Source organism: Agarivorans sp. MS3-6 (assembly GCF_054112545.1).
Window position 1 is genome coordinate 4,460,777 of record NZ_CM134202.1, and the last position, 115,343, is coordinate 4,576,119.

Consider the following 115,343-nt stretch of genomic DNA (forward strand, 5'->3'; position numbering starts at 1 on the left):
CCCTATCAAAGTACAAATTTGCCTTAATGCGGTAGCTTCGGCTCAATTCTTAAAGCCATTGATGCCACAAAGCTGGTTTTTCAAGAGTGTTGCCACTAATTTGCACACTCAATTAGCCTTAGGTGAGCTGGCAGTATTGCAAACAGAGCAGTCTCAGACTCGTTGTGTCGTTGTTGAAGTAAGTGAGCAAACTTACACTTTAATGACAATCGAAGCGGGTATGGTACTAGATGAGCGTAAAACGCTAAATCAGTTTGAAGCCATAAAGGTGATGCAAGATAGAGTCGTGTCATTATCGCGACTAATGCAACATCAAAACAGCTTCGCACAAACCGGTTAATCAAACACCAATTCCAACAATTGTTGGCGCATCTTTTGGCTAATCAGTGGTTGTGCCTGCTGATTTGGATGAATGCCATCATTTTGCATAAATTCTGCTTGGGTGGCTAATTCTTCAATAAAGAATGGTAAATAAGTGACCTGATGTTTTTCGGCGATGGCAGGGTAAAGCCCTTCAAATGCTTGGCGATAGCGTTTGCCATAATTTGGCGGTATGCGGATCTGCATTAGCGCCACTTTTATATCTTGTTGCTTAGCGAGTTCTATTATCGCTTCTAAGTTTGTTTCTATGTTACCAGTAGGATGGCCTTGTAAACCATCGTTACCGCCTAGTTCAATGAGTAACCCATCCACATTATGCTGCTCTAATAAACCGGGTAGTCGACGTAAACCGCCGGCGGTGGTTTCGCCACTAATACTTGCATTAATGAGATCCACGCGCTTATTGTTGTCGTTATAGTACTGCTGACTAAGTGCAACCCAAGCTTGATCAATTGACATGCCATAGCCAGCACTCAAGCTATCACCTAGAATTAAGATAGACTTTTCATTAGAGAAAGCCTTTGTATTCAATGTAAAAAAGAGTAAAACAACTAGAGTAAACAGCGATATAAACTTACTTTTACGGCTAACCAACATTCTCGAGCACCTATCTATGCCAATAAATAAACCAGTTTCAGCGACTAACATAATCATAAATGCCGATGGACTCAATCATCATGTTGTAACGCCTGGTGGAAATTTAAGTTTGTTGAATGACATTCATCTCAAAATAGAGCAAGGAGAGTCATTAGCTATCGTGGGTGCATCAGGGTCTGGTAAAACCACCTTATTAAGCATTCTCGCGGGTTTAGACAGTGCCACCAATGGCATTATTCATCTCTGTGGTGAGGATCTAACCCGCTTAGATGAAGAACAGCGGGCCAGACTAAGACGCGATAACGTAGGGTTTATTTTTCAACAGTTTCTTCTGGTACCCGCTTTAACAGCACTTGAAAACGTGATGTTACCAGCAGAGCTAAAAGGCCTAGCTAATGCTAAGCAGATAGCCGAACAATGGCTTGAGAAAGTGGGTTTAGCAGAGCGCCATCACCATTACCCAAATCAGTTGTCTGGCGGAGAACAGCAGCGCGTGGCGATTGCTCGGGCATTTATTAGTCAGCCTAAAGTACTGTTCGCGGACGAGCCTTCGGCAAACTTGGATAATACCAATGGACAGATTATCGAAGATTTACTCTTCGAGCTTAACCAGCAATCAGGAACAACACTAGTGCTAGTGACGCACGAGTTAAAACTCGCTGAGCGTTGCGCAAGACAGATTACCCTGCAAGCTGGTCGAATAGTCAATCAATAAGGAACAAACCATGAGAAGTTTAATTTGGCGTTTGTTTCGGGCTGAGCTACGACGTGGAGAATTAACTATTGTCGCTGCGGCTATTGTATTAGCAGTGAGCTCCGTGTGGTTGTTTACCAGTATTACCGATCGCATGGAACAAGCCATTTTCAACAAAAGCGGCGACTTCATAGCGGCCGACCGTGTGGTGCGAAGTGCGCATCCGGTTGATTTACCCTTGAGCTCTCAGGCTGAAAAACTGCGATTAGATTATGCTGAACAATTACTGTTTCCTTCGATGGTTTATGGTAATGAAAAGTTGGTGTTAGCGAGCGTTAAAGCGGTATCTGCACAATATCCTCTCAAGGGTAGCTTGCGGATCAGTAAACATAAGACCGAAGCCGATACTTATTTAGCCAAAGGTATTGCATCAGGGGAAGCGTGGTTAGCAGAGCGTTTGTTTTATCAATTAAATGTGGATGTCGGTGACCGCATAGAAATTGGAGAGGGCGAATTTGTCATTTCTGGGCGTATTGTTAATGAGCCTGATGCGCCGTTTAGTGTGTTTATGACCGCGCCTCGAGTGATTATTAGTATTAACGATGTGGCCAGCACTGACGTTGTGCAACCGGGCAGTCGCTTGGCTTATCGCTATATGTTTGCTGGTGACAAACCCGCATTAGCAGAATTTGAAAACTGGGTAACACCGCTATTAGCAGACAATCAACGATTGGTTAATGTGAGTAGTGGTAGTTCGCCGTTAGCTGGAGCCCTTCAGAAAGCGCAACAGTTCTTATTATTAGCAGGTTTGATTGGTATTCTGCTTGCCAGTGCTGCGATTGCCGTAGCGAGTCGGCTCTATTGCCAACGCCACTATGACACCGTGGCAATGTTCAAGGTTTTAGGCGCTAGCAAACAACAAATAAGATCTATTTATTTAGGTCATCTGTTTATTGTGGTGCTGTTTTCCATTGTTATTGGGGTGGCCTTGGCATTCATTATTCAATGGCCGGTGGTCAACTATGTGCAAAGTTTACTCAATATCTCGCTACCTAGCGCAGGCACATCACCGTATTTAATGGCGGTAGGAAGTGGCTTAATTTGTGGTTTAGCGTTTACTCTTCCTACGTTGATTCAGCTATTTGATATAGCGCCAATGCGAGTCATTCGCAGAAACAGTGATGATGGCGTCGTTAATCCCCTTTGGGGAGCTATGTGGATGTTGCTAAGTGTTTTTGCTTTGCTACTGCTATACAGCGGTTCATTGAAGCTTAGTCTTATTTTGCTGGGAGTGGGGGTTCTTGCCGTGGCGGCCTTATTAGTGCTTAGCCAGCTTTTACTGTGGCTGGGTAAGAAGCGCGCGGCAAACTTGAAAAATCTTAGCTTAAAGATTGCAATATCGTCTTTATATAAACGTGCAAAGCAAAACCGGGTTCAGTTAATCGGTTTTACTGTAGCCATTAAGTTAGCTTTAGTGGTGTGGGTTATCCAGCAAGATTTGATTAGTGAGTGGCAACAACAATTACCGGAAGGCGCGCCTAATCACTTTATGTATAACATCAGTGAGCAACAAAAGCCTTTGTTAGTAGAGCGCTTTGCAGCAGAAAATGTAGAGCTAACAGATATGTTTCCTATGTTACGTGGCCGTTTGGTAGCGATAAACGGGGACTCGGTCAGTCAGCAGCGTGAAGGTGAGTATTCTGAGAAAGACTCATCCCGAAGAAGAGGCGCTGGGCGTGAACTCAATTTAAGTAGTGTGGCAAACCTACCTTATCGAAATCAACTGCTGGAAGGGCAATGGTTTACTGAACAAAGTCAGCGTCAGGCATCTGTCGAGCAAGATTTTGCCGAGCGATTAGACATCAAACTCAATGATACGTTGGCGTTTATGGTGGGCTCTACGCAAATAGAAGTAAATGTAAGCAGTATTCGTAGTGTTGATTGGAATACTATGCAGCCCAATTTTTATATCTTACTCAGTCAAGATATCTTGCAGCAGTTCCCTACAGGCTACTTAACCTCGTTTAATCTTCCTCAAGACAAAAGTGCTTGGATTGCTGAGACAATGGGGCGTTTTCCTACCTTGGTGCTGATCAACGTAAAGGCATTAATAGACCAATTGTCGCAAGTCGTCGACCAAGTGTCGCTGGCACTACGTTTAGTGTTAATCGTGGTATTGTTGGCGAGCAGTTTGGTGTTATATGCTCAAGTTCAAAGTTCCCTAGAAGAACGGCGTCAACAAACAGTGATCCTTCGAACCTTAGGCGCTAGTGCTAAGTTGTTACGCAATGCGATTATCTATGAATTTGTTATTTTAGGTTTGTTAGCCGGCTTCATTGCAGCCAGCGCGGCGCAAACCATATTGTTGTTACTGCAAGTCATGGTGTTTGATATTGGCGCTTCAGTTAACTGGGGATTGTGGCTGTTGGGGCCGGTGATAGGCACCTTGTTAGTGTCGGTAATGGGAGCCGGTGCAACCCTGCGCTTATTGAAACAAAATTCTGCTCAATTGGTCAGAAATTTGAACTAGCTAGACAGTTATTAATATCTGGCCTAAAGACGTTTCATTATCAGCTAGATTGATTATATACTTATAAATAAATGTAATAAGAAATCAGCTAACGGACTAGGTAGTGCTAGCTCTATAGCGCCAGAGAATTTAACTAAATGAAATTGCAGCAGTTACGTTATATCGTTGAAGTCGCCAATAACAATCTTAATGTTTCGGCGACAGCGGAAAGCTTATATACCTCACAACCCGGTATTAGTAAGCAAATCCGTTTACTTGAGGATGAGTTAGGGGTTCAGATTTTTAAACGCAGTGGCAAGCATCTCAGTCAAGTCACCCCTGCGGGCAAAGAAATAATCCGCATTAGTAACGAAATTATGGCTAAGGTGGAGAGTATCAAAGCCGTTGCTAATCAGCATACTCATCCAGATCAAGGCTCGCTAAACATTTCTACTACGCATACTCAGGCCCGTTATGCCTTGCCTGAAGTCATTCAGAGCTTTATTCATCGATATCCAAATGTATCTTTAAATATGCATCAAGGTACACCCAATCAAATTAATGAGGCGGTGGCTAAAGGCAGTGCTGATTTTGCCATTGCCACAGAAGCCTTACATATTTTTTCAGACTTGGTGATGCTGCCTTGTTATCACTGGAATCGCAGTATTCTCGTGCCAAAAGAACATGAGCTTGCACGAAAACACCTAAATGGTGAAGTGGTTACTATTAACGACCTAGCTAAACATTCTATTGTCACTTACATTTTTGGCTTTACTGGACGCTCTGATCTCGACGACGCCTTTGGTCGCGCAGGTAAGGTGCCCAAAATCGTATTTACCGCGACGGATGCAGACGTCATTAAAACCTATGTACGAATGGGAATTGGTGTCGGTGTGTTGGCGAGTATGGCGATTGATAAACAGCATGATCAAGACCTCGTGGCCATTGATGCAAGCCACTTATTCAGAGCAAGTACCACTAAAATCTGTTTCAGAAAAGGCACTTTTTTACGTACTTATATGTACGATTTCATTGAAGGCTTTGCTCCACATCTTACGCGCAATATTGTTGATAAGGCTGTACAGGCAAAAACCTTAGATGAGGTAGAGGCTTTATTTGCGGATGTCGATTTACCTGTCATGTAAGTATGTGATGTGAAGACTTATTAAAGCAGCCTCGTTGAGCAATTTCCTGGCTGCTTTTTTTATCTACCAAATAGCGCAGAACAGTTTATCTTCGCGCGTAACATTGAATGAGCTCGACTCATTGTTATGACAATGAGAGCCGTGATGACAAATCGCCTATTAGAGGCTACTTCGTAGACTTCTCTAGCATTTATCTTTAAGCTCGACCTAGTGGTTAATGTTTTGTTACAGGGTTGTACAATCATTATTTATTCAACTACTTCAACAACGCAGGGAAGAGGCGTGCTTAAGCAATACCATCATGAAAGCTAACCTATTATGCCGTATGGGCAAACTGCCGTTTATTGTTTTATTGTGTTGCTGGTTTACGCTATCCAAAGCCTATGCAGAACCCCTTACCGCACTTCACGTCAATGGCCTAGAAGACGGCTTACGCCTAGGACAACACTTTCAGGTTTGGCATGACCAAGATGGCCGAGCCGATTTGGCCGATGCCATGGCCGCATTTCGTTTAAACAACTTTAAGCGACTGGAAAGCAAAGGCTCTACGGGTTTACAAGCTGGCGCGTTCTGGAGTGTCTTTTATTTACATAATGATAGTGATAAACCTATAACTCTTAACCTAGAGTATGTTGACCATCAGCTCATCTACTTGAATGCTTACCAACGCAATACCCAAGACCCTAGCTTTTTAGAAATAGCAGACCTAGCTCTCAGTAACTCTTTTTCCGAGCGTTTAGTGAGTCATCAGCGCTTTGTGGTACCTGTTGAGCTTGGTGCTGGCGAAACACATCAGTTCTATTTTCGATTCGGCTCTGACGAGAAGGGATTTGTATTCCCTGAATTAAGGCTCTGGCAACCCGATAAAATGCACTACGTGCAAAGCATCGAGCTAGGCAGTATTGCCTTTCTAGTTGGGGGCTTAGCCTTAATGGCGATTATCTCATTAGTTACCGGTATCGCCACCAACGATAAAACCTACTATGCCTATTTTGTTTATGCCTCTACTAAGTTAGCGACTTGGCCAACCATTCTTGGTTTTACTCACATGTTTTTCATTCGTGATGATTTTCATTGGAGTTATATGTCTCTCACTGGGGCAATGTCGATCATGACCGGTGTTATATTTGCGCGCATTTTCTTGCAAACTAAGTTATATACGCCTCGCTTAGATTATGTGCTCAAATTTATGATTCTTAATGCCGGCTTATTAGCCTTGGCTGCACTCACTCGTGAAACGGTATTCTCGGTGATGCTTATCACTATAGCCTTGTTATTGTATCCGGTACTGGCCATCGCAAGTTTGATTCGTTGGTATCAAGGCTCTCGTGAATCCGCAGTGTATACCTTAGGTTGGATAGTGCTTGTGGTTGGCTTGTTTAGCCAAGCATTGCGTGACTTAGGTTTAGTTGAGCATACGTTTGTCACTTATTATTGGCCGGTGGTCGCTTCTTACAGCGAGATGATGGTAATAATGGTAGCTATGGGGATTCATTTATTCCGTCTACGCCGCCTAAAAGAGCAAGCAGAGTTGCGTTACCGTAGTCAATTAGAACGGGCTAAACAAGAGCTTGAAATTTTGGTTTTTGAACGTACACAGGCATTAGAAATAGCCAAATCAGAAGCTGAGAAAGAAGCCCGTACAGACCTATTAACGGGCATTAATAACCGGCGTAGTTTTATGGCCAAGGCTGAAGCGATGTTTGACCGTTGTCGTAATCGCTCTCACCCAATGTCGATGTTAATGTTTGATATAGACCACTTTAAAAAGATTAATGATACTCATGGCCATGCCATTGGAGATAAAGCCTTACAATTGTTTGCTAATGCGATAGAAAATGAAATCCGAGATGGCGATGTATTTGGCCGCTTAGGTGGCGAAGAGTTTGGACTTGCCTTAAGTGCTGATAAAGATACCGCCACTCAAACAGCTGAACGTTTACGCAGCGAAGTTGAAAAGTTAGTTGTTGATGCAGGAGGAGTTCAAGTTCGCTTCACGACGAGCATTGGTGTCGCATTGATGGATTCTGAGGAAAGCATTGAACAATTAATTAGCGTATCTGACCAAGCACTTTATCGCGCTAAAGAAAGCGGGCGAAATAAGGCCATGGTTGCTTAACTAGCAAAAGAACAGCACAGCTTAATGAGAGTTAGAGTGTATTGGTAACACTATTCTGGGAAACCCTCAAACTGTTTAAGTTGGCTTACTTGATGATACCAACTGGCTTGTTCTGCGGTAAAAATGTGGTCTTGAGGGGCTAAGCTTGGGCTGCTATCTAAGGATCCCGCCGGAATAATTACCCAATGCTTTGTGCTCGATAAATAGGGCATAGCGCTACCACAAGCACCGCAGAATCCGTTGGAGATAGCCCGACCAGGTAGGTCAAATTGTTTAACTAGCGATTGCCCCTTTATCCATTGAAAATGAATAGGCCTTATAAACAGATTAGCCACATGAGCACTCCCCGAGACTTTCTTACATTGATCGCAATGACATAAATGAAATTGCTCAAATTTGTCATTCACGTCAAATTCAACACCGCCGCACAAACAGCTACCTTTTAGTCTATTCATTTTATCTCCTGCAGAAATCAATGCCTTAGCATAAACCACATAGCTAGTTTTAATATATCACATGGTTATAAGTGGATGGCTCCAAGTTGTACATTATAGCAACATTTGGCTTTGGTGATTTTTCTGTCCATATGTTTATACAGCTAAAGATAGTAAATACCATATAAAAAGCAGCAATATACGGCTAGGTATGGTATTTATTAAATTTGTAACACGCACTGTCTGTAACTTTATTGTGTAACTAATGATTAACATCATGCGGTTGGCGGGGGCAGTGTTGACTTATATCTGAGTATTTAAGTTATATAAAATGTAAGCAAATGGATTGCTTCAGTAGATTTAGGGACAAATCGTGAACACATTAGCAACTACCAAAATAGCAGTAGCAGTTGGTTTAAGCACTGTATTGCTCGGCTGTAGCCAAAACCTCAAAGAACCATCGCAAAACTACCAACAAGCGGTCATACAGGCGGCGTTTCCTACTGTAAAGGATGTTAGCCATACGCTCTTCGCACTAAACCCAGAAAACACACTTTTGCAATGGAACGAACAAGCCGATAAGGTGCTAGTGTTGACTTGGAAAAGTCAGTCAGCCATTGATCAGTTTCTATTGCCTAATAGCCATAGTTCAAACAACCCTAACTATCCTATTTGGGTCACCTTAGCGCCTCAAGTTAAACACTTCTGCCAACAATACTTACAGCAACAACCTGAGCGCAACGATCAACAATTAGCATTGCGTTTAAAACAGTATTTAGGTTTAGACGCAAGCTGGAACTATGACGCTTTTGTAGAGATGTACGTAGCACCAGAAGATTTATTCCGCCCTTGTGTTGATCCGCAAATTGATGACCACTCGTGTGTTTTAGCTAGCGACCAAATGGCTAGCTCGGTAAAAGGGATTGAAGATTACGCTAACTTTTATCAAGCCCTGTATTTTAAGAGTTTCAGGGGATCGGGTACTGGCGTGCCTTGGACAGGCTTAGGTTATACCTATGATTGGGGTAATCCTATTTCTAAACAAGGAGCCAGCGAGTATATCCTAGTACCCGGTGGTGAATATCAGATTAATGCTGTCATTCCTACTGGGCAATATTGCCGATGAGTGATACCGATTCCCTACAGAAGATCAGTCAGTTTTTAAATAGTAATCCGGCTTTTGCCGCTTGTGACAAAGAAGACTTAGCGCGATTGCTCGCTAATGTCACGATTCAAAAATTTGCTGAAGGAGAGGTACTCTGCCAATCCGGAGACCAAGCCAATAATCTTTATTATTTGCTCAATGGTCAGTTAGAAACCACCAATAAGGATCAGGCAAAGGGACCTATCAGTGGTTTTTTTGGTGAAGAGTCAACACTGGGCATGCGTAGCTATATCTACGACATCGAAGTGGTTGATTGTGCCGAAGTGGTAGTATTACCGCTTGCGGCGGTGATAGCTTTAGATCGTTATTCCAGTTTTAAGCAATGCCTATTAGATAGCTTTCATGCCCGTTTGGCCGGGCAAACCTATATTGAAGTTGATTTAGCGCCTAAAGTAGAAGTCGAAATAGGCTATCGCTTGTTGATTGGCTGGTTATTCGCGTTGATTACACCAGTAATGATTTACTTCGGTCTTACGCTTAGTGGCGAGCCTTTGCATCAAGATGCCATTTATTTTGCGTCTATCTTAGGCATCTGTTCCATTATGTGGATCTTTCGATTGCTTCCCGACTATGTGCCAGGGTTATTTGCCATACTCAGTGCGGTATTACTGGGTATAAGCTCTAGCGAATCGGCTTTTTCCGGATTTTCTAGCAATAGTTTTTTCATGGCTTTAAGCATTTTGGGTTTAAGTGCCGTGATCAGATCGTCTGGCCTCAGTTATCGAATGCTGTTGCATCTTTTACTCATTGGTCCGGCGTCAAAAATTTGGTACAACCTCAGTTTTTTCAGTGTAGGCGCGTTGTTAACACCTGTTGTACCCACGGTGAATGGTCGTGTAACGATTGTCGCGCCGTTCCTCAAAGATTTACTCAGTGGCGCTTCTAAAGAAGCTCGTGAGCAAGAAGGACCGCGTTTAAAAGCTAGCTTGTTGTTTGGCGCAAGTTTGCTCTCACCAATATTTGTTAGTAGTAAATCAGTAAACTTCATTGTACTGGGCATGCTGCCACAGCAGGTACAACAGTATTTTCAATGGTTAGATTGGCTGCTGGCCGCCATTGTTTGTGGTTTGGTTGTGTTGGCTTTATATACCGTTGCGTTGTGCTGGATATACCGCAACAAACAAGCGTTAAAGATCCCAAAATCTATCAGCCGGCAGCAGCTCAGAACGTTAGGCCCACTTAACCCCGCTGAATGGTCTTCAGTACTTGGGCTTATTGTGTTAATCGCCAGTTTGCTGTTTGCCAATATCCATCGGATTGAAGTGGCTTGGGTCGCGTTAGCCATATTGTTTTACTTATTGATGTTTGGCTTTTTAAATACCAATCAGTTCCGTTCAAAAATTGACTGGAGTTTTTTGGTTTTTTTGGGTTCGTTGATCGGCATGGTCGACATTATAAATCAGGTAGAATTGGATGTTTGGTTAACCAGTAAAATATATTGGTTAGCAATATATATGCAGCAAAGTTTGGCCTTATTCGTAGTAATGCTAGCGCTTATCGTTAGTGTCGTCCGTTTAGTGTTACCTATCAATGCGACAGTGGTCATTTTAGCCACCTTGTTGATTCCCGCATCTATTGAAGTAGGAGTGAATCCATGGGTGATTGGCTTCTTAATACTGTTCCTTTCAGAAAGCTTTTTTTGGCCGTTTCAGGCTTCCTATTACATGCAGTTTTTAAGTTTAACCAGCGGCGTCGTCACCGCTGATGAATCGAAACTGATGAAACTCAACCTGTCGGTTTATCTGTTTAAGCTAGTGGCGGTGTATCTCAGTATCCCGTATTGGCAAAGTATGGGGCTTATCTAATGAAGAAATTATTGTTAAGCATCGTTATGTTTAGTTTTTTGGTTGCCACCATTGCCATCACCCTCATTGAAGGTTCATCTCGGCCTAGGTTGTTGATATTACATAGCTACAATACTGATTATTCGTGGACTAGAACGGTTAATCAAGGCATTGAGCGAGCGAAAACAGCGCACCTGAATGTTGATATCCGTTATCACTACATGAATACCAAAAACCAATCTAGCGAAGCCGCGAAAAAGCGCGCTGCAACGGTGGCTAAAAGGGTGGTGGACTCTTTTCAACCCGACGTAATGATAGTGATTGATGATGATGCGCAACGCCTTGTTGCTGCCGAGTACATTGATAAGCCCGATATCCAAATTGTGTTTGCCGGGGTCAACGCTGAGTTAGAAACCTACGGTTATCAACATGCCAGTAATGTAACCGGTATTTTAGAACGCAAATCGGTATCGGCGGTGAAAGAAGTTTTACGCTTGTTGGTTGAGGCCCAACCCATACCAGGACAACTCGCCGGGAAAATTATTTATCTTTCGGATAATTCATCTTCAGCCAAACACGATGGGAATTATTTGGCCAAGCAAGTTTGGTCACCCATTGATTATCAAGGGCATGTGGTGGTGAATAGCTTCACGGAATGGCAGCAAGCGGTGTTATCTCTGGAAGGTAACTACAAATACTTAATGGTGGGTGGCTATCGCAAGTTATTAGGGGGCGAGGACGGCAAGTTTGTTTCAGCGCAAACGGTTGCGCAATGGACCGAACAGCATTCGACATTACCGATTATTGGTATCAATGCCTTTAATTCTGAAGACGGCATGATGCTGTCAGTTGGCGCCTCTCCTTTTGAGCAGGGAGAAGTCGCTTTTAATTTTGCGCTGGAGCTACTGAATGAACCGAAACATCTAGCCGAGTTGCCAATTACCGTATCTAAACAGTATGTCGTAGCACTGCGTCGGAAAGCATTACTGAAGCGTGAAATAGTCGTGCCAAAGGTTTTGGAAGCCTTTGCTCGTGCCACGAACAATTACTATGAATAAAAATAGCAAAGGAAGACTATTTTGAAAATGAAATGGAACCTACGACGCCGTCTCTTATTGCTCGGTTTTATCGTGGTTATTTTGAGTGCTTTAGTCACCAGTTTTGAGCAGTTAAAGCAATGGTTCAACCACACTGGTACCAATACCCTTGTCTTGGCGGTAGTGGGGCCGATGAGTGGGCCTGAAGCAGACAAGGGAATTGCAATGTTAAATGGTGCCAAACTGTTTGTTCGCCAATACAACATGCAACAGCAAGACAAACAAATAGCCCTTACGATACAGCAATACGATGATGGTAATAATGTCGTAAAAGCCGAACAAATTGCCAGGCAATTAGCCAAGACTAAAAAGGTGCTTGCTGTATTAGGACACCGTGCTTCAGCCACGTCAATTAAAGCTGCCGGTATTTATCAACGCGCAGGCTTGCCTATGATCGGCGGCTCTGCGACGGCACCTGAAATTACCCAAGATAATGCTTGGTCATTTAGGGTAATCCCAGATAACCGATTACAGGGCAGTTTTGTTGCAGAGTATATGGCTACCTTAGGCAAGAACAAAGCTGCTTTGGTGTATAGCCAAGACAAATTTGGCGAATCGTTAGCCAAGGCCTTTTTGGCAGGGGCAAACCGCTTAGCCATTGATGTAAGCCAGTTTCCGTTTGATTTAAAAGGAGATTGGCAGCAGCAGGCTGAAACTATAAACCAACAAATACGATCCCTAGGTCATACCGGTGCAATATTTCTTGCAGTGCATGACGTTGAGGGCGCGGTATTGGTGAGTACCTTAAAAAACCAACACCCCAGTTGGTTAATGATTGGCAGCTCGTCGATCGGTAAACAAAGTTTCCCTGAACGTTTTAAAGATCGTAACCAAGAACGAGAGGTCTCTGGTTATTACACGAATGGAATGTTTGCGGTTAGCCCAATACTATTTGATGTAGCGAGTGAGTCTGCTCAAATGTTTTATCAGAGTTTTAGCCAAGATTTTGGTTACCCACCTAGTGGTGTAGCAGCGGCTTATTATGATGCTGCGACGATTGCCGCTAGTGCCTTAGATTTAGCATCGAGCCTATCGGGAGGCGAACAAGAGTTTGTTAAGCTCGATTTATCGCAACAACGCTCAGCGATTAGAATTCAACTAGCCGGACTCAATTCACCAAGTGCTGCCATACAGGGGCTCACACATCCCTTATATTTTGACCCGCAAGGTAATGTATTACGCCCTATGCAAGTGGGGCTATTTAGTGGTGGCTCGTTTGTGTCAGCGCCTATTCAATTGCAAGCCGTATTAGGAGAAAAACTCCGTACCCGACGAACCGACGTTGTTTATACCGGAATTGAAATGCAGACCATTAATGAATTTTCCCCAGTAGATATGACGTTTAAAGCTAAGTTTAAGCTGTGGTTTAGAAGTACGCCGGGGGTAAATGCTGAGGATATTGCATTTCTAAACGCAGTGGGCGACTTAACACTTGGTGAGCCTATAGAGTCATATTTCACGAGCCAAAGCGTTTATAAGCTCTACCAAGTAGAAGGGATGTTTTTGGCCGATGCAAAACCCGGCAGGGCGGCATTTGGCGAGTACCAGTTAGGGGTGAGTTTTCGTCATCGAACCTTGCCAAGAAGTGAGTTAATCTACGTAGCGGATATCGTTGGCTTGGGTCAAACTGCGCTACATCGGAACGATAACAATCAACATAAGGTGCAGTTTGATACAAACCAATGGCAGCAAAACCAAGGTTTATCTTTTCAAGATACCTTACGTAAACGCAGTTTAGGTGATCCCAAATATCTTCATTCTGATCGCCAAGCTATCGAGTTCTCTCGCTTTAATTCCTTGAGTTCTGTTCATGAAAATGTGTTGAGCTTACGCGGGCGTATACCAGCGCAATGGCAACAAATTATCTTTTATAGCAGCGTATTGGCTTGGTTGGTCTATGCCTTGATATTAGACTTTAAACTATTGGGCCGATTACCAAGAGCTTATGCGTTAGGCAATAAGTTACTTTACGCTTTATTTATTGCATCAGCTGAACCGCTATTCTTAGATTGGCTTGCCCAGAACTATCCTAATACCAATCAATTATTTGCTAGTACCTGTTTTGATGTTTTGTGGTGGTTATTGTTTGCTTCAACGTTAGCGTTGTTAATTGACTTACTGGTCTGGGATCCCATCGAAAGGCGCAGTGGCCGCCAAGTGCCAAAAATTATGCGTCACCTGACTCGTGGCCTAGCGTACATTGGCGCTGTTTTTGCTATTTTGTCTTTCGTTTATCAGCGGGAGTTAACCAGTTTGTTGGCCACGTCTGGTTTAGTGGCGATGATTTTGGGCTTGGCCTTGCAGTCTAACCTCGTTAATATTTTTTCGGGTATTGCCATTAGTTTAGAGAAACCCTTCAAATTAGGGGACTGGATCAGCATTGCTAGCTACGGTGGCCCAATAGTGGGGGAGGTCATCGACATGAACTGGCGAACCACCAAGGTAAAAACAGCTGACAATACGCTGTACTCCATCCCTAACAACACCTTAGCTAATGCTAACTTAAATAACGTGAGCAGTAGTGGTCAGATTGTTACCGGCGGATTTTCAATTTCGGTGAACAAACAGCTAGAACCGATGCAAATTATTCCGCGGATCGAGGCCATACTGATAGCAATAGAAGCGGTTAAGCGGGTTTACGTTGATATTTCAAATATTGGTTCTGACACTGTAGATTATCAAATCAAACTGGTTCATGGGGTCGACGATACAGCACAAACTACCGATTTAGTTTGGCAGGCTATTTGGGGTTTAGACAGTGAAATAAGAAATGAATTAGCAGCGTTAGAGCCGACAGAAGAAAACGAGTCTGAGGACCTATAAGTTTAATGCACGGCAGAGAAAGAGTTTGCTATGCTAACTCCTTCACAAATTGCAAGGACCTATAGATGCAGTTGCATATCACTAATGGAGACATGGTCGGCGACATGTTGACCGCATCTAATGTGTTACAAGGCCATGTCCTCTGCTGGAGAGATGTATTACATGATGGGCCGATTGTCGCCACAGAGGGCTTGCCTTATCTAACGGCGAGAGCCAATTTTATCTATACAACAATGGTGTTAGATAGCCCTTTAAGTTGCGCTGAAGTCAGCGAGCAAGCGATCTTAGATGATTTTTTACAGCGTCAAGACATTCTGGATAATCTCAATGATTATAGCGAGATAGTGCTGTGGTTTGAGCACGATCTTTATGATCAGTTGCAGTTGGCGGAATGCCTTTATCAATTGGCTAAATACCCCAATATAGTAAGTAAAGTAAGCCTAATATGTATTGGAGAGCACCCTGAGGTTGATGTTTTTCATGGCTTAGGCAATTTACATCTTGAACAACTGGAAGCGCTATACCCACAGCGCGCCGCCTTACATAGCGAACAACTAGCCTTGGGCCAGCAAATTTGGCTGGCTATGGCCAGTGCCACCCCTTTAGCATTGAGCCGTGTTATGGCTGATAACCTAGCACCCTTGCCATTTATGGCTGCGGCATTAACTCGTTTTGCTCAGGAGTATCCTTCTACGGTGAATGGTTTAAGCTTAACTCAACAGTTGATCTTACAAACGCTGGACGAGCAGCATGATCAACAAGCGCTCAACCACGACGGCCTCAGCTTTGACCAGTTATTTACGCATTTGCAACGCGCGGAAGACGCTCCGTTTCTTGGTGATGTTTGGTTAAGCAAAGAGCTTTTGTTTCTGGCTAAGCTAAAGCCTGCATATCTATGTATCGATAAACCCAATGGTGACATATGGGATCAAGATGCAAGGTATCAGATAAGCCAAGAGGGGCGTCAAGCCATACAGGGAAAAAGAGCCTTAACCGTTGAGCAGTTAGGTGGACAATGGCGTGGTGGCGTTAACATACACCGACAAAACTATTGGTGTTGGGATCACCATGGTGCTTGTTTTGTCATGCGATAAGCGACAACAGCCACGCTTAGCCTGGCTGTTGTTTAATTAGGGACTTAGTTGCAGTCGCTATCAAGCGGTTCTCCCGACAAAGACTTTGCATAACTATCAAAACAGCGCGGTAATGGCCAAGTAGGTTTTGTCACGATTAGGTCCTGCTGAGGATCACAAGGCTCTCCAGTTTCGCTCAAGCACCATGAACTAGCTTCTGGTGTGGCTGCTTTATTTTGCTTATGACGATATTGCGATACCGCTTGATACACCACGCGCCTTGCTTTGTTCAAACTACTTAGTGGCTCCCAACCTTCTACTGCGCGCCACGGATTCATCGATAAGTTCTCACAGAACTGCTGCTGTTGTTCACTGTACAGGTGCTGTGGGGGGATGTTTATGGTGGCAACGCTAATAAACGGAGACGCTTTTTCCGACCAAATCGCCGTGGCATCATCAACCGGCATGTAGTGCCCCGGGATCTTTTCCTGCAGCATGAATTCAAAACAGGCGCCGCCTGAAGCTAGCTGGTTATTAAGTTGTTGGCTTAAGTAATCAGGGTTTGTTTTGTCTACCTTGCTTGAGAAGCTCATACCTGCACAGGGTTTGGTAGAAAACTTTACGGTGTTATTCCCCAACTGGTAAGGAAGCATGGAATAGTATTGGGCGTCTAACGGTGTATCGATCACCGATGATACGGTTTGAATCGCACGATAAAACTGTTTCGGATGCAAACGTGGTGGGAAAAAGCTGATAAACCATTTAGTCCGTTCAAACTTGGCCAGATACAGCATGTCATCAGCGTAATCAAAGATGTTTCGATTAAAAAACGCGGGGGTATTTGTCATGATGAAATCTTGATTGTGGCTTTCACCTAACTCTGGCGCAATTGCCTTGCCTGGCACATTCATCACTTTAACGGCCATCCCGCGGGCATCGCCCTTACTGTCGGCCTGCACTAACATATCGCCGTTAGAAAAGCGGATCCAAGCGGGGAACTGCTGATTACTATTAGCAAAAATGCCAGCTTTAAATCGCTGTGGAATATCGGGGTTAATTGAGAAGGTTGCTCGCGCGCAGCCGGTTGCCTTCGCGTGCGCATCGCGCCGATAGGGTAACCCATTGTATTGCTCAGCCCGTTTTGATATCTCTCTGGCAGAGTTTATCGCCGACAAAATGGCTTCTTGTTCAGGCTTAGTTATGCCCATCTCTTTATATAAGTCGCTGGCCGAAACACTGCTTGTTGCAAGGGTGAATAAACAAGCGGCGATCGTAGCTGTAGCAAAATGTTTGTCATTCATCTTAATGTACCTTTACCGGGTTGTTTTTTGCGGCGTTAAAGCTATCAATACAGGCTTGTTGCTCTGAGCCAATAGACGGTGCTTGTGTGTATTTAGACCAATCTAATGGGTCACCACCGAGCCGCTGTGTAAAGTCTGGATTCCCCATTACTTTTAGGTATTCCAAAATGGCGGCACGTTCTTCAACGGTGAGTAAGCGGCCAATCCGTCCTGCCATGTCTACATCGGTAAACAAGTGGCCGCGATTGCTGTTGCCCTTAATACGGGTGTCGTGTTTAAAACTGCCGGGGCGTTGCTCGGTAACAAAACCTAAACGCTGTGGGTTGTATTCGCGATTACCAATATAAAACTGGGTAGGGCGCTCACGTAGCGGTGATAACAAGTCGTATAAGGTAGGCACTGAACCATTATGTAAAAACGGTGGAGTAGCCCACACGCCATGTAAAGGCCGAGGTTTATATGCGCGCATATTAGCGATACGGAACGGAACATTTAAGCCGTCGTAATCTGCAACCATGTCTTTGGTAATGCCGTTGTCTTGGTAAAGTTTGGGCACCAAGCGGTTAAGTAAAATTTGTAGGCCGTCACCAGCGTTTACTGGGTCTGAACCCGGTATGATTTTACTGCCGTCGTAACGATGGTCCATGTAGTTATCAGCGGCGGTAGAGTCGGTACCAATTACCTCGGTTTTAACCCAAGGCATTGCCCATATCACTTCTCGCCAATCTTTGCGGATCGGGCGTTGGCCAATAAAGCTGATATCACCGTCCATATCCCATTGCCAGTTGACGTCAATTTGTTTATTGGGATTATCGCCGGGCTTATCGGCTACGGTCCAATCGTAGGGCTGCACCTGGTGTGGACCGTGGCAAAACTCACACTGGTCAAGGAACAAGTTTTTACCTTGGCTGGCAAGTGGAAGATTAATCTCTCCCAAAATTGCTTCTGGCCAGCGTGGCGGCTCTAGTGAACGTAAGGTGCCCTCTATGCAATGCATACCGGCTAAGTCGATAACTGATTCACCAAATTCTTCGGTTTTGAGTAGTTCACCTTGCTCGTTAACAAGTTTGATTGGTGCTAACACACCGAGGCTTTCGCCTACATTGCGTGCCATTGCTTGGTTAGTAAAACCGGTATATTGCACCCAATCAAATCGCCAAATGTCCCACAGAAAGGGATAGCTCACCGGGGCATCGGCAACCCGGTAGTTTGCAGGTTCGTCTAGGTCAAAACCAAAAACGACGTTAGCAATTCGACCTACCGCGTCGGTGCGGCCACGACCTTCTTCGGTAGGGTAGTATTTTGATGAACCTGCGCCAGTGGCAAATTGTTTTATTTTCCCTAGAAAGGCCCAAATGTCTTTACGTAACTGTTTGCGTAATTCCGTATCTTGTCCAACTACGCGGTCAGCAAAACGATGCCATTTTGACGGGTTAATATAAGTGGCTAACACTGATGCGCCAAGGGTGGTGATAAACTCGCCACGTTTTGCATTAGAGATGCTTTGTACAGCTTGTCCGCCGTCAATACGTAAGGCCTTACCTTGATAATGTAACTCACCGGTATGACACATTGCACAAGTCAGATCCAAGCGTTCGGTACCTGATTTAGGATCAATATGACGCGCTAAACCTACCGGCAAATTGCCTGGATTAAGGATGGTAGCCTGTTGGCCGGGGGATACGATAAAGCCCCAACCACGCATATTGTCTGGGCTGGTTAACAAGTCTTTAGATAAAGGCAGTTCTAAATTTACGAACCAATCGTATTCTAGGCCTAGAAGCTCGGTGCCTTGTGGGGTGTAGTAATAACGCTCTCGTTGCTCGTCGGTCCATCCCTGATTGAGGTAATGAACCTGATTTACGGTTTCGATGGTGAGATTAGGTTTAAGAAAGGCTTTTAAGCCAAAGTAAGCGGCTAAGAGTATGCCGATACTGAGAAACGAATAACGCAGCCAGCGCGGCCCTAAGGCTAGCCAAACTTGCCAAACGGCTTTAAGCAAGCCCCCTATCCAACGCACTAATAGCATGCTGGCTTTAACAATAAGTTTGAAAGGGTAAAGTACTATTTTTAAGATGAGCAAAAGTAGCCCAGCGATGAGGCGTTTCAGCATAGTTTCAAATCCATTTGTAAGAATGCAAGCGGCCTGCTGTATAGCAGGCCGAGTTGTTAGCTAAATGTTATAGATATTTTGTGGGGAATGCACTTTTTAACACTAAAACAATGAGATAAGTCTAATAACTAGAAATTTACACGGTTCTATTTATTAACATTCGATGATGTTAACGGCTAAGCCGCCGCGGGCAGTTTCTTTATATTTGCTTTTCATATCGCAGCCGGTTTCCCACATAGTTTTTATTGCTTTATCTAATGAAACCTTATGTTCTCCAGTACCGCGTAAGGCTAACCTTGCTGCGTTTATCGCTTTTAGTGCCCCCATTGCATTACGCTCGATACAGGGCACTTGCACCAAGCCACCAATTGGGTCGCAAGTAAGACCAAGGTTGTGCTCAATACCAATTTCAGCAGCATTTTCTATCTGTTCAGGGTTACCACCAAACATAGCAACTAAACCAGCTGCAGCCATAGAGCACGCGACGCCCACCTCGCCTTGACAACCCACCTCGGCACCAGAGATTGAGGCATTGGTTTTATATAGTGAGCCAATTGCGGTGGCCGTTAAGAAAAATTGATTAAGAGAGTCTTGATCAAGCTCTTGTACAAAATGGTGGTAGTAATGTAATACCGCGGGAATAATACCGGCCGCGCCATTAGTTGGCGCGGTCACGACGCGCCCTCCACCGGCATTTTCTTCACTAACAGCTAATGCATAGAGGTTTACCCAGTCCATAACATTTAGTGGATCTGAACTAAGATTACGTTGTGATGACAACTGCCTTTTAAGGCTAGGCGCCCGCCGCGCGAGTTTTAGGCCGCCAGGTAAAATACCTTCTTCGCTGATCCCCCTCGTAACGCAGGCTTGCATGGTTGCCCAGATTTGTTGGGTATATTGGCTAATGGTGCGGGTAGAACAATGCACTTGTTCGTTACAAGACACCACTGCCGCAATACTTTTACCACTTTCTTTACAGCGCTGTAACAACGACTCGGCGCTATCAAAGGGGTAGGGGTAATGGGTAGTTTGGCTGGCCGTTTCTTCGCCTTCTTCTACAATGTATCCTCCGCCGATAGAATAATAAGTGGTTGATACGGTTTTGCCATTGTCTAAATAAGCATGAAAGCTTAGCGCGTTACTGTGCGCTGGTAGATGTTTACGGCGATGAAAGATGATCGAGCCCTTGTTGGCAAAATTAACGGTATTCTTGCCAAGTAGCATTAATTCTTCAGATTGTTCAACCTGCAATAACTGCTGGTCAATCCTATCTACGTCAACAGATTCTGGAGACTCTCCTAATAAACCTAATATCACGGCTTTCCCTGTACCATGGCCTTTACCGGTTGCGCCTAAGGAGCCGAACAGTTCTACTTTTAAGTAATCTACTCGTGATATTTGGTTCTGCCGAGCTAAGCTTTCGGCAAACAATTTAGCCGCCTTCATCGGGCCTACGGTATGCGAGCTAGAGGGACCAATCCCTATAGAAAAAAGGTCGAATAAACTTACCATTGTTGTTCCTATCACTTTGGATGGAGTAATGTGACTCAGTATTTAATTCTGAGATTATAAGTATATCTAGTTATCTGCAACAGTGTGAGGCGAGATCTCGCAATATTTTAGCGGTAGCCCCCCAAATTACATGTTTATCGACTTCAATGAAGTAAACTTTTTCAAGCTGACCTTTACGGTGAAATTGATAGCGATGATAGTTGTTTAAGTTTAAAAAAGGCGCCAAAGGTAACACCATAACTTGCGCCACTTCGTCGCTATTGATGTCAAACAATAAGGTTTCTGTCGTCGTCGCCACAAAAGGACGTACCGAGAAATTGCTTACTGTAGTTTGTTTTGGAAGTTGCCCATGAATGGTAAAGGTTTCCGGGCTAATACCAATTTCTTCATGGGTTTCTCGTAAGGCTGTATAGGCGAGGCTAATATCATCAGGATCTCGCTTACCGCCAGGAAGGCTAATTTGTGAAGGATGGTGGCGCAGTTGCGCACTACGCTGAGTCAGTACAATGCGCTCAGGTTGTCCCTGTTTGATGACAATGGGCAATAATACTGCTGCAGCTTGTTTAGCGCTGCGCTGGGTATCTGGCTGGCCGTGTTGAAGCAAAAAGCGTTGTAAGTAATGTTGCGTAGTGTGGCTCATTGTCTATCAAATTCTCCGCAGTACTCGGGCTGGTTACTCCAAAATAGGCAAAATACGGCTTAGCTTATCGAATATTTCTTGGTACTCAGCCTCTACGTGTGAATCAACGACCACGCCGCCGCCAGCCCAACAGTATATTTGTTGGTTTTCGCAAACTAAGGTGCGAATGGTGATATTGGTGTCCATGTCACCGTTCGCAGAAATATAACCAATAGCTCCACAATAGGCGTTACGCCGATTGGCTTCAAGTTCTTCGATGATTTGCATTGCCCTTATTTTGGGGGCGCCTGTAATAGAACCGCCCGGGAAACAGGCCGCTAACAATTGCTCTGCGCAATAGCGATCGGCTAATTCAGCACGAATGGTACTCACCAAGTGGTGAACCGCTGGGAACGACTCCACCGCAAACAGTTTGGGTACCTGCACACTACCGGGTTTGGCTACTCGACCAATGTCATTACGCAATAAATCTACAATCATGAGGTTTTCTGCTTGGTCTTTCTCTGCTTGTTGTAGCTCAATAGCGAGTTGTTGGTCTTTAACTGGCTCATCACTTCTTGGTCGCGTGCCCTTAATCGGCTTGGTTTCAATTTCGCCTTGTTTAAGGCTAATGAATCGTTCAGGCGAGACACTAAGCACACAGCTGTTCGGCAATCGAATAAAAGCTGAAAACGGCGCCTGGTTAGCGGCAATCAGCTGCTGATAAGCAGCCACTTCATTGCCCTGATAGCTGGCGCTAAAACGCTGGGTTAAGTTAATTTGGTAACAATCTCCGCTAAGCAGGTACTGCTGTACTTGTTCAAATTTGTCTTGATAGTCGGCTTTGCTTAAATTGCTTTGCCATTGACTGGTTAAGTTAAAGGCTTGCGGCTTCAGTTTGGTATGTTTAATTTGCTGCTTGAGCAACCATTGCTCTCTTTGCGCTAAACGGTTTTCTCCTACGCACTGATCGCCGAGATCATGCCACTGAATCAGTGTTGACGTTTGTTGTTTGTGGTCAAAAATTAACGCCCAGTCGTAGAAACCCACCGCCATATCGGGGGTGGTTAAATCTTGCGGTAAGCGTTCAGGAAGTAATTCTAAGCTTCTACCAAGATCGTAACCCCACAGGCCCATTGCGCCGCCAGCGAAAGGAAAAACTGACTGATCATTTTCTGAGTTGGGGAATAGCTGCTTACGTAACGATTCAAGCAACTCAAACGGTGCTTGCTGGCTTTGATAGTGCTGTTCACCCAAGGAAACTTGAGCCAAGTCTTTAGTATAGGAAACAGTCGCAATAGGGTCGGCGACCAAAATATCGTAATGACTGTTTTCATGGGAATCAGACGCTGACTGCAAAAAACAGCACCATTCAGTTTGAGCCAATTGTTCAAACATGATTTTTGCTTGGGTAGAAAAAGTTTTACTAACAATCATAAGGGCAGTATCGAGAGACTATTCACTAAAGGTTGATGTAGATAAATTGTAAAAACTTAGGTAAAGGTTATAGCGGGCTAACTGGCGCAAGGGTATCATAGCCGGTGAAGGATAACGACAATAACCCTAACAGCCTGAAAAGCAGCTTACTAAAAAGCTGTTGATATAAAAGGCAATCATAAGGAAACGTGGAGACTTTATGACCATCATCCGTAAGCAAGACTTCATTGACAGTGTCGCAGAATCACTGCAATTCATTTCTTACTACCATCCTATCGATTTTGTGCAAGCTATGGCGCAAGCCTATGAGAAAGAACAAAGCATCGCAGCAAAAGATGCTATCGCACAAATTTTGATTAACTCGCGCATGTGTGCCCAAGGGCTGCGCCCAATTTGTCAAGATACCGGTATTATTACTGCCTTTGTTAAAGTAGGCATGCAGGTACAATGGGATTCAGACTTAACCGTACAAGAAATGGTGGATGAAGGTGTTCGTCGCGCGTATACCAATGCCGATAACCCACTGCGAGCGTCAATTGTTGCCGACCCCAATGGTGCGAGAACCAACACTAAAGATAATACGCCTGCAGTGGTGCATATCGACTTAGTTGCCGGTGATAAAGTTGAGATCATGGTCGCGGCTAAAGGCGGCGGCAGTGAAAATAAATCAAAAATGGTGATGCTAAATCCGTCAGACTCTGTGGCCGAATGGGTGCTTAAAACCCTGCCTACCATGGGGGCGGGTTGGTGTCCGCCGGGTATGGTGGGGATTGGCATTGGTGGCACCGCCGAAAAAGCTGCAGTAATGGCTAAAGAATCACTGATGGATCCGGTAGATATTCAAGATTTAATGGCAAAAGGTGCAGAAAACGCCGACGAAGCACTCCGTTTAGAGTTAATGGAAGGCATTAACAAACTTGGTATTGGCGCTCAGGGTCTGGGGGGATTAACCACCGTGCTCGACGTTAAAGTTAAATCCTGCCCCACTCATGCGGCGTCTAAGCCGGTTGTTATGATCCCTAATTGTGCGGCCACACGTCATGCACATTTTCACTTAGATGGTAGCGGCCCAGCCGTACTTACTCCTCCAAAACTTGAAGATTGGCCTGAAATCACTTGGGATGTGGGCGACAACGTACGCCGTGTTGATGTAAACACCATCACCAAAGAAGAAATAGCCAGCTGGAAAATGGGCGAAACGGTGTTGCTCAACGGTAAAATATTAACCGGTCGAGACGCGGCGCATAAGCGTATTAAAGAATACTTAGAGCAAGGCAAACCTTTCCCCAACGGCGTTGATTTTAATGGTCGCTTTATTTACTACGTAGGACCGGTTGATGCAGTTCGCGACGAAGCAGTAGGCCCAGCCGGCCCAACAACGTCGACCCGCATGGACAAATTTACTGACATGATGCTTGAAGAAACAGGCCTACTAGGCATGATTGGTAAAGCAGAACGTGGTCAAGCGACGGTTGATTCAATTGCTAAGCACCAGTCGGTTTACCTGATGGCGGTAGGTGGTGCCGCTTATTTAGTGTCTAAAGCGATTAAGAAAGCCAAAGTCGTGGCTTTTGAAGATTTAGGCATGGAAGCAATCTACGAGTTTGAAGTAGAAGATATGCCGGTCACCGTAGCGGTAGATAGTGATGGTAACTCAGCTCACCAACAGGGGCCTGCAATTTGGAAGGCTAACATTGAAGTGCAAGATGCAAAGCTTAGTTAAGCCTTACACCTAACACTCTATTAAAGCGGCTTAGGCCGCTTTTTTTTGTTCCATTTTGTTGCTTAGTATGCGATCTAGCGCTAGCGGGCCTGCCCCCCAAATAAGGTTGATTAAGATCATTAAACCCCAAAGTTGGTGGTCGTAGAAACCGCCAGGCCAAAGTACCGGGTAAGAGACCACCGCAATAATATTGAAGAAAAACAACTTAAAAGCAAAAATACGGGTGAATAAGCCCAGCACCAAAAATATGGGTAAGATTAATTCAGCGGCAGTGCCTAAATAAGCGGCCAACTCCCATGGCAAAATAGGTACTTGGTACTCTTCCTCAAATAAATATAGGGTAGAGTCCCAGCTGGTGGCTTTTAAATAACCAGAGCGAAAAAACACTACCGCGACCCAAATACGGGTGAAAGTGAGTAATAGCGGGATAAGCACAGCTTGCATTACCGCAACGGCTCTTAGGTATAAATTATAAAGTGGCATCATTAGGCTCTCCTATCATTGATGCAAAACTAAAGTGGGATATTCGTCGTTGTTGAATGGCGTCGGCTAATAGCGGTTCTAGTTCAGCTAAACACTGCTGTGGTAATTGCTCTAGTGGTAATTGCTGTTGGCAATGCAATAGAAACTGGTAACACAGTGGCGATATCTGCTCTATTTGCACTTCAAAGTTTGCTTGTTTACTTAGAATTAGGTGATCGGGTTGTTCAAGGTCTATCGGTTTGACCTGATCTTGCTGAACCATCTGATAAATCGCAAATATCGGGTATTCGCTGGTCACTAAAGATTGATGCGAAGCTAGATGAAGTACCACCTTACCCAGTTGTTCCACGGCAATAGTTTGTAACTGCTCTACGCCAAAATATTGATCGCTAAGTGCTAAACCCGCCGTTTGCTCAATCTGCCAGTCTAATAGGGCAATATCCGATAAATAGGGCAGTTGTGCTAAAGCATCTTGCTGTTGTAAAAAAAGGTTAAAGCCGTGGCCAAATAGGTTTAAATCGCCTTGATCATGACCGTGCTCTAAAATGAAAGATTTGGCGCAAAAATTAAAGTACTCTTCGCCTACCAACTGTTGAACTGTAGGGTAAGTAGCCGCCAACGCTTCACTTAAACTCAGTACATAATTATTTTGATAAATTTGTATCGATTGGTCAGGGCTTAGAGCAGAACTCGCCAATCTATGGTTCAGTGCTGTGTTGCTGCGCTTGAGAGATTCGGCAAAATCGCTTTGTAATTGTTTAAGCACTGCGCACCTCCGCTGATTCAGTCGTAATAGCCTTGGCAAGGTTCACCTCATTGATTAACACCTCTAAGGCGGGAAAGTCGCTGTCCCATTCAATCAGTGTGGGAATGCTGTTACTGAAACGTGACTCAAAATGGCGATACAGTTGCCATACCTGCGGATGAACTTTTTGGTTATGGCTGTCGATAAGAACGGTTTTATTATCAAGCTGCTTTTCGGTATAACCGGCAAGGTGTATTTCTTCTACAGCGTCGACATTTAGCTGTTCAAAGTATTGATGATTATCCCAGCCTAAATTGTGGCCGCTAACATAAACATTGTTGATGTCGAGCAATAAACCGCACCCTGTAGCCGCGACTAACTGGTTAAGAAATTCAGGTTCATGGATGTGACTTTCGTGATAGGACAAATAGGCAGACGGATTCTCAATCAGTAATTGTCGACCTAGATAATCTTGTGCTTGATTTACATGTTCAATAAATAGTTGTAGGCATTCGTCCGTATAGGGAAGCGGCAATAAATCATTATAAAAACGGCCGTTCACACTGCTCCAGCTTAAATGTTCTGACACTATAAATGGATTAATGTCGTCTATAAGGGCTTTAAGTTTAGCCAAGTGCGTGTGGCTTAATGCATCGGTAGAGCCTAAAGACAAACCCACACCATGCACGCTGATAGGGCTATGTTCAGCTATTTGCTTGAGCAGGTGATAATCGTAAGAGTGGGGATTGAAATAATTCTCGGCGTGGATCTCCAGCCAATCGATATTTAAATTTTTGGTCAACAGTTGTTCTGCATAGGCTGACCGTAGGCCCAAGCCGTAGGATTTATTTATCATAAGTATTATCGTTTTACGGGGAGGAGGGGGAGGCAGTCGAACCAGGGTTAACTGGTTCGACACGGTCAAATTAGCTAGACTCTTTGCTACCGCCAGCTAGTTTGTCACATAAGCCTTTAGGTAAAACAACAAAGGCATCAGTTTGGTTGTCGGTTTTAGCTGTACCAGCGCATGAGCTAGTTTTAGTCGCACAATCATTTTTTCCGGCTTTACTCACGCCGTAACATTTCTCTTTGCCTGCTGCAACAGCAGGAGTAGCTGTTAGCGTACCTAAAGCGATTAAACCTGTAACAGCAGTAGCGATAGCAATATTTGAACGTTTCATAAGATTTCCTTTATCTATTATTGTTGCGTTTGGTTACAACTTGTTTACTTAGTTGTAGCTAAAGAAACCGTATATCTATACAAAAAATTTCAAATAAAGTGAAAAAAATGCAAAAAACTATGAAAAGTTTTATAAAAATTTGACTACGTACATTATGAAATAACCAGTATTCACAAGGCATGAGTCCTTAAATTTACTGACTCAAATTATTCGAATATAAAATTAGAATGGGTAAGCTGCACCAAAGGTGAATGCTAATTTCGGGAGTGTCTAGGCCCTTATCCTCACCACGTATTTCAACATAAGGGTCAACACCAGAGAGTGCTTTTGACTTCTTCATCAGCAGCAAAGGCACAAGAAATAACAACCGCAGGCGCACCTTAACGTAATAACGATTTTTTCATAAAAGTCTCATTTAAGTGAAACGGTTCAATTCTCATCGACACTTTAACTTTGATGAAACGCAGTTTAAGTGATTGGCCTTGTTGCTATATGTAACAGCCTATCGTTAATTAGCTAACCAAGTCGCTCTAAATATGGCTTGCCTTAATGTTGTCACCATCTTCGTTGTTTGGGAGAATTAACCATTCGCGTTATTTTTCATAAGGAGTTTCCAAAGGCGTGAAACAAAATGAAATTTATACTGTCTAGACTTCGAGTGTTACACTAGTTTTATCTTTTTGACTTTAATTAGTTAATTATTTCAATACATTAATTTGAAGGCGGGATTCATGAAAAAAGCTGTTTGCTTAGGTATGGGTGTGTTAATGCTAAGTGCGTGTGTTCCTGTACCTCAACAAAGTGAGGCTGAGCGGAGTGCCCAAAAGCATCGAGACACCGTTATAGTGAGCGCCGAACCCGGGTTCTCTTTAACTAAAGCCCAAACAGTATGTAGCCACCCACTGTTACAGGATGCTCTACGCAGCCCACAACGCTCTGACGTGCAAGCTTATGACGTGATTCATCAGGCGCTCAATGAAAAATTTACCAGCTTGGGACTGACGTATTTAGAAACCGCTGATGAGCGGTGTGATTATTGGATGGCTTTCGCTTTACCCACCAGTCAAAAACTCAGTGACGAGCAATTAATGAGTTTATTCGGGGTATCTCCGGGCTTAGCTGACGACGGAGATGAAGACTTTCAACGAGCCACCTTAATGATGAGCTTATATACCGCGCAGACCAACTACAAAATGTGGCAAGTGAGCTTACAGGCATTTGCCAAAGTTGAAACAGATGATGCTGGACGCCGTAATATTGCACTACAACCTGAAGGTGTAGAGTATGCGATGCAACGAATTTTTAGCTACCTAGACGTTAAAGATCAACCGGCGGGGTAAAACAGGCAAAAAAAAGCCCAACTACAGGGGTGTTGGGCATAAAATTTAAGTATTTAATTGCAGTGGCATAGATTAAGACCTGCCGTATTTAAAAAAGTTTCATCATTGTTCAATTTCTTTTCAAAAAAAAACCAGTGAAGTTCTCGTTTTTGGTTTTCCCGCTAAATATCCATGGCTAATTGATTGACATCTTCATGTCTTAAACGTAGATTTTAAACAGGTGTTTAATTTTTTAAGGTGTCACAGTGAGACAAGGAACTAAAAGTAAGATCCTCGATGCAGCGGAACGTTTGTTTGCTGAACGAGGGTTTGCAGATACCTCGTTGAGGTTAATTACCTCTCATGCAGAGGTGAATCTTGCTTCCGTAAATTATCATTTCGGTTCGAAAAAAGAGCTGATTCAAGCGGTTTTAATGCGCTATCTTGAGCAGTTTATGCCGTTGGTAGACAAAGCGATGCTTGATCACATCAATGGTGAGGCCGCACCGAGCTTAGACCAAGTATTCTCTTCTTTCATTGATCCTCTTCTAGAAATGAATCACGTAAAGAAACATGGCACCGCAATGTTCTTACTGTTATTGGGAAGAGGGTACACAGACAGCCAAGGTCACTTAAGAAAATTTATTACTCACCATTTCGGTGAGGTATTGAGCCGCTTCCAAGATGCGGTGAGGCTGGCATACCCAGAGTTATCTGATAGTGACATTTTCTGGCGTTTGCACTTCACCTTAGGCACCGTTGTATTCACCATGGCGTCAAGTACCGCGCTAAAAGAAATTGCTAGTGCTGACTTCAATGAAGAACTAAATACCGAAGGTTTGATCCGTAAAGTTATCCCCTATTTGGCAGCCGGTGTCGGCGCGCCAACTTAACTATAAATTAAAATAATAAATATAAAGTACGTGAAATAAGGAAGAAACCATGACTATTGTATTAATGCTAGTGACCGCTTTGGTGGTGCTAATGTGTATACCCGATACGCGTAAAAAGCTGGTCACTCGACCTGCTTTTAAAATGTTCAAAAAAATCTTGCCGCCGTTGTCTCAAACAGAGAAAGAAGCGATGGAAGCGGGGTCGGTATGGTGGGACGGCGAGCTATTTGCTGGCAAACCAGATTGGAACAAACTGCATAGCTACCCCAAAGCGACCTTAAGCGAAGATGAACAAGCCTTCATGGATGTTCAGGTTGCGACCTTATTGGACATGCTAGATGATTTTGACATTGTACAAAATCAGCGTGATTTGCCTAAACATGTTTGGGATTACTTAAAAGCAGAAGGTTTTTTTGCGCTGATTATTCCTAAAAGTTATGGGGGCCGCGAGTTTTCGGCGATTGCTAACTCAACCATCGTAAGTACCATTGCTACACGCAGTTTGTCTGCGGCGGTAACGGTAATGGTTCCTAACTCTTTAGGCCCTGGCGAGTTGTTGCTTCATTATGGTACTCAAGAGCAAAAAGACCATTGGCTACCGGGTTTAGCCGACGGTACGCATGTGCCTTGTTTTGCACTCACCGGTCCTGAAGCGGGTTCAGATGCGGGGGCCATCCCTGATAAAGGCATTATCTGCAAAGGCGACTTTAATGGTGAAGAGGTGCTTGGTATTCGTTTAAACTGGAACAAGCGCTATATAACTTTAGCACCAGTAGCCACGGTATTAGGGCTAGCATTTAAGCTGTATGATCCAGAGCATCTAATCGGTGAACAAGAAGAGTTAGGCATCACTTGCGCCTTAATTCCTACCGACCATCCCGGAGTGCGCACTGGCGACCGCCATTTCCCACTCGGTTTGGCCTTTATGAATGGCCCTACTTTTGGTGAAGATGTATTTATTCCCTTAGATTGGATCATTGGTGGTGTTGACTACGCGGGTAAAGGATGGCGCATGTTGGTGGAGTGCTTGTCTGCTGGCCGCGGTATTTCATTGCCGGCACTGGGCACTGCAGTGGGCCACATGAGCTCGCGCACCACTAGTGCTTACGCCTACGTGCGCAAACAATTTGGTTTATCAATTGGTCGTTTTGAAGGGGTAGAGGAAGCGCTGGCTCGGATTGGCGGCATGACCTATCAACTAGAGGCGGCGCGCCGACTAACTGCAGGTGCGCTTGATTTAGACCAAAGCCCAGCGATTGTTACTGCTATTGCCAAGTACCATATGACCGAAATGGCCCGTACAGTGTTAGACGACGCTATGGATATTCATTCTGGGCGCGCTATTCAACTGGGTGCAATGAATTACCTTGGCCATGCTTACAACGGTATTCCGGTGGCTATTACCGTAGAAGGCGCCAATATCTTAACCCGTAACCTAATGATCTTTGGTCAAGGTGCGACCCGTTGTCACCCTTACGTGTTAAAAGAGTTACAAGCTGCAGCAAATCCTGATGAAGAAGCAGGTTTGGCTGAATTTGATAACTTACTCCTGAAACACATCGCCTTTGGTGCGGGTAACTTTGTAGGCAGTTTATTCCAAGGTTTAACCGGCGCGGCATTTAACTCAAGCCCTGTATCGGGTGACACAGCCGTTTACTACCGACAGTTAACGCGAATGAGCCGCGGCTTAGCCTTATGTGCTGATATGTCAATGTTGATACTAGGTGGCGATCTTAAACGTAAAGAGCGGATCTCTGCCCGTTTAGGTGACGTACTTAGCCACTTGTACTTAGCGTCAGCTACCTTGAAGCACTATGAAGATCAAGGTCGCCCAGCTGAAGATTTACCTTTTGTGAAGTGGGCTATTGAACGTAACCTGCATGAGATAGGCATAGCCTTTGAAGGTTTCTTCCAAAACTTCTCAAATCGGGTACTTGCTCGCGTGTTAAAAACCGTGGTATTCCCTTATGGTAATCGCTTTAAATTAGCAGACGACCAAGTGGGTCATCAAATTTGTGAAACCATGATGACACCAGGCTCAGCGCGTGAGCGTTTAAGCAAGCTATGTGTTACCACGGGTAGCGAAGGCGATGCTGTAGCGATCATTGAGCAGGCATTTTTAGCGATGTACCAAGTGCGTCCACTAGAGCGTAAGATTGCCAAAGCCCAAAAAGCGGGGCAACTACCGCGCAAAGTGGCCTTATCTGAGATCGTTGAATCTGCCTTAGCTCAAGACATCTTAAGCCAAGCAGAAGCAAGCGAGTTACTAGCTGCAGATAAGCTACGTTACGAGGCTATTCAAGTGGATCACTTTGAACCGGGTGTATTAGAAGGCAAAAATGCACCGATTGACTCAGAGGCAAACGTGGCTTAAGCGCTGCGTTAATTAACTCATTATAAGGGATGCTAAGCATCCCTTTTTATTGCCTGTAGAATATTAGCCTAGCGTTTTAAACCCATCGGACACAAGCCACTATAGTGTGGTTTCATGGACTAGCTCACTAAGAGGATGCTAATAGCAACACTCTCAGCCCGTTTATATCTATGCGAATCTTAGATGTTTAAGGGAAGGGTATAATAGCTGGCGGCTTAAAATTGATACTGAAGTGTGAGCGTAAACGCAGAGCGCTATGCAGTATTCCCTTACAGACTTGTATTATAGATAGTGTGTAAGTCATAAAAAAGCCAGCAACGTGGCTGGCTTTAAAATAAGCGTTACATGGTTTACAAAAGCTTAGAGTAACTTATCGGTTCGAGAGTCTTTTAAGCTTTGTTTAACCTTGCGCAGGTTTTCTCTAAATTTCTCGCCGCGGCGCAGGGTAAAGCCAGTTGCTAACACATCAATTAGTGCCATTTGGGCAATTCGTGATGCCATTGGCATATATACGTCAGTATCTTCGGGCACGTCCATCGACAGCACTAAATTACACTCTTTGGCTAAGGGCGAGTCTTTGCTGGTGATACCAATAACAGTAGAATCGTTTTGCTGAGCTAATACCGCAATGTCGATCATCGCTTTGGTGCGACCGGTATGAGAAATCAAAATAATCACATCTTCTTCGGTGGCAACAATACAGCTCATACGCATCATAACGACATCGTCAAAGTAACTGACCGGTACATTGAAGCGGAAAAATTTGTTTAAGGCGTCTTGCGCAACAGAAGCCGAAGCCCCCAAACCAAAGAATGAAATTTTCTTTGCTTGAGTGAGCAAATCTACAGCGCGGTTAACCGCATTTGGGTCTAAACTATTTTTCGCAGCTTCTAAACTGGCCATTGACGATTCAAAAATTTTAGAGGTATAGGCTTCAGGGCCGTCCTCTTCATCAACGTGACGGTTTACGTAAGGTGTGCCGTTAGCTAAGCTTTGCGCTAAATGCAGTTTAAAGTCTGGAAAACCTTTGGTGTCTAAGCGTCTACAAAAACGGTTTACTGTAGGTTCGCTTACGTCTGCCAATTTGGCCAATGCAGCAATACTAGAATGAATCGCCGTTTGAGGGGAGGCGATAATCACTTCAGCAACCTTTCTTTCTGACTTGCTGAAATTTTCTAAGTTTTTGGTTATTTTCTCAAGCGTATTCATAATATCCGTTATTTTAGAGCATTTGTTATATTGATGTTGTCAAATGTAATATATTTTCAACAGAAATTAATGTCATACAATTACATAGACTCAAGGCTAAAACAAGCTGAATTGTGACCAAGCATAGAACAGTAAAGGATTTTTTAGTTTGAGCCAGATCTAAAATATTTGAAAATGATTATGAGAGAGGTAATTTACTAACGAAATTCTAGAACAAAAGCGGTAAAATTTGACTACTTAGATATACTAGAGCCATCTTAATAACAGTTTGTTAGGATGGGTAATGATTTTTTTCTTTTTTTTGAACTTGGTATTAAGGAATACAAAATGGCCGGTTTTGGTTTAATCGCTGATGTAGGTGGTACAAATATTCGTTTGGCGTTAGTAGAGTTAAAGACTGGTGAAATAGGCCGATTACACAAATACTTGTGTGCTGACTACCCAAGTATCGCAGACGTTATTGCTCTTTACTTGAAAGAGCAGCAAGAAACGGTTACCCAAGCTTGTATAGCGATTGCCTGCCCAACCGATAAAGATTGGATAGCAATGACCAACCATAGCTGGGCTTTTTCGAAGCAAGCCGTGCAAGAGCAACTTGGCTTTGACAACCTGTATGTGATTAACGATTACACTGGTATTGCTATGTCTATCCCAACCCTTACAGACGAGCAAAAGATTCAAATTGGTGGCGAAGAGGCAAAAAGCGGCGCACCTATTGCGGTATACGGCCCTGGTACTGGCTTAGGGGTAGCGCACTTAATTCATCACGATAGTGAATACGTTTGTATTCCTGGAGAAGGTGGGCATGTAGAGTTTGCCGCAAATGATGAAAAAGAAGCTCACGTATTAAGCTTTTTACAAAAACGGTATGGCCATGTTTCGGCAGAACGTTTGTTATCTGGCCCTGGCTTGGTAAACATTTACCAAGGCTTAATGGATTTTCACGGTAAAGTGGGCGAAGACTATCAGCCTTCCGATGTTACGTCTCGCGGCGTAGACGGCAGCTGCCCTGTGTGTGTAGAAGCTATGGAAGTATTCTGTAGAGCGCTGGGGTCGTTTGGCGGTAATCTAGCGCTAAATATGTCTACCTTTGGTGGGGTTTACATCGCCGGTGGCATTATTACGCGTTTCATGGAGTTCTTTAATAACAGTGAATTTCGTGCTCGCTTTGAAGCAAAAGGCCGTTTTGTTGATTTTGTTGCTAAGGTGCCAGTATTCATTATTACTGAAGAGCAACCAGGCCTACAAGGCGCTGCCGCTTACCTACGCCAGAGCAACGGTTACCGTATCTAAGACAAGGATATGTTTTAGTTAACCAACAAAAAAGAAGCTGCGGCTTCTTTTTTGTTTTGCACTTCATTAATTTGATTAAGAACTCGGCAACCGCATGGTTTTAAGTAAAAAATGGTTGACCCAAACCAAGCCAATCCGTAATCTAGCGCCTCATTATTGCTATGCGCAGTAATTCTAAAAAGGTGACGTGTCCGAGTGGCTGAAGGAGCACGCCTGGAAAGTGTGTAAAGGGCAACCTTTCGAGAGTTCGAATCTCTCCGTCACCGCCATCTTCAAGAAAAAAGACGTCTCAGGACGTCTTTTTTTGTTTGCAGGCAAGAGCTAGACACACAGTTGTGAGAAAAGGCTCATTCGAGCCCTTTGTTTAGTTTTAATGGTTGTTGGCCATTACATATCTTGCATGTTATCAAGTAAGTTGCGGAAGAACCGAATTGAATTGGCGTATTCTTTAATTAGAACTCTTTCATTAATTCCATGCCAGCGAGCGGCATCGGCGGCTGATTCAACACGCACAGCGGTAAAACGATAAACATTTTTCACCATGTCTGTGGCGGCAAACCATTTAGCGTCAGCACCACCGATCACCAAGTAAGGTACTACTGCAAGATCATCTTGGTCATTCCAAGTTTGATGGATGGTTTTTTCAATTAATTTGTATTCTGCGCCTGTTCCCGCTACTGGAGAGGGATTAATCGATGCTGAATTATCGGTAATGGTGACGCGTTCATCATTGATTACATTGGTAACGTATTCAGTAACCGATTCTATGCTGTCGCCTTGAAGAATACGAAAGTTCACTAAGGCACTGGCACTGGGTGCCATTACGTTTTCTTTTACACCACCGTTTATGACGGTGACGGCAGTTGTGGTATGAATCATTGCCCTAGTAATAGGATTAGAATATAGATAGTTTAATAATGACTTGTCATCTTTTATTTGCTCACGCTGCTGTTCTGTCATGTGAGGCGCCATCGCTTTGAATTGCTCACGCACCGAGTCTGTTAAAGAAACCGGAAACGGATTAGATTCCAGCTTTGTAATTGCGTTGGCTAATATACCGATATTTGATTCTTCTGGAGGCATTGCTGAGTGACCACCAGGGCCTTCAACTTTAAGCTCTAACGTTAAGTAACCTTTTTCAGCTATACCAAGTAGAGCCGCAGGTTTATCAAATCCAGGGAAAATGCCGGCGGTTACAGGTAAGCCCTCATCAACTACCAGTGCAATATTACTTACCCCACGTTCTTGGAGAACTTCTACAATGTGTTTGGTTCCTTCTGGGCCGCCTACTTCTTCATCTTGGCCAAAAGATAAATAGATGGTGCGTTCAGGTTGAAAACCAGCGGCAAGTTGTATTTCAATCGCTTCCATAATCGCGTGGATCATGATTTTGTCGTCTAATGAGCCGCGACCCCATATATATTTATCATCGATATGCCCCGAGTATGCATCATACGCCCAATCTTTTTCAGTGCCTGGTACGACCGGTACCACATCTTGATGTCCCATTAATACGATGGGCGCTAGATCTTTATTGCTGCCTTCCCAGGTGTAAAGCAAGCTATATTTTCGCTCTTTACCTAATACTTCTTTGGTAAGATTTTTATGCAGTAGGGGGTAGGTCTTTTCTAAATAAGCGTGATAGCCGTCAAACGCGTCAGTATCAAAATCAGAGCGGTCTTGGTTAGATATCGTTGGAAACTGAATGCCCGCTGACAATCTTTTTGCAGCTTCAATCGCAACAATACTGTTGTCTGTTTCTAGCGCCATGATCGATGGCGCCAACATAGAGGTACTAAGCAAAGCGATTTTACACAAACTAGATACTTTTTTTGGAAGCATAATTTATTCCTATCTCTGATTGGCAGCAAGCCCATTTCTTTAAACTGAAGCTCGCTAAAAAGGTGATGCCGTTTAATAGGGTCTAGAATAGAGTTTGTTTTAGATTCTATGTAATACCTTTTGAAGGACCAAATCCATCAAAGTGCCTATGGCCTTTACCTTATAGATGGTCGAGCATGAGATAGACATTGTGAGCCTCGTGAGATTAGCTATGACTGGGTCAATGCGAGAAAAAATGAAGTGCTTACTTGTCTATATTCGTCATTAATATTGCACCTTAGCGAGTTAACATGTGTTGCTATAGTTGCAACAGGCATTAGTGGAATCTAGTCATGTTAATCAATTTTTGAGTAAGGCTTTTTATCAAATGGCTTGGCCTGTGTAAGGCCACGCCTTAGCCAATACTGCCGGCGGAAAAACTCGCTAGCATCAAACTAAGGTCAGTAGCCGTGTATTTGTTCTGTATTTACGATACTAAGAGGCCAAGTACAGGCACAGGCATTGATCTAACCCTATACTTATAACGTTTACATTTACTAAAGAGTAAAGGGGACGAAAATGAGATTATTAGTGATGATTTTGTTGTCTATCTTGCCAATGTGGCTACATGCGTTTCCTACTAGTGGTGAATATCGCAGTCATCGGAGTATCTTGTTTTTTGCCCCGCAAGTTGATCAACATGTTGAGCAGTTTATGGCGGATGAGTTACGCCATCGTTGCCAAATTGACGAACGTGAAGTCGTTATTTTGGTTGTGGCCGGTGAGCAGTCAATTAACCCATCGCGCGCATTAAGCCGTCAAGGGATCAGATACCTTCGTGAAAAATATCAAATAGAAGATAGGCGGCACGTTGCAGTTTTAGTGGGCAAAGACGGTTACGAGAAGCATCGCTGGGGAGCCTTCACCAATTGGCAGGAAGTTTTTACTATCATAGACAACATGCCGATGCGCCAACAGGAAATAGCTCAAGCTAGTAGCGCTTGTTTTACCTAGCGTCAAATGACTGTAGTTGCGTTTGCTGAAATGACATCTCTTTTTTTTTATTCAGTTTATCAAGTTAACAATTACTTGCTAGTCTTTAACTACACATTGGTAATGTGCTGATAAGTTTTAATCATCGACCTAACTGTTAATCGGTTTGGATGCTTGTCATTTCATAAAAATTGATAATCTTTCTCGCTAATTATGGATGAATTAGTCATTTATGGTGTTTGATAAAAAAACAATTACCGCTTCGTGCTTAATATTATTGGCTATCGTGCTAATACCTTTGTTGCTAGTTATATCACAAATATTTAATGGCGGTTATGGGCTTAAAACATCTCATCAAATGGTTGATTTTAAGTGGCAAGATGTCTCCGGCGATTGGCAGCAATTTAGCCAATGGGTGCAGGGGCCAAGCTATGTATTCCTTGGCTTCTTAGGCTGTTCAGAAGTCTGCTCGATGCGAATAGGACAAATGGGCCAATTGAACAGTTGGCTGGATTCTTTGCCTGCATCTCAAGGACAAAACGTGAATTTTCTGTTTATCACTATCGATCCTGACAACGATACTCCAAGTATTAGAGCTCAGCTTATTGATTCTCGTTCAGACCGTTTTTTTAGTGCCACTCTCCCGCCAAGCGAATTAACTAAACTACAATATAGTTTACGAGAAAAGCTAAACGCTGATGAGGCTACGCTAAATCATGTTGGTAATTTATATTTATTTTCGTCGAATGCTACTTTGCAGCGTATTTACACGCAATGGCAGCTGTCGGTCGAAAGTATGCAAGCCGATTTACAGCCCCTATTATAATAAAAAGAGAATTAATCTATGAGTAGCGATAACGTTAATACTGAACAAACTTTGCGTAACGATGTTTATGTTTTGCGATTACTGTTAATTCAGCCGCCAATATTATTCATTAGTGGCTTATTAGGCTCGCAACTTACCTTCTTTGCCATTATTAGCGCTATTGCTATTTTGCTCATTACTTTGGCAGCCTATCAATTGCTTAAAGGTACCCACCTTTTTGGTATTGTGGCGGCAGTATTGATGATGACTACGTCAGCAGCATTGATTCAAACCCAAATGGGAATGATTGAAATGCATTTTCATATTTTTGCGTCGATGGCCGTGTTTCTCATTTATCAACGGTGGCAGCCCTTGCTTGCAGCCCTATTAACGGTTGCCGTACACCACCTTTTGTTTACTTATATTCAGTTGCAACAGGGCAGCATGTTTGGCCAACAAATAATGATTTTTGCGGGTGAATGTAATTGGAATATCACTTTTATTCATGCAGTATTTGCCGCAGTAGAAACGGCCATATTGATGCTGCTTGCGTCTTTTATGCGTCGTGAATCATCGGCTAATCAGCGTATTGCCATAGCCATTAAAACTATCTCAGAGAACAAAGACCTCACTATTCGTTTGAATTCTGAAAGCAGTTCCGCTGAGCTGGCGTTTAACTCGATGTTAGATCAATTATCGCAGCTATTTACCGATTATAGAGATATAGCAAAACAAATGAGTACCACGACAGACGAGCTTAAGCACACCAGTGATTTAACTCAGCAAGAGGTAAACATTTACGAACAGCAAGCCAATACTATTTCACATACCGCTCAAGATGTTATTCAGCGAATTAATGAAGTAGCAGATAATAGTCACATGTCAGCCACCCAGGCTAAAGAAGCGGCGACCTCTAGTATAAGTGATAGGCAAAGCGCCTTAAACGTAATGAAAGATATGGGCTTACTGGAAGCGAACACTACAGAAGTGAGGGGCTCTCTAACCGATTTAACTTCCGAGGTGAGCGCCATTACTAACCTGTTGGAAGGCATTCGTAGTATCTCTGAGCAAACCAATTTATTAGCGCTAAACGCTGCCATTGAAGCCGCTAGAGCGGGGGAGTCGGGTAGAGGGTTTGCGGTAGTAGCCGATGAAGTAAGGTCATTGGCGCAACGCACCAGTCAATCTACCGATGAGATATCTACCGTACTCAATCGGCTCAATGTAAGTATGCTTAAAACGGTCGAATCAATGGACCTTGGGCAAAAACGTACCGAAGACAATGTAAAACATACTAACAATATAGCTGAAGGTTTGGGGCTACGTTCAGAGCAAATAGGTCAAGTAGCACAGCTAAGTGAACAGGTGGCAGACGAAACCAAGTCACAATCTGCCATTTTGACCAATGTGGGTAATGACATATTAGAGAATACCGACTCCATTCAAAAGTTAGCTTTACAAGTTCAGGAATTAGCGAGCGCCGCAGAGAATATTCAGCTTATTGCCAAAGCTTACCAAACTAAGGCGGCCACTTATAAAGTCTAGTAGCATTGCTCGCTGCAAGCTTGCAAGTGTAAACCCCAAGTAGATAATAGGGCTTTAACTAAAAATAAAAACCAAGCGCTGGGCGCTTGGTTTTTTAATAGGCATTGTTTAAGTTTGTCGCTTACTTAGAACTTGTACTTAACACCGATACGCGTTTTAAGTTGACGTTCGTTGGTTTTACTACTCACGCTTGAGTTCCATAGCTCGAAGTATGGGCGCCAGTTTTCAATTTGGTAGCCAACAAATAGACCTAAATCCCAGTTGTCTGCACCATTATCAAACTGTCTGTCTTTGCCTGTATCAACGTCAAATTCATGGCTGTACCAGTAGTTGGCTTCATAATCTAATTTAAGATTAGGCATGCTCTTAATTTTATAGCCACCGGTTAATGTTATCTTAGATTTATTCCAAGTTTCACCACCGTAAGAGCTTGCTTCTTCCGAGTATTTACGGATTTCGTAGCGGTAACGAAGCGCAGTTTTTAAACCAAAATCAGACTTGTAGCCAACGCGAAATTGCGGCTTATAGGTAATTCTGTTGTTGCCGAAGGTAATCGGCATCCCTGGATGTACATACCATTTTTTGTTTAATTTGTGCTTATAGCCCCAATCAAACTCTGAATCACCACGTTGTAAGTTTTGTAAGAAGCCACCCTCGGTGCCATCGGCGTTTTCACCGCTTTCAAACTTCATTTCTACGCTGTAGTTCCAGCTACCTGCGTCACTCACTTTTGTCGAGTCACCGATTTTAATACGTCCAGCATGCTGTTCAGTTTCATGCTTGTATTCAGTACGGATATCAAGCTGTCCGGCGACGGCTGTGCCACTTAAAAAAACAGCGGCAATGGCAATTGGTAAGGTTTTCATTTTATTCATGATAAAATCCGTTTTGTTATAGGGCTTTATAAAGCCCGAGTTTTAGGTTTTATTTTTAGTTTTACTACTTGTTAAGGGTAAAGCAACTCTACGTCGCGCTCAGCCCATATTTCTGCGAGGTTTTTCTTTACGGTGTACTTCGATAAATCTAACAATTGTAGATTACTTTGCTTCATTGATGCAGGCACCGCGTCTGAGTTTAGGACCTCACGGTTTGCTTTTATCACATCTTCATTAATAAAGACGAAATCTGCTGCGGTTGCTACTGAGCTAATTGCAAGGCATACGGCGATAGCAAGAGGTTTATAGCTTGTCATTGAGGTTCCTTGTCGACACGGTCACTATGTAGTTATGTAATACAATTGAATGATATTTAGAAATCACAGGCTTATCTGTGAACTCGATCGAATTATTAAGTATTTTTGTATGATTTATTGCTGGGGTGTAAAAAAGTGTGCACTAGGTAGCATATACAGCATTTCCCATGTGCCGTTCGGCGGGTAATCAACCGTTACTTAGTGTAGGAGGGCAAGCAATAAATAACTAGCGCAAAGCGCTTTAGTGCTGGTGAAGCGTTAACTCCTCATAGTTAGGGTTTTATAGTGGGCTTGTGCTTTAGTTAAGCTTATTCGTATGCTGGCTATGAAACAGATGTGCTTTCGTATCGGAAGGCAAGTCTAGTTTGAAACCTAAGAGAATCCATGGTTGTTGTGACTCACTTGCTTGTTACTATCTTATCCAATCGCGGTCACGCCCACCCCTAGTGTTAAGCACACTACTGTTGATTGCGCAGGCAACTGCCAGTGGTGCTGGCATCAACTAGCCAAGATCACTTTTAAGCTATAGCCCTTCTTTTGTATGACTAAATGTTTATATTCATGTGAGTTAAGGCGGATGAGTGCTGAGCAATTTTTCTCAACAAACCGGTATGTTAAGTGCTTCAACAACAGATCCCCCTCTTAAACCCAGTTATTAAGCTTCCTGTAGACTTTTTTAACTTAGTTACTTGAAATCAAAATGGCTTACCCCCATATCGTTTATCAACTAAAGAAGTATGTTTAAAAGCAAGGAAATATAACGATGACTGATGCAGTTCATGCTGAGACTCATGGCTTTCAAACTGAAGTAAAGCAATTACTTCAATTGATGATCCACTCCCTTTATTCCAATAAAGAAATCTTTCTACGCGAATTGGTGTCTAACGCCGCCGATGCCGCCGACAAGCTTCGTTTTAAAGCTCTAGAAGATAACTCGTTGTTTGAAAACGATGGTGACTTACGGGTACGTGTAAGCTTCAACCAAGATGCTAAGACCATTACATTGTCGGATAACGGCATTGGTATGACACGCGATGAAGTGATCGAGCATTTAGGTACAATTGCTAAATCTGGTACCAAAGAATTTTTTGGTCAGCTAAGTGGCGATAACGCCAAAGACTCTCAACTGATTGGCCAGTTTGGTGTGGGTTTTTACTCAGCCTTTATTGTTGCTGATAAGGTGACCGTAGAAACTCGTGCAGCTGGGGCTGAAACAAGCCAAGGCGTACGTTGGGAAAGTGCAGGAGAAGGTGATTACACCGTTGCCGATATCACTAAAGAAAGCCGTGGTACCGACATTATTCTGCACCTTCGCGAAGACGAGCAAGAGTTTTTAGATAGCTGGAAAGTTCGCTCTATCATTACTAAGTACTCAGACCACATCTCTATTCCTGTGCAAATGTGGAAAGACGAAACCCCTGAGTCAGATGGCCCAGACGGCGAAAAAATAGCGGCGGTACCTGGTGAGTGGGAAGCAATAAACAAAGCCACTGCGTTATGGACTCGCACTAAAAATGACATCTCTAAAGATGAATACAACGAGTTTTATAAGCATATTTCACATGACTTTGCCGACCCGCTAAGCTGGGCGCATAACAAAGTTGAAGGTAAGCAAGATTACACCAGCTTGTTATACATTCCGAGTAAAGCGCCGTTTGATATGTGGAACCGCGAGCGTCAACACGGGCTTAAACTGTATGTACAACGTGTATTCATTATGGATGACGCTGATGAGTTTATGCCGGGTTACCTGCGTTTCGTGAAGGGTGTGTTAGATTCAAACGACCTTCCGTTAAACGTATCTCGTGAAATTCTTCAAGATACTAAAACCACCGCTAATTTACGCAGTGCGTGTACTAAACGTGTGCTTACTATGCTTGAGCGTATGGCGAAAAATGATGCTGAGAAGTATCAAAGCTTCTGGGCAGAATTTGGTCAAGTATTAAAAGAAGGTCCCGCCGAAGATTTTGCTAATAAAGATCAAATCGCTAAGTTGTTGCGTTTTGCTTCTACGCATAGTGATAGCAGCGAACAAAACGTTTCGTTTGCCGATTACATCGAACGCATGAAAGAAGGCCAAGATAAGATTTACTATGTTACTGCAGATGGCTACGCCGCTGCTGCTAACAGCCCGCACCTAGAAATCTTTAAGCGTAAAGGCATTGAAGTATTACTGATGCATGACCGTGTAGATGAGTGGTTAATTAGCCACCTATCAGAAGCTGAAGGTAAAACGTTGGTGTCGGTAACCAAAGGTGATTTAGACCTTGGTGACTTGGATGACGAAGAAACTAAAAAGCAAAAAGAGCAAGATGAAAGCGAATACGCAAGCTTTGTGACTCGCGTTAAAGACAGCGTTGGTGACAAGGTTAAAGATGTGCGCTTAACGTACCGCTTAACCGACACGCCTTCTTGTATTGTTGTTGATGATAACGACATGAGCACCCAAATGCAGAAGTTGATGCAAGCGGTGGGTCAAGATGTACCAGAGCAGAAGTATATCTTTGAGCTTAATCCCCAGCACGCTCTTGTTAAGCGCATTGCCGATGAGCAAGATGAAGAGAAGTTTGCTGAGTGGGTAAGTCTTCTGCTTGATCAAGCCACCCTGGCTGAACGCGGCAGTTTAGAAAACCCTTCTGATTTCATTAAGCGTGTAAACCAACTACTGGCATAAGCGTTTATTTGAGCTATAAAAGCAGCACTCAGTGCTGCTTTTTTTTTATTTAAGTAAATAATCAGAGAGTTAGTGCAAAGATAAAGCGATAGATCGTTGCTACAATAAAGCTACAAAATCAATTTATTTTGGGAAGAATGATGCGAATATGGTTTCTAGTATTGAGTTTGACATACAGCTGTTTCGCAGTCGCTACTACTAAGGTCACTTTGTGGAATGCGCATAACCCTTCAGCCTATCTTGACGCTGCGATTCAACAGTACGAACAATCCCACGATGTGCTTATTGAAAAAAATAACTTTTTATCTGAAAAGCTCCGTGAAGAAGTGTTAAATCAAGCGAGAACCAACACTCTACCAGACATTCTTTATGTACCGAGTGACTTTGTGGGAATGCACGATCTGATTTCTTTAACGCCAGTGCCTAAGGATTGGTTGTTGCCTACCACTGATGCTCGGGTATTAGGAGCAGGTTATACCGATGGGCATCAGTACGGTATACCGTTGTTTCAAGGAAATCATTTAGTACTTTATTACAACAAGTCACTGGTAAAGCAACCCGTGGATAACTGGTCGGAATTGCTGAAGCAACAGTCACAATTTACTGAAAAGGGTCTGCAAACTATCGTTTGGAACTATTCCGAAATGTATTGGTTTATCCCATTTCTTACGGCCTTTGATGGTTGGCCAATAGATAATGGTAAAGTGACTTTAGATACACCTCAAATGCGTAGCGCTTTGGCTTATTACAAACAACTAAAAGATCTGGGTTTGGTTGACCCTAACTGTGATCATGACTGTAGCGTGCAGCGATTTAAAGACGGTGAAGCTGCTTACATGATTAATGGTGATTGGATTTACAACGACCTTAAACAAAACCTCGGCGAGCAACTGGGTGTTAGCTTGTTACCTAACATAGAGGGAAAACCTATGTTACCGATGTTTTCTGGCTATGTGTTGAGCTTTCCTCGCTTGTCTACCAGTGATCATAATTACCAACATATAAAATCGTTTGCTCTTTATATGCAGAGTAACGCTGCACAAGATATTATTTATCGTGAAGGGGGGTTATTGCCCTCGAATGTCGATGTTTTACAACAACAAACCGCTGAGCAAACTGAAAACGATAAAAATATGTTAAAGCAAATGGAATCTACCAAAGCGATGCCAAGCGACAGAGAGATGACGATAGTATGGCTAGCTATACAACGAGGTTTTAATCGTTACCTTGAGCACCATTACTCTATTGATCAAGCGACTCAATTAATGCAAAAAATCGCGGATAAAGAAGTCGCGAAACTCGGAACAATGAAATGACCATCAGGCTTCGGTCTATTACATTCATTCTACTGATATTGGTAGCGATCGTACCGGTTACGGTATTGTCTATTACTCTGTATAAACAGATGTACAATTTTACCTACCAGTCTGTCGATAGTCGTTTGGCGGCTTCTGCTAGCCAAATAACCGCGGAGCTTTCACATAGTAATGAAGTATTAACCAATGGTTTGCGTTTATTAGCAGAACAAGACAGCGTTATTAAGAGTATTGATGAACTTTTATATTCTATCCAATTACCAGCCATACTCGGTAAGTTTGTTGCGGATACACCCTTAGTTGAATCACTCTATCTCGTGGATGCAGATGGTTTTGTTATTGAATCATCGGGCGGCAACATTTTAGCGTTAGAACAGTCAAACATCTTACATCAAGACCGTGCCTCTCCCTTTATCACCGAAAAGATAGGCACCAAAAGTAAAATTTACTTAATCGATAATTACTCCTTGGTGACACGCAGTGGCATGCATCATAGCCTCGTTCATGTAGTGCCTATTTATAGTGATAATGCCATGGATCATGTGAATATAATGGGGTATTTGATAGCCGTAGTGCCTGTGTACGCACTCACAGATGCAGTCAGCATAGAATTACAAGACCAAGAAAGCTTAGCGATTTATTTCAAAGGTCAGCAGTTAGAAGGTAACTTAATCGGTGATGACAATTATGATGTCTCTCACTCTAGCAGTCTAATTTTGTCGGGTAGGGCTTATCAAAACTCTGTTTGGCTAAGTATTAAAGTAGGGCAACGACTAGAAACGCTAGACGCTCAAGTTCGCGACTCAATGGCACCAGGCATGGCGAGTAGCTTGATTGTCATTATCGTTATTATTGCTGTGGTGATGCTATTTGCCCACTTGGTATCAAAAGCATTTGGTCAACTATACGCGCTAATTAAAGATTTTGAAAAAGGTCGCCAATCAGAGTGGTTGGGCGAGAGCCACATTGCCATACAAGAGTTTGCAGATGTCTCCGCCTTACTCGCAGAAATGAAAAGTACCATAGGCGAACAGTTACATACGGTTAATAAAAAGAACAAAGAATTGGCCCGGATTGACAAGTTACGAGCAAGCTATTTAGAAGAAGTACAAAGCCTTAACAGTAAGCTAGAGTTTAAAGTAGAAGAGCGTACTAAAGATTTAGAGCAGTCTATGGATAAGCTCGGGCAAAGCCATTTTTTCTTTCAGCAGTTAATTCAATTTAGGCGTATTTTAGAATCTAGCGGCGGCAATCGAGAGATAGCAAAAGCGGCGATTCAAATATTAGCCGAATGTTATCCTAATGGCGGAACCATCATACATTTGCCTGCGTCACGCGGTCATCGAATGGTCAATGATTGTTTAGGGGTAGACGTTGAAAACTTTGAGTTGTTGCAAAGCCGAGTACTGGAAAAATCGCGGCGCAGTTGGGATCGGTTTAGTATCGAGTTTAAACAGCAATTAGTGAATGTATTTGGTATACGCTGTGGCAACGGCAGGATGGGTTGGCTGTTACTTAATGAAACCAAATTAACTGAAGACCAAAATAACCAAATATTGCTGTTTATTACCGAATTAAGCGCGTTTTTGGAAAATCGAACCTTAAATGAAGAACTCGATTTTGTCGCCCGCACCGATTCATTAACGGGGATTAAGAACCGTAAAGCGTTTGATGAATTACAGTTCTCTCTTGAAACGCAGTTAGATGCCGAGGTAGGGCTGTTTATTATTGATGTGAATGGCTTAAAGCAGATGAACGATCAAAAAGGCCATGAAAAAGGTGATCAACTGATTATCTCGGTAGCTAGGGTACTGGGAGAATGTTGCACAGGCATTACCGCTCACTTTTACCGTATTGGCGGGGACGAATTTGCTGCGGTACTTTCAGGCGAACAGTTGGCTTTAGCTGAGCAGTTAGAAGAGCGTTTAATGGCACGGCAAAACAACCGCGTTGGTATTGAGTTGGACAGCTTCGCAGGAGAGCCGTTAGTGAGCTTTTCGGTTGGTTACGCCTCTACCAACGATGTCGATTTTAGCGACCTTTATAAGCTGGCTGACCAAAACATGTATCACAACAAACAATCTTATTATTCAATACTTCGACAGACTGAACTTTAGTCTTGCTCCACTTGTAGTATTGGCTTCAGCAGTGTAAATTCACGTTTCGAATAAAAGCACTATAAAACTAGACCAAGGAACAGCATATTATGCGCATCATTCTTTTAGGCGCTCCTGGCGCGGGTAAAGGCACCCAAGCACAGTTTATTATGGAGCGTTACGGTATCCCTCAAATTTCTACCGGTGACATGTTACGAGCAGCAGTCAAAGCTGGCACTGCCCTAGGCATCAAAGCAAAAGAAGTAATGGACGCCGGACAACTAGTCTCTGATGAGCTTATTATTGGCTTAGTAAAAGAGCGTATCCTAGAAGACGACTGTGAGAAGGGTTTCTTGTTAGACGGTTTCCCTCGCACTATTCCTCAAGCTGATGCGATGAAAGACGCGGGTATCAAAATTGACGCAGTTTTAGAATTTGACGTCGCTGACGAAGAAATCGTAAAACGTATGAGTGGCCGTCGTGTTCACCCTGGTAGTGGCCGTGTATACCACATCGTATACAATCCACCGAAAGTGGAAGGTAAAGATGACGTAAGTGGTGAAGATCTTGTGATTCGTCCCGATGATGAAGAAAGCATTGTTCGTGACCGCTTAGCTATTTACCATAATCAAACTAAGCCTCTAGTGAGTTACTACGGTAAAGAAGCAGAACTAGGTAACAGTAAATACTTTAAACTAGATGGTACTCAATCTGTTGATGCTATCAGTAATCAATTAGTTGAATTGCTAGATTAATTGCTAATAATTCAGTAAAAAAAAGCGGCCTTTGCCGCTTTTTTTTATCCCCTAGATTACCGTACACTGTGCTTTCAACTTTGAAGGAATAATTGAATGCCGCAAAACGACAATGATTTAAAATGTGCAGTGGTTTTAGTTAATCTTGGCACCCCTGATCAAGCAACACCGAAAGCGGTAGCCAAATTTTTAGGCCGTTTCCTATCAGATAAGCGGGTGGTAAACCTCCCAAGAGTCTTATGGTTACCGCTTTTATATTGTTTGATATTGCCACTTCGTTCACGTCGTGTTGCTAAGTTATACCAGCAAATTTGGTTGAAAAATGGTTCTCCGCTGAAAGTAATTAGTGAGCAAATTCGCCATAAAGTTGCTAACAAGTTAAGCGGTAAGTACGAAGTGTATTTAGCAATGACGTATAGCTCACCAGACATTAAAGAAGTGATTGATCAACTGCTGGCTGCTGGCCACCAAAAAGTGTTATTGCTACCGCTGTATCCACAATATTCGGTATCAACCACTGCGCCAGTATTTGACGCCTATCATCGGGCCTTAAAGAACACTTATAACTTACCTGAGCTAAGAACCATTAAAGAATACTATGCCGAGCCGGCCTACATAGACGCTTTAGCTAATTCTATTAAACAACACTGGGACCTCACTGCCAGAGGGGAAGTATTGCTGTTCTCTTTTCATGGTATACCTGAACGTTATGCTCGAAATGGTGACCCTTATCCTCAACAATGTGAAGATACCGCGGCAAAAGTTGCAGCCGTTTTGGGATTAAAGCAAAACCAGTGGAGACTATGTTATCAGTCGCGGTTTGGAAAAGATCCTTGGATTCAGCCTTACACTGACCAATTGTTACGCCAACTAGCAGAGCAGGGAGTTAAAGCGGTGGACATAATATCACCGGCATTCTCGGCTGATTGTTTAGAAACCATTGAAGAAGTGTCTTGTGAGTTACGCGACGAATTTATCAATGCTGGCGGCGAGCAATATCACTACATCTCAGCACTGAACGATAGCGCGGACCAAATTGAGCTAATGTGTCAACTTATCGAAAAGCACACTAAGGGCTGGTAGAAATAAAAAAGCATCAGCTTCAATAGCTGATGCTTTAGCCAATCACACATAGATAATGGTGTGTTATCTAAGCTACTTTCTAAATTTGCCTAATGCGTCTTCAAATTCATAAGGCGATAAAATGAGGCCTTCTTCTAGGTCATTAGGGAATACTGCAATGTATAAATCATCGCCAGTTAACCCTTCAGTCCATCGGCTTCGCCACTTGTTTAATGAAATAGCTTCTGCTTTACAATGTTCCCATTCCCCAGTGGCCCAAGCCTGAGCAAACTCGCGATTAGGCCAAATGGGCACACAGTCTTCATCGTCTGAATTAAGCATGACACAGCCATCGTCATCGATCAGAATCCATAGCTGATTTTGAGCTTTCACTTCTTTAAGCAAATACTGGTAGCGGCGTTCACTGTCGAACTGTTGGATGTTAGCTTGTTGAGATGAGTCGATAGAATCAGACATAGTGAGTCCTTTTAAAAAGCAGATAGGATTAGCATAATTGAAATGTGTTAGGCAGTCATAAAAATCCTCTCTAAAACTTATAATTGCTCAAACCATCGACAAATGAACGATCGATTGATTATGCTTATGTGATCGTTGTCGTAATACGTGCGATGTTTAACCAAGTTGTGGCATAATGCGCGACCAAACTTTTAGTAAACAGTTTACGCGGCGATTTAAGCGAGCGTAACTTAACCAAGCGGAATTTATACATTGCTTACTTCTTCTAATATCACCATGCAATTTGGCGCTAAGCCATTATTTGAAAATGTCTCAGTAAAATTTGGCGAAGGTAATCGGTATGGCCTAATTGGGGCGAACGGTTGCGGTAAATCTACCTTTATGAAGATTTTAGGTGGTGATTTAGAGCCAAGTGCCGGCAATGTATCCAAAGATCCTAACGAGCGTATTGGTAAACTAAAACAAGACCAATTTGCCTTTGAAGATAAAGACGTTATCGACACGGTTATTATGGGTTATGAAGAGCTGTGGGCGGTAAAGTCTGAGCGCGATGCTATTTATGCAAACCCCGATATGACTGAAGAAGACGGCATTCGTGCTGCAGAACTTGAAGCAGAATTTGCCGAAATGGATGGTTACACCGCTGAAGCCCGCGCTGGTGAGTTATTGCTAGGGGTGGGTATTCCAATTGAGCAGCATTACGGCCCTATGAGCGAAGTTGCGCCAGGTTGGAAACTAAGGGTGTTACTGGCCCAAGTGTTATTTGGTGACCCAGATATTATGTTGCTTGATGAACCTACCAACAACTTGGATATTAATACTATTCGTTGGTTGGAAGGGGTGCTCAACGAGCGTAATTGCACCATGATTATCATTTCGCACGATCGACATTTCTTAAACAGTGTTTGTACCCATATGGCTGATTTAGACTATGGTGAGTTGCGAACTTTCCCTGGTTCATACGATGAGTATATGACGGCTGCTACCCAAGCTCGTGAGCAAATGTTGTCTGATAATGCCAAGAAAAAAGCCCAAATCGCAGAGCTTAAAACTTTTGTTAGTCGTTTTTCGGCTAATGCATCAAAATCTAAGCAAGCGACTTCTCGCGCTAAGCAAATTGATAAGATCCAGTTGGCCGAAGTTAAGCCATCTAGTCGCCAGAACCCCTATATTCGTTTTGAAGAAGAGAAAAAACTTCACCGCTTAGCCTTACAGATAGAAGGCTTAGAAAAGCGCTATGAAGAAACTCTATTTAAAGATTTAAATCTAATGGTCGAAGTGGGTGAGCGGGTAGCAATTATTGGACCTAACGGTATCGGAAAAACGACCTTACTAAAATGTTTAGTGGGTGATACTGAGTTTGGTGGTTCGATTAAATGGTCTGAAAATGCGCAACTTGGCTACTATGCTCAAGATCACTCCGCAGATTTCGAACAAGAAAAAACCTTGCTAGATTGGATGTGGCAATGGGGCAAAGAGGGGGATGATGAGCAAGTAATTCGCGGAACCTTAGGCCGCTTATTGTTTTCACAACAAGAAATCAACAAGTCGGTGAAAGTGATTTCTGGTGGTGAACAAGGCCGCATGCTATTTGGTAAAATGATTTTGCAAAAGCCAAACATCATGGTGATGGACGAACCCACTAACCACTTAGATATGGAATCTATCGAATCGCTAAACTTAGCCTTAGAAAATTTCCCGGGTACTTTGGTGTTTGTTAGCCACGACCGAGAGTTTGTTTCTAGTTTGGCGACGCGAGTTATTGAAATGACCCCTGAGGGTATCGTAGATTTCCACGGCACTTATGAAGAGTACTTACGAAGCCAAGGCTTAAGTGCTTAAGCTAGGTAAGTGTTAATAAAGCAGCCTAGGCTGCTTTTTTTGTGTCCAAGGTTTAGCATTAAACAAAAAGAATCCATAAATTAACTAACATGAGCAGCACAAGTCGCTGTGATTGGCAATTTGTTTAATGAAGCTTTAGAATTGCCACTTTATTGGCTAGCGCCACACTTTAAAAATACCAAGGAACTTTACATGACTATCGCAAAAGACGATGTTGCAATTATTGAATACACCGTAACCGCCAATGGCGAACAATTAGACACGTCTGAAGGCAAAGAGCCACTCGCAGTAATTGTTGGTTTAGGTCAACTGGTACCGGGTTTAGAGCAAGCCTTATTAGGTAAAAAAGTCGGTGATAAATTTGATGCGGACATTGCCGCTGAAGATGCCTACGGTGAGCGGAATGATAACTTGGTTCAAGCTGTGCCTAAATCTATGTTTGGTGATGTTGAAGTGGAAGTTGGTATGCAGTTCCGCGCGACGACTGACGAAGGCGAACAGTCTGTAATTATCATTGGTATGGAAGAAGACGAGGTGATTGTTGATGGCAATCACCCATTGTCTGGTATCGACTTGGCGTTCACTATTGAAGTGATCGAAACCCGTAAAGCCACCGAAGAAGAGTTAGCACACGGTCACGTGCATGCTGAGGGTGGTTGTGGTCACCACCACTAAGCACTAATAATACTTATAGTTGGTCTTCTACCGGTAGTAGGCCAACTATCCACGCTTGAAACTTCCGCCATAGGCTAGCCTTAGGTTCTGAGGTATAAACCGCTTCGGCTTGCTCTCGTCGCTTTTCTATCCACTGTAAATCTTGCTGTTGATCTAATTGCACCCGGTAACTTTTATAAGGTAAATCGGCATTTACCCCTTTAACGATGACCTTTGCTAAGTTGGGGCAGGTGAGTAATAGACCCATTTCTGTGTTGAGATTAATAGATCTAGGATCCCAGTTAAACGAGCCAATGAATATTTTTTCTTCATCTACCACAAACATTTTGCTGTGTAGGCTGGCGCGTGAAGCACCTTTACCGAAAAAGGCCAAACGTTGTTTTTGTTTTGCATCGGGCTTCACTTCGTATAGAAACACATTGCCGGCGACTAATTGTTTGCGGTATTTTTTATAGCCGGAGTGCACGGCTGCCACATCGGTTGCGGCTAAAGAGTTAGTCACGACACTCACATCAATCCCTTTATCTGCCAAGGCAATTAGCCCCTCTGTTCCGGCTTCACCGGGTACAAAGTAAGGCGAGCTAAGTAGGATTGATTGTTCTGCGGCCTCTAACACGCCAGCTAAATTAGTAGATACATCAAAGGGGTAATTGGAATCTTTGTTGGGATGGTCGACCAATACTCGGCCGTCACACCAGTAAATGAAGTCGCGGAAGCTTTGGTTTTCGAGTATTTGTTGGTGTTTCAAGTGCGCCTTAACAAAAGACTTAACGCTGTGCTTGAACATCTGCTGCTCTAAGCGTCGAAATTGTGCTTGTACGTCAACGTCTTTGCTATTGAGCGCTTCAATTGGGTAAGCTCTAACATCATTCCAGTATAAGTCGAAAGCTTGGTTAACTTCGGCCACTAGTGGTCCAATAGCGATAGCGTCTAAATCGGTAAACTCTAGGTCATCTTGAGCGCTGAAGTACTCGTCACCAATATTTCTGCCTCCTACCACGGTGACTAAACCATCGATGGTTAGTGACTTGTTGTGCATTCGACTATTTAGGCGATCAAAGTCGCCTAGCATATTGGTACCACGAAAATTGCGGTCGTAAAACGGGTTAAATATGCGGATTTCTATGCGGTCATCTAAGGCTAAGGCCTTAAGAACATCATCGTAGTTAGACGTATTGATATCATCTATCAGTAGTCTTACTCTTACTCCTCGGTCGGCCGCTTCCAGTAGGTAGGCGAGAAAAATTGCGCCAGTCATGTCTTCTTTGATCATGTAGTACTGTGCGTCAATCGTTAATTCGGCTTGTTTGATAAGCGCAATGCGTGCGGCAAATGCGCTAATACCGTCTGACAGAATAGTGATGGCGGTTTTCTCAGGCTGATATTGAGTAATTTGCCGAACTTTGCCTTTGTTAATAGATTCACTATCTGCTGTTAGCGTGTAGCTAGGATGTTTGAATTGGGCAATCAGCTCATCACTAGGGCGTTGAGCACAGGCTAATAACAGCTGACTGATAAAAAAAAGAAAAATGAGATGTCTCATAGGTACGAGCAAGTCCATTTGGTTAACGCAATATAAGCAACTAAATATTAAAAGAAATTTTAGACTATTTCGTAAACCATAGCTACTAGATGGCGTTATACATGGGCTTGATTTGTTAACTAGCTGTTAATCCGTTTCCTACCTACTTAGATTACGTATATAATGTCGCGCTTACTTTTCTGAGAATAAAATATGCACACTGCTGAAACCTTGTTTAAACCCGATACTTGTGTAAATCGTCAACGCGCCGCTGCGCCATTTTTGCCGATGTCTCGTAAAGAGATGAAAGTATTAGGGTGGGACAGTTGTGACATTATTTTGGTCACCGGTGACGCTTATGTTGATCACCCTAGTTTTGGTATGGCGGTCATCGGCAGAATGCTCGAAGCCAAAGGCTTTAGAGTGGGTATTATTGCCCAGCCCGAGTGGACCAGTAAAGATGCCTTTATGACCTTGGGCAAACCTAATCTATTTTATGGTGTTACAGCCGGCAACATGGACTCGATGATCAATCGTTATACGGCTGATCGTAAACTTCGTCATGATGATGCTTATACACCCAACAATGAGGGCGGTAAACGCCCAGATAGAGCGGTTATTGTATATTCTCAACGTTGTAAAGAAGCTTACAAAGATGTGCCCGTTGTATTAGGTGGCATTGAAGCCAGTTTGCGCCGTATCGCTCATTATGATTATTGGTCGGATAAAGTGCGCCGCTCAGTATTGTTTGATGCCAAGGCAGAATTACTTATTTATGGCAATGCAGAGCGCCCTTTGGTTGAAGTGGCATATCGCTTAAGCCAAGGCGAAAACATTGCCGACTTATACGATGTTCGTGGCACCGCCATCATACGTAAAGAAGCGTTACCCGGATGGAGTGGCTTAGATTCAAGCCATTTAGACAAGCCCGGTAAAATCGACCCTATTCCTAGTCCCTACACTGAAGTTGAAGAAAGTTGTTCATCAAAAGAAGAACCGGCAGCAGATAAAGGTGCAGATCAAGCGAAGCCGATAGTGGTGCAAATGGAGAAGAAGCGCCCATGGGAAAATGTCTATATTAATTTGCCAGCCTTCGAGCAAGTCAAAGTTAATCAAGTGTTATATGCACATGCCTCTAGAATTTTCCATCTAGAGACGAATCCTGGGTGTGCGCGTGCTTTAATGCAGCGCCATGGTGATCGCTATATCTGGCTTAATCCACCTGCCTTACCTTTGAGCACCGAAGATATGGACGGTGTATTTGGCTTGCCTTATCAGCGTATCCCGCATCCGAGCTATGGAAAGGCAAAGATTCCTGCTTATGACATGATTAAGTTTTCAATTAACATTATGCGTGGCTGTTATGGTGGCTGTACTTTTTGTTCGATTACTGAGCACGAAGGCCGAATTATTCAAAGCCGTTCGGAAGATTCCATCATCAATGAGATCGAAGAGATCAGAGACAATGTACCAGGCTTCACTGGGGTTATATCTGATTTAGGTGGGCCTACTGCCAACATGTACCGCTTGAACTGTAAGAGCCCAAAAGCTGAGGAAACATGCCGTCGCTTGTCTTGTGTTTACCCGAGCATTTGTCATCATATGGATACCGACCACCAGCCCACCATTGATCTTTATCGACGTGCGCGCAAAGTAGAGGGTATCAAAAAGATCTTGATTGCCTCTGGTGTACGCTACGACATTGCGATTGAAGATCCTCGTTATGTAAAAGAGTTAGCCTTGCACCACGTAGGTGGATACTTAAAGATTGCGCCAGAACATACTGAAGAAGGGCCTTTATCTAAGATGATGAAGCCGGGTATGGGCACTTACCATAAGTTTAAAGAGCTATTCGATAAATACTCTAAAGAAGCTGGCAAGAAACAGTACTTAATCCCTTACTTTATCTCTGCCCACCCCGGAACCAAAGATGAAGACATGGTGACGTTGGCTTTGTGGTTAAAGAAAAACAAATTTAGGCTTGATCAAGTACAAAACTTTTATCCTTCGCCATTGGCTAACGCAACCACAATGTACCATACAGAGCGAAATCCATTGCACAAGGTTAGCCATACTAGCGAGCGTGTATCGGTGGCGAAGAAGGGCAGGCAGCGTCGCTTGCATAAAGCTTTGTTGCGTTATCATGATGAAAAAAACTGGCCAATTATTCGTGAAGGTTTAGCAAATATGGGGCTTAGTAAGCTAATTGGTAGTGGCTTACAACACCTAGTGCCTGCAGAAAACCGTAAGGGGGCTAAACACAGTAATAGCCGAGGCTTTAAAGGCGCTAAAAATAGCAACTTTGCAGCTACCCGTTTTACCAGTAAACAATTCAAACAAAACCGCTCGTAGCAAGGTGTTTTACTCAGCTTGAACTAAGCACGCTACCTGTTTACCTCGCTAGACATTTAAGTCACTAGCGAGGTAAGCAAATTGGCGATCTTATATTACCTGGTGGCGTAAAGCTGTTTTTTAATCGCCGCTGACAATCAAACGCTAAAGTGCGTAACCGTTTGTTTTTCTGATTACTTACTATCTAGTTATTAAACCGACATCACTGGCCTAATCGTGTTAGGGTGTAAAGCTTATCTTTTTTAAACACATCACAGGTAAGCCGCCTTATCTTGTCTGTCGACTTTGTGATTTTAATCCTTCCGATTTGAATTCATCTCATAACTCCGACCTATGGTCCTTTGTGGACTCCACTTATTGGATGATTGAAATGAAAATTGAAATAGTAACTGCGGTAAGCCCAGCTCTGAAAGAAACTGGGTTTGGTTCGGCATTGGCTTGTAACGATGTATTCGCGTCTTTAACTCTGCAAGGACATGTGGTGCGGCTTAGCGAGTGTGGTTCTTTAAAAGACTTAGATGCCGTCACTCATCGTGAACCAGACCTGGTTGTTTTAGCGGCAAAATATATGCCTATGGAAGGTGGTGATAAGCTTTGGTTTTCTGATTATTTCGCGCAACACAACATTACGTTCTCGGGGTCGACCAGAGAAACCCTAAACTACGATTCCGATAAGGTTCTGGCTAAATCACGCCTAAGCAGCTTAGGTATAAAAACAGCTCGCTACTTTACGGCAACACCCGGTGAGTTTTCAGGCGAGGAAGAATTGCCGCTTTCATTTCCTTTGTTCCTTAAGCCCACCGATGCGGCCAATGGTAATGGTATCGATGACCAATCGTTTGTAGAAAACTTCAGTCAATTTCAAAGTAAAGTCTGTGCTTTGTATGCAGTGTATAAACAACCCATACTCGTAGAAGAGTTTTTAGCAGGTAAAGAGTTCACCGTAGCTGTGATTAACAGCACTGACGGAACCTTATCCATTTCTGCTATTGAATTAGAACCACCGTTGTCTAGCGGTAACTTAAGGATATTGGGCGCTGTTGTTAAAATCCAGGACACTGAAACGCTCAAAAAAGTTAATGCAGAGCAATTAGAGGAAGTTCAGCTATTAGCTGCTCATTGTTACCGTGCCCTAGGTGTTAGAGGGTATGGCCGTATTGACGTAAAAATGGACCTCAAGGGCGTCTGTTATTTTATGGAAGCGAACCTCGTCCCTGGGATGAAACGTGCTAGCAGCTATTTTCCCAAAGCCTGTGAGATAACTAACCAGCTGTCCTATGACGAGGTGATTAAATTAATGTTTAATGAATCCTTTATGCGTGTCTTGGCTAAACAATCGCTCGACACCATGTTTGAACCAGCACCTCTTAGCTGCGCTGTTTAGCCAGCTGATAATATTTCCCGCCCACATTAATAGAGAGTCGGCGAGTAAAACACCGACATTCGACACGTCTAAACGCTTGCTCGCAAGCAAACGAAAATACATGGCCTATAGGCGAAATTGATCATTCGTTCATAAAGTCACACCTAATAAAGTATTACCAAGGATAAGACGACATGAATACATTAAAAGTAGGAGTCATTGGGACTTCAAGAAAGCCAGACGAACGCCGTTTTCCCATTCATCCAAGGCATTTACATCGCATTCCAGAGGCATTGCGTCAACAACTCGTCTTTGAAGAAGGTTATGGCGCGCCTTTTGGGGTGTCTGATGATGAGATTGCAGCCTTAACCGGCGGTATTGCCTCTCGCCATGAGTTATTGGCTGAGCTTGGAACGGTCATCATTGCTAAGCCGGTATTGGCCGATCTACAAGAGCTTCGTGAAGGTGGAACACTTTGGGGGTATGTACATTGCGTACAGCAACAAGACATCACTCAAGCCGCCTTAGACCGTAAACAAACCTTGATAGCTTTTGAAGACATGTTTATTTGGTCTCCTAATGGTCATGTCGGTCGCCATACTTTTTACAAAAATAATGAAATGGCGGGTTATTGCGCGGTATTACATTCATTGCAGCTTAAAGGCATTGATGGGCATTATGGTAATCAGCGTAAAACCATAATCTTTGGTTTTGGTGCGGTGAGCCGTGGCGCAATTTATGCTCTTAAAGCTCACGGATTCAGAGATATCACCATTTGTATTCAGCGCCCAGAAGATCAGGTGCGAGAAGAAGTCTTAGACTGTCGATATGTAAGAATTAGAGCCGGTAGCGATGACGAAGCTCGTATGATGGTGGTAGAACACGATGGAACATCTAGACCGCTAACAGATCTAATTAGCGAAACAGATATCATTGTAAATGGTACCTTTCAAAATACCGAATGTCCTACCCATTTTGTCACCGAAGATGAAAGTCGCTGTTTGAAACCAAATAGCCTGATCATTGATGTGAGTTGCGACGAGGGAATGGGTTTCTTTTTTGCAAAACCTACTACCTTCAAACAGCCCATGTTTAAACATGAAACCATTGATTACTATGCTGTAGACCATACTCCGAGCTATCTTTGGGAAAGCGCCACGCGCTCGATTTCAGCCGCTCTTATTGTATATTTACCCGTTGTTTTAGCCGGTCGTGATAGTTGGTATGAGAATGAAACGATTCGCCAAGCTATCAATATTGATGGTGGCGTTATTCAAAATCAATCCATTTTGTTATTTCAACAACGTGAAGAAGATTACCCTCACTTGTATACTAATGCTGATAAATCCCTAGTGTTAAATAACATCGCTTAATAGCAGCTTGTAGGCGTTTGTTCGAAAAGTTTGTAGCTAAAGTAGGCCTTGGGTAACATCTCAAGGCTTAATTAACAACATAGTGCTAATAAGACGTCGAATCCTTTACTGTTCATCGCTCATACATACTGGTCACGGTGTTGAGTCAAATTGAAATTAGATGTGTTTAGCTACTCGCAATGCTTTTGGTGTATTCATCAATAGCTTTGGTGAGTGATTTTTTGATTTCTAGGATAGGTTTTGAGTGCGGGCACCACAAAGCAATTGGGATAGATATCCCATTTCTCACTTTGGTACATTGTACTCTAACCAAATTTTTAGAAATGTAGCCAATAGTTTCACTCCGTTTTGGCAGCGCGGTCCAGCCCAAATTCATTTGTACCAATTTAATAGTCATTGCTAATTGGTCTACTTCGTCATAATTCGCTGACAGTACCACTAAGCTATTCATGTTTTCATCTAGTAAGGATTTGAGAACAAATTGACGAGTAGATTTTAAAGCAGCATATTGTTCGTCATCAGACATATTAAGCACTTCACTGTCTTTACTGACGTAAGGGACAAAATCGATTCCACCAAGTAGGGTATAGCTTATATTACTCATCGCTTTTGCATTAGTCACATTTACAATAGCGAAATGGATGGTCTCTTGTTCGAATCCTGCTCTGATTTCTGCTTGTGATCTTACAATGAGGTTGACTCGCATACGTGGATAATCGACAGCCAGTTGTTGACGAATGAGTGCCAATACTGTGTGTGGTATAAAGCTGCTGTAAGCAATGGTAATAGAGTCGAGCTCTCCGAAAGACAAACTAAGAGCAACCTTGTCGAAGGTTTTTGCTTGTTCTAAAGCTTGTTTCGCATAATGGTAAAGCAATTTGGCATCTAGAGTCGGTTCAACCACTCTCGGCGTCCGTTGAAATAACTCTACCGCCAGCATGTCTTCTAAGTTGGCAACAACTTGCCCTACCGTGGTTCGATGCTTATCCAGTTTTATAGCTGCTTTGCTAAATGATCGTTCTTCATATACGGCCACAAAGGCTTGTAGCTGTTCTAGGCTAAAATTCATTGTCTAATTCCTTTTAGGTAAAAGCGCGTTAATCACATGCTGTGTTATACACCGCTTTCCTTAGTGATTGCGGCAAATACTTATCATCATACAAAGCTTGGCTTGGAAATATTAGGGTAATGCGGACGCAATGTCTCATTAAGCCAAAAATTAACCTACATCAAAGCTTGGCCACTTTTTGTTTTCAATCGCTAATTTTGCGAAGTAACCATAATTAATTAGTGGTCTTTCTATCTATATTAGTAATCTATAAATAAGTATTTATTAAATTAGATAAATCTATTTTAACTGTGTGTTTGTCGATATTTTGGTTGGTGCAATGACGTTGGGATGCGAGAAGTAAACATTACAGCGATTTATGATAGCCAAGAGTCACTTCGCCAGAGGGTATAAGGTATTACTGATAGATGAAAAAACAAATAGCATTGCTGGTGTTATTATTAGGGGGCGCTGAGCTTGGTTTCGCCTCAACGATAGAGTCACACACTAGTCCTAGAAAACCTGTCAGCTCAATTGCCAGTACCGCCGATCATTCAAGTTTTGAGGTGTTAAACCAAGAGTTTGACTATGCACCTGATGTTACCGAAGCCTGCTTAGAATGCCACACAGAAGCGGCCAAGCAAGTACATCAAACTTTCCATTGGACTTGGGCTAAAAAAGTGGATGGCATCGATGTTGGCAAAGCCAAAAATGGCTTTAATAACTATTGCGTATCGGCTAAAGGCAACGAGAGTTGTACCCAATGCCATGCAGGTTATGGTTGGCGAAATGAAGACTTTGACTTAGAAGCTGAAGAAAATGTCGATTGCCTAGTGTGTCATGATACTACCAGTACCTATAAGAAATCGGCGGCTTCATCTGGCCATCCATATTATGAAGATCAAGTCATCGGAGGTAAGCTCCAAAAAGCCGTAGACCTGCAATATGTAGCCACCCATGTTGGTCAGCCAGAACGTCAAAACTGCTTAGCTTGCCATGCAAATGGGGGCGGCGGTAATGGTGTAAAACATGGAGATACTGACTTATCGTTAATTGATCCAGAGTTTGAACTGGATGTTCATATGAGCCCAGAAAAACTAGATTTTTCCTGCCAAGATTGTCATACCGCCAGCGAGCACAAGATTTCCGGACGTTACAATGACCGCAAGGCCTTTGTTGACCACCAACTAAATATGGGGCGAAGTGACAGGCAAGGTAACAACGTCTCCTGTGAGTCATGCCATAGCGCTACTCCACACCAAGATAGGGATATCGATAAGCACACCACCAAAGTCGCTTGTGCTGCTTGTCATATTCCAGAAATGGCGCGAGGCCCTTATTTAACCAAGCTTTCCTGGGATTGGTCCACCGCTGGCCAAACTAGAGATGGGAAACCTTTTGTAGAAGATCAAATATTTGATGGGGTTGAGCAACATGCCTATATGAGTAAAAAGGGGACGTTTACCTGGGGTAAAAACGTGGTGCCTGAATACCATTGGTATAAAGGCGAGCTTAAACAGATGACCTTGTTAGATACCATTGATCCAAGCCAAGCGCCCATCGACATAAATCCACCTACAGGCAGTTATAAGGACCCCGATGCTCGAATCTGGCCGTTTAAGGTACATAAAGGCAAACAGCCTTATGATACCGAGTTCAACCGTATTTTGCCGATTAAGTTGTACGGTAGAGCGGGAACCGGAGCATTTTGGACGGAATTAGATTGGGATAAAGCGCTGGCCGCTGGGGCCAAGCTGAATCACCTTGAATTTAGTGGTCATTATAGTTTTATCGAAACTAACGGGTATTGGCCGATTAAACACATGGTAGCACCGGCAAATAAATCGCTGGCTTGTTCTGCATGTCATAGCAGAGATAGCCGCTTGAATGGGCTAACCGATTTTTACCTGGTGGGCCGCGACAGTAACCGTTTCGTTGAATATTTTGGCGCCTTGGCTATCTGGGGCGGATTAACCGGCGTTTTATTACATGCCTTGTTGCGAATACTTACCCTTCGCCGTCGTAAACCTAAGCAGCGTTAGCAGCGATCAGTACAGGACATAATTATGAGTAAAGCGGTGTTGATATTTAAACGTTTTGAGCGTTTTTGGCATTGGGCACAAGCGGCTTTGGTATTATTGCTGATGCTTACCGGGCTTGAACTGCATGGGATTATTGAGCTGTTTGGCTTTGGCCAAAGTTCCCATTTTCACCACTGGGGAGGCTTTATTTGGACAGCGTTGGTGATACTTATTTTTACTTGGGTATTTACCACTGGTGAATGGAAACAATTTATGCCTAATAAAAATGGCATAGATGGGGTGCTAAGGTTTTACCTATATGGAGTATTTGTAGGAGAGGCTCACCCTCATCATATGTCGGCCGAAGATAAGTTTAATCCTTTACAACGTTTGGCGTATTTAGGTTTGTTGTTTGTATTGATCCCATTACAAATAATCACTGGGCTTATTTTCTTCTTTTTTCCAGAGTTACGTGCAGCAGGGTACATTGAGCAAATCGGTACTATCGCGATTATTCATACTTTTTGTGCTTATACGCTTATCGCATTTCTGGTCGTGCATCTCTATCTCATTACTTTAGGCCGCAAGTTGTCTAGTCATATGCAAGCCATGTTAACCGGTAAAGAGTCAGCAGATGAATCAGACAATCACTAAATGAAAGTGTAAGAGGAAGTAAGCATGAACAAGCGATTTGTTATTAATAAACTCCTACTGGGTGGTTTTATCGCACTACTGTCTAGTGGGGTTTTAGCTGACTCAGCAAAGGGTCAAGAGTATTACCTAGAGTATTTGAAACCGTTATTTGGCTATAACGGTCAAGACTTTGCTGCTCAGCACTTAAAGGTAGAGTGGAAACGCTACTTTAAAAAAGATGCTAAGAAGTTTATAAAAATGTATACCAAGAAACACCCAGAAGCGAGTGAATTTCTGCAAAGTGAAAAATTTCTAGAGATAGCACCAGACCTAAAAGATTTTGCGATGAAATACGCTGCCGATAGTGGCGAGCTTGCGGCTTGTGACTAGCAGTGCCGTCAGTCAATAACCATAACTAAACCATTTATTTTGGGTTTGCTCGTGTTTGAGTAACTTAGAAATCTGGAGGGATCCCATGTTGAATAGAATGATGATTATAGCGACATTACTGCTTACACCTATGTCGTTGATAGCAGCTGAAGTGGTTGGGAAAATCCAATCTATTTCGCAGAATGCGAAGGTGATTCAGTATTTAAATCCAAAAACCAAACAGGTTAAAGTCATTAAGTTTAACGATGCCACTACCTTAATTGATGCCGAATCATTTAAGGATCTAACGGTGAATACTAAATTTAAAGCTTCGGTAGATGAAAATGACCTAGCGACTAGCATTAAACGTATTTTGGTTAAATTACCCGCTGAACAAATTATTGATACTGATGCGTTGGCCGACTTATTGGATGAAGGTCAATCGGTGTTTATTGGCGATGCACGACCGTTGGCTATATACCAACAAGGCCACATACCGAGTGCCATGCCAACGCCTTCAAATAAACTGGCAGATAATCTAGATTGGCTGCCTGAAAATAAAGATCAATTAGTGGTGTTCTATTGTGGAGGGGTAACGTGCCCCTTAAGTCCAAAGGCTTTAAACATTGCCCAAGCTAATGGTTACACTAATGTAAAAGCCTATGTTGAAGGTTTTCCCGCTTGGAAAGGCGAAGTGTACCCGGCGCACGTTAATGCTGATTGGTTAAGCCAAAATTTAGACAAGCACCATGTGATCCTAGACGTTCGCACAAAGCCCGCTAAATCTATACAGGGCGCAGTGAATTTACCGGCTGAACAATTAGCTGCTATGCACCAGCAAATGAATCAAGAGAAAGTAGCAATTAGTCAGCGTACAATTTTCGAATTAAGGGATAAAAAAGCCCCCATTATTGTGGTGGCTGATTCGGGCGACGCTGAGCAAGCCATTGAAGCCTATGAAATACTAAGTTTTTGGAAGTTTAAAAATGTGACTATCTTGCAGGGTGGGATAAACCAATGGCTAGCGGCTAACTTACCGAGTGCTGAAGTTGTTAGTCAATTAATTTACGAGAAAAAGCTCGCCAAAGGCGCTATTACAGAAGCGGACTTTGTTAAAGCGGCTAAGCGAGGTACCGCTACCATTATCGATGTGCGTGACGGCGAAGAGCTTAGTCATGGCAGAGTAAAAGGGTCAATACATATTCCACTTGCTGAATTGGACCAACATTTAGCTAAGATCCCGAAAGAGGGCCTGGTGATTTTTCACTGCGCTGGTGGTTCTCGGGCGTCTTTGGCCTACACCTTGTTAACCAACAAGGGGTATACCAATGTTGGCTTTTTAAACGATAGCTTCGCTGATGTGGCACAAGCTAATGGCATCGAGCTATTGTAGCTTGGGTAGGCATCCGTTAATTTAATACCGCTCAAGATCTTGAGCGGTATTATGAGCGCATCGATAGTGGGGGATAACACCCCCGCTTTGCAACACGGTAATCACCCATTCAACAGCCAGTCGTGCTGTAGCAAGGCCGTGATTATAGCGTTCGTTCTCTAAATGATAGCCAATCGCCAAGGTTCGTTAACAGTGTTAACCGTCTATCTCTGCCATAAAGATCTTGGTGATCATGCGGGGCGGCGACATTCATTGAAGTAGACGTAATGCCTACACGAGCCAATATTTGTATTACTGGCTTATCACACCCGCTGTGTGCATATTTAATTGGTGATGATTTCATCCTCTGCAGACGATTATAGAAAGAGTGTTTCTGCGATTAATCTTTGTGCAACTTAAATCAAGCACAGAGACCAAAGATATGAATACGTCAGCTTTTAGAAAACTTGTTATTGGAACGGCCTTACTTAGCGGATTTAGCTACGCGGAAGAACAAGCTCCAGACCATGACCCATCTGACTTAACCAGAGCCACCACATCGGCTTATGCAGCAATGAGCAACGAAGGCGATTTTAAAGTGTCTGTTTCTGGTTCCTTTCAAGTTAACGAAAAGCAAGAAGCGATGCTAACTGTTGAAGGTACCATGGATAACCAAGGCCATTACAGTGACAGCCGTATTCAATATTTCCATGTTTTTTCAGTCGATAACAACATCGTGCCTAAAGTCGCCGCATCGATAGACATTATCGATAATTCTGCGTTTACCACCGCGGCATTGGGTGGCATTGCAAATTTCCAAACGGGCAGTGACAAGATAAACCTCTTTGCTCGCGCAGGCGTATTGGGTGGGGAGTATAAAAGTGATTTTACAAAAGTGATGGGTGAATCTGACAGTGTGACTTACGGTGCAACCGGCGACATATTTCTTATTATGAAACCAGGTAAAGACGGGACATATTTCATGATAAATCCAGAGTATACCTACATGGGCGGCAGTATAAATACCTCGGTGTTAAAAACGACATTATTGGCTTCTACTCCACTATCTCAAGATAAAACGCGTTGGGGGCAAATCAAAATCGAGAATACTTACGGTACCTCAGAATCTAACCATTATTCCCTAAAAACCGATGACACGGTGGTATGGGCTTTGTATAAGGCGTTCTTCTAAGTGATTAGAGAGCAGCGCTCATGTAGAAAAGATATAGCGAGAATCCAACAACATACAGTGACCACCTATAGGGTCGCTGATGTGGTCAGCGAGTCCAAATATGGAACGCTATGCCTTACCAATGACTCAGGGTTGCACGTTGCATTCAATGGTTGTGTTGTTGGCTCCCGCTTATTCTGTAGAGTGGTTTTGGTAGCGATTGCCTAGATTATTTGGATGTATTTTTATCTATTGGTAAGCCTTCATCACTGTATATTTAAGGTCTGTGGTATCAAACTAAAACAACAAGTTTTCTCTTTGTTTACAAAGGCGCTAATCGATGATTAGCGCCTTTTTTGTTGCCTACCACCCACTAGGGGGACTTTTTTCATTTCAGCATTAGTTCAATTGTTTGTTGTCTAGCGACTTCAACCGCTGATTTCTTTAATGGTTTTTCTGGGAGCGTCCTAGTAGGGCAATCGTTTAGCCGCCAGTTTTGACGCCTTTTGTTCGTGGTGATGATTCAGTGCTCTGCAGCGCATTAACCCGAATTCGAAAGCGCCAGTATATTAGCGAACGAGTTAAGGATGGTTGCAATGAGACAAGCCATTCGATTTATCAGACAACAATAATTGTAGAAAAATGAGGATTTACCATGAAAACAAAAAACTGCTTAACTCCACTTGCTTTAGCTATGGCTTTAATCGGTTCGGGCGCTTACGCACAGGACTATGATATTGCCATCCTTAACGGCCAAGTTATGGATCCAGAAACTGGTTTTAACCAAGTTGCCAATGTTGGCGTGAAAGACGGAAAAATTGCCGTCATTACCAGTGACGAGATTATAGGCAAAGAAGTGATCCAAGCGCAGGGCCATGTAGTCGCACCCGGTTTCATCGATACTCACTCGCACAATTCACATATTCCGTTTGGACAAAAGCTGCATTTACGTGATGGCGTAACCACACCTCTTGAACTGGAAGTGGGTGTATATCCGGTTGATGCGTTTTACCAAAGCTTGGAAGGGCGCTCGTTGACTAACTTTGGGGCGACCGTGTCACCAGCGGGTATCCGAGAAAAAGTGGTACACCCAGAGTACAATTCTACAACGGGCTCGATAGTACAAGATATCTTTCATGCAGAGTCGCACCAGCATTCTCATGTGACCATGGAAGTGCAAACCTTTGTACCCAATGCTGAACAAATAGACCAGATTAACCAAATGGTAGATGAAGGCATTAAACAAGGCGCTTTAGGTATTGGTGTACCAGTGGGGTACATGAGTAAAGGTGCCACCTCAAAAGAGACAGTATCTTGGCAACAAATAGCCAGTAATTATGGCATGTCTACCTTCTTGCATGGCCGTTTTTCTAGCCAAATGCCTGATACAACCGGTGTACTGGGCTTCCAAGAAATGATTGCTAGTGTAGGAATTTATGGTGGTGGTTTGCTCATTCAGCATATTCACCAGCAAGCACTAAACAAAACGCCAGAAGCGTTAGATATGATTGCTGATGCTCGTAAAGCGGGCCTAAATGTATCGGCAGAAGTCTACCCGTATTATCAAGGTGCAACCATTGTAGGTGCAGACTATTTAGTCCCTGACAACTATGGGCCTAATATGGGCAGAACATACTCAGACATTATAGAAGTTGAAACCATGAAGCCGCTCACCAAGGAGCGTTACGAAGAGTTAATGAAAACCAACCCCGGAGCATCAGTTATCTTTGCGGGTATCTCTGAAGAAGGTTTGTTTGATGCAATGGCAAATCCAGCCACATTAATCGCCAGCGATGCGTTTCCTTTAACTGTAACTGCAACCGGTGATATGGCGATTGATATAGATACTGCCTATGAAGCGGTACAGGGTCATCCTCGTGCTGCTGGCACGCACGCCAAGGTATTACGATTGACCCGTGAAAAGAACATTATGCCGCTGATGACAGCAGTGTCAAAAATGAGCTACATGCCGGCTAAATACTTAGAAGAGAATGGTGTGAAAGCAATGAGTAACAAAGGGCGTGTGCAAGTCGGTAAAGACGCAGACATTACTATCTTTAACCCAGATACAGTCCGTGATAACTCTACTATGGAGGCAGCTGGCTTGCCTTCAACGGGCATCCCATACGTATTGGTTAATGGTACTATCGTCGTAAAAGACTCTAAGGTATTGACCGATGTTCGTCCGGGCTTAGCGGTAAAATCTAACTAGGCATTACAACTCGCTAATACGTATATGACACCTATAAATGCGGTAAAGATGTGAGGTCTTTACCGCGTTTTTAGATTGATGGGTCAATCAAGCCAATTGAAAGTCACCCGCTCAATCTCCCGATTAATTAACATGGCTACGATGTTTATTGGCTAACAGACGAAACAATCCTCCTACGGTACCTATAATCATCAAAGCCAAACTGATCATAACAATCGCTTGAGTGACCAGTTGTTGATTATCTGATAGTACTGGATTAAGCATTAACCATTTGCCCAACATTAGCAGCAATATACTCCAAATAAATGAACTCGCGGTACTGGCTAACAGGGTTTTCCAGAAGCCAAGTTTAGAAATACCCATTAACATGGGGGTAAGTACTCTTACGAAAGGGATAAACCGCGATACGAACAGAGACAGGAAGCCGTATTTACTCAATAGGTATTTTGTTTTAGGCAGGGCCTTTTCAGGTAGAACGCGCTCAACGAATAAAAGTAGCGAGGTTTTTTGTAATAGTCGACCTTGCGAGTAGGCACAAATACACCCTAAAGACGAAGAGAGACAAAGCGCTGCAATAGCGGGGTAAAAATCCAAGATCCCCATGCCAATTAACCCGCCAACAAACAATACTAGGCTGTCGCCTGGTAAAGGCAAGAAAACGAAGCTGGATTCCAAAAATAGCACCAGCGCCAACACGAGTAATAGCCAATTTAGTGAGTTTATGTGTAACAGTGTTTCATAATCGTGGTGCCATATAGCATACAAAATATCTAACATATTAAAATTTCACCCTATTAGAATGGAGGTTTACCTTGTGCCGAGGCACAAGGTTTCTGTGGGTCGAACAGGTTTATTCAAACATCAATATTAAGTAGGCAAAAAACAGAACTAAGTGGGTCGCCCCGTTTAAGGAGTTCGTTTTACCACTGCTAAAGCTTAAACTCGCCACCATTAATGTTGCACATAACAGCACCATTTCGGAGGGCCTGAGGCCTAAGTGTATAGGCTGGTTAATTAGCCCAGAGAGGAGTAATACTGCGGGCACTGTCAAGGCGATGGTGGCTAAAACCGAGCCAAAGAACAGATTCATTGCCCGCTGTAATTGATTGTTTAGCGCCGCCTTCGCAGCGCCAACGGCTTCAGGTGCTAAGACCAGTACCGCAACGACAAATCCACCAAGTGCTTGTGGAGCACCTAACAAGTTAATGGTGCTATCGATGGGGATAGCAAAACTCTTCGCTAAAAATATAACGACGATGAGGTATCCAATCAGCAGTAGTGCGTGATACAAATTGCTGCCAATTGGGCCATGGAACTCCTCTTCATCCTGATGATCTTCATCGATAAAAAAGTGGGTATGGCTTTTAGTTTGAATGAACAAAAACACGGCATACAGTGAAATTGACACTAACACGAGGGTAGCGGTCATTACCGCCGACATAGAGCCCGCGTCATCCACTCGAGTGAAGTTGGGTAAAATCAAACACAAAATCGCCAGTGGGATGATAGCGACCAAGTAAGACTTTAATCCTTCGATATTGTATTTTTGGGTATGATACTTAAGCCCGCCTAACAGCAGGGTTAAGCCCACTAGGCCATTTAGTACCGTCATAATAACCGCAAACATGGTATCTCTGGCCAATACTGGGTTGGCGTCTCCAGTCAACATGACTGACGAGATCATCACCACTTCAAGTATCACCACTGAAAGGGTCAGTATTAGCGTGCCATAGGGGTCACCAAGCTTTATTGCTAAAGCATCAGAGTGTCTCACTACCGCAAAAATTGACGCCATCACCACCACAAACAGCACCGCAATTAGCACAACACTAGGCACTGATGTGATACTACTGTGCAGTAACTCGTCACCCATTAACTTAAACAGTAAAACAGTCAGAATACCGACAACTAAAACATATTCTTGTTTGAGGAAGCGGCTCATAGGTAGGCCTCTTTAGTATCAATATCTTTAACTTGATAGTGCTCTGGTTTTAAACCAATCATTTGTGGCAAGGTCACCCCCAAAGACACTGAAGACCAAGTCCCACTGGCAATACCTAGACATAATGCGATGGCAAAACCTTCTAGCGCAGGGCCTCCTAGTAGCCACAAACTTGATACTGTGGCTAGTGTTGTGCCAGAGGTCACTAAAGTTCTAGACACGGTTGCTCTTAATGTGTCGTTAATAATGATATTTGTATCGCCTTTCGGATTGGCTCTTAACAGTTCGCGGGCCCGATCAGCAATGATGATAGAATCATTGAGCGAATAACCTAACACGGCTAATACTGCCGCTAAAATCGTCAGGTTAAACTCCATGCCCGTTAAGGAAAACAGGCCTATAACGATCACTACGTCATAGATCAATGCCGACAACGCGCCTAAAGCGAGGCGCCATTCAAATCTAAAGCTTAAATAGATCATGGTGAGTATAAAACAAGCAAACATGGCTAAGCTTCCTTGTTCGACCATATCTTGGCCAACTTGTGGGCCAACAACGCTACTATTTAGCACTTCTACCGACTCACTGATCGACCCCAAGGTGCTGGCGAGTGGCTCGCTAATTGCGTCGGGTTGGTTGTAACGAACCAGCCATCTGCCAGATTCAGCTGAGCTAATCACCTGCACATCTTGAGCTAGAGAACGATCAAGGTGCGACTTAAGCTCGTTAAGCTTCAGTGATTTATCTAGCCTGACTTCAGCGACCACACCGCCAGTAAAATCAAGCCCCCAGTTAAAGCTTTTTACACTAATTAGCGTTACCGCAAAGATGAATAGAAGGACTGACATACCAGACATCAGCAAGCGGATACGAGTAAGCAAATTATTAGAAATAGTCATTGTCTATAACCTTAGGTCACGGCGTTGATCACGCCCCCAAACCAAATTGATCAGTGCTCGAGAAGCAAAAATCCCAGTAAACATGCTGGTTAGCAAGCCTAAACCCAGTGTTAGAGCGAAGCCTTGTATGGGGCCATTGCCGATTGAGTAAAGGGCAACGGCAACAATCATGGTGGTTAAATTGGCATCGAAAATCGAACCAAAAGCACTTTGAAATCCTCGATCAATAGATTGCGCAAAAGTTCGACCTTCTTTCATTTTGTCTTTTATGCGTTCAAAAATTAGCACATTAGTATCTACTGCCATGCCAACAGTTAGCACCAGTCCAGCAATACCGGGTAGGGTAAGAACGGCACCGGGTAATAAGGCTATCAAGCCAAATAGACATACCATATTGGTTATCAAAGCAGCATTGGCCACCCAACCTAAGCGCCTGTACCACAGCGCAATAAAGCTGAGGGTTAGGCCTAAACCTAGGGCTAAGGCTCCAAAGCCATTTTTTACATTTTCAGCGCCGAGTGATGGGCCTATGGTTCTTTCTTCAATAATAGTGACCGGTGCAGTTAATGACCCAGCTCTTAGTAACAGAGCCAGTTCTTGAGCATCTTGCATGCTGCCAGCGCCAGTAATTCTAAAACGATTACCTAACTGAGATTGAATAGTGGCCACACTGATAACGGTACTGACTTTTTGACTATTCCCCTTTGCGTCTCTGCTGTATTCGCTGTATACCGTGGCCATCGGCTCGCCGATATTTGCACGAGAAAAGTTAGCCATCATTCTGCCGCCTACAGAATCAAGCGATATATTAACTTCGGAACCCCCCATTTCACCCATACCGGCTCGCGCATCAATGATATGTTCTCCACCGAGTACGGCTCTTCGAGCAATTGACAAACGGTTGCCATCACTGTCGAGCAATTGTTGGGTTTGCTGGCCCACATTTCTAGGCATCGCGTGGAAAGCCAGCGAGGCGGTGGCTCCTATCACATCTTTGGCCGCCGATGGATCTTGTACTCCTGGCAGTTCAATGCGAATTCGATTTTCGCCTTGGCGTTGCACGATAGCTTCAGTAATACCGAGCTCTTCGATTCGGCTACGCATAATCTGTAGGTTCTGCTGAACCGTTAAATTTCTGAGGGTGGCTTTCTCTTCTTCCGCTAATTGTAGGGTGACGGTTTTACCAGAAGCGCTTAACTGCCAATGGGGAAAGTTCTCACGAATGTGTTGGCGAACATGTGCAACATCACCGCTAGATGGCAGGGTGATTCGTGCGATTTCATCTTGCTGACGACCACGACTTCGCGGGATTTCTTGCCTAATTTCGTCAATAAGCATTTGAGCGTGAGCTTGATAGACAGGCTTCATATCAACCTCTAGAAGAAACTGTACGCCACCTCTTAAATCTAGACCCAACGATATCGGTGAGAAACCAGCATTCAACAGCCAATTTGGTGCCGCCGGCTCAATGGCCAGCGCCACAGTAATATCGTCTCCTAGCTTATTAGCCAATAGTTGTTGAGCCTTCGCCTGTTGAGCGGGTTGGTCCAATACCACTACCGTTCTATCGCCTTGCTGATAGATGTCTAGAAAATCAATATCGCTATCATTGAAATAGCGCGCAAGGTTGGCCACGTCGGTTGTTTGATTTCTGCTAGTAATATGCAGTGCTGCATTGTCACCATACCAAGAGGGTAGAGCACTCAAAGTCATAACCACTACGCTAAATATAAGCACAGCATATTTCCATTTAGCATAGTGATTTATTGGGGAACTGGTTTTTTTCACGGGGTAATTCTCTTTTAGAAAAAATAAAGTACGCAAGCTCTGTCAAAAATGTCATTCAACATAAACAACAGCTTATAGATGTATTTGCGTTATTTTTATTGCCCAAATTGATTGGGCGAAGAGAGTTAACTTAGGTGTGAATTATTGTGGGTATAAAGCGTGTTTGCTTCTTTCCATCCGGAAATTCTTGAGCGTGTAGTACTAACGTTAGCAGTCCAATGAAACTGGGTTTTTTGAATCGGACTAGCAAGTTGAGCAAGCTCAAATAGAAGGGGGGGCAATAGAGCGAATAATAAAAAGTAGTCGGGACTTACGCCATAGGCAGCACAATGGTCACTAGACTCAACACGCCTTAAGGAATTTAGAAAATAGGACGAAAAAGCTTTTAATTGTGAATGTTCGTCTTCACTGTCTAAGTAGCCATTCTCATGTTCAATACTATTAAAGGACTTTTGACTGACCAATGAATCTAAAGCTTCAATTTGAAAGGTAGAGAGAACCGAGTTATCCGAAGGCGCAGATGTAGCCACTTGAGCTGTCACAATGTGAGAGCATAGTGTTATAAGGCTAACTAAGAAAAACTTACGCCAAAAATATTTCAACGAAACACCTATCAAATAGAAGGCCAATATTTTACTAAAAACTGGCTTTTCAAGCAATGGTAAAATCTGTTTTTCGGACTAATAAGTGGGGTTTTATCCTATTCTTCTAATGTTTGCCTAGCCTGTTTAACCAGCCTCTGTTTACATGGTGGGGTTTTATAACTGGCGGTGCGCTTGATCAATTAGTGAGTATTTTTTGTCAATAGATACCTGGTAATGTTCTTTAACCATTTCTTAAGTGTGATCATCGCCAAAAAGTAAAAGAAGGTTGCTTTATAGCTTCCTTCTGCGTGAAAACGGCTAGTTAAAAATTATTGCTTTAACTCGTAAGGGTAAACAACCTTCCAATCATTTTTCATATCTACTACAGGCCAACTGTTTTGCTTAGCATCAATGAGGCCTTGATCTAGTTGGCCAATAGGTGAATCGCGGTCATAAGCCCATTCACGTGTGGCATCAGTATGATGAATATACACACTCATACTTGGCGTAGAATCTGAAGTTGTCCAATGTAACATAGCAAGATCACCGTCAGAGTTACCAAATGCCATAATTGGCTTACGACCAATGTGGTGGTTAATCGCAACCGGCTTCATATTTTTGTCGTTAACAAACTGTAACTCGGCTTTTTTTATCAGTACCGCCTTTCCGTCATGCATTTGATACTCGGTTTTAAAGCTGCTGCCAATGACTTGCTCTGGAGGTATACCGTAAACTTTTTCGGCCCATGGACGAACAAACTCTATGCCTCCACCAGAAACAATATAGGGTTTAAAGTCGTTGGCTTTTAGATAGTTGATCATCTCAATCATGGGTTGATAAACCAGCTCGGTAAATAGCTTATCCTTTGTTGGGTGTTTAGCCGTACTTACCCACGTTTCGACCATTTGGTGGTATTCGCTGACAGTCATTCCGGTAAACGTGTGTGAGGCTAGATATAGTAGTGCTTCATCTCCTGCTGCTAGTAATGGCTTGATGTCTCCTTTAAGCGCTGCTGCATAGGGTTCTTGTTCGGCCAGTTTAGGGTCCTTTATCGCCAGTTTTTGTAGCCTGTCTAAGGCGAAATACAACTGGAAATACATTGGCTGTTCACTCCATAGGGTACCGTCGTTATCTAGGGTTACTATGCGCTCGGCCACTGGCACGTAATGAGGTGAATTTTTATCGGTCACTTGGTTAACGAAAGAAATAATACTTTGTTTAGTGTCACCGTTATTCCAAGAAGGCAAAGGGTCATTGTCGGCATAGGCCTTGAAAGCGCCCAAAATACTTATAGAAATAATAATTAATTTGATTCTACTTAACATATATTCACCCAAAAGAGCTTATGAAAAAGCCACTGTTAAAGTGGCTCTAGTAAGGTTTAGTTGGCAACGTTACCGCGCTTACTTGCCAGCGGCTTGCTCAAGTTGATTCAGTTTATTTTTCAGCATGAATACATCTTGATTAAAATTGCCTAGGTTTAGTACTTGGCTTGGTTGGAAGGGGTATTGATTAACTGATTCAATAAATGGTTGCACCTGACTAGCTACAGGTACGAATAACCACATATTATCAGCCATCCAACGTAGGTATAAACCTGACTCGTGAGGGGCTTTTTCAAATGGGTCAGCACGGAGGTGAACAATTTGTGGCCAGTTAGGTTGAAAACGAACAGCATCGGAGATGTTACCTTCCATTACTGCGAATGAAACCTTAAAATCATTCCAACGAACTGCATTTAACTCAGCGTTTGCAGAGAAATAAAACATAGAGTCGCGCGGGCCTTTTTCGGTTTTTCCTTCAAAGTAAGGCATAAAGTTGTAGCCATCTAAGTGAACTCGCCAATTCTTTCCGTTGTAACGAGCACCGTCTTCAGATTTAAGCTTTTCTACCACTTGGTCATCGCCAGCAGCGGCTAATAGCGTTGGGATCCAGTCTTTATGTGACATGATATCGTTAATTTTTGCGCCGGGCTCGATAACTCCAGGCCAGCGTACTAGTTGTGGAACGCGCATCCCACCTTCGTAGGTTGTGCCTTTTTCACCATGAAAAAAGCTTGCGCCGCCATCAGGCCATGACGCTGTTTCAGCGCCATTGTCCGTTGAGTAAATAACGATGGTATTGTCGGCAATTCCTAGATCATCGAGTTTGTCTAGAAGAATACCCACATGATCATCGTGTTCTAGCATACCGTCGGCATAAATCGATATGCCTGAAGCGCCTTGATATTTCTCTTGCAGGCGTGTCCATACATGCATACGCGTGGTGTTATGCCAGATGAAAAACGGCTTATCCGCTTTAACGGCCTTTTCCATAAAGGCTAAAGACTCCTCTAAAAATTCTTCATCGGCTGTTTCCATACGCTTACGCGTCATTGGACCGGTGTCTTCAATTTTGCCGTCGGCACTTGACTTAATGACGCCCCGAGGGCCGAAGTTTTTGCGAAACTCCGGGTCTTTAGGGTAGTAGTAAGTTTCAGGCTCTTCTTCGGCATTAAGGTGATAAAGGTTACCGAAGAATTCATCAAATCCATGATTTGTTGGGAGATGTTTATCTTGGTCGCCCATGTGGTTTTTACCAAACTGGGCGGTCATGTAGCCACGTTCTTTTAACAAGTCGGCAATTGTCGGAGCCCAGTCAGGAATGCCGTGGTCTGAGCCGGGCATTCCAATAGTTAACAAACCGGTACGAAACGGTTCTTGCCCGGTGAGAAATGCGGCGCGTCCCGCCGTACAGGACTGTTGTCCATAATGGTCAGTAAACAGAGCGCCTTCGCTGGCAATACGGTCAATATTGGGTGTCTGGTAACCCATCATACCGTTGTTGTAAGCGCTGATGTTAAAGATGCCAATGTCGTCACCCCAGATCGCAAGAATGTTGGGTTGAGAGGCAGCAACTGCAGCGCCGGAAGTAGCGATTAAGCCAACACCCACTGCGACTTTGTTTATATGGGTAGTCATAAGGACTCCATCTGTAATTTATTATTGGGAATAGAAACGTTAAAGATCGGTAACGTTTGTCAGCGATTAAAGTAATCCCAATACCAATAGCTGTCGCTTTATAGTGACTATAACCAAATGTTATGAGGCCTTCAGTTAAGATCGTTATAACAACATTGGTGGGTAAACTATGAACCAGACACAGAGTCAAATTAATCAACTAATTTCAGCGATAGAACAAGAGGTTGTTGGACAAACCCACGTAGTACGAGCTTTAGTCATCGGCTTATTAACTAACGGGCATGTTTTGCTTGAAGGGGTTCCTGGTACCGCTAAAACGCGATCTGTTAAGGCATTAGCTAATAGCTTAAATAGCCGCTTTGGGCGTATTCAGTTTACCCCTGACTTGTTGCCATCTGATGTGACGGGTACCGAAACGTATCAAGAGCTAGAGGGTAAGCCACAGCTTAAATTTCAAGCCGGTCCTATCTTCAATAACATTGTTCTGGCCGATGAAATAAATCGTGCTCCGCCTAAAGTACAGGCAGCGTTGTTAGAAGCGATGGCCGAATCAACAGTAACTGTTAGTGACCAAACACATCGCTTACCTGAACTTTTTATGGTGTTGGCTACCCAAAACCCGGTTGAGCAAGAGGGTACTTACCCATTACCCGAGGCTCAAATGGATCGTTTTATCATGAAGATAAATGTTGATTACCCAGAAGATGACGCTGAATTAGCGATTATCCGTTTAGTAAGAGGTGAGGAAACAAATGCCCCAAGATCTAATGTTGATGGTGCCGTTGTAACAAGCATTGAGCCAGAAGCGATTTTTGCGGCAAGGCGCGAATTAAGCAATATTGATGTTTCTGAACTCGTAGAGAAATACATAGTTGCCTTGGTAATGGCTACCCGTAAACCTGCTCGGTATCCGGCCACACAATTAGCACAATGGATAGACGTAGGCGCTAGTCCTCGGGCATCGATAGCACTGGATAAATGTGCGCGTGCCTATGCTTGGCTCGAAGGGCGTGATTATGTGCTACCAGATGATGTGCGAGCGATAGCTACTCAGGTGTTAGGCCATCGCTTTTGTCTATCCTACGATGCATTGGCCGACGGGATTGATCATCAAACGGTGGTAAACACCTTGCTTGATCATGTAGTAATAGGCTAAAGGTGACCAAGCCATGGTGAAGCCCCGCGCTAACAATATATCTAACAGCACAGACTCAAGGATCCACTGTGATTATGCGCAACTTGTGCGCTTGCAGTCTCAGGCTCAGTCATTGAGCCTATTGCCAAGGCTTAAGGCTGGCAGTGTATTGTCTGGACGGCACCAGTCTAGGTTTAGGGGCCGAGGGCTCAATTTTGATGAGTTGAGGCACTATCAACTCGGTGATGATATTCGTCATCTAGATTGGAAAGTAACCTTACGAACCGGTAAGCCACATATTCGTAATTACACTGAAGAGAAAGACCGCAACGTTTTAATTTGGGTTGATCAAAGAAGCAGTATGTTTTTCTCTTCTATTCAAGTAATGAAATCGGTGGTTGCTGCAGAAGTGGCTGCGTTGTGCGCATGGCGAGTACTAAAGGACAATGACAGAGTAGGCTTTGTCATTTCTGACAAGGACAAAATTAAGTGGAGTAAAGCTAAACGTTCACAGCATGACCTGTTAGCCCAATTAAAAGCAATTGCAGCCGCCAATCAACAACTATCGGTAAGCTCTGTAGACTCACCCGAGTCCCACTTTAACGGAATAGTTCATTTGCTTACTCGTTTGAAACTTAGGTCTACTACCTTGATTTTAATTAGCGATTGGGCTGATGCATCAGTGTCACAACTGTCGCAGTTAATCCCATTGCGGCAACACAATGACGTGTTAGCGATCTCTATAACCGATCCCCTAGAACTAAAACTGCCTAATGCGGTTTCAAAACAAAACTGGGTGATGGGTAATGGCAGCCACCAACTCGCTATTGATAGCCAATCTAGCGTGGACAAAATTAACCAGCAGCTGCGCTTAAGGGCAGATAGTACTCGTCAACAATTGGCAAAGTTGATGCTGAACAACAACATTCCACTGGTAGCGCTGAATACCTCTGGCGACCATATCTTACAATTCAAGAAGATGGTAGGTGGGCGATGATCACAGAGCATAACGCACCCAGTACCTATATATTGCGAGACTTAATCGACGTCGCGATCCCAGAGTCCGTTAGTGGGTTACCGCAAACTATGGCGTGGAAAGTCGTCGCGCTATTACTGATGGTTATCGCTGTTTGTGCAGTGAGTAAATGGGTGATGTTTTGGTGGTGTAACCGTTATCGGAAACAGGCGATAAAAGCGCTGCATAGCATCGACATCAATCAACAGCAGTTTGGCTATCATTTGTTTACCATAACAAAAGCGGCGTTAAGCCATTTAGATAGGCGCGCAGGCAGCCATTTTGGCGACCAATTTCTGTTATCGTTAGAGCGCTATTCATCCCCTATGACAGCAAATTTTACTGGTGAATTGGGTCAGTTATGGATGCTCTCAATTGTTAACGCCAAAGTTAGCCTAACTAATCAACAGAAGCAGTTGTTACTCAAGCAGTTGGTACTGTGGCTACGCCACCATAGTGGACCAGCCCATGATTGAGAGTAGCCTTGAATTTGCTTACCCATTTTGGTTTTTAGCCTTACCGCTTCCGCTGGTGGTTTATTGGTTTAGTCCTGCCTATCGCACCAAACAGCAAGCGACAAAGGTGTCGTTTTTCGAGCTGATTAGTCAAGCTATCGGAGAAAAACCCCAGCAAGGCGCACAACAACTAAAAGCCAATGCTTGGCAAAAAAGCATTCTTATTTTGTCTTGGTTATGTTTGGTTAGCGCGATGGCAAAACCAACGGTATTAGGTGAACCATTGGTTAGGGAAAGCTATGGCCGTGATGTGATGGTGGTGATTGATTTGTCGGCGTCAATGGCTGAACAGGATTTTGTTTCTAGCGACGGAGAAAAACTAGACCGTTTAACGGCTGTTAAGCATGTCCTAAAAGAATTTGTACAGTCTAGGGAAGGCGATCGCCTTGGCATGATTTTATTTGGCGATGCGGCATTTGTACAAACCCCGTTTACTTCTGATCTTGATGTTTGGTTGGCTTTACTCGATCAAACTGAAGTAGCAATGGCTGGCCCCAGTACTCATTTAGGCGACGCCATAGGGCTAGCTATAAAGGTGTTTGAACATCAAGATTATAGTCTTAACCAAGATGAGCTACCTAGAGAGAAAGTGGCGATAGTGTTAACCGATGGCAATGATACCGGTAGCTTTGTTGAGCCCATTGATGCCGCGAAAGTTGCCGCTGTTAAAGGGCTAAGGATCCATATGATTGCCATGGGAGATCCGCTTACTGTGGGTGAGCAAGCCCTCGATATGGAGACCATTGTTCGAGTAGCCAGTGAAACCGGCGGTGAAGCCTTTGAAGCGATAAATCGAAAAGCCTTAAGCGAGGCTTATTCGCGAATTTCTGAGTTAGAACCTTCTCTCTACGAAACAACGACTTTTCGTACTCAACAAACGGTATACCAATACTTAGTGATGTTTGCCGTTTGCATAAATATGACGGTATTTGGCTTGTTGACTATGGCAAGGCTGATCAGGCAAAAATTAACTAATATTCGCCAGTCGAGCTTACAAGGAAAAACTGATGTTTGATTTTTCTATATTGTCGCAAGCACTGTCACAATTTCATTTCTTACGACCTCATTGGTTGTTTGCGCTGCTTCCTATGGCAGTCGTGTTTTTTGTGCAATGGAGAATGGCCACCAAGCACCAAAGTAACACCTTTTTGCCTGAGCATTTAAAAAAAGCGTTAACCATAAATCAACGCGGCTGGAAAAACCTACTACCGCTTAAGGTATTGGCCATTGGTTTTAGTGTACCTATCATCATTTGTGCGGGCCCAACTTGGCAACGCTTGGTTTCACCTTTCAGTGAAGATAAGGCAAGCCTGTTGGTGGTGTTGGATGTGAGTGAAAGTATGCTGCAACAAGATATTGCGCCAAACCGCTTAGAGCGCGCAAAACACAAAATTCAAGACTTAATGGAATTACGCCAAGGCGGCAGAAGCGGGCTGATAGTGTATGCCGGTTCGGCGCATTGGGCGATGCCAGCGACCCAAGATAAGCAGGTGTTTGCGCCATTTTTATCGGCTATCAGCCTCGACATTATGCCAGTAAGGGGCAAATCTGCCGAGCAAGCTTTGTCGCTTATCGATGAGCAGTTCAAGGGCCAGCAGGGTAACACGGTACTATTGATGACCGATGGCGCGACACCGAAAACAATTGACCATTATCAACGCTATTTTAAGGATAGCCCCAACCAATTGTTGGTACTCGCGGTGGGTAACCGAGACATCATCAGCCAAAGCCCCTTAGATATTAGTTCTTTAACAAAGTTAGCCCAACTGTCAAAGGGGCGCTTAATTGAAGCAAGCATCGATGACACTGATGTGCGGCAATTAAACCGTTTAATCGACAGTCATATGACCTTAAATGGTGAATCAGCCATGCCCTGGAAAGACATGGGATACTACTTACTGTTTCCTGTAGCCTTGTTATTGTTACTGTGGTTTCGTAAAGGCTGGTTGGTCCAATGGTGTTTTGTCGCGCTTGTTTTGATCCCCGGTGCGTTTCCCCTAAGTGCCATGGCTAATGATGTGAATTTTACACGTGATGATAACAACCAAGCTTTGGTTCAAGACATATCTCCTGCACCGTTAGGCGAAACCATCACTTTAAGCAGCAAAGTGACTCAGTGGTGGCTAAATTTATGGCTCACGCCAAATCAACAGGGACAGCGGCTACTTAATCGACAGCAGTATTTACCTGCCGCCAAACACTATTCTGATCCTTTGCGTAAGGGCGTTGCTTACTATTACGCCGCAGAGTATAGCTTGGCACACAGTGAGTTTCTTAAATTGGACAGTGACTTAGGCTACTTTTACGCCGCTAGCTCATTGGCTCGTCAACGTGAATATATAGCAGCAAGGCACTTACTGACAATGCTGCTTGAGTCATCGAGTCTTAGTCATGACTTGAGCGAACAAGTGCGTCACAATCTAAATGTTATTAATGGAATAGTTGAAGAAATTAACCGTTTAAGCAAAAGCCAAACAGGAACGACCGAAAGTATGGAGGAATCCTTTGAACTGGATGACAACCCGCAAACGGCTGATGGCGCCGAAGAAACAACAATCGCTGAGTTGATGGTTAAAGAAACATTGAATGCAAATGAAATTTTGGGTAGCGAAGAACTCGCAAACAAATGGCTGAAACGTGTAGAAAGTGATCCCAAATTGTTCTTACATGCAAAATTCCACATTCAATACCGTGATCAAAATAAGGATGGAGATACCAATGGTCTATAAGCGGCAATTACGGTGTCTTATTAGTGTATTTCTTATCCTAGCGTCTTTTTTTGGGGGGAGTGTCTCTATTGCGAAGGACGCAGGGGATAGCGCGAGTAAGCAAGTAGTGCTGCAAGCGTGGCTGGGGGATCAAGAGGCAAATAATCAAGTCTTTGCGGTTAATCAACAAGTCGTGCTTACTATTGATGTGGCTACGCCACGTTGGTTTACTAGAGGGACCAAAATTAGCGATATTGAAATAGCCAATACGATTGTTAAACAAAGAAATCCTATGGCGACCAATTATACCGAGCGTATCGATGGCCAAACATGGTCTCGGCAACGCTGGGAGGTCACGCTCTATCCTCAAGTGTCAGGAAGCTACAAGATTGATCCGGTGGCTATTCAGGTTCAATACTCTATGCCTGACAATAAATCAAAGTCAGCAACTTTGTATACTAAACCGTTATTTTTTAATGTGAAAATGCCAAGTGGTTTGATTACAGATGATCACACATGGCTCTCGGCAAGCGCAGTGAACTTGAGCCAAGATTGGGATATGTCGAGCAATACTCTTAAAGTCGGGGATGTAATAACTCGAACCATCGCCGTTGATGCGGTGGATACACTGTCGATTTTAATACCAGAGTTACTGCCAACCACTGCGAATAAAGCCTATCAAACCTATACCTCACCGATACGTTTACATGACTCTCATGAGCGTGGCCATTACCAATCGTCGAGAGTAGAGCAACATACATATGTTCTTCAGCAGGGGGGCGAGCTTGATTTCCCATCTTACACCGTGTTGTGGTGGAACAGTGATGCTCAACAGCTAGAAACCATTATTATCGAAGGGCATAGCGTTACAGTTGGCCACACCATTAAGTCTTTTCTATTGAGTTATTGGCTAGAATTAACGGTTTTTCTGGTGGTTGTAGGGATTTCCATTCTGGTTTCTTTTTACTTACAACGATACTTTCAACGTCATGGGTATCCGGAGAGCGTAAGGCTAGCGTTAGCGTTGAGACAAAAACGTTGGTCACTGGCAAGATTGGTTATCTATAGACAGTTGCGTAGACAAAAAGGTGTTGTTGAGTTATCCCGCTTTAACCAAGAACGCAACTGGGTAACACAGAGTGAACAGATTCAAAAAGGCAGTAACAGCAGAACCTTACATTGGCTGGTTTGGCGTGGTGTTAGCCAGACTATCAGCAGTAAAACACTGCGATTACCTTTCGCACTGAAATGGCTTAAAGATAAAAGTTCTGCTTCTAAATAGTTGTTTTAGCGTATACTTTACTGAATGTTTACTATTTACTGAGATGACCAAAGCGACGCGAATCTATACGTTTTGGGTTTGTCACTTAAGCGGCAGCATATGAAAAGTATCGAGTTTAATCTTATTCCTGTTTTTGTCGCCATTTATGAAGAGAAAAATCTCACTAAAGCGGCAAATAGGTTGAGCATCAGCCAGCCAGCGGTGAGTAAATCTTTATCTAGGCTACGGGATATCTACGATGAACCCTTATTTCATCGTAATACCTCTGGCGTAGAACCCACCACCTTTGCGATGGATATTTATCCAGCCATGTTAGCGGCGCAGAAAAATTTTGCATCCACATTGGTAAACTCAAGAAGTTTTGAACCTAAAATCTCTGACCGAATATTTTCTATTGCTTGCGTGTCACCGGCTTACTATCAATTAATCCCCAAGCTGTTCCAATTGATCAACAAAGCAGCACCTAATATTTCGCTTGAGGTTCATCCACTGTTTACAGAGGACTACGAGTCAGATTTACGTTTACAACGGCACGATTTAATTATTGATATGATGCCAAGAGAGAGAACACTACTCAGTTTTGAGCCCGTTTTGTCGGAAGATTTGGTGGTGGTGTGTAGCGCCGACCACCCAAGAATCGGTAGCAGTATTAGCATTGAGCAGTTTCTTGCTGAAGAGCATGTGGTTATATCGCGGTGGCATGCTCGTCGCAGTCTATTAGGGGCTGATGATTTTGGTGATTTAGAGCAACGTCGAATCGTATATCGAGCACCTGGTGCACTCGAAATGCTCCCTGTTATTGAAGGCACCGAGCTAATTGGTATGTTGCCTGAATCAACCATTAAAGACTTCGCCAATAAATATAAGCTTAAGGGCGTTCCATTGCCTTTCGACTTACCCAATATTGATCTTTGTATGATATGGCACCCAAGCCGCAGTAACGAGAGCGCCCACCAATGGTTAAGAGCAAAATTGAAAACCGCGGCAAAACAGATGCAAGGTGAGCGATAGCGTGTGAGTGTTTCTGCTAAGCCAACTTAACAATAAATCAAATAAAATCGATATTTTGGTCAGTGGCTTAGCGACGTTATAGCGTGGCTAAGGCTTACCGATTGTTAATGGTCTTTGGCTAAGCGTAAGCCCATATCAGACATGATGATGGATTGGCTGGCAAAGTCACGTCGGAAGTTTTCAGACTGATCCGCGCTATAAGAAAAGCTCCCACCACGAACCGATTTATGGCTAAGATTTATATCGCTCTCTTGGGCGTTATTAGGATTGCTGTTGGGTCCATATCGGTAGTAGTTGTCATCGAAGGCGTCAATAACAAACTCACCAACATTGCCCGTCATATCGTACAAACCTAATTCATTTGGCGCTTTTAAACCGACCGCTCGGGCTTGGTTGTTTGAGTTGTCTTTATACCAGGCAACGTCATCAATATTATTCGAACCACTATAGATATAACCTTGGCTATAATTACCGCCCATAGCTGCAAATTCCCACTCTGCTTCGGTAGGCAGCCGGTAGGTTTCACCGGTTAACGCATTTAAGCGTTCTATAAAGTAGTTGGCTTGCTGCCAACTGAGGTTATTTACCGGCATATTGTCACCTTGGAAATAGCTCATCGAAGATCCCATGACTGACTCAAATAAGCCTTGAGTCACCTCAAACTTGGCGATGTAAAAACTATCTACTTGGACTTCTCTAGCGGGTTGTTCGGCTTTCGATGCGTGCTTAGCATCTGAGCCCATTATAAATTGGCCTCCCTCCACAAGTACCATATCTTGCTCAATGGATGCCGCGATGGGATGCTCAGGCTTTGTTGCGCAAGCGCTGATTATTGCGGGCAAACTTAGTGCAATAATCATCTTTAAATACCGGTTGTTGAACGCTGTCATTGCTTACCTTATGGGGTTTACCTAATGCCTCTAGTTTAGCCCTTTCCACTATTCCTAATGGTTATAAAGACTATAACGAGCGTTGGTATCGATGAACAATTAAGCTACAGATAACCAAGACACATCTGGCAGACAAATATGCAAATTATGCAAGGCCCTCAATTTAACGGTAAAGCATCAAAGCGACTTCATGTTATGGCAAAGCCAATTGGTGCCGCCTGTAATATCGATTGTAGTTATTGTTATTACCTAAGCAAACAGGACTTGCTGGAATATAAAAAAGGCTGCTCACCTAAAATGGATGACCAAACCTTAGAAACCTACATTCGTCAGTACATCGAAGGACAAAATACCCCTGAAATTATATTTTCTTGGCAAGGCGGAGAGCCAACACTACTGGGTCTAGAGTACTTTCAAAAAATTGTTGCCTTACAAAATAAATACCGTCCTGCGGGGATTCAAATTTCCAATGACTTGCAGACCAATGGCACATTGCTAAATGCCCGATGGTGTGAATTTCTGAGCGCTAATAATTTTTTGGTTGGCTTAAGCATCGATGGTCCAGAATTACTGCATAACGCCTATCGAACCAACAGGGCTGGACGCGGTACCTTTAAGCAAGTGATGAAGGCGGTTGAACTATTACATCAACATAAAGTTAACTTTGCGACCCTAACTTGTGTGAATAAGCTTACCAGTCAAAACCCATTAGACGTTTACCGTTTTCTGCGTGACGAGGTTAAATCACCGCAGATCCAGTTTATTCCTATTGTTGAACAAAAAACATTTCGTACCGAAGCGCCTCAGGCGCCAAAAACGGCTCAGCAGCTAAAACAAGGAGACAAGCGGCTTTTCCCCGGAGATAAAGATTCCATTATGGAGCCTTGGTGTGTCTCTGATTTGGCATGGGGGAATTTTTTAATTGCTGTGTTTGATGAATGGGTAGCAAGAGATATTGGCAGAGTTAATGTTCAGTACTTTGAAGCCAGTGTTGCTACGTGGATGGGGCGGCCTAATCCTCTTTGTACCCTCAATGAGTTGTGTGGCAAAGGCTTAGCTATGGAGCCTAATGGTGACGTATTTTCTTGTGATCACTATGTATACCCAGAATATAAAATAGGCAACATACATCAGCAACAATTAGACAGCTTGGCATTTAGCCAGAAGCAACAACAGTTTGGTTTTGCTAAATCCCGAAGCTTAACATCTCAGTGCCAGCAATGTGATTACAAATTTGCCTGCCATGGTGAATGTCCGAAAAACCGTTTTATTAGCACGCGCAACGGTGAACACGGTCTAAATTATCTGTGTGCAGGGTGGCACAAATTTTTTGCTCATGCAGATAAAATGTTGGCATGCCTGCTTCGCGCTAGCGGAAATCCAGTGAAAAAAGGTCTCTACAGCGATGAAAAACAACAAGAGTTAAGCCTTCATTGTTTAGACAATAAAAGCAGTAATAGATTGATTAGCATCTTTGAAACTAAATACTAAGGCTGAATAAATGACTAAACTTATAGTGTTTGTGCTGCTGTCTGTTGTTGCTACCTTAGCCTATGCTGAAGCCGAGAAAACAGTGGCGGCGAGTGAAGCTGGAGGTCAAACGAGCAGCTTAAGCCAACAGCAAATAACGCAGTTATCTTATATCGCCCAAGACCAAAATGAACCACCACAAGTCCGAGCGCAAGCATTACAGGATTTAGCTAAATTCCCCAGTCAAAATGCCTTGGTGGCTGTGGTGAGAGGTTTAAAAGACAGCTCTTCGGTTATTAGAGAGGCTGCGATTAACGCATCTGAACCTTACCCCTTAGAGCATCGCTGGCGTATGGTCTCTCCCTTGCTAAACGATGACCAGCAATCAGTCAGAGTGACGGCAATGATCAACCTAGTACCTGACTATATGCGTATCAGTGAGGAGCAACGCGATCAATTAAAGGCTCCGTTAGCTGAGTTGATTCAATACTTGGAACCATTGTCAGATGAGGATGCTCAACTGTTGTTAGCCGATGTTTATCGCTGGCACAATCAGTGGTTTGAAGCTGATAAACGCTATCGAGTTTTACTAGACAGCAATTCGAATAACCCTGATGTATGGTTGAGTTTAGCCGACAACTATCGAGCTCAGAGACAAGATAAACAGGCGCTTGAAATACTTGATTTGGCGATAGCGAACATACCTGACACACCATCGTTTCACTATTCGAAGGCTTTGGCTTTAGTAAGATTAAATGATAAAGCAAGTGCCGCAGATGAAATTGAATTAGCTGCCAGCCTGGCAGAGGTAAATAGCTACTTTTGGTATTTAAACGGCGTATTACAGGAACCGTTTGATATTGATAAGTCGGTACAGTCTTTTGAAAAAGCCTATTTGATATCCGGTTCTCCAGAGCAGCTTTACGCGCTATGTGACATTTATGTGCGACATGCCAATGCTAAATCTGAAGCTTGTTTAGACGAGCTTGCTAAAGTAGCGCCGAACCACGTCATCAACCAACTAAGGGCCAAGGCTTAACAGGGGAGTGGGGGTACAGGCGATACTATTGAGGTATTAGGCTTACACCCACCTATAGCGGGTGGGTATGAGTGATTAGTTTCAATTTATATTGCTAGCTTGTGATATTACGGCGAATGGCTTTGCCTGGCATGGCTTCCATTTATTTTAATCAACTTCAGTTTGATGGTAACAACTAAAAACCACTGCCTACATTAAAATATACAGCACTCTCTTCTTTACTAAATGCGGTATCAACGCCGATATACAAGCCATAACGACGGGCTATTTGATAACGAAAACCAGCTCCATAGGCATCTACCTTGTGTTTTTGCTTTGACTCATCTTGATCAGAGGTGCGGCCTTGGCCGTAAAAGGCTGATACTGTCCAGCGGTGGTCTATGGCATACATGACTTGCGACTGGATAGTGAATACTTCATCCCCTTGATAGCGGTAAGATGACACGCCACGTAAGTCAACATAGGGGCGAACGGTGGGAGATAAAAAGCTCTCATTAGAATGAAAATATTGGTAGTTTCCTGCAAACGCTAAGGTCCAGCTGTTAGCTAAAGGGATAAATACTTGACCGTCTACAGCTAAATTTTGATAGTTCCATTTACTGCCTATAGCTTCGTCGTAGACCATGTATTCTGCGTTTACGGTGTAACCCTTAGTAGGGAAAAATAAATTGTTGCGCGTATCATATTCAGCTATTAATCCTAAGCCCGAGGTCATCGAGCCTTCCCCTAACGCGAGTTTTAAAAGCTTATCTATTATTGCGTTATCAGACTCAACTGAGCTTTTGCCAAATATCTGTTTTACTCCTAGCATCAGCGGGGTATCGGCCACTCTAAACTGCAACTGTTGCATGGCAAATACACCAGAAGTTTTAGTGCCAAATTTAAGGGTTTGATTAAATAAAGAACCGATTGATATATCTTTGTAGATGTCGAGATTTGCTTTACCAAGGCCTGCTCCTCCGGTATAACGAATCGAATCGTTTAGCCAAGAATGACGATGGCCAGCAAAAGCAAACCAAGTGCCATTTTCAGTACCAGCTGCACCCACCAGAGTAATGGCAGCAGGCATCAGCTGTGCGCCACCATCTAGTGAATTCATAGCGAGTTCTTTTCGCTTATTTTTTTCGGTCTCGGTTTCGTGCAGAAATAAGCCCATCGCACCACCACCATACCCCACCGCAGGTTCAGTGATCAAAATAGGTATGGGCAAAAAGCCATGAGCGTTTTCAGCGAGGTGATGGCCCAAATCAAAGCGTTCATCAACCGGGTCTTTGAACGAAGCTATGCTAGGTAGTGTTGTTAATAAGGGTACCAACAAAGCAGAAAAAATTGTGAGTTTGTGCATGAATCAACCTGTAATTGAATATGGAAACTGTTTGGTAAACATTCAAGGTGCTAAACATTGGAAGCGACTTTACAAGAGAAGAAGAACAGTACTAACTCGCGTAAGAAGGATTAAATCCTGCAAGTAAGCCTTGATGCTTTGCGCATAAGGGAAACAAGCTAGATTGATATCTACGTTAGCGTTAGCCATACAAGGTCATTCATGCCGGGGATTTACATCTTCGCAATAGCGATGAAAGAGCGGGGCCTGCAAATGTGATTGTGGGGATTGTTTGAATGCTATTTCAATCTCATCCAATGGGAAAGATCTAGTGAATGGGCAGCCAAATTAAATGACTAAACACAAGACTCCTAAGCGAGAACAACAAGATATTTTGTCTTTTACCGACCGATTACATCAATCTGGTTGTGCGCCTTATTCTGTGGCTCACTACAGCAAAAAATATACAAAAAACGTGGTATAGGAATTAACATTGACGTTAGTCCACCCAAGGTGATGTAACTTAAAAACCCTCTTCGGTTAATCTTCGTCAACGGGTGTCTACCTTCAACTCCATGAAGACGGGTGAGGTCATGGGTAATGAGAAAACTTATTCTGAGTTTATGTTGTGTATAGCCAATGTACTATTGCCACCTAGTTATTTAATGTTGGTGGGTAGTACTCATAGAGGCAATCATTCGGTCAATTAGCGGCGACCTTCCACTTATACCCTTAATGTACTTATTTACGCTAGTAGGTAGGCGTTTAATTGCTGTGCTTGTCCCTAGTAGGTGTTGTTTATTGATAATGGAAAAATGCGCTTTTAACTGCAAAAAGTGCAGTGATGTTGATACAAACTAAATGACAGACCAGATATGAAGGATAGCGTCCTTCATTAGCGATTAACCTGATTGTATCTAGCAACTTATTATACCTCCATCGCAACAGGGCGATCTTAATCTAGAGGTAGATATGTTTAATTCACACACTCAACAAGGTTTGCACATCAGCGTATCTACGTCGATGGCAGCACCACAACATCAATGCGGGGGTGCACTATGAGCATCGCCCATCAGCTTATTCAAAGCTCTCCATATATTGCTTTATTCATCACTTTAGCCCTTGGCTACTTAGTGGGTAAAATTACCATCGGCCGTTTTGTGCTTGGTGGTGTAGCCGGTACTCTTCTTATGGGGGTATTGGTCGGTCAGCTAGGTGTTAGCATCGACCCTGGTGTGAAAAGTATCTTCTTCGCCTTGTTCATTTATGCTGTTGGTTTCCAAGGTGGGCCTCAGTTCTTCGGGGCACTTAACCGCAAAACGGTTAACGTATTACTGTCAGCCGTTGTGATGACCACAGTGGGTTTGTTAGTGGTGCTTGGCGCGGCTTGGATGTTCGACCTTGACCGCGGTACAGCGGCCGGTCTTGCAGCGGGTGGATTAACGCAGTCTGCGATTATTGGTACGGCTGGTGATGCCATTGGCAAGTTGGGCGGTATTACCGAACAAGCTAAAAGCATCATGCAAACCAACGTAGCGGTGGGTTACGCGGTCACTTACATCTTTGGTTCTTTGGGGCCTATTTTAATGGTCACTTGGATTATCCCAACCCTAATGAAATGGGATATCCGTAAAGAAGCACTAGAGTTAGCTGAAAAGAATAACGCCGGTAAAGCGGAGTTGGCAGCCGGTGAATTTAACGCCATTACTGCCTTAGATTCTCGGGCCTTTAGCATCAACGAAAGCAGCACACTATTAAATCAAACCATTGCACAAGCCAATGACAGCTTAATAGATACGGCTATCGAGTTAGTACAACGTGACGGTCAACAGTTACAAGCCGATGAAACCTTAAGGGTTCAACAAGGTGACGTTGTTGTCGTGACGGGGCGTCGCACAGCGGTGAAACAACAAGCTAGCCAGTTAGGTGATGAGATTGAAATCCCACCTTCAGTAGAATTGGTGGAAGAGAATCGTCAGCTTATCGCGACTAACTCGACACTGATTGGCAAAACGCTCGGTCAAATCAAGCAGGCCGCTCAAAAATCACTGACCCGTGGCGTGTATGTGACTAGCATCACCCGTGGCGGTAACAGTTTAGATATTAGCGCAGACTTAGTGGTTGAGAAACACGACATTGTTCAAATCACCGGTAAAGCCGCCGACTTAAACCGTGTGGCAAACACCATTGGTCAGCGTTTGGGCTCAGCCTATGTGACTGATTTTGTATTGCTCGGTCTTGGCATGGCGGTAGGTTTACTAATCGGCCTTATTCATTTTAAAATCGCAGGTATTCCGGTCACTATCGGCTCAGGCGCAGGCTGTTTAATCTCGGGCCTAATGGTGGGATGGTTACGCAGTAAAAACCCTAAAGTCGCGGCATTCCCATTGGGTGCATCAAACTTCATACGTGACTTTGGCCTAGCAGTATTTGTTGGTATCGTAGGCTTACAAGCCGGTCCTCAAGCAATTGATGCTATCCGTGAGCACGGTTTAACATTGTTGATGTTGGGTGCAGGTGTTACCTTAATTCCACAAATCGTTGGCTTCTTCTTCTCTTACTATGTATTACGAGTAAGAAATCCGATTGAAGCCTTGGCAGCAGTGGCTGGTGGTCGAAGTGCAAACCCAGGCTTTGCAGCGCTATTAGAAAAAGCAGGTAACTCAACACCGGTATTTGCGTTCACCGTGACCTATGCCATCGCTAACGTATTACTGACGCTATGGGGCCCAGTGATTATTGGTATCATCACCACGAACGTAGCCATGTAATGTAAAAGTTTTATGCTGAGTATCATGCTCAAGCACGAGAACACAACAAGCGCCTTAGGGCGCTTGTTGTTTTTTTGCTTTATATAAGAGCTGGCAGTTAATTAATGATCTGGGTAGCAGTATTTTCAGCGCGGTGTGGTGTTCTCCTTTAACTGAGCCTACACATTGTAGGCTCAGTTAAACAAGGTTATTGTTCCACGAAAGGTGCTAGCGCTCGCTATAGCATTTCTCCCTTATATAAGATGTTGTGAATATCGCATTGGATAAGGCTTTAGTGGCCGTTTCGCCATGTATTCCATTTCTCTGATAGACACCCGCGGGCGAACTAGCTTTGCTTGATGGGCTAGGGCAAGCCTATGTAGACCTGCTATGCCTGAGCCACTTTTTTCACTTATTTCACGGCTATGAAGCTAAATAAAACACGCACACAGATTTTATAGCGCCAATCTATCACCCTGCGGTTTATTACCATACCTACCATTAGTTTTTACATATCAACGTCTTAAGTTATTTGTTTTGCCGCGTAATTCACATGGCGCGACGTCATCACACAGACATTATTGGCCGCGAACGGCCCATGAAGGATAGCGTCCTTCATCGGTGATTAACCCGATTTTCCTAACCCTCTTACTATACCTCCATCGCAACAGGCACTGGCCTGGCGAACACCATTAACATGTAAACTAAAAGGTAAATTAATATGTTAGATATCGACTTCACTCAATTCGCAGACCTAAGCCCATTTGAATTAAAAGACAAATTGATTGACCTCGCGAACACGGTTCCTGACCGTGCATTATTAGACGCGGGTCGTGGTAACCCTAACTTCTTAGCCACCTTGCCACGTAAAGCATTTTTACGTTTAGGTGACTTTTCAATTGAAGAAGCAGAGCGTAACTACGCTTACTTAGATGGCGGCTTTGGCGGTATCCCTAACGGTGAAGGCATTGTAGAACGTTTTGATACCTTTGCAAAACAATATGGCACTAAAGATGGTGTACAGTTTTTACAAAAAGCCCTTAGCTACGCAAAAGACCGACTGGGTATCGAGAAACACGATTTCCTTAACGAACTCGTATTGGCCTTCCTAGGCTGTAACTACCCAGTTCCTTCACGCATGCTTACCAACATTGAGAAAGTGGTTAAGCAATACATTGGTGAAGAAATGTACGGCTCAGTCCCCATGACCACTAACTTTGACTTGTTCGCGACTGAAGGCGGCACAGCGTCAATGACCTATACCTTCGCGACCATGTTCAACAATGGTTTGTTGAAAAAAGGCGACAAAGTAGCCCTTATTACGCCCATTTTCACCCCTTACTTAGAAATTCCTGAGTTGGCTGAATACGACCTAGAAATTGTTGAACTACGCCTAGACGAAACCACTTGGCAGTTACCTCAATCAGAAATAGAAAAACTGGCAGATACCGACATTAAACTCCTGTGTGTCGTAAACCCTGCGAACCCCGCATCAGTGAAAATGTCTGACGACACCTTGGCCCTGCTCACTGACTTTGTTAATCAGCAGCGTAAAGACCTATTCATTATTACTGATGATGTATACGGTACCTTTGCCGACGACTTTGTATCGTTGTTTGCAACCTTGCCTTACAACACCTTGTGTGTGTACTCGTTCTCTAAATACTTTGGCGCAACTGGCTGGCGTTTAGGCACCATCGGTATTCATGAAACTAACGTGTTTGACGATGCCATGCGTGCACTACCTGAAGCGCATCAAGAACGTTTAGATGACCGTTACAAAACGCTAACCCCAACCCCACGTGATATTAAATTTATTGACCGTATCGTTGCTGATAGCCGCGCAGTAGCGCTTAACCACACTGCTGGTTTGGCCTTACCACAACAAGTACAAATGGCCTTATTCTCACTGACTTGCCTAATGGACTTAGAAGATAACTACAAAGCGGCTTGTAAACGCATTATTCGTGAGCGTTACAAAACACTATACAGCGCCATGGGTTTAGAAGTGACCGAAGATAAAGACCGTGTTGATTACTACACCTTGCTAGAGCTTGACCGCATTGGTGGCCAACTTTACGGCGAAGACTTTGTACGCTGGTTTAAAGACAGTGGCAAAGGTCAGTACTTCTTGTTCCGTTTAGCCCAGTCTACCGGGGTAATTTTATTACCTGGTAAAGGCTTCGATACGGTGCATGCCTCAGTACGCGTATCGTTAGCGAACTTAACTCACCACGAATACGAGTTAATTGGCCGCGAAACCCGCAAAGTACTCGACGAGCATTACGCTGAGTACACAGCGCAGTAACTGCAAAGAAACAAGCGCCTGAGGGCGCTTGTTATTCTCTATCTTCTCAATGTGTTCAAACGGTGGCGCTATCATGAAAGGCATTATTTCTATTCAATCACATGTTGTATTTGGTCACGCGGGTAATAGCTCTGCGGTATTTCCCTTGCAGCGTATGGGCTTTGAAGTCTGGCCAATTCATACGGTCCAGTTTTCAAATCACACCCAATATAGTCAGGGGTGGACAGGGCAAAGTCTGAAGGCACACCAAGTGACAGATTTAATTGATGGTATTGATGCAATTGGTCAGCTAGATAATTGCCAAGCGGTGCTGTCGGGCTATTTAGGCAGTGCCGATCAAGCTGTATCACTGATTGAAGTTGTTGAGCGAGTAAAACAAAGCAACCCTCGTGCTATCTATGTATGTGACCCAGTCATGGGCGACCCAGAGAAAGGCTGTATTTTAGCGGAGGGGGTGAGTGATTATTTGGTTGATGAACTGATGCCTAAAGCAGACGTAATTGTACCTAATCAGTTTGAACTAAGCCGATTTGTAAAGCAGCCAATCAATAATCTGAATGATGCAGTTAGCGCTTGCCAAAAGGCCTTAAGTTTAGGCCCTAACGTAGTGTTAGTTAAGCATTTACATAGTTTGTCTGACCAGCAATTTAGCATGATGATGGCCGACGCAAGCGGTTGCTATTTGGTCACCCGACCAAAGCTGGAGTTTGCTAAATCACCTGTGGGGGTAGGCGATCTTATCTCTGCTTTATTTACTGGCGGTTTGATGAAGGGGTGGCCACCAATTATGGCTTTTGAGCACGCTAATAATGCCTCTTATGGCGTCTTAGAAGCCACTTACCAATGTGGCGAATGGGAATTACAAACGGTGTTTGCACAACACCAAATTGACCTGCCAAATTCAAGCTTCGCCGCTAGCAAAGTCGCGTAGTTTATAGATAACTCATTTAAACATAGAGCACTAAAAATGAATAAATTCGCTTTTGTTTTACTCGCCAGTATGGTCGTTAGCGCATGCTCCTCAAATCACGGGCTTGATCAACGGGTTGATCAAAGTAATTATCAACAAGCTGTATTTGGTGCTAACAATGGCGATCTTGTTCACGAACCGTTTAGGTTTTGGGGCGACGAAAGGCCTGAGTTTTTATTTGATGCCCAGAGCAATACTACAGCGCTAAACACTGAAGCTGACGCCCTGAATATCCTAGTGTTGTCAGGCGGTGGAGCTAATGGCGCCTTTGGTGCAGGAGTACTTAATGGCTTGCGTGAAGCGGGTTCATTGCCGAACTTTACCATTATTACTGGCGTGAGTGCTGGCGCGTTAATTGCGCCTTTTGTTTATACTGGCGATGATGATCTTGTGACGATGAAGCGAGTGATGTTGGATATAAATGATAAAGAGATATTAGGAAACAAAAACTTTCTTAATGCGCTTTTCAAAGATGCGTTTAGTAAAGGGGACGGGCTATATAGTTTCATAGAGGCCGCTTTTGACCCTTCTATGATCGAAAAAATGGCTAAGGCTCAACAAAGTGGTAAACGTTTGTTTATTGGTACAACCCATTTTGATTCAGGGCGACAAATAGTATGGAACGTAGGTGCAATTGCTAACAGTAAACTGCCAAATAAACAGGCTCTCATTCATCAAATTCTCACCGCCAGTGCGTCGATACCAGGGGTATTTCCACCACAATTTATTGATGTTGATGTAGCAGGCGAACTACGCGAAGAATTGCATGTTGATGGCGGCTTAAGTGCTCAAATGTTTATGGACCCATCAGGTTATGATTACAACAAATTAAGTCAAGCCATGGGCTTAACAGCATCGCCTCAAGTGTTTGTTGTACGTAATGGTGCCTTAGCTTTACCTTACAAAGAGCTCGAGGATAAAGGAGTAGCCTTAATGAGTCGCAGTGTGCAAAGTTTAACTATTGCGCAAACCAAGGGGGATCTTTATCGCATGTTGTATAGAAGCGAAATAAATGATTTTGATTTACGTTTTACTTTTGTAGATGAAGATTTTTTGGCGCCGCAACGTAAAAAGGTGATGTTTGATCAAGATTACATGCAAGCACTGTTTGATTATGGTTATCAAAAAGCTATCAAGCAGCAACTATGGTTAACTGAGTTTAACTAAACGACAAACTGTTGGCTTAACCAAACACTTTGCTATTAACCACAAACCAAGCGACACCTAAAATGAGCAGGCAAGGCCACGTTTATCGTGGTCTATCTAGATCGTGGTCATATATAAAATCATTGATTACTTCGGTAATGTGCTTCTTTATATTTAGCATTTGTTTGGAATGAGGTAACCACAAGGATATTGCAAAACGAAAATGACTTTTGATTTCGTCTACTTTTAACTCGCTAATGTCTAAAAGATCGGTAATTTGGGCGACATTCACTCTGGGTAGTAAGGCCCAACCCACATTTTGTTGTACCAGATTCATTAATAGGGAAAGGTCTTCAATGACTTCAAAGTCAGGCGACAAAGTAATTTTTTCGCCTAAACCATCTTCAATATATGAGCTCAGTATTAATTGTTTACAGGTTTTAAGTTTGTTGAATAAACGACTTTGAGAATAGCTGTGCAGTTCACTACTGTTGGCTGCGTAAATGGCAAAAGAAGGGTGAGCAATGACGGAGCAATCAAAGCTAGTCATAGCGGTACGTGTATCAACATTAACAAGCGCTACTTGGATTGTATCGTCGTTCAGGCCTTGTTTGATTTGTTCCTTGTTCCGAATGATGAAGTTAACCTTCATATTGGGGAACGCTTCGAGTAAGCGCAATCTTATACGAACAATCACTTCATTAGGGATAAAGCTGCAATAAGCGACGGTAATATGTTCTAGCTGTCCAAACGAAAGGCTTAGAGCCATTTTGTCGAAGGAGCTAGCCTGCTCAATAGTTTGTTTTGCATAGCGATAAAGCAGTTGGCCTTGCTCGGTGGGTTTGGTGCTTCTACCGATCCGTTCAAATAACTCTATGGCCAATTGATCTTCAAGATTGGTAATGACTTGGCCAATCGTGGTGCGGTGCTTACCTAACTTGGCCGCCGCTTCGCTAAACGACCCTTTCTCAAACACTGCAACAAACGCAGTGAGTTGCTCAAGACTGAAATGCATGAGGGTTTGGTCCATCAAAAGAGAGTATGTCTTTGAAAAGGATAGCACTATTCTAGACAGCTACAAATACATTAACGGCTTTTAGCTAAGAGTTATCCATGACCAAAGCATCTAACCATATTCGTCACGCTGTAGCAGCAAATGCTGCTTCAATTGCGACATCTTTTAGCATGAATAACTCAGGACAAGCACGCCAACGTAATCATAGATTGAAGCACTTAGTGCAGCCGGGTAGTGAAGCTTTACTGAATGTATCAGCTGCTAGACAAGGTTTTACTATAGAGCAATACCGGCAAGCTCATCGATTGTTTAGCCCCGCTCACTATCAAATGGGCGGCGATGATGCCCTCATATACAATACCAAGCTTAACGAGTTTTTACCTTCATCTATGGTAATGCCTTTGAGTGTTAACAATACGCTTCCTAGAGCGATAAATAACGACATCGCTGCGCTACGCTGTATGAGCAAACAAGCTAATAGTGAAACCTTAATCGACTATATCAATCAGCCAACTAGCCGAGTTCAGGGTGTGATGATGGTGCATGCGGGTAAGGTTGTGTTTGAGCAGTACCCAGGCATGAATCCAGATGATAATCATGTCTGGATGGAACTCTCTAGGAACACCGTTAGAATGGTTTTCTCTCAGTTAATAAGTGAAGGTTTAGTTGAGTTAGACCGAGCGGTGAGTGTGTATCTGCCAGAACTGTTGGGCACTAACTGGGACTTAGTGAGTGTTAGGCATGCTTTAGACCACACCACCGGCCTTGATGTTACTCAAGACCTACAAACTATCTACGATCCGCAATCAAATATTGCGCGGTTTTTAGCCGCTGAATTTGGCCAAGCTAGTGGTGACACAACCCAAAAAGAGCATTGGCTAGATGTGATTAAACAAATCGAAAAGTCTCCAAATCAAATTGCAGGCCATGATAAATGTGCCAGTGCTATTACTATTGCGGTGTTGACTTACCTAGCCGAACGCATCGATAGGCAGCCTTGGAGTACGCTATTTAGAAACCGAGTGTGGGGACATGTACGTGCTACTGCGCCAATGTTGTTTACTTTGGCCCCCGACGGCACAGCGATCTCACACGGCTTAGTGCTCTCTACCTTAGAGGATGCAGCTCGCTTTGCCATGCTATTTACCCCGAGTTGGAGCAAGATTTCAACTACCTCTACTTTACCTAAGCAGTGGCACGATGAATATCGCTTGTCTCAGCATCCTAATAAGTCAAATTTGGTTGATATTTTCCAAGTTGATAAGGTGTTTTCCGATGGGGCAAGGTATAAGAAGGGTAAGTTTGGTCAAGGCATGTATGTTGATCCGAAACGCGATTTTGCAGCGGTTTACTTTTCGTCCCAAGCCAATGCTTATGAGCAAGATGAACCTTACATGATGGGCTATCTGCGCAAGGCATCGCAATGCCTTGGTTGACTGGTAGCGATTTGTTGAGGGTTTGATCCATCAACCGCGATTAACCCTCTAAAGAGCTTCAGGTTAAGCTAGCTACATTAGAAATTAACCATAAGATTTAGTCATGTTTGAGCATTATTTACCAAAAGAAGTGATCGTAGGGGAGGTGTACTTGCCTCCATTATTGATTGCCTTCGGTTGTGCCTATTTGGCCGCGAGTTTAACCATGGGGGGACTTTCTCGAGTGGGGTGGCTTAAATATCTTTACGCTCCGACCTTAGTTGAAATTTCATTAATGGTTATTTATGCAGTACTCATTAGCACTTTCATTTTCCCCGGTTAACCTTTTAAGGCATCACAATGAAAACCAAATTACTTACCCTCGCTTTAATTTTATTAGCCCTTGTATTCGGTACAGTTAAATATCAACACTATTTGTCTCAACCTTGGACTCGAGACGGCCAGGTTCGAGCAAACATAATAGAAATCACCCCTCGAGTTACTGGTCCTGTGGTCAGTATCTACGTTTCAGATAATCAACGTGTTAAAGCCGGTGACTTGTTGTTTGAAATTGATGACCGGGTATATGAAGCGGCAAAACACCAAGCTCAAGCATCGTTGTCTCAAGCTCAAGCGGTATTGGCGCGTGCTAACAACGAATTAAAGAGAATGAGCGCTTTAGAAAAGCGTACGCCTGGTTCAGTGCCGGTTATTACCTTAAATAATTTAAATAATGACGTTGAGTCGGCCAATGCAAACTTAGCAGCAGCAAATGCGGTACTAGATAACGCAGAGTTGAACTTGGCCTTCACGAAAGTTTATGCCAGTAAAGACGGATACATCACTAACTTTAACGTTGCTGAAGGTGCGCACGTTGTCGCCAATCAACCGGTAGTGGCTCTAATTGACGAAAATAGCTTTTGGGTAGAAGGGTTCTTTAAGGAAACCGATATAAAAAATATGCAACAAGGGGATAGCGCGAGTATCACTTTGATGAGTTACCCTGATAGCCCGATTAACGGCACGGTAAGCAGTATTGGTTACGGTATCGCACAGAGCGATGGCACTACGAGTACACAAATGTTACCTAATATTAATCCAAATTTTGAGTGGATTAGATTAGCGCAACGTCTGCCGGTAAAAATTAGTGTCAGTGAGTTACCCGACAATGTTCAGCTACGAGTTGGGACGACAGCTTCAGTGATGATTAATATAAACAATGCGAGTAAAAGTTAATGAGTGAAGCAAGCAAAATGGCCATAAAAGTTGCCGCTAGCCTTGCTCTAACCATTTTTCTCGCATTGAGTTTTGGCTGGGAAAAACCCTATTGGGGGGCTATTGCGGTGGTCGTTATGGGGACAACCGAAAGCTATGGGCATGCAATTCAAAAAGCCAGCCATCGGGTATTAGGTACCCTAATCGGCGCAGTACTTGGTTTTACTTTAATCGCCTGCTTTGGCCAACAGCGAGAACTGTTCTTTTTAAGTATTACTGGCCTTGGTGCGTTTGTAGCCTATATGTCAGCGAGATCGCCAAATGGCTACGTCTATAAAATGGCTTTTATTGTCGCTATTATTGTCAGCCTGGCTGGCGGACTCAGTGAAGGCTACAGTTTTCATTTAGCCATTCTCAGATTAGAAGAAAATCTACTGGGGGTGATTTGTTTTTCAACGGTGTTTAGTGTGCTGTGGCCAAACTCGAATACACTGAGCTCGAGTGTCAAGTCGCAAGACGGCAAACCAACGGTAGCACTGAGCACTAAGCAAGAGGGTTATTTAAGAGCCCTTAAGTTTATTTGTATTACATGTGTCAGTTGGGCGCTTTGGATCTATTTACCGATCCCCGGTGGTTTCATGTTCCCGCTTATTGCTGCCACCATGGGGGTCAGTATGGTGGAGTTTAAGTCTAAGTTGATGAATAAAATGTTAGGGCTTATCTATTTGTGGTCGATAGTCATCATTCTTCAATATGTATTTATTTTACCAACCTTAGACGCCGGGTGGCAGTTGGCTGCGTTCTATTTTATTAACTGTTTTGCGATATGGCGGGTATTTTATCGACCGGAGCATATGGTAGTGCGTATGTTAGGCGGACAGTTCTTAGTGTTACTGACCATGAGTGCCCAATACTTAAGGCCTGTTTATGACATTAATTCGCCCTTGCAAATGTTATTATTTTTAAGCTTGGTATTAGTGACCATTAAGATTGTGATGCAATTGGCTGAAGCAGTGTTTGAGCCCTCACAAACCCGCTTAGCTTGAGGTAGACAGCTGTTTTGGGTTTTGATCGAGGCGACATACACTGAAATTAATTTGGCGTTCATAATTTTACGGCTTTGAAGACTGTCAAAGCCGTAATGGTATATCAATGGCTAGTGAAACGTGGGTAGTTAAGAGGCTCTTTTACTGATTAAAATGGGGAAATACACCACTAAGAAGAATAAGCAGGCTACTATCCATAAAATGCCGCTAATGTTCCAAGCGCTTAATGGATTATACAGTATTGGCATTAGGGTGCGTACCAGTGTTGCCAAGGTTAACAGGATAAAAGCAATCACAATAACCGGCTTTATTTTAAGTGTTCTACCGGTATGGCCTAGGGATACACGGCTCATCATTGAAAAAATCATCAAACCGATCGCACCAATAGTAATAAGGTGTAGTGCGTTACTAAAAGTAACGGCAACAAGAAATTGGCTGCTTCCAAGTAAGATTAACCCCAGCCCCATTAGCCCGTAAGATAAGTGTAGCGACCATAGCAAAGGGACGTTCATGGTATTGATAGAGCGCCAATAGCTTAAACGGACTATATGCAAGGCGCCTAACATAATTAGTATTATTGCACTTAGCGCTGCCGTATCGCAGAAATAACTGGAGATGAATATTGCTACAGTCGTGATGGCAAAAGGACCGATAACACGGTTAATCCACGCAGGAGTATTAATGGCTTGAGTATTTGCACCGCGAACAGTAAAAAAAGGGATTACTCTACCACCGACCAAGGCCATCATTATGGTAAACAGCAAGACCATAGAGCGGCTGAGGTGAAGTGCCAAACCACTGTTACCGGTAAAATCAAATAGTAACATAGCCATATCTACAGCAGTCATCACACCAAGTAGCACAATAAAAATATAATTGCGCCTATTTTTAGCTACAAACACTAGCTTACTGTACACAGCTATAACGCTAAGCCACCATAATCCTTGCATGCCAATAGCGAAAATAACGCTATTGGCATCATTAATGTAAAACCCAAGCCTTGCTAAACACCAAAGTGCGATTAAGCCAACTAGGCCTTTGCCTTTGATACTTGCTTGGCCGGTCCATGTTTGCACAGCTGTAAGAACAAAGCCTACAGCTACCGTAGCGGCAAAACCAACTAACATTTCATGAGCGTGCCAAACATATGGGCTTAAGCCTTGGTGGCCAATTAGCATATGCCCATTCAGTAACAGTAGCCATACCGCCACACTTAGGGCCGATGATAAGGTGGCTAATAAGAAAAACGGTCTGAAAGCGAGTTCTAGCACCGGGTGTTGATGCCAATAATCGGCTTGATGGTTTTGATTGGGTTCATCTATATGTAGCACTTATATTACCTCTTGGCCTAGTTCGTTTAATCCTACGCAGCGTAACACGTAAGCTACTTTTAGTAGGCCTGCGAATATTATTGTGGAAATGTGAGCGGCAATTTGAACTGGTATAGTGAACTGGTACGCCAAAGGGTAGGAGATAATAATAGATGTAACCATTACCATTAGCGACAATAACATAAGCCAGTTTCCATTCCTTATACACTTTGAAAACGGGCTTAATTGCTGGGTATAACTAGAGTGTGTATATGCGCGAAGTGTCATTTAGCCTTCCTAAAAGTAGTCGATAAGCAATACAAATTTGCTCATGTAATCAACTACAGCACTTGTTGTGCCAATTCGTTAAATCAACACAATATCAATATGTTAAGGCTTTTACGTGTATTGTGTGGTCATATTGACACGTTGTAATGTGGAGTCAATAAGACTACAGTGTGTCAAAAGGATAAGGTGATGTCTGATATATCTTCAAAAGCACTGATTGAATTGGCCCTAGATTTGGCGCAAAGTTTAGTAAACCGTCATCGCTTTGATCGTTTATTAGATACCGTCAGAAAAACAATTAGTTGTGATGCGGTGGCGTTGTTAGAGCTAAGAGGTGAAGTGCTGAGTCCACTCACCTTACAAGGGTTAAGCAGAGACACATTAGGGCGACGCTTTCTCATTTCTGAGCACCCACGTTTTCAACAAATATGTTCTTCAACCTCACCGGTACGTTTTCCAGCTAACTGTGATTTACCCGATCCCTATGACGGTTTATTAATCGATCGAGATGGGGATTTACCGGTGCATGCCTGTATGGGTTTACCCCTTTATTTCGACAGCAAGCTGATCGGTGTGCTGACTCTTGATAGCTTTACTCCCCAAGTATTTGATGACATAGCGAGCCGAACTCTTGAGGTTATCTCAGCGATGGCCGCGGCCAGTTTACATACCGGTTTAAGCTTAAGTTTGTTAGAACAACAAGCCTACCATTCTCAACAAGTATTGGAAGAAATGAACCTCTCAGCCTGGCACAGCGATAGTGAAGAACTGATAGGGGAAAGTGTTGAAATGCAGCGCCTTAAAAAGGAAATTGCTCTAGTGGCGCCATCTGATTTCACTACCTTAATTCAAGGTGAAACCGGCGTAGGTAAAGAACTGGTCGCGCGTTCTGTACATAATCTGTCTCCTCGGCACAAAGCACCAATAGTCCACGTTAATTGCGCAGCTCTGCCAGACAATTTGATTGAAAGCGAATTATTCGGCCATGTTAAAGGCGCATTTACCGGTGCAGACAAGGACCGAGCTGGCAAGTTTAGTATTGCCAATGGAGGCACTATATTTCTGGACGAAATCGGTGAACTGCCACTGGTGGCCCAAAGCAAGTTGTTGCGGGTACTGCAAAATAAGGAGATCCAAGCGGTAGGCCAAGATAACAGCCAAGTTATTGATGTGAGGGTCATTGCCGCGACTAACCGTAACCTATTAAATGAGGTGGAGCAGGGGCGTTTTCGCGCAGACTTGTACCATCGCTTAAGTGTTTATCCACTGAGTGTACCGGCTCTAAGAGACAGAGCAGGAGATGTACAGCTGCTCGCTGGCTACTTTATAGAGCTAACTAAACGCAAACTAGGCATTGCCCAACTAAAACTGCAATCTGATTTAGTCGATTATCTAAACAATTACGATTGGCCAGGCAACGTACGAGAGCTAGAGCATTTAATTAGTCGGGCTGCGTTAAAAGCGCGAGCGAGACAACACAACAAGGGTATTGTGCACTTAAGCATCGTAGATTGTGGTGAACTGAGACCAGTGGTTAGCAGTAACCTTGAAAGTGTAGATAGTATCGCGCCAATAATTAGTGAACCTTCTACACTGACGCTAAAAGCTGCGACAGATACTTATCAACGCCAAATCATTGCTGCTTGTTTAAAGAAGCATCATGGAAGTTGGGCTAAAGCAGCCAGAGACCTAGGGGTAGATCGAGCAAACTTAAATCGATTAGCGAAACGTTTAGGTCTGAATATTAACAAAGTAATTGAGGATTGAACTAACCATGCTTTTGTCACGTAATTAGTTTCAAAACCACTTGTTCTCAGCAAAGGATTGTCTATGAAAGCCCGTCGACAGATTTATTTAAGCTTAATGTTTAGCTCAGTGATTACTAGTTACAGCCATGCTAATGATTATGCGCTTATCGAAGGCGAACAGGCACCCGTTTGGGTGCAACGAAGTGGACAGTTGGCCCTGCACCTAGATGCCTCGCCCTTAGACGGCGGTGAAGCTAACGGACAATCTACCGCTATTGATGATGCTAAATTTCTGCTGCCGATTAAACCCGCTACCGTATTTGCTGTTGGATTAAATTACCGGAGTCATGCTGGCGACTCTGGTGCCGCTAAGCCTGAAATATTTTTTAAGTCTGCTAGCTCTCTCAGCATCGGAGGCTCTTTGCTACTGCCAAAGGATGCCAACAACGTGCATTTTGAGGGAGAGTTAGTGCTGGTAATTGGGAAAACCTGTAGCAAGGTAAATAAAGAGCAAGCCTTAGCTTGTGTATTTGCTTATACCTCCGGCAACGATTTAACTGAACGTAGTTGGCAAGGGCGAGATTTACAGTGGTGGCGGGCCAAGGGGGCTGATGGTTTTGCTCCAATCTCTCAGTGGCTTACGAGTGACATTGACCCATCAGATTTAACCGTGACTACACGTTTAAACGGTGCCATTGTGCAACAAGAAAGCACTAAAAACATGATTCATTCAGTAGAGGACATTGTCAGCTATATAAGTGGCTATGTCACATTGCAACCATGGGATGTAATTTTCACCGGTACCCCTGGTAGAACCCAAGCATTGAAAAAAGGAGATAAGGTGAGTGTCGCGGTGAGCTCGCTCAATCAGGTGGTTACTAATATCGAGTAACCACCTATATTGATTAGCCGAGGGATGACTATTTAACTGGGCTTAACCCTTTATCGCGGTTGGCTTTTGCTTGGTCTAAGTTAAAATCTGAAGATACCCAGTCACTGGCTTCAGCAGCGCTGAATTTATTCTGTGACCAGTCGCTTGCTGCTGCCAGTTCAAAGCCTGCGTCTAGCCACTCTCTGGATTCTACTGCGCTAAATTTTCCTGCCCAAGCCACTATTTGGTTAGGGTCAGTAAAATTCTGATCTACCCATTCTTTTACTTGGGGCTGGCTCATACCGGCTCGTACATAAGTTTGTACTTGCTCAACGCTTACTCCCATCTCTTTCCAGGCAGAGATTTCAGACTCAGACATTCCATCCCAAGTTGGTTGACTAGAACAAGCGACCAACAATAGTACAGCGCTTATAAAGCTCAATATTTTCATAACGTTCCTTAGTATTATTTAGTACTGATTAAAATATAAACCATATAAGCAAATCTTCCATTAAGACGAGGGATTAACTTTGTTTAAATCCATGAGAAAGGGTTAATCTGGCGAATACGGCGATCTTTTCGTCGCTTGACTGATGGTTGCTTGTACTAAGCCTAAGAATCAGAGATTATACGAGGCTATTTTGTTTAAACTGTATTTATAGGTAGGCTGGTATGAGTGAGGCGGACAATCGCCCTAGCAATTTCATTCGTCACATTATTGATGAAGATCTTAAATCAGGTAAACACACAAGTGTGCATACACGTTTTCCACCTGAGCCAAATGGTTACTTACACATCGGCCATGCTAAGTCGATCTGTCTCAATTTTGGCATTGCTCAAGACTACCAAGGAGCGTGTAATTTACGCTTTGATGACACCAACCCAGAAAAAGAAGATATAGACTACGTTAACTCTATTCAACAAGACGTTAAGTGGTTGGGTTTCGAATGGGATAGTGAAGTATGTTATTCATCTAACTACTTTGACCAATTGTACGGCTACGCGGTTGAATTGATAGAAAAAGGCCTAGCATTTGTTTGTTTCCTAAATGCTGAGGAAGCACGCGAATACCGTGGGACTTTAAGTCAACCAGGAAAAAACAGTCCGTACCGTGATACGTCTGTTGAAGAAAATTTAGCGTTGTTTGAAAAAATGCGAGCTGGCGAGTTTAAAGAAGGCGAGTGTTCCTTACGCGCTAAAATAGACATGAGTTCATCATTCATGTGTATGCGTGATCCAGTTATTTATCGTATTCGCTTCGCCCATCACCATCAAACGGGTGACAAATGGTGCATTTACCCGATGTACGATTTTACTCACTGTATTTCAGATGCGATTGAAGGTATAACCCATTCCTTATGTACACTGGAATTTCAAGATAACCGCCGTTTATACGATTGGGTACTTGAAAATATTACTATCGATACTGTGCCACACCAGTACGAGTTTTCACGCTTAAACCTTGAATACACGGTAATGTCTAAGCGTAAATTAAACACCCTGGTCACCGAAGGCCATGTTAATGGTTGGAACGATCCTCGAATGTTAACCATTGCGGGTTTACGCCGTCGCGGTTATACAGCGGCCTCTATCGTTGAATTTTGTAAACGCATAGGCGTGACAAAAATGGAAAACATGGTAGAGATGCCAATGTTAGAAGCCTGTATTCGTGACGACTTAAATGCTAATGCTCCTCGTGCTTTGGCCGTATTAGATCCGATCAAGGTGATCATCGAAAACTACCCAGAAGATAAAGTTGAGCAGTTAAGCGCGCCATTACACCCAAGTGAAGACATGGGTGAGCGTGATCTTCCGTTTAGCCGAGAACTCTACATTGAAGCTGAAGACTTCCGCGAAGAAGCAAATAAGAAATTTAAGCGCTTGGTGATCGGCAAAGAAGTTCGATTACGTAATGCTTACATGATTAAAGCTGAACGCTGCGACAAAGACGAAAATGGTAATGTGACGACGGTTTATTGTACTTACGATGATACAACCTTAGGCAAAAACCCTGAAGACGGACGCAAACCTAAAGGTGTGATTCATTGGGTATCAGCCAGCCATGCTAAGGCCGCTGAAATACGTTTATACGATCGCCTATTTACGGTGGCTAATCCCGCGGCAGAAGAAGATTTTACTCAAGTATTAAACCCTGAGTCATTAATCGTCAAATACGGTTTTGTTGAGCCAAGTTTAGTCAACGCTAAAGCAGAACAAGCCTACCAGTTTGAACGCCAAGGTTATTTTTGCGCTGATAGTGAAGAGTCAAGCGCTGAAAAACTGGTGTTTAACCGCACGGTTGGTTTACGTGATACTTGGGCAAAAATCGGCGGTTAGTTTGCTAGTTTTAAGCTTTTGCCAAGATGAATGGAGCGGTATCGATGAGCAAAACAGATATGGTAAGTGAGCAGGATGCCTTAGTGGGCCGCAAAACGGCTATTACGCTTGACGGTATTCATGCGGTGAATGGTAGTGATTATTTGCAACCAGCAGCCGGTTTGAGCGTTGGCTACTTTGGTTTAGGCTGTTTTTGGGGTGGAGAGCGCTTGTTCTGGCAACAGAATGGCGTAGTGTCGACGGCCGTTGGTTATGCAGGTGGATATACTGAAAACCCAAGCTACGATGAGGTATGTACCGGATTAACCGGTCATACTGAGGTAGTTAAAGTCATTTACGACCCAAAAGTGCTTAGCTATCAAACCTTGTTAGCGTGTTTCTTTGAGCAGCATGATCCAACCCAAGGTATGCGCCAAGGGGCGGATGTGGGTAGCCAATATCGGTCGATGATTTTTGCTACTAATAGTGAGCAAGCAGGTTTAGCCCAACAAGCTCAGCACGCTTATCAACAAGCGCTACAAGGTGAAGGCTTGGATAGAGCGATCAGTACCGAAATTGTTGAGTTTACGATCTTCTATTACGCTGAACTTTATCATCAACAGTACTTACACAAAAATCCCAATGGTTACTGTGGTATTGGAGGCTTAGGGGTTTGCTTACCGCCCTGGCTTCAAGACTAATTGTCACTGAGCGTTAAAAGCAGCCTTCTATTGGCTGCTTTTTTGTTGGCCAAACTCTAGTGTTTTGGCCAGCTCAATTCCATTTTAAGCAGTGATGAACTATTCGGAAGCCCACACATTTCGTCATAAGCTGAATGCTGTATCAGCCATACCTTGTCAATAGACTGTTGCTGATAGTGTTGTTTAATACTAGACAAACTGCTAAACCGCTTAGTGTGTTTATAGGGATAATCGGTTACAGCGCGAACATCTGGCGCTTGCTCGCAAACCAAATAGATATCGCCTTCGTGGGAGTTAATAATCAAATCCATAATCCTTTCCTCGTGTAAAAGTTAAAGGTTCATGGTTAATACGTAATAGGGGAGAAAAAGGATGTATAAGTGGCATGGTTATTTGGAAAATAGAACTGGGGGAGGTAGCAACCACCCCCAAGATTTCTAATCTAGCGGCGCAATTGTAAAATACTTACCGGACAGCTTAATCCGAGTTTTTCTGCAGCTTGCGTGAATCCGCTTTCTAAACTTTCAAAACTTAAGTTTGAAGTGAATTCCATACACAGCAAGTCTCGCTCTTTTTCTATATTCCACAACACTGCCTCGTCAGCAGTCGCCGTTTGGATCAATGGTAGTGCTTGAGTTATCGCTGCGCTTATTTTAGCTTTGTATCTCATGAATCACCTTTTAGAGAAAGCAAGATTCGCAGTTTACTTACTTTCTAACTACTAGATATTTATGGTTCCAAGGGTTTTGGCCGGTAAGCTAATCAGAAGTAAATCTTTTGATTCAACTAACACAACCTTTTATCATCCATGATCAACACATAATAAAGCACTTTAGGTTGTAAAAGTGTGTAAAAGTTCGCAATTTATTGTAATAGTGAGATCTCAGGCAATAAATGACTTTAAGATAAGATTTAATAGCTGTTTAGCATGCTTAAATTGAATGTAAAGCAAGCAATCGTTTAGTCACTAGTGCTGATGGTAATCTCAGACACCAGTTGATGAACCAGCTTATCCAAATTTGCAAAGTCATCTTCTTTAAGAATTTGATTTTTAGCTCTGCTGGAAAATGGTAACAATTCTAACCAACGAGCTACTACCCAATACTCGCTATTATAATCATAAAAGTCGGGGTGGTTGTCGTATAAGGTGTGTTGGCTAAGTACTTGTTTTAACTTAGCCGTTAGCTCGTCATCTTGGGTATTGTTACTGGGGTGTTGCCAGTGGCTTTTCGCTTTGATGGTTGCGCTATATAGTTTATCGTCGGACTGGCTTATGTCGGCTAGGTCTACCCGCTTGAGGGCTCTAATGGTTATTCCTAACATTCCGTCTTCTAATTGCTCAAAGTCTTCAATAATACAGTGAACACCTATCTCAAATTCGGTTACATCATCAGCTTTTGGTTGGCATAACACAAAACCTTTAGCTTCTTCACTGGCTATCGATACTAAGCGTAGATAGCGAGGCTCAAAAATTCTGAGCTGGCTTATCCCCCCGGGCATTAACAACATATCTAACGGAAATAAAGGTAAACGCATAATACACCTATTCTTTTTATAGAAGTTGATTGCTACGAGTTACTACGCTAAAACCAATCAAGCTGATCAACTTGCGTGGGCATATCTTTATATTAGTTGATAGGAACACCACTATGAAATCTAAATTCAGCAGATGGCTGCATGATTAGCTCGGCTTCATAGGCGGCAAATTCACTCACTCGTTGTTGTAACAGCTCTGGTTCGCTTAGCTGAGAGGCCAGCAGTATATAATCTTGGTAGTGCCGGGCTTCTGATCGAAGTAGTGAGTTATAAAACTTCGCTAAACTCGCCGGCAAGTGTGGCGCTAACGCGGCAAAACGCTCACAAGAGCGCGCTTCTATAAAGGCTCCTACGATGAGCTTATCTACCAATGCTTGTGGTTCGTAATGGCGAACTCTAGCAATTAAGCCTTTAGCGTAATGTCCTGCATGTAGGTTTCTATATTCAAGTCCCAAACTATGCATGATGGAAAAAACTTGTTCAAAATGATGTAACTCTTCTTTTATCAGCAAACGCATTTTTTCTAGCAGTTGTTGATTAAACGCTGTGGATTGGTTGAGTTCGGCGTTTAGGCGCAACGCAGACAAATGCTCAGTGATAGGAAAGCAGGGCAAATTGGCCAATTGCCGGTTTACTTGGCTGATTAACAGTGGCGCGAGTTTACAGCGCTCTAATAAGTCCAAGGCACTCATGGCGATGCTGGCTTGTTCATTGGTAGCAGCGCTAATGCCATTTGGAAAAAACCAGTTGACGAACACGTCTGCTGACCATTTTCCTGCGCGAAAAATGATAAACTCATAGGGCGCTAATAGTTGTTTGAGCTCGTTGGCAACATTGTTATGAGGACTTGCTGCGTACTTTGAGAGTAATTTTACGGCGGTGGCAGCCGCTTTCCATTCTGCATTGGCGTGGTCGCACAACAGGGTGGTGAGATTCTCTGGCCTTAGCGCTTGCTCGACCCACGTTTCTGGGGTGCGAACATTAAGAAACTGATAAATAGGTGTTAATAGGGAGCGAACCTCGGAGCTTTGCACGTATAAATCCAATTTATATGACTTTATGACCAATATTTGTGAATTTCACCCAAATGGATGCTTGAATTCAATTTGCTAAAGGTTACACTTTTGCTAACTAGAAAACGAGAGCTAATCATGGAACAGATCAAGCAACAGTTTGACCAATTATTAAGCCCACTTGAACAGTTAACCAGCTTATGCGATAGACTGCCTTGTGGTGATAAAAAAAATGCGTTAATGAAGTCTATTCAGTTAGTTAAAGATCAAAATGAACAGGCTAAACAAGAAGCCTACGCCTTACTGTCGCAAACCCAATCTTAGCTTTATTCTTTTATTGAGCGTCACTCGTTGTTTTATTGTCAGAGAGTGGATGTATTTTTTGCTGCTCTAAAAACTGTAACTGAACATTGCTTAACAAATGTCTATTTTCGTCGCTTAATAATTGCTCAATTATCTGCCTACTCTGGTAAAAATCAGTTTCCACATATTGTAAGCGAGCCTTACTCAATCGTAACTTCTGTTTCAACTCCCAGTTGGCATAAAGCTGATCTTGATTTTGCAGTGCCGTAGTGGTTAACGAAGAGGGCGCTGACGCAGCCTTTGTCTGCGGTTGTGTAAGTAAGTGCTCTTTTGCTGGGCGTTCCCAAGACCAAAACATTAACACAACGATAAGCACAGCAACCGAAATGATTGGCGACCAAATCATGGCCCTAGTGAAGGTAAGCTGTTTGGTATGGGCTCCTTCCCCCATGCTGATAGCGAGCTTTTGGATGTGAAATTGCTGTTGATGAATAACCTTTTTTAATGAGCGTACTTCAGCAGCTGTAGCGATATTATTATCAAAGTTAGCCGCTTGTAGGCCTTGTCCCGACATTAAGTGTTGATAGCTGTTTCTAATTAGCACCACTAACGCACTAGAGCCACCTTTGTCAGGATGGCAACGAACCAATAGTTGCTTATAGCGTGTTTTTATCTGTTGTTGCGTAGCATTGTCATCTAATGCAAACAGCTGGAAATGCGTAGTCATTTTAGGGCTTACAATCCTTGGTCTTAGCGCAAGAAGAATACAAAGTTTTTTTCAACTTGTCTCATCTATTAATTGTGCAATTTACAACAATTTATTCTTCGTTTATACGTTACAATCTAGCGGCTTGATTCTAGTGGTAGGGTGTTATGTATAAAACAGCATTTAGTATTGACCAGTTTATGGCCGAATTTTGGCAACAACGACCATGTTTATTGAAGCAGGGCATCATTGACTTTGTTGATCCCCTATCGGCTGAAGAACTTGCCGGCTTGGCCATGGAAGAAGACATTCAATCAAGGATCGTTTCACATAAAGCGGGTCATTGGACCGCACTACAAGGGCCCTTTGAAGATTTTGGCATTTTAGGCGAATCGCACAGCTCTTTGTTGGTTCAAGGAGTGAATCACTGGAATGGCAATATAGCAAACTTGGCAGAGGCGTTTAGCTTCATCCCTAACTGGCGCTTTGATGACGTAATGGTCTCGTATTCTACGACCAAGGGAGGAGTGGGCCCGCATATTGATCAGTATTGTGTGTTTATTATTCAGGGCTCAGGTACGCGCCACTGGCGGGTAGGTAATAAGCAGGTATTAAAAGAGTTCACTAGCGACGACAAACTTAAGCACTGTGAAGACTTCATCGCCGATATTGACGTTATTCTAGAACCCGGCGATGTGTTGTATATCCCGCCAGGTTGTCCTCATGAAGGTTACGCCATTGAGCCAGCGATGAATTATTCCGTTGGATTTCGTGCGCCAGATGCCAAAGAATTGTTGTCAGGTTTTGCCGACTATATGTTGCGTCATGATGTTAAAGCAAAGCGCTTTATTGACCCTAAACGCCCTCCCTGCAAAGAGTACGGGCGAATAGCCGAAAATGACATCATTGGTTTAAATAAGTTGATGATTTCATTACTTAACTCCCCAACTAATACCGCGCATTTCTTGGGTGAGTACTTAAGCGAAACAGCGCATAGCTCCGATTTATGTGTACTCAGCGATGCTGAAGACCAAATCGATTACCATCGTTTACATGCCAATATGGATGAAGGTTTAGTGCTGAAGCGTTGTGCTGGCGTTAAGGCTCTGTATCTTGATGTATTACCCTACCAACTATTTGTTGATGGCCACGCATATAAAATACCCACTTGTTCATGGGCTTTAGCTAAAAGTTTATGTGATTATAGTCGTGTAGACAGCCATTCTTTTAGAGCTTTTAACGAAGATGCTAAGCAATTAGATTGGTTAATTGAATTAATTAATGCAGGCTATTGGTATTTCGATGAAATTGATTAAATGACGATAAAAGCTGGCTAATGAATACTCGCCAGCTTTTTATTTGTCACCATTAAACACCAGTAAAGTTAGCACTTAACCGTCTATATTTTTATTTAGCATTAGCGTTTCAGTCACGAGTAAACAGACCAATCAATCTGCCTATAAGCACCTATATTTGAACCAACAATAGTACCAAGCAAGTATACCGATTGATGATATCTGTGGCTAAGTTGGCTTATAGAGCTTGTCGACATGAATGGATAGTTAGTCAGTTGAATAGCTAGTAGTTGCTGAAGTTTCTGGTAAAATCCCACAGCAATCGATTGTTCCCCGCAAAAACCACTGGTTAATGTAATGACAAGGTAGTGGTTTTTCACCATTGAAATAGGACTGTTTACCATGAGTCTCGCTGATAAAGTATTAGCAGTGAATAATGATCTACCCATTCGCACTGATCGCCCAGTTCATAGTGGCAAGGTGCGCTCTGTTTATTGGCTCACCGAAGCAGACAGTAAACGATTGATTAGTGAAAAGGGCTATGATGTTGCCCCTGATACCCCTTTAGCCATTATGGTAATTAGTGATCGAATTTCAGCATTTGATTGTATTTGGCATGGCGAAGACGGTTTAAAAGGGGTTCCCGGTAAAGGGGCTGCGCTCAACGCTATCTCAAACCATTGGTTTAAGCTGTTCAAAGAGCAGGGGCTAGCAGATAGCCACATTCTGGATATTCCACACCCGTTTGTGTGGATAGTACAAAAAGCTCGCCCAGTGATGATTGAGGCCATTTGCCGTCAGTACATTACTGGTTCGATGTGGCGTGCTTACGCAGTCGGTGAACGCAACTTCTGTGGCATAGATCTCCCCGAAGGTTTACAGAGGGATCAAAAACTCCCTGATTTATTGATTACGCCCTCAACTAAAGGCATCTTAAAAGGTATCCCCGGTGTGCCTGAAGCAGATGACGTGAATGTAACTCGGCAAAATATCAGCGATAATTTTGCTGCGTTTAACTTTAAAACCGCCGAAGATATCGATACCTACGAGCGTTTACTCAAAGAGGGTTTTGCGGTTATCAGCCAAGCTTTGGGCGAAATAGACCAAGTGTTTGTCGATACCAAATTTGAATTTGGTTATGTAACAGATGCTCAAGGTAACGATAAGCTTATTTATATGGATGAAGTGGGAACCCCTGATTCTTCCCGTATTTGGGATGGCCCACAATATCGATTAGGTAATGTAGTTGAAAATTCAAAAGAAGATTTTCGCCAAACACTGCTTAATTACTTTCCAGACTCAGACATCTTGTTAAACAAAAATCGTATGCCTGAGCGAGAAGCCTTAGCCCGTGACAATAATTTGCCAGTAGAAGTATTAATGAAAATTTCTAGTACTTATATCGGTATTGCAGAAAAAATTACCGGCAAGAAAATTGTGATGGGTAATAACCCAAAGCAGGAAGTGATTGATATTCTTCGCGAAGAGTATGACTTAATCGCCGATTAACAAAGTACAATAAAAAGCAAAACCACTCGAGGTTTTGCTTTTTTTAGTTTCCCAATATGAGTAACTAAGCGCGCAATAAGCTGTGTAATTGGTTTACTGACACGTCTAAGGCGGAGCTATCTCGATTAAAACTAGCATTGAGTAGTTGTTGCAAGGTCTTATCTAACTCTGGATCAGAGAACTTCTCAGCGCTGATGGCAATTTGTTTAATATGTTGCTGAGTGTCGGCCCATGAATGGGTCTCTAGCTGCTTGTTGATTAGCGATAATCGATTCTTAGTTTCCTGACTAAAAATAGTATAAAGCGGCTTTAAATAACTTTCTTGTTGCTGAGCGCCTTGGTTGACAGGCAATGCAATCTGCGTTGATGGCTGGTCTATGTTGTCAGTGAGCAGCTCGATAAAACGATTATAGGTCTCATCAGATTGGCTTAAGGCTGTAAGTAATTGTTCGTCTTGATAAAGTGATGAGAATGGCAAGGCGTTGGTTTGATTCAATTGTGACAGTATTAGCAATTGCTGGTCATCAATGGGGTGGTTGATCTGGTAATGCTTTAAATCAGTGCTAGGAAGCGCCACAGGGTTTTCAATTTGTTGTGCATGAATCAGCAAACTGGGTGTAAGTGGCGTGTTAGATAATTGCTTGAACAGTGGCTCTGATATCAAGCTATCACTGATCAACACCGCATCGAGGTGACTTAAGCCATTTAAGGTCTCATCCAAATCAGCCAAGCTGCAATGAAAAGCTTCTCCAGAATAATTATCGATAAAATCGCTGATCAGCAAGGGAGTGCTGTTAGGGGCGTCAACCAGCAACACGCTGCCCTTGTTTAATCTAACTTGTGGGCTTTGGTCTTGTTCGGCCGCGATAGATACCATGGATAACTCAACAATATCTTTATTTAACATTGTACTGGTCTGACGTTTTGTATCACTAAGCTGTTCAACAATATAGCTAGTGAGTAAAGGCCGTAAGCAGTGGCTAGAGCCGATGGTTAATTGCGTGTCCTGTGGCAGCTGGTCTAAGACCTGAACGGTTAACAAATCGGCGATATTGAGTTGGCTGAGCGCGTCTGGCAGTTGGTTTTGTTCATCAAAATACCATACCGCTTTATTAACATCTAAGAGCTCGAGTGTATCCAAAGAAATCATCTTACAGCCGAACAGTTGTAACTGTAGTTGTAAACATTGCTGCAAAAAAGGATTAGCGAGGTTAGCCACTACTTGGACGCACTCAGCTTGTGGCTTACAGGTTGCGAGTAATGTACTGCCTTGGTTATTATCAAAGGGCAGAGTGATAGACAGTGAGTCATCATTCTGTGTCTGACTCCCTCCGATAAGCGCGACTAAAGGTTGGCAGCAGTCAATAATCGATTGTTGAACCGTGCTCAGATTATTGGCTTGCTCTACGTCTATATTGAGCTGTAACTGTTGCTGGTTTAAATCTAATTGAATGAGCACTTGACTACCGCTTGGATATAGCGAGATTAAGTACAAATTTAAGTCAATTAAAGCCTGAAAATGGGCTTGATTTAACCAGTATCCTTCCGCTATTTCCGGGTTTACCACCAAGCTCCAAGTGATTTTTTTAGCCAATAGTAAATCTGAAAAACCGTTTAACCGTGTTTCTAATATGGCTAGCGGCGAGTATTGGTTAACATTTAAGATGTTGTCCTGTTGGTCAATCCAAGGTAAACATTTTAGCAAACTAGCTAAACGAAAATTGGCGTCTAAGTCTAGCCTTGATCCTTGCCGCATTAGTTGTTTTGGCAGTTGTTGTGTCAGGCTTAATTGGTGTAATGCCTCTAAGCAAGCCGCTTTTATTGGCGTATAAAGTTGGCTATCTTGTAGCTGAATGGTGTGTTTTTGTTGCTTAACTGATTCTATAGAATAATCGTTTGCTGGTAGTGGCGAAATGGTGACCAAATACAAACTATCATCACTAAAGGTAAGCGTAAGATGATTGGCGAAATATCGTTCCCCGGAGCTTTTTTCTTCAATCAACAAACTAAATGTCTCGGGGTAGGATACCAAAAGCTCGATAAAATCGGGTTGTGTTAGGTTGTGCTGTTGCGGTGCGGGCTGGTACATATCATTTAAATTAACGCCACCTAACTGCTGATTATTAAGTTGTAGTTTGTTTAATGCCAGTCGACTGGCTTCAATAATATGGTTTTTTTCATCGAGTATGTAATGCGCCTCGTTGGCGTATTCTAATAGTGCTTTTTTTATTCCGCTCGCTCGGTTTGATAGACCAATCATCTGTTTAAATTTGCTTTGGTCTTTGTTGTGTTGCTCGTGGGCTACGGCCAGTTTTTGCTTTAGTAAACGGTTAGTTTGAGAAAGCTTGGTATCTGCCGCTGACTCTTCATGCTTAGCCACAGGTGGTAGGGCCTGATTACTGTTTATCTTGGCTGGATTGCCGCTGATAATTCTCACGGTAAAGAAAATCAACACAAACTGGATGAACGCCATGATGGTCACAAGGTTTATCAGGGGGGCTTTATAATTGTGCATCCAATCAAGTATATTGGTCGGTGCTGAAAATTCGATTTCAACCCACGCAATGGGATTGATCTGGCTAGCCGGTTTAGTTTGATTGTTAAACTG

At 43.3% G+C, this 115,343-nt stretch carries 95 protein-coding genes, 1 tRNA gene and 1 pseudogene (2 of these 97 running past the window's edge); 60 read left to right on the forward strand and 37 right to left on the reverse strand.

Annotated elements, in window-relative coordinates; genetic code table 11:
- Positions 1–340, forward strand: the 3' portion of a protein-coding gene (locus tag ACVFI8_RS20510; RefSeq protein ID WP_256469270.1) for a cell division protein ZapC domain-containing protein. The gene continues 212 nt to the left of window position 1, outside the view; 340 of the gene's 552 nt are visible here — the last part of the coding sequence; the start codon falls outside the window, past its left edge; the stop codon is at positions 338–340.
- On the opposite strand, the gene ACVFI8_RS20515 is transcribed toward ACVFI8_RS20510, so the two are convergent.
- Positions 337–978, reverse strand: coding sequence for an arylesterase (locus tag ACVFI8_RS20515; RefSeq protein WP_371923068.1), 642 nt, complete (start codon positions 976–978; stop codon positions 337–339). The genes ACVFI8_RS20510 and ACVFI8_RS20515 overlap by 4 nt on opposite strands.
- Before the next feature lie 16 nt (positions 979–994).
- Between ACVFI8_RS20515 and ACVFI8_RS20520 the strand changes: the two genes are divergently transcribed.
- From ACVFI8_RS20520 to ACVFI8_RS20535, 4 genes are all read left to right on the forward strand, one after another.
- The gene (locus tag ACVFI8_RS20520; RefSeq protein ID WP_248711736.1) at positions 995–1,693 is read left to right on the forward strand and encodes an ABC transporter ATP-binding protein; all 699 of its coding nucleotides are present in this window, start codon (positions 995–997) and stop codon (positions 1,691–1,693) included.
- Positions 1,694–1,703: 10 nt separating this feature from the next.
- Positions 1,704–4,202 carry an ABC transporter permease gene (locus ACVFI8_RS20525; protein ID WP_457872517.1) on the forward strand — a complete coding sequence of 833 codons (2,499 nt, stop codon included), beginning with the start codon at positions 1,704–1,706 and terminating at the stop codon, positions 4,200–4,202.
- A 137-nt stretch (positions 4,203–4,339) separates the two neighbouring features.
- Complete coding sequence (gene cysB / locus ACVFI8_RS20530) at positions 4,340–5,326, forward strand: HTH-type transcriptional regulator CysB (protein WP_248711734.1); 987 nt, start codon at positions 4,340–4,342, stop codon at positions 5,324–5,326.
- Between the two features lie 301 nt (positions 5,327–5,627).
- Positions 5,628–7,445 carry a sensor domain-containing diguanylate cyclase gene (locus tag ACVFI8_RS20535; RefSeq protein WP_248711733.1) on the forward strand — a complete coding sequence of 606 codons (1,818 nt, stop codon included), beginning with the start codon at positions 5,628–5,630 and terminating at the stop codon, positions 7,443–7,445.
- Positions 7,446–7,495: 50 nt separating this feature from the next.
- On the opposite strand, the gene ACVFI8_RS20540 is transcribed toward ACVFI8_RS20535, so the two are convergent.
- Positions 7,496–7,900: a GFA family protein gene (locus ACVFI8_RS20540; protein ID WP_248711732.1), complete on the reverse strand. Its 405-nt coding sequence runs from the start codon at positions 7,898–7,900 to the stop codon at positions 7,496–7,498.
- 352 nt (positions 7,901–8,252) lie between these two features.
- Between ACVFI8_RS20540 and ACVFI8_RS20545 the strand changes: the two genes are divergently transcribed.
- The 5 genes from ACVFI8_RS20545 (at position 8,253) to ACVFI8_RS20565 (ending at position 15,842) form a co-directional block, all read left to right on the forward strand.
- Positions 8,253–9,005, forward strand: a complete 753-nt coding sequence (locus ACVFI8_RS20545) for a hypothetical protein (protein ID WP_248711731.1) — start codon at positions 8,253–8,255, stop codon at positions 9,003–9,005.
- Entirely contained in the window at positions 9,002–10,849 is a 1,848-nt protein-coding gene (locus ACVFI8_RS20550; protein WP_457872518.1) for an SLC13 family permease, read from the forward strand. Before ACVFI8_RS20545 ends, ACVFI8_RS20550 begins: the two co-directional genes overlap by 4 nt.
- Positions 10,849–11,886, forward strand: coding sequence for an ABC transporter substrate-binding protein (locus tag ACVFI8_RS20555; protein ID WP_248711729.1), 1,038 nt, complete (start codon positions 10,849–10,851; stop codon positions 11,884–11,886). Before ACVFI8_RS20550 ends, ACVFI8_RS20555 begins: the two co-directional genes overlap by 1 nt.
- Before the next feature lie 27 nt (positions 11,887–11,913).
- Positions 11,914–14,748: an ABC transporter substrate-binding protein gene (locus ACVFI8_RS20560; RefSeq protein WP_457872520.1), complete on the forward strand. Its 2,835-nt coding sequence runs from the start codon at positions 11,914–11,916 to the stop codon at positions 14,746–14,748.
- A gap of 65 nt (positions 14,749–14,813) precedes the next feature.
- The gene (locus ACVFI8_RS20565) at positions 14,814–15,842 is read left to right on the forward strand and encodes a DUF1835 domain-containing protein (protein ID WP_457872521.1); all 1,029 of its coding nucleotides are present in this window, start codon (positions 14,814–14,816) and stop codon (positions 15,840–15,842) included.
- 44 nt (positions 15,843–15,886) lie between these two features.
- Here the strand turns inward: ACVFI8_RS20565 and ACVFI8_RS20570 are convergent, their stop codons facing one another.
- The 5 genes from ACVFI8_RS20570 to pabB all read right to left on the reverse strand — a co-directional run bounded on the left by ACVFI8_RS20570 (position 15,887) and on the right by pabB (position 22,764).
- The gene (locus ACVFI8_RS20570; protein WP_457872522.1) at positions 15,887–17,122 is read right to left on the reverse strand and encodes a catalase; all 1,236 of its coding nucleotides are present in this window, start codon (positions 17,120–17,122) and stop codon (positions 15,887–15,889) included.
- A gap of 1 nt (position 17,123) precedes the next feature.
- Positions 17,124–19,235, reverse strand: coding sequence for a di-heme-cytochrome C peroxidase (locus ACVFI8_RS20575; RefSeq protein WP_248711725.1), 2,112 nt, complete (start codon positions 19,233–19,235; stop codon positions 17,124–17,126).
- Between the two features lie 153 nt (positions 19,236–19,388).
- On the reverse strand, positions 19,389–20,747 hold the full coding sequence (locus ACVFI8_RS20580; protein WP_457872524.1) for an L-serine ammonia-lyase: 1,359 nt from the start codon (positions 20,745–20,747) through the stop codon (positions 19,389–19,391).
- Between the two features lie 70 nt (positions 20,748–20,817).
- Positions 20,818–21,387: a CoA pyrophosphatase gene (locus tag ACVFI8_RS20585; RefSeq protein WP_457872525.1), complete on the reverse strand. Its 570-nt coding sequence runs from the start codon at positions 21,385–21,387 to the stop codon at positions 20,818–20,820.
- Positions 21,388–21,420: 33 nt separating this feature from the next.
- Positions 21,421–22,764: an aminodeoxychorismate synthase component I gene (gene pabB, locus ACVFI8_RS20590; RefSeq protein ID WP_457872527.1), complete on the reverse strand. Its 1,344-nt coding sequence runs from the start codon at positions 22,762–22,764 to the stop codon at positions 21,421–21,423.
- A gap of 238 nt (positions 22,765–23,002) precedes the next feature.
- Between pabB and ACVFI8_RS20595 the strand changes: the two genes are divergently transcribed.
- Complete coding sequence (locus tag ACVFI8_RS20595; protein ID WP_248711721.1) at positions 23,003–24,526, forward strand: fumarate hydratase; 1,524 nt, start codon at positions 23,003–23,005, stop codon at positions 24,524–24,526.
- 30 nt (positions 24,527–24,556) lie between these two features.
- On the opposite strand, the gene ACVFI8_RS20600 is transcribed toward ACVFI8_RS20595, so the two are convergent.
- The 4 genes from ACVFI8_RS20600 to ACVFI8_RS20615 form a co-directional block, all read right to left on the reverse strand.
- Positions 24,557–25,012: a DoxX family protein gene (locus tag ACVFI8_RS20600; protein WP_248711720.1), complete on the reverse strand. Its 456-nt coding sequence runs from the start codon at positions 25,010–25,012 to the stop codon at positions 24,557–24,559.
- Positions 24,996–25,775, reverse strand: coding sequence for an HvfC/BufC family peptide modification chaperone (locus ACVFI8_RS20605; RefSeq protein WP_457872529.1), 780 nt, complete (start codon positions 25,773–25,775; stop codon positions 24,996–24,998). Before ACVFI8_RS20605 ends, ACVFI8_RS20600 begins: the two co-directional genes overlap by 17 nt.
- On the reverse strand, positions 25,768–26,610 hold the full coding sequence (bufB, locus tag ACVFI8_RS20610; RefSeq protein WP_457872531.1) for an MNIO family bufferin maturase: 843 nt from the start codon (positions 26,608–26,610) through the stop codon (positions 25,768–25,770). Before bufB ends, ACVFI8_RS20605 begins: the two co-directional genes overlap by 8 nt.
- A 70-nt stretch (positions 26,611–26,680) precedes the next feature.
- The gene (locus ACVFI8_RS20615) at positions 26,681–26,935 is read right to left on the reverse strand and encodes a BufA1 family periplasmic bufferin-type metallophore (RefSeq protein WP_248711717.1); all 255 of its coding nucleotides are present in this window, start codon (positions 26,933–26,935) and stop codon (positions 26,681–26,683) included.
- A gap of 731 nt (positions 26,936–27,666) precedes the next feature.
- Here ACVFI8_RS20615 and ACVFI8_RS20620 point away from each other — a divergent pair.
- From ACVFI8_RS20620 to ACVFI8_RS20630, 3 genes are all read left to right on the forward strand, one after another.
- Positions 27,667–28,275 carry a hypothetical protein gene (locus tag ACVFI8_RS20620; protein ID WP_248711716.1) on the forward strand — a complete coding sequence of 203 codons (609 nt, stop codon included), beginning with the start codon at positions 27,667–27,669 and terminating at the stop codon, positions 28,273–28,275.
- 245 nt (positions 28,276–28,520) lie between these two features.
- Positions 28,521–29,147 carry a TetR/AcrR family transcriptional regulator gene (locus ACVFI8_RS20625; RefSeq protein WP_248711715.1) on the forward strand — a complete coding sequence of 209 codons (627 nt, stop codon included), beginning with the start codon at positions 28,521–28,523 and terminating at the stop codon, positions 29,145–29,147.
- Between the two features lie 49 nt (positions 29,148–29,196).
- A complete protein-coding gene (locus tag ACVFI8_RS20630; protein WP_457872534.1) occupies positions 29,197–31,521 on the forward strand; it encodes an acyl-CoA dehydrogenase in 2,325 nt (774 codons plus the stop codon).
- Between the two features lie 360 nt (positions 31,522–31,881).
- On the opposite strand, the gene ACVFI8_RS20635 is transcribed toward ACVFI8_RS20630, so the two are convergent.
- Entirely contained in the window at positions 31,882–32,730 is an 849-nt protein-coding gene (locus ACVFI8_RS20635) for a MurR/RpiR family transcriptional regulator (RefSeq protein ID WP_248711713.1), read from the reverse strand.
- 327 nt (positions 32,731–33,057) lie between these two features.
- Between ACVFI8_RS20635 and ACVFI8_RS20640 the strand changes: the two genes are divergently transcribed.
- Both ACVFI8_RS20640 and ACVFI8_RS20645 read left to right on the forward strand, forming a co-directional pair.
- The gene (locus ACVFI8_RS20640) at positions 33,058–34,023 is read left to right on the forward strand and encodes a glucokinase (protein ID WP_248711712.1); all 966 of its coding nucleotides are present in this window, start codon (positions 33,058–33,060) and stop codon (positions 34,021–34,023) included.
- Positions 34,024–34,204: 181 nt separating this feature from the next.
- A tRNA-Ser gene (locus ACVFI8_RS20645) sits at positions 34,205–34,292 on the forward strand.
- A gap of 118 nt (positions 34,293–34,410) precedes the next feature.
- On the opposite strand, the gene ACVFI8_RS20650 is transcribed toward ACVFI8_RS20645, so the two are convergent.
- Complete coding sequence (locus ACVFI8_RS20650) at positions 34,411–35,865, reverse strand: M20 family peptidase (protein ID WP_457872536.1); 1,455 nt, start codon at positions 35,863–35,865, stop codon at positions 34,411–34,413.
- Positions 35,866–36,423: 558 nt separating this feature from the next.
- Here ACVFI8_RS20650 and ACVFI8_RS20655 point away from each other — a divergent pair.
- The 3 genes from ACVFI8_RS20655 (at position 36,424) to ACVFI8_RS20665 (ending at position 39,187) form a co-directional block, all read left to right on the forward strand.
- A complete protein-coding gene (locus tag ACVFI8_RS20655) occupies positions 36,424–36,858 on the forward strand; it encodes a DUF4174 domain-containing protein (protein WP_457872538.1) in 435 nt (144 codons plus the stop codon).
- Positions 36,859–37,069: 211 nt separating this feature from the next.
- Positions 37,070–37,663 carry an SCO family protein gene (locus tag ACVFI8_RS20660; RefSeq protein WP_457872540.1) on the forward strand — a complete coding sequence of 198 codons (594 nt, stop codon included), beginning with the start codon at positions 37,070–37,072 and terminating at the stop codon, positions 37,661–37,663.
- Positions 37,664–37,681: 18 nt separating this feature from the next.
- Positions 37,682–39,187, forward strand: coding sequence for a methyl-accepting chemotaxis protein (locus tag ACVFI8_RS20665; RefSeq protein WP_248711708.1), 1,506 nt, complete (start codon positions 37,682–37,684; stop codon positions 39,185–39,187).
- Between the two features lie 125 nt (positions 39,188–39,312).
- Here the strand turns inward: ACVFI8_RS20665 and ACVFI8_RS20670 are convergent, their stop codons facing one another.
- The gene (locus ACVFI8_RS20670) at positions 39,313–40,062 is read right to left on the reverse strand and encodes an oligogalacturonate-specific porin KdgM family protein (RefSeq protein WP_248711707.1); all 750 of its coding nucleotides are present in this window, start codon (positions 40,060–40,062) and stop codon (positions 39,313–39,315) included.
- 71 nt (positions 40,063–40,133) lie between these two features.
- Entirely contained in the window at positions 40,134–40,379 is a 246-nt protein-coding gene (locus ACVFI8_RS20675; RefSeq protein WP_457872541.1) for a hypothetical protein, read from the reverse strand.
- Positions 40,380–41,142: 763 nt separating this feature from the next.
- Between ACVFI8_RS20675 and htpG the strand changes: the two genes are divergently transcribed.
- The 5 genes from htpG to hemH all read left to right on the forward strand — a co-directional run bounded on the left by htpG (position 41,143) and on the right by hemH (position 48,303).
- Positions 41,143–43,053 carry a molecular chaperone HtpG gene (gene htpG / locus ACVFI8_RS20680; protein ID WP_248711705.1) on the forward strand — a complete coding sequence of 637 codons (1,911 nt, stop codon included), beginning with the start codon at positions 41,143–41,145 and terminating at the stop codon, positions 43,051–43,053.
- A 161-nt stretch (positions 43,054–43,214) separates the two neighbouring features.
- Positions 43,215–44,369, forward strand: a complete 1,155-nt coding sequence (locus tag ACVFI8_RS20685; protein WP_248711704.1) for a sugar ABC transporter substrate-binding protein — start codon at positions 43,215–43,217, stop codon at positions 44,367–44,369.
- Entirely contained in the window at positions 44,366–46,486 is a 2,121-nt protein-coding gene (locus tag ACVFI8_RS20690; protein ID WP_457872542.1) for a diguanylate cyclase domain-containing protein, read from the forward strand. Before ACVFI8_RS20685 ends, ACVFI8_RS20690 begins: the two co-directional genes overlap by 4 nt.
- 89 nt (positions 46,487–46,575) lie before the next feature.
- On the forward strand, positions 46,576–47,220 hold the full coding sequence (adk, locus tag ACVFI8_RS20695) for an adenylate kinase (protein ID WP_457872543.1): 645 nt from the start codon (positions 46,576–46,578) through the stop codon (positions 47,218–47,220).
- A 96-nt stretch (positions 47,221–47,316) separates the two neighbouring features.
- Complete coding sequence (gene hemH, locus ACVFI8_RS20700; RefSeq protein WP_248711701.1) at positions 47,317–48,303, forward strand: ferrochelatase; 987 nt, start codon at positions 47,317–47,319, stop codon at positions 48,301–48,303.
- Between the two features lie 72 nt (positions 48,304–48,375).
- On the opposite strand, the gene ACVFI8_RS20705 is transcribed toward hemH, so the two are convergent.
- Positions 48,376–48,759: a DUF2750 domain-containing protein gene (locus tag ACVFI8_RS20705; RefSeq protein WP_457872544.1), complete on the reverse strand. Its 384-nt coding sequence runs from the start codon at positions 48,757–48,759 to the stop codon at positions 48,376–48,378.
- Positions 48,760–49,011: 252 nt separating this feature from the next.
- On the opposite strand from ACVFI8_RS20705, the gene ACVFI8_RS20710 reads away from it, so the two are divergent.
- A complete protein-coding gene (locus ACVFI8_RS20710) occupies positions 49,012–50,601 on the forward strand; it encodes an ABC-F family ATPase (RefSeq protein WP_248711699.1) in 1,590 nt (529 codons plus the stop codon).
- 156 nt (positions 50,602–50,757) lie between these two features.
- Here ACVFI8_RS20710 and ACVFI8_RS20715 read toward each other — a convergent pair whose 3' ends face one another.
- Complete coding sequence (locus ACVFI8_RS20715) at positions 50,758–50,814, reverse strand: hypothetical protein (RefSeq protein ID WP_457873839.1); 57 nt, start codon at positions 50,812–50,814, stop codon at positions 50,758–50,760.
- On the opposite strand from ACVFI8_RS20715, the gene ACVFI8_RS20720 reads away from it, so the two are divergent.
- Complete coding sequence (locus ACVFI8_RS20720) at positions 50,794–51,276, forward strand: FKBP-type peptidyl-prolyl cis-trans isomerase (protein WP_248711698.1); 483 nt, start codon at positions 50,794–50,796, stop codon at positions 51,274–51,276. The genes ACVFI8_RS20715 and ACVFI8_RS20720 overlap by 21 nt on opposite strands.
- A gap of 13 nt (positions 51,277–51,289) precedes the next feature.
- Here the strand turns inward: ACVFI8_RS20720 and ACVFI8_RS20725 are convergent, their stop codons facing one another.
- Entirely contained in the window at positions 51,290–52,819 is a 1,530-nt protein-coding gene (locus tag ACVFI8_RS20725) for a phospholipase D family protein (RefSeq protein WP_457872546.1), read from the reverse strand.
- A gap of 192 nt (positions 52,820–53,011) precedes the next feature.
- On the opposite strand from ACVFI8_RS20725, the gene ACVFI8_RS20730 reads away from it, so the two are divergent.
- The 3 genes from ACVFI8_RS20730 to ACVFI8_RS20740 all read left to right on the forward strand — a co-directional run bounded on the left by ACVFI8_RS20730 (position 53,012) and on the right by ACVFI8_RS20740 (position 57,886).
- Positions 53,012–55,150 (forward strand): YgiQ family radical SAM protein, encoded by a 2,139-nt coding sequence (locus ACVFI8_RS20730; protein ID WP_248711696.1) that lies wholly within the window; start codon positions 53,012–53,014, stop codon positions 55,148–55,150.
- Positions 55,151–55,520: 370 nt separating this feature from the next.
- The gene (locus ACVFI8_RS20735) at positions 55,521–56,534 is read left to right on the forward strand and encodes a D-alanine--D-alanine ligase (RefSeq protein ID WP_457872547.1); all 1,014 of its coding nucleotides are present in this window, start codon (positions 55,521–55,523) and stop codon (positions 56,532–56,534) included.
- A 173-nt stretch (positions 56,535–56,707) separates the two neighbouring features.
- Positions 56,708–57,886, forward strand: a complete 1,179-nt coding sequence (locus tag ACVFI8_RS20740) for a N(5)-(carboxyethyl)ornithine synthase (RefSeq protein ID WP_457872548.1) — start codon at positions 56,708–56,710, stop codon at positions 57,884–57,886.
- A gap of 166 nt (positions 57,887–58,052) precedes the next feature.
- On the opposite strand, the gene ACVFI8_RS20745 is transcribed toward ACVFI8_RS20740, so the two are convergent.
- Positions 58,053–58,955, reverse strand: a complete 903-nt coding sequence (locus tag ACVFI8_RS20745; RefSeq protein ID WP_248711693.1) for a LysR family transcriptional regulator — start codon at positions 58,953–58,955, stop codon at positions 58,053–58,055.
- Between the two features lie 407 nt (positions 58,956–59,362).
- Between ACVFI8_RS20745 and ACVFI8_RS20750 the strand changes: the two genes are divergently transcribed.
- From ACVFI8_RS20750 to ACVFI8_RS20775, 6 genes are all read left to right on the forward strand, one after another.
- Positions 59,363–60,976, forward strand: coding sequence for a tetrathionate reductase family octaheme c-type cytochrome (locus ACVFI8_RS20750; protein WP_457872549.1), 1,614 nt, complete (start codon positions 59,363–59,365; stop codon positions 60,974–60,976).
- 24 nt (positions 60,977–61,000) lie between these two features.
- Positions 61,001–61,609 (forward strand): cytochrome b/b6 domain-containing protein, encoded by a 609-nt coding sequence (locus tag ACVFI8_RS20755; protein WP_248711691.1) that lies wholly within the window; start codon positions 61,001–61,003, stop codon positions 61,607–61,609.
- A 24-nt stretch (positions 61,610–61,633) separates the two neighbouring features.
- Complete coding sequence (locus ACVFI8_RS20760; RefSeq protein ID WP_248711690.1) at positions 61,634–61,978, forward strand: hypothetical protein; 345 nt, start codon at positions 61,634–61,636, stop codon at positions 61,976–61,978.
- An 85-nt stretch (positions 61,979–62,063) separates the two neighbouring features.
- The gene (locus ACVFI8_RS20765) at positions 62,064–63,350 is read left to right on the forward strand and encodes a rhodanese-like domain-containing protein (RefSeq protein ID WP_457872550.1); all 1,287 of its coding nucleotides are present in this window, start codon (positions 62,064–62,066) and stop codon (positions 63,348–63,350) included.
- A gap of 421 nt (positions 63,351–63,771) precedes the next feature.
- Positions 63,772–64,521: a hypothetical protein gene (locus ACVFI8_RS20770; protein ID WP_457872551.1), complete on the forward strand. Its 750-nt coding sequence runs from the start codon at positions 63,772–63,774 to the stop codon at positions 64,519–64,521.
- 634 nt (positions 64,522–65,155) lie between these two features.
- Positions 65,156–66,712, forward strand: coding sequence for an amidohydrolase family protein (locus ACVFI8_RS20775; RefSeq protein WP_457872552.1), 1,557 nt, complete (start codon positions 65,156–65,158; stop codon positions 66,710–66,712).
- Between the two features lie 123 nt (positions 66,713–66,835).
- Here ACVFI8_RS20775 and ACVFI8_RS20780 read toward each other — a convergent pair whose 3' ends face one another.
- The 7 genes from ACVFI8_RS20780 to ACVFI8_RS20810 all read right to left on the reverse strand — a co-directional run bounded on the left by ACVFI8_RS20780 (position 66,836) and on the right by ACVFI8_RS20810 (position 74,885).
- Positions 66,836–67,489, reverse strand: coding sequence for a DedA family protein (locus ACVFI8_RS20780; protein ID WP_457872553.1), 654 nt, complete (start codon positions 67,487–67,489; stop codon positions 66,836–66,838).
- 73 nt (positions 67,490–67,562) lie between these two features.
- On the reverse strand, positions 67,563–68,654 hold the full coding sequence (locus ACVFI8_RS20785) for a calcium:cation antiporter (RefSeq protein ID WP_248711685.1): 1,092 nt from the start codon (positions 68,652–68,654) through the stop codon (positions 67,563–67,565).
- Positions 68,651–69,547 (reverse strand): protein translocase subunit SecF, encoded by an 897-nt coding sequence (gene secF, locus ACVFI8_RS20790; RefSeq protein ID WP_248715629.1) that lies wholly within the window; start codon positions 69,545–69,547, stop codon positions 68,651–68,653. The genes ACVFI8_RS20785 and secF overlap by 4 nt, the downstream gene beginning before the upstream one ends.
- Before the next feature lie 9 nt (positions 69,548–69,556).
- Positions 69,557–71,341 carry a protein translocase subunit SecD gene (secD, locus tag ACVFI8_RS20795; RefSeq protein ID WP_248711684.1) on the reverse strand — a complete coding sequence of 595 codons (1,785 nt, stop codon included), beginning with the start codon at positions 71,339–71,341 and terminating at the stop codon, positions 69,557–69,559.
- Positions 71,342–71,466: 125 nt separating this feature from the next.
- A complete protein-coding gene (locus ACVFI8_RS20800) occupies positions 71,467–71,943 on the reverse strand; it encodes a hypothetical protein (RefSeq protein WP_248711683.1) in 477 nt (158 codons plus the stop codon).
- Between the two features lie 311 nt (positions 71,944–72,254).
- A complete protein-coding gene (locus ACVFI8_RS20805) occupies positions 72,255–73,250 on the reverse strand; it encodes an HAD family hydrolase (RefSeq protein ID WP_248711682.1) in 996 nt (331 codons plus the stop codon).
- 78 nt (positions 73,251–73,328) lie between these two features.
- A complete protein-coding gene (locus ACVFI8_RS20810; protein ID WP_248711681.1) occupies positions 73,329–74,885 on the reverse strand; it encodes an arylsulfatase in 1,557 nt (518 codons plus the stop codon).
- A gap of 169 nt (positions 74,886–75,054) precedes the next feature.
- Here ACVFI8_RS20810 and ACVFI8_RS20815 point away from each other — a divergent pair, with 169 nt between their 5' ends.
- From ACVFI8_RS20815 to ACVFI8_RS20845, 7 genes are all read left to right on the forward strand, one after another.
- The gene (locus ACVFI8_RS20815) at positions 75,055–76,041 is read left to right on the forward strand and encodes an AAA family ATPase (protein ID WP_457872555.1); all 987 of its coding nucleotides are present in this window, start codon (positions 75,055–75,057) and stop codon (positions 76,039–76,041) included.
- 13 nt (positions 76,042–76,054) lie between these two features.
- Complete coding sequence (locus tag ACVFI8_RS20820; RefSeq protein WP_457872556.1) at positions 76,055–77,017, forward strand: DUF58 domain-containing protein; 963 nt, start codon at positions 76,055–76,057, stop codon at positions 77,015–77,017.
- Positions 77,014–77,511 (forward strand): DUF4381 family protein, encoded by a 498-nt coding sequence (locus ACVFI8_RS20825; protein WP_457872557.1) that lies wholly within the window; start codon positions 77,014–77,016, stop codon positions 77,509–77,511. Before ACVFI8_RS20820 ends, ACVFI8_RS20825 begins: the two co-directional genes overlap by 4 nt.
- Positions 77,504–78,565 carry a vWA domain-containing protein gene (locus ACVFI8_RS20830; protein ID WP_457872558.1) on the forward strand — a complete coding sequence of 354 codons (1,062 nt, stop codon included), beginning with the start codon at positions 77,504–77,506 and terminating at the stop codon, positions 78,563–78,565. The genes ACVFI8_RS20825 and ACVFI8_RS20830 overlap by 8 nt, the downstream gene beginning before the upstream one ends.
- A complete protein-coding gene (locus ACVFI8_RS20835; RefSeq protein ID WP_457872559.1) occupies positions 78,558–80,279 on the forward strand; it encodes a vWA domain-containing protein in 1,722 nt (573 codons plus the stop codon). Before ACVFI8_RS20830 ends, ACVFI8_RS20835 begins: the two co-directional genes overlap by 8 nt.
- Entirely contained in the window at positions 80,269–81,540 is a 1,272-nt protein-coding gene (locus ACVFI8_RS20840; RefSeq protein WP_457872560.1) for a BatD family protein, read from the forward strand. Before ACVFI8_RS20835 ends, ACVFI8_RS20840 begins: the two co-directional genes overlap by 11 nt.
- Positions 81,541–81,639: 99 nt before the next feature.
- Positions 81,640–82,551, forward strand: a complete 912-nt coding sequence (locus ACVFI8_RS20845; protein ID WP_457872561.1) for a LysR family transcriptional regulator — start codon at positions 81,640–81,642, stop codon at positions 82,549–82,551.
- A gap of 104 nt (positions 82,552–82,655) precedes the next feature.
- Here the strand turns inward: ACVFI8_RS20845 and ACVFI8_RS20850 are convergent, their stop codons facing one another.
- Positions 82,656–83,441, reverse strand: coding sequence for a formylglycine-generating enzyme family protein (locus tag ACVFI8_RS20850; protein WP_457872562.1), 786 nt, complete (start codon positions 83,439–83,441; stop codon positions 82,656–82,658).
- A 138-nt stretch (positions 83,442–83,579) separates the two neighbouring features.
- Here ACVFI8_RS20850 and ACVFI8_RS20855 point away from each other — a divergent pair, with 138 nt between their 5' ends.
- A complete protein-coding gene (locus tag ACVFI8_RS20855) occupies positions 83,580–84,932 on the forward strand; it encodes an anaerobic sulfatase maturase (protein WP_457872563.1) in 1,353 nt (450 codons plus the stop codon).
- Positions 84,933–84,942: 10 nt separating this feature from the next.
- Entirely contained in the window at positions 84,943–85,950 is a 1,008-nt protein-coding gene (locus ACVFI8_RS20860) for a hypothetical protein (protein ID WP_457872564.1), read from the forward strand.
- 175 nt (positions 85,951–86,125) lie between these two features.
- Here the strand turns inward: ACVFI8_RS20860 and ACVFI8_RS20865 are convergent, their stop codons facing one another.
- Positions 86,126–87,295, reverse strand: a complete 1,170-nt coding sequence (locus tag ACVFI8_RS20865; RefSeq protein ID WP_457872565.1) for a BamA/TamA family outer membrane protein — start codon at positions 87,293–87,295, stop codon at positions 86,126–86,128.
- Positions 87,296–87,626: 331 nt separating this feature from the next.
- Between ACVFI8_RS20865 and ACVFI8_RS20870 the strand changes: the two genes are divergently transcribed.
- The 5 genes from ACVFI8_RS20870 (at position 87,627) to ACVFI8_RS20890 (ending at position 94,469) form a co-directional block, all read left to right on the forward strand.
- On the forward strand, positions 87,627–87,758 hold the full coding sequence (locus ACVFI8_RS20870) for a hypothetical protein (protein ID WP_457872566.1): 132 nt from the start codon (positions 87,627–87,629) through the stop codon (positions 87,756–87,758).
- 574 nt (positions 87,759–88,332) lie between these two features.
- A complete protein-coding gene (gene aspT, locus ACVFI8_RS20875; RefSeq protein WP_457872567.1) occupies positions 88,333–90,045 on the forward strand; it encodes an aspartate-alanine antiporter in 1,713 nt (570 codons plus the stop codon).
- 700 nt (positions 90,046–90,745) lie between these two features.
- Positions 90,746–92,332 (forward strand): bifunctional aspartate transaminase/aspartate 4-decarboxylase, encoded by a 1,587-nt coding sequence (locus ACVFI8_RS20880; protein WP_248711668.1) that lies wholly within the window; start codon positions 90,746–90,748, stop codon positions 92,330–92,332.
- A gap of 73 nt (positions 92,333–92,405) precedes the next feature.
- A complete protein-coding gene (gene pdxY / locus ACVFI8_RS20885; RefSeq protein ID WP_457872568.1) occupies positions 92,406–93,263 on the forward strand; it encodes a pyridoxal kinase PdxY in 858 nt (285 codons plus the stop codon).
- A 36-nt stretch (positions 93,264–93,299) separates the two neighbouring features.
- On the forward strand, positions 93,300–94,469 hold the full coding sequence (locus tag ACVFI8_RS20890) for a patatin-like phospholipase family protein (protein ID WP_457872569.1): 1,170 nt from the start codon (positions 93,300–93,302) through the stop codon (positions 94,467–94,469).
- Between the two features lie 82 nt (positions 94,470–94,551).
- Here the strand turns inward: ACVFI8_RS20890 and ACVFI8_RS20895 are convergent, their stop codons facing one another.
- A complete protein-coding gene (locus ACVFI8_RS20895) occupies positions 94,552–95,463 on the reverse strand; it encodes a LysR family transcriptional regulator (RefSeq protein ID WP_457872570.1) in 912 nt (303 codons plus the stop codon).
- Positions 95,464–95,561: 98 nt separating this feature from the next.
- Between ACVFI8_RS20895 and ACVFI8_RS20900 the strand changes: the two genes are divergently transcribed.
- The 4 genes from ACVFI8_RS20900 to ACVFI8_RS20915 all read left to right on the forward strand — a co-directional run bounded on the left by ACVFI8_RS20900 (position 95,562) and on the right by ACVFI8_RS20915 (position 99,139).
- The gene (locus ACVFI8_RS20900; protein ID WP_457872571.1) at positions 95,562–96,899 is read left to right on the forward strand and encodes a serine hydrolase domain-containing protein; all 1,338 of its coding nucleotides are present in this window, start codon (positions 95,562–95,564) and stop codon (positions 96,897–96,899) included.
- A gap of 103 nt (positions 96,900–97,002) precedes the next feature.
- Complete coding sequence (locus ACVFI8_RS20905; RefSeq protein ID WP_248711663.1) at positions 97,003–97,221, forward strand: DUF1656 domain-containing protein; 219 nt, start codon at positions 97,003–97,005, stop codon at positions 97,219–97,221.
- A gap of 17 nt (positions 97,222–97,238) precedes the next feature.
- Entirely contained in the window at positions 97,239–98,114 is an 876-nt protein-coding gene (locus ACVFI8_RS20910) for an HlyD family secretion protein (protein ID WP_457872573.1), read from the forward strand.
- On the forward strand, positions 98,114–99,139 hold the full coding sequence (locus tag ACVFI8_RS20915) for an FUSC family protein (RefSeq protein WP_248711661.1): 1,026 nt from the start codon (positions 98,114–98,116) through the stop codon (positions 99,137–99,139). Before ACVFI8_RS20910 ends, ACVFI8_RS20915 begins: the two co-directional genes overlap by 1 nt.
- 128 nt (positions 99,140–99,267) lie before the next feature.
- Here the strand turns inward: ACVFI8_RS20915 and ACVFI8_RS20920 are convergent, their stop codons facing one another.
- The gene (locus ACVFI8_RS20920; protein WP_457872574.1) at positions 99,268–100,470 is read right to left on the reverse strand and encodes an NnrS family protein; all 1,203 of its coding nucleotides are present in this window, start codon (positions 100,468–100,470) and stop codon (positions 99,268–99,270) included.
- A 456-nt stretch (positions 100,471–100,926) separates the two neighbouring features.
- Between ACVFI8_RS20920 and norR the strand changes: the two genes are divergently transcribed.
- Positions 100,927–102,504: a nitric oxide reductase transcriptional regulator NorR gene (gene norR, locus ACVFI8_RS20925; RefSeq protein ID WP_457872575.1), complete on the forward strand. Its 1,578-nt coding sequence runs from the start codon at positions 100,927–100,929 to the stop codon at positions 102,502–102,504.
- Between the two features lie 63 nt (positions 102,505–102,567).
- Positions 102,568–103,377, forward strand: a complete 810-nt coding sequence (locus ACVFI8_RS20930) for a fumarylacetoacetate hydrolase family protein (protein WP_248711658.1) — start codon at positions 102,568–102,570, stop codon at positions 103,375–103,377.
- 28 nt (positions 103,378–103,405) lie between these two features.
- Here the strand turns inward: ACVFI8_RS20930 and ACVFI8_RS20935 are convergent, their stop codons facing one another.
- On the reverse strand, positions 103,406–103,807 hold the full coding sequence (locus tag ACVFI8_RS20935) for a hypothetical protein (RefSeq protein ID WP_248711657.1): 402 nt from the start codon (positions 103,805–103,807) through the stop codon (positions 103,406–103,408).
- A 221-nt stretch (positions 103,808–104,028) separates the two neighbouring features.
- On the opposite strand from ACVFI8_RS20935, the gene glnS reads away from it, so the two are divergent.
- Both glnS and msrA read left to right on the forward strand, forming a co-directional pair.
- The gene (gene glnS / locus ACVFI8_RS20940; protein ID WP_457872576.1) at positions 104,029–105,693 is read left to right on the forward strand and encodes a glutamine--tRNA ligase; all 1,665 of its coding nucleotides are present in this window, start codon (positions 104,029–104,031) and stop codon (positions 105,691–105,693) included.
- Between the two features lie 44 nt (positions 105,694–105,737).
- Complete coding sequence (gene msrA, locus ACVFI8_RS20945; protein ID WP_248711655.1) at positions 105,738–106,373, forward strand: peptide-methionine (S)-S-oxide reductase MsrA; 636 nt, start codon at positions 105,738–105,740, stop codon at positions 106,371–106,373.
- Between the two features lie 56 nt (positions 106,374–106,429).
- Here msrA and ACVFI8_RS20950 read toward each other — a convergent pair.
- The 4 genes and pseudogenes from ACVFI8_RS20950 to miaE form a co-directional block, all read right to left on the reverse strand.
- Positions 106,430–106,690: pseudogene (locus tag ACVFI8_RS20950) on the reverse strand (DUF6482 family protein); the annotation flags it as partial.
- Positions 106,691–106,815: 125 nt separating this feature from the next.
- Positions 106,816–107,043 (reverse strand): hypothetical protein, encoded by a 228-nt coding sequence (locus ACVFI8_RS20955; RefSeq protein WP_248711653.1) that lies wholly within the window; start codon positions 107,041–107,043, stop codon positions 106,816–106,818.
- Between the two features lie 290 nt (positions 107,044–107,333).
- Complete coding sequence (locus tag ACVFI8_RS20960) at positions 107,334–107,909, reverse strand: LON peptidase substrate-binding domain-containing protein (RefSeq protein WP_248711652.1); 576 nt, start codon at positions 107,907–107,909, stop codon at positions 107,334–107,336.
- A 92-nt stretch (positions 107,910–108,001) separates the two neighbouring features.
- The gene (gene miaE, locus ACVFI8_RS20965) at positions 108,002–108,943 is read right to left on the reverse strand and encodes a tRNA isopentenyl-2-thiomethyl-A-37 hydroxylase MiaE (RefSeq protein ID WP_457872577.1); all 942 of its coding nucleotides are present in this window, start codon (positions 108,941–108,943) and stop codon (positions 108,002–108,004) included.
- A 117-nt stretch (positions 108,944–109,060) separates the two neighbouring features.
- Between miaE and ACVFI8_RS20970 the strand changes: the two genes are divergently transcribed.
- Positions 109,061–109,246 (forward strand): hypothetical protein, encoded by a 186-nt coding sequence (locus ACVFI8_RS20970; RefSeq protein ID WP_248711650.1) that lies wholly within the window; start codon positions 109,061–109,063, stop codon positions 109,244–109,246.
- A gap of 10 nt (positions 109,247–109,256) precedes the next feature.
- Here ACVFI8_RS20970 and ACVFI8_RS20975 read toward each other — a convergent pair whose 3' ends face one another.
- The gene (locus tag ACVFI8_RS20975) at positions 109,257–109,952 is read right to left on the reverse strand and encodes a J domain-containing protein (RefSeq protein ID WP_457872578.1); all 696 of its coding nucleotides are present in this window, start codon (positions 109,950–109,952) and stop codon (positions 109,257–109,259) included.
- Positions 109,953–110,098: 146 nt separating this feature from the next.
- Here ACVFI8_RS20975 and ACVFI8_RS20980 point away from each other — a divergent pair, with 146 nt between their 5' ends.
- Both ACVFI8_RS20980 and ACVFI8_RS20985 read left to right on the forward strand, forming a co-directional pair.
- The gene (locus ACVFI8_RS20980) at positions 110,099–111,247 is read left to right on the forward strand and encodes a JmjC domain-containing protein (protein WP_457872579.1); all 1,149 of its coding nucleotides are present in this window, start codon (positions 110,099–110,101) and stop codon (positions 111,245–111,247) included.
- A 381-nt stretch (positions 111,248–111,628) separates the two neighbouring features.
- Positions 111,629–112,735 (forward strand): phosphoribosylaminoimidazolesuccinocarboxamide synthase, encoded by a 1,107-nt coding sequence (locus ACVFI8_RS20985; RefSeq protein WP_248711647.1) that lies wholly within the window; start codon positions 111,629–111,631, stop codon positions 112,733–112,735.
- 64 nt (positions 112,736–112,799) lie between these two features.
- Here ACVFI8_RS20985 and ACVFI8_RS20990 read toward each other — a convergent pair whose 3' ends face one another.
- Positions 112,800–115,343, reverse strand: partial view of a hypothetical protein gene (locus tag ACVFI8_RS20990; protein WP_457872580.1) — the 3' portion only. Its footprint extends 342 nt past the window's final position; 2,544 of the gene's 2,886 nt are visible here — the last part of the coding sequence; its start codon lies beyond the right edge, outside the window; its stop codon occupies positions 112,800–112,802.

Bases quoted from the DNA above. Each gene is read 5' to 3' on its own strand.
- ACVFI8_RS20670 (WP_248711707.1), bottom strand. From the start codon at position 40,062: ATGAATAAAATGAAAACCTTACCAATTGCCATTGCCGCTGTTTTTTTA.
- ACVFI8_RS20760 (WP_248711690.1), top strand. From the start codon at position 61,634: ATGAACAAGCGATTTGTTATTAATAAACTCCTACTGGGTGGTTTTATC.
- ACVFI8_RS20705 (WP_457872544.1), bottom strand. From the start codon at position 48,759: ATGTCTGATTCTATCGACTCATCTCAACAAGCTAACATCCAACAGTTC.
- aspT (WP_457872567.1), top strand. From the start codon at position 88,333: ATGAGCATCGCCCATCAGCTTATTCAAAGCTCTCCATATATTGCTTTA.
- ACVFI8_RS20840 (WP_457872560.1), top strand. From the start codon at position 80,269: ATGGTCTATAAGCGGCAATTACGGTGTCTTATTAGTGTATTTCTTATC.
- ACVFI8_RS20555 (WP_248711729.1), top strand. From the start codon at position 10,849: ATGAAGAAATTATTGTTAAGCATCGTTATGTTTAGTTTTTTGGTTGCC.
- ACVFI8_RS20820 (WP_457872556.1), top strand. From the start codon at position 76,055: ATGGTGAAGCCCCGCGCTAACAATATATCTAACAGCACAGACTCAAGG.
- ACVFI8_RS20815 (WP_457872555.1), top strand. From the start codon at position 75,055: ATGAACCAGACACAGAGTCAAATTAATCAACTAATTTCAGCGATAGAA.
- ACVFI8_RS20765 (WP_457872550.1), top strand. From the start codon at position 62,064: ATGTTGAATAGAATGATGATTATAGCGACATTACTGCTTACACCTATG.
- htpG (WP_248711705.1), top strand. From the start codon at position 41,143: ATGACTGATGCAGTTCATGCTGAGACTCATGGCTTTCAAACTGAAGTA.
- pabB (WP_457872527.1), bottom strand. From the start codon at position 22,764: ATGTTTGAACAATTGGCTCAAACTGAATGGTGCTGTTTTTTGCAGTCA.
- ACVFI8_RS20855 (WP_457872563.1), top strand. From the start codon at position 83,580: ATGCAAATTATGCAAGGCCCTCAATTTAACGGTAAAGCATCAAAGCGA.
- ACVFI8_RS20895 (WP_457872570.1), bottom strand. From the start codon at position 95,463: ATGCATTTCAGTCTTGAGCAACTCACTGCGTTTGTTGCAGTGTTTGAG.
- ACVFI8_RS20540 (WP_248711732.1), bottom strand. From the start codon at position 7,900: ATGAATAGACTAAAAGGTAGCTGTTTGTGCGGCGGTGTTGAATTTGAC.
- ACVFI8_RS20915 (WP_248711661.1), top strand. From the start codon at position 98,114: ATGAGTGAAGCAAGCAAAATGGCCATAAAAGTTGCCGCTAGCCTTGCT.
- ACVFI8_RS20810 (WP_248711681.1), bottom strand. From the start codon at position 74,885: ATGACTACCCATATAAACAAAGTCGCAGTGGGTGTTGGCTTAATCGCT.
- ACVFI8_RS20835 (WP_457872559.1), top strand. From the start codon at position 78,558: ATGTTTGATTTTTCTATATTGTCGCAAGCACTGTCACAATTTCATTTC.
- ACVFI8_RS20750 (WP_457872549.1), top strand. From the start codon at position 59,363: ATGAAAAAACAAATAGCATTGCTGGTGTTATTATTAGGGGGCGCTGAG.
- ACVFI8_RS20565 (WP_457872521.1), top strand. From the start codon at position 14,814: ATGCAGTTGCATATCACTAATGGAGACATGGTCGGCGACATGTTGACC.
- ACVFI8_RS20975 (WP_457872578.1), bottom strand. From the start codon at position 109,952: ATGACTACGCATTTCCAGCTGTTTGCATTAGATGACAATGCTACGCAA.
- ACVFI8_RS20535 (WP_248711733.1), top strand. From the start codon at position 5,628: ATGAAAGCTAACCTATTATGCCGTATGGGCAAACTGCCGTTTATTGTT.
- ACVFI8_RS20980 (WP_457872579.1), top strand. From the start codon at position 110,099: ATGTATAAAACAGCATTTAGTATTGACCAGTTTATGGCCGAATTTTGG.
- ACVFI8_RS20900 (WP_457872571.1), top strand. From the start codon at position 95,562: ATGACCAAAGCATCTAACCATATTCGTCACGCTGTAGCAGCAAATGCT.
- ACVFI8_RS20660 (WP_457872540.1), top strand. From the start codon at position 37,070: ATGGTGTTTGATAAAAAAACAATTACCGCTTCGTGCTTAATATTATTG.
- ACVFI8_RS20930 (WP_248711658.1), top strand. From the start codon at position 102,568: ATGAAAGCCCGTCGACAGATTTATTTAAGCTTAATGTTTAGCTCAGTG.
- ACVFI8_RS20640 (WP_248711712.1), top strand. From the start codon at position 33,058: ATGGCCGGTTTTGGTTTAATCGCTGATGTAGGTGGTACAAATATTCGT.
- ACVFI8_RS20720 (WP_248711698.1), top strand. From the start codon at position 50,794: ATGACTATCGCAAAAGACGATGTTGCAATTATTGAATACACCGTAACC.
- ACVFI8_RS20725 (WP_457872546.1), bottom strand. From the start codon at position 52,819: ATGAGACATCTCATTTTTCTTTTTTTTATCAGTCAGCTGTTATTAGCC.
- ACVFI8_RS20910 (WP_457872573.1), top strand. From the start codon at position 97,239: ATGAAAACCAAATTACTTACCCTCGCTTTAATTTTATTAGCCCTTGTA.
- ACVFI8_RS20785 (WP_248711685.1), bottom strand. From the start codon at position 68,654: ATGAGCCGCTTCCTCAAACAAGAATATGTTTTAGTTGTCGGTATTCTG.
- ACVFI8_RS20860 (WP_457872564.1), top strand. From the start codon at position 84,943: ATGACTAAACTTATAGTGTTTGTGCTGCTGTCTGTTGTTGCTACCTTA.
- ACVFI8_RS20520 (WP_248711736.1), top strand. From the start codon at position 995: ATGCCAATAAATAAACCAGTTTCAGCGACTAACATAATCATAAATGCC.
- ACVFI8_RS20850 (WP_457872562.1), bottom strand. From the start codon at position 83,441: ATGACAGCGTTCAACAACCGGTATTTAAAGATGATTATTGCACTAAGT.
- ACVFI8_RS20905 (WP_248711663.1), top strand. From the start codon at position 97,003: ATGTTTGAGCATTATTTACCAAAAGAAGTGATCGTAGGGGAGGTGTAC.
- adk (WP_457872543.1), top strand. From the start codon at position 46,576: ATGCGCATCATTCTTTTAGGCGCTCCTGGCGCGGGTAAAGGCACCCAA.
- ACVFI8_RS20675 (WP_457872541.1), bottom strand. From the start codon at position 40,379: ATGACAAGCTATAAACCTCTTGCTATCGCCGTATGCCTTGCAATTAGC.
- ACVFI8_RS20575 (WP_248711725.1), bottom strand. From the start codon at position 19,235: ATGCTGAAACGCCTCATCGCTGGGCTACTTTTGCTCATCTTAAAAATA.
- ACVFI8_RS20780 (WP_457872553.1), bottom strand. From the start codon at position 67,489: ATGTTAGATATTTTGTATGCTATATGGCACCACGATTATGAAACACTG.
- ACVFI8_RS20770 (WP_457872551.1), top strand. From the start codon at position 63,772: ATGAATACGTCAGCTTTTAGAAAACTTGTTATTGGAACGGCCTTACTT.
- ACVFI8_RS20585 (WP_457872525.1), bottom strand. From the start codon at position 21,387: ATGAGCCACACTACGCAACATTACTTACAACGCTTTTTGCTTCAACAC.
- ACVFI8_RS20560 (WP_457872520.1), top strand. From the start codon at position 11,914: ATGAAATGGAACCTACGACGCCGTCTCTTATTGCTCGGTTTTATCGTG.
- ACVFI8_RS20865 (WP_457872565.1), bottom strand. From the start codon at position 87,295: ATGCACAAACTCACAATTTTTTCTGCTTTGTTGGTACCCTTATTAACA.
- ACVFI8_RS20775 (WP_457872552.1), top strand. From the start codon at position 65,156: ATGAAAACAAAAAACTGCTTAACTCCACTTGCTTTAGCTATGGCTTTA.
- pdxY (WP_457872568.1), top strand. From the start codon at position 92,406: ATGAAAGGCATTATTTCTATTCAATCACATGTTGTATTTGGTCACGCG.
- ACVFI8_RS20825 (WP_457872557.1), top strand. From the start codon at position 77,014: ATGATCACAGAGCATAACGCACCCAGTACCTATATATTGCGAGACTTA.
- ACVFI8_RS20935 (WP_248711657.1), bottom strand. From the start codon at position 103,807: ATGAAAATATTGAGCTTTATAAGCGCTGTACTATTGTTGGTCGCTTGT.
- ACVFI8_RS20550 (WP_457872518.1), top strand. From the start codon at position 9,002: ATGAGTGATACCGATTCCCTACAGAAGATCAGTCAGTTTTTAAATAGT.
- ACVFI8_RS20615 (WP_248711717.1), bottom strand. From the start codon at position 26,935: ATGAAACGTTCAAATATTGCTATCGCTACTGCTGTTACAGGTTTAATC.
- ACVFI8_RS20600 (WP_248711720.1), bottom strand. From the start codon at position 25,012: ATGATGCCACTTTATAATTTATACCTAAGAGCCGTTGCGGTAATGCAA.
- ACVFI8_RS20960 (WP_248711652.1), bottom strand. From the start codon at position 107,909: ATGCGTTTACCTTTATTTCCGTTAGATATGTTGTTAATGCCCGGGGGG.
- ACVFI8_RS20970 (WP_248711650.1), top strand. From the start codon at position 109,061: ATGGAACAGATCAAGCAACAGTTTGACCAATTATTAAGCCCACTTGAA.
- ACVFI8_RS20620 (WP_248711716.1), top strand. From the start codon at position 27,667: ATGAAAAAAGCTGTTTGCTTAGGTATGGGTGTGTTAATGCTAAGTGCG.
- ACVFI8_RS20655 (WP_457872538.1), top strand. From the start codon at position 36,424: ATGAGATTATTAGTGATGATTTTGTTGTCTATCTTGCCAATGTGGCTA.
- ACVFI8_RS20830 (WP_457872558.1), top strand. From the start codon at position 77,504: ATGATTGAGAGTAGCCTTGAATTTGCTTACCCATTTTGGTTTTTAGCC.
- ACVFI8_RS20570 (WP_457872522.1), bottom strand. From the start codon at position 17,122: ATGAATGACAAACATTTTGCTACAGCTACGATCGCCGCTTGTTTATTC.
- ACVFI8_RS20635 (WP_248711713.1), bottom strand. From the start codon at position 32,730: ATGAATACGCTTGAGAAAATAACCAAAAACTTAGAAAATTTCAGCAAG.
- ACVFI8_RS20805 (WP_248711682.1), bottom strand. From the start codon at position 73,250: ATGTTAAGTAGAATCAAATTAATTATTATTTCTATAAGTATTTTGGGC.
- norR (WP_457872575.1), top strand. From the start codon at position 100,927: ATGTCTGATATATCTTCAAAAGCACTGATTGAATTGGCCCTAGATTTG.
- cysB (WP_248711734.1), top strand. From the start codon at position 4,340: ATGAAATTGCAGCAGTTACGTTATATCGTTGAAGTCGCCAATAACAAT.
- ACVFI8_RS20595 (WP_248711721.1), top strand. From the start codon at position 23,003: ATGACCATCATCCGTAAGCAAGACTTCATTGACAGTGTCGCAGAATCA.
- ACVFI8_RS20580 (WP_457872524.1), bottom strand. From the start codon at position 20,747: ATGGTAAGTTTATTCGACCTTTTTTCTATAGGGATTGGTCCCTCTAGC.
- hemH (WP_248711701.1), top strand. From the start codon at position 47,317: ATGCCGCAAAACGACAATGATTTAAAATGTGCAGTGGTTTTAGTTAAT.
- ACVFI8_RS20985 (WP_248711647.1), top strand. From the start codon at position 111,629: ATGAGTCTCGCTGATAAAGTATTAGCAGTGAATAATGATCTACCCATT.
- ACVFI8_RS20845 (WP_457872561.1), top strand. From the start codon at position 81,640: ATGAAAAGTATCGAGTTTAATCTTATTCCTGTTTTTGTCGCCATTTAT.
- ACVFI8_RS20665 (WP_248711708.1), top strand. From the start codon at position 37,682: ATGAGTAGCGATAACGTTAATACTGAACAAACTTTGCGTAACGATGTT.
- ACVFI8_RS20755 (WP_248711691.1), top strand. From the start codon at position 61,001: ATGAGTAAAGCGGTGTTGATATTTAAACGTTTTGAGCGTTTTTGGCAT.
- ACVFI8_RS20730 (WP_248711696.1), top strand. From the start codon at position 53,012: ATGCACACTGCTGAAACCTTGTTTAAACCCGATACTTGTGTAAATCGT.
- glnS (WP_457872576.1), top strand. From the start codon at position 104,029: ATGAGTGAGGCGGACAATCGCCCTAGCAATTTCATTCGTCACATTATT.
- msrA (WP_248711655.1), top strand. From the start codon at position 105,738: ATGAGCAAAACAGATATGGTAAGTGAGCAGGATGCCTTAGTGGGCCGC.
- ACVFI8_RS20735 (WP_457872547.1), top strand. From the start codon at position 55,521: ATGAAAATTGAAATAGTAACTGCGGTAAGCCCAGCTCTGAAAGAAACT.
- ACVFI8_RS20650 (WP_457872536.1), bottom strand. From the start codon at position 35,865: ATGCTTCCAAAAAAAGTATCTAGTTTGTGTAAAATCGCTTTGCTTAGT.
- ACVFI8_RS20880 (WP_248711668.1), top strand. From the start codon at position 90,746: ATGTTAGATATCGACTTCACTCAATTCGCAGACCTAAGCCCATTTGAA.
- ACVFI8_RS20890 (WP_457872569.1), top strand. From the start codon at position 93,300: ATGAATAAATTCGCTTTTGTTTTACTCGCCAGTATGGTCGTTAGCGCA.
- ACVFI8_RS20630 (WP_457872534.1), top strand. From the start codon at position 29,197: ATGACTATTGTATTAATGCTAGTGACCGCTTTGGTGGTGCTAATGTGT.
- ACVFI8_RS20525 (WP_457872517.1), top strand. From the start codon at position 1,704: ATGAGAAGTTTAATTTGGCGTTTGTTTCGGGCTGAGCTACGACGTGGA.
- ACVFI8_RS20955 (WP_248711653.1), bottom strand. From the start codon at position 107,043: ATGAGATACAAAGCTAAAATAAGCGCAGCGATAACTCAAGCACTACCA.
- ACVFI8_RS20870 (WP_457872566.1), top strand. From the start codon at position 87,627: ATGACTAAACACAAGACTCCTAAGCGAGAACAACAAGATATTTTGTCT.
- ACVFI8_RS20740 (WP_457872548.1), top strand. From the start codon at position 56,708: ATGAATACATTAAAAGTAGGAGTCATTGGGACTTCAAGAAAGCCAGAC.
- ACVFI8_RS20690 (WP_457872542.1), top strand. From the start codon at position 44,366: ATGACCATCAGGCTTCGGTCTATTACATTCATTCTACTGATATTGGTA.
- ACVFI8_RS20515 (WP_371923068.1), bottom strand. From the start codon at position 978: ATGTTGGTTAGCCGTAAAAGTAAGTTTATATCGCTGTTTACTCTAGTT.
- bufB (WP_457872531.1), bottom strand. From the start codon at position 26,610: ATGATAAATAAATCCTACGGCTTGGGCCTACGGTCAGCCTATGCAGAA.
- ACVFI8_RS20745 (WP_248711693.1), bottom strand. From the start codon at position 58,955: ATGAATTTTAGCCTAGAACAGCTACAAGCCTTTGTGGCCGTATATGAA.